The sequence below is a fragment of the Xenorhabdus miraniensis genome (genome assembly GCF_002632615.1).
Map to the genome: position 1 here is coordinate 1 of NZ_NITZ01000003.1, position 115,343 is coordinate 115,343.

The following is a 115,343-nucleotide window of genomic DNA, read 5'->3' on the forward strand; positions in this document are numbered from 1 at the left end:
CGGCGTTGCACCGGGGCAGGTCATTTTAATCCAGTCCGGCAACAGTAACTTACTGCACATGATTCAGGCGGTGAACTCGGATACCGAACTGGTACTGGCCGATGCCGCTAAAACTACCCTGAATAATGTTAAGTACCAGATTCAGATTACTGTCCCTGATTCTGTCTCGGATGGCGTCCGGCATATAGTGGCGAATACCAGCTACCTCATTGGATTCCTCCAGAATATGGACAAATGGATGAGTCAGAACGGCACAGTGGAGGTAACATTGCCGAATGGTCAAACGGTATCATTGCAGTCGATACGGGCATTGCAGGCAGCGATGGAAGGGAAGTTAGATAAAGGACAGAACGGCGCGGACATTCCGAATAAGACTGAGTTTGTGCGGAATATTGGGTTGGGTAACGCGCTGAAAGTGGGGGATTATGGGATGGGTGGTCTGGGACTCTCAGTTAACTGGAGTGATGATGAGTCCTTTTTCGATTTTGTTATACGAAGTCCTAGTCAATTTTTTAGAAATAATGGGGCCTCTTATGCGACACATAGATGGGCATCTGGGATACTTTGTAAAGCTGGCAATACTTTCAGTGGATTTACTGCCCATCACACTGGCGGCGGGGTTAAGTTCTTTGCTGGTTATACCGCAGAAAGCTCTGGTCATGTTGCAGGAACTGCTATCTATAATGTGTGGACTGATAGAAACGCCGTCAGAGATAACAGTGGATACCTCAGGCCCTCATCCCCCATCATCCAAATCCACCCTGACGGCACCTTTACCACCAATGACGAATCCGAAGGCGCCACGGTCACTAAGCTCGGCCTCGGTCATTATCAGATCACAGGTGTACTGGGCTATAACGCAGATGGGGCATGGGGTGTACATGGTGGTATCAGTGTTCCCCGTGATGTTAACGGTAATGAGCTGGTGTATGTCGAGGATAAGGTATTGCCCGATGGGGCTATCGACATCAAGGTGACCCACCGACAGAATACCCATATGCCCGCCCGGTTGCAGAACAGGCGTATGAGATGCACGGAGGCGCAGACCTATTACACCGATGATGAACCGTGTGATTTACCCGCAGGCACTCGCTTGGATGTCCGTGTCCAGATGCCGGAAGATTCGGTGTGGAATGTGAGGCAGGGGATGGTGGGGTTGTGATGGGTCATAGTGACAACAGCTTACTTTCCCACTGCTCTATGATTTTGCGTTTTCTTTCACCATGTTGTGCTGGATATCCTATCAATGTAGTCAGCGAACCACTGCATCATTTCACGGCGCTGGTCTAAATACTGTGCATGGTTATACACACCTCTAGTTTTATTACCAACAACATGGGCTAACTGTTTCTCAATCACATCATGATTAAATTCATGCTCATTCAGTATAGTACTGAACTGATGGCGAAATCCATGACCGCTAGCTAAACCGTCATAGCCTATTCTCCTGATAACTAACAGGACAGAATTTTCGCTAATGGGTTTTTTTCGGTCGTTTCTACCAGGGAATACAAAATCGGAAATGCTGGAGGTTATGGGTTTTAGATTTTGGAGCAGTTTAACAACCTGATTGGACATAGGAACTATATGCAGCCGCCGCCCCTTCATTACTGACGGATCTATAGTAATGAGTCGATTATCAAAATCAACGTTCTTCCATGACATGCTGCGCATTTCAACAGTTCGTAGGGCGGTGTATTGCAGAATCTGAGTGGCTGTTTTAGTTATGATGCTACCGGAATATGAGGCCAGAGCCTGATTAAACGCAGGAATTTGATCTATTGTGAGGAATGGGTAGTGCTCTGTTCTATAGCCAGTCATGGCATTTGCCAAATCAGGGGCGGGATTATATTTTGCTCTACCAGTCACTATTGCATACCTGAAAACCTCTCCGCACCTCCGCCGCGCTTTACTGGCTCTCTCCATGGCTCCGCGATCTTCAAATAAGCGAATAACCTTGAGTAGAACTAGAGGTTCTATCTCTTCCATAGTCATATGTCCAATGATAGGCAAAATATCATTGTCAAACATCGACTTCATATCTTGAGTATAGCCTTCAGACCAAAACCCACTTTTGAACTCATGCCATTCTTTAAATATGTCAGCAAAAGTATACTGTGTCACCTGTGTCACAGGGGTTTTATTTTTTGACAGATTTACACCATTGGCTAATTCTTTCTTTAATTCAAATACCTTATCTCTAGCCTCAGCTAAAGAAACCTCAGGATATTTACCCACCGTATAGATTTTTTCTTTTCCCTCAAATTGGTAACGCAGTTGCCATACTTTTTTGCCAGATAATGGAATATATAGATAAAGGCCATTACTGTCTGATAGACGATATGGTTTTTCTTTTGGCTTAGCAGAATTAACCTGCTTTACAGTGAGCATTGGGTAAAATTCCATTGGGTAAAATTGTTTACCCAAAATTTACCCAGATAGGTATGCGGATGTCAACGAACGGGTGCAAACTTCTACGAACGGTTATTTTTTGTTAATGTTGATAATTGAGGGGTTTTGCGAACTATTAGGAACTGCGGCGAACTGTAGATTGGCGTCCCCTGCAGGAATCGAACCTGCAACTAGCCCTTAGGAGGGGCTCGTTATATCCATTTAACTAAGAGGACAACGAAAACAAGTATACCTGTTTTTTTTGCCGGAGATAAGATACAACGAGCTGTTTGCCTATATAATCACCACTCTTTTTGATTACCATTAATGAAAAATTGGCAGTATATTTAACATATTGGGTACATTGACCGGTATGCAGTGTGATAGTCGATGTCTAAAAGTAATTATGTGGAGAACAATATGAAGTATCGTCTAAGCGGGGTTGCTCTTTCAGCAGTCTTACTTGTGGGATGTGCCAGTTCATCGAATATGAATGAACAAGGCCGCTCTGATCCGCTGGAAGGGTTTAACCGTGCTATGTTCAACTTTAATTATGATGTTCTCGACCCTTATGTTTTGCGACCGGTTGCCGTTGCGTGGCGTAATTATGTGCCAATGCCAGCGCGAAATGGTATTGGTAATTTTACGAGCAACCTTGAAGAACCAGCTAGTATGGTTAACAGTTTTTTACGTGGTAATATTCATGAAGGCGCAAAACACTTTAGCCGCTTCTTTTTAAACACGCTTTTGGGGATGGGGGGGCTTATTGATGTTGCTTCCATGGCGAACCCTAACTTGGCAAAAGAAGATTCAGCGCGTTTTGGTAGTACGTTGGGATATTATAATGTGGGTTATGGCCCGTATGTTGTCCTGCCTGGTTATGGCAGTTTTACACTGCGTGATGAAGGCGGTAACTTTGCGGATATGACTTATCCTGTGTTGAGTTATCTCACTGGTTGGATGTCAGTAGGAAAATGGGTTTTCGAAGGGATAGAAACTCGTGCCCGTCTTCTGGATTCTGACGGCCTGTTAAAGAATTCTTCCGATCCTTATTTGATGATGCGTGATGCTTACTTCCAACGCCACGATTTTATGGCCAATGGCGGTAAATTGGAACCAGAAAAAAATCCTAATGCAGCAAGTATTCAAGATGAGCTAGATTCCATTGATTAATCAGGAAACTACAATTTAAAAAGGATAGCATCTGCTATCCTTTTTTAGATCTTGGCATTCAGTTCTAACGAATATTAGAACGTGTAGTTAAAGTTCACGCCATACAGCCATGCAGTTCCTTTGGAATCGAATTCATAGGCTGTATTGAGAGGTGCAGGAGCATCATCTTTCAATTTCTCACTAACGTGTACTTTCTTACCACGCATATAGGAAACGCCTACATCCACGGAAGCATCTTTATTGAATGCGTAAGTGGTTCCCACGCTTAACCAGAAGCGATCCTGATCAGGGATGGAAATAGAACGATTTTGGGCTGGTACGGGGCTTTCATCGAAGGCGATACCGGTACGGAATGTCCAGTTATCGTCATAATAGTAAGTTGTACCTAAAGAAATGCGGTAAGCATCACGGAAGCCTTCGTGCTTCGAAAATGCGACTCCACCTGTATCATTTCTTGTTGCTTTTAGTTCTTTGAACTCACTCCAACCTGTGTATAGGAGGCTATAGTGGATTGCCCATTGCGGTGCAACACGGTTATAACCTGAGAATTCCCACATATCTGGTAGGTTCAGATCCAGTTTACCTTTGACTGTTTGCCCGCCAGTACCATTTTCAAATACACTTGGAACATATGGCAAATCACTGCGGTAATCACCACTCTTGAACTTAACCTTGACTTTTGAGCGGTAAGTCAGGCTATAGCGGTTATTTTCGTCATATTGATATAAAAGCCCTGCATTCCACCCGTAGCCCCAATCCTTTCCTTCCAATTTGGCAGCTTCAGCAGTTGCAGGAATATTGCGCCCTGTCATTCTAGACATCATAGCGCTTGTTTCACCCATATGGCGAACGATTTTGGCATCGGCATAAACAGCATTGACACCTAAGCCAAAGCTGAACTGATCATTAAATTTATAAGCACCGCTTAGGTTTAGGTTCACGGTCTTAAGATCAGTTTTACCGCCAATTAGGCCAGCCGTGTAGTTATTGCTGAAATTGGTTGCCAAGCCAAAATTGGAAGTCGCAGATGCACCGACAAACCACTGATCATTGATTGGAGTAATGAAATGCAGGTTTGGAATCCAAGCACGTGGTGCGATGTTTTTAGCATCAGTACTCTTGCCGCTTAACGGGGATTTACCTGTAATGTCAACATATGGCTTGACATAAATTAAGCCGCTGGAGAACGATGGGCGATCAAATAAGGTCATGGCTGCAGGGTTACGGCTGCCAACGGTAGCGTTTTCAGCGATGACACCTTCCCCAGAAAATGCACGACCTAGTCCTGATGATGAATATTCATTCAATTGAAAACCGGCAGCACTAGCGTTGGATGAGATAACTGCAACCGCCACTGCTAATGCTGAACGTGTAAATAGGTTTTTCTGGTTCATAACCAAAACCTCATTGTTTAATTATTATTTAACATGCTACTCAAGTAGCTGAGAGCGCGGGATTGTAGAGTCGGTTTGCCAAAATGACAAATCAGACCAGTGCACGAAGTATAGGCTTGATAATAGAATATGTTGCAATAATGTTTTTAAAATATAACCAAAATGATTGCTGAAATGGGACTTGCTTAACAAAAAAACGACAACTAGTGTTAACAAGGTGTAAACAAGAGCGTGTTAGTGTGATGAGATCAATAAATAGTGAGATAAATGCTGGTAAACAGTGTAAATGCTGGTTATCAATGGGCGTAACCACGTAAAATTATCAGCAAGTTTTCACTGTTGGAGAAATAAAAAATGCCTGATGCAATTAACCGCTGTAGTGCAGAAGAAACGGCTGCTTGCTGTTGTGTTGATGTAGGAACTGTTATTGATAATGAAGATTGCACTGCTTCTTATCAGAGTGTTTTTGCCAGTGAACAAGACGCTGAAATTATGCTTAATACGTTGACTCAAAAGGCAAAAGCAGTGGAGTCAGAACCATGTGTAATATACCATAGAATCGGAATGGTTGATGGTGGAGTGCAATTATCTGTGGATTTCACCTTTAGTTGTCAGGCAGAAGCTCTGATCTTTCAGTTAGGATTGCGCTAATCTACTCTGAATAACGGTTTTCCCATTGTTTTGCGATTTTAAACAGTGGGAAAATTGATTGTCATTCATTGTAAATAATGATCTCTTTTTATATTTCGATCGCACATTCTCCATTCAAGTTGTATAAATTATAAATACCTTAAAGTTGCGCTTGCTCGCATTTTTCGTTTATTCCTATTTGCTATTTTCCAACATTGCGTTAACAATGCTCCATCAGGTCTGACCTCTTGTGAGGTGAGTGAATTTTTTTAATCAATCAATTGATTTAATTAATGATTATTGTTCAGGAGTTGCTATGGGTCGTTCTTCAACAAAAGTAACACAGAAAAAAGAACGTGTTGCTATTGTCAGCGGGTTGCGCATTCCTTTTGCAAAACAGGCAACTTTCTACCACGGTATTCCGGCTGTTGATTTGGGAAAGTCTGTTGTCAGCGAGCTGGTCATTAGGAGCGGTTTGTCGCCTGAGAAGATTGACCAATTAGTTTTCGGGCAAGTTGTTCAAATGCCGGAAGCACCGAATATTGCGAGGGAAATTGTTTTAGGAGCAGGTTTAAGTGTGAATACCGATGCCTATAGCGTTTCCCGTGCCTGTGCGACAAGTTTTCAGGCAATTGCAAATGTGGCTGAAAGTATTATGGCGGGTACAGTTAATGTGGGGATTGCCGGAGGTGCAGACTCTTCATCTGTTTTACCCATCGGGGTGACTAAGTCGTTAGCTCGTACTTTGGTAGATATAAATAAGGCTAAGAGTTTGTCTCAACGGCTGAAATTACTCAGTCAATTGAAGTTCCGTGATTTATTGCCGGTATCCCCTGCCGTTGCTGAATATTCAACAGGGTTAAGAATGGGGGATACGGCAGAGCAGATGGCAAAAACCTATCATATCAGCCGTGAAGATCAGGATGAATTGGCGCATCGTTCCCATGTATTAGCCGCTAAAGCTTGGGAGCAGGGGCTTTTGAATGATGAAATTGTATCGGCACATTTCCCTCCATACCGCGACACATTGCTTGAAGATAATAACATTAGAAAAAATTCAGTCCTGGCCTCTTATGCTAAATTGCGGCCGGCTTTTGATCGTAAACATGGCACTGTCACGGCAGCGAATAGTACGCCACTGACAGATGGTGCCGCAGCCGTTATATTGATGCGCGAATCGGTTGCCAAAGAACTAGGCATGACGCCATTAGGATATCTACGTAGCTATGCGTTTTCGGCAATTGATGTTTGGCAAGATATGCTGCTGGGGCCATCTTATGCGACGCCATTGGCGCTGGATCGTGCAGGTCTCACTTTGGGCGAACTTACACTCATTGATATGCATGAAGCGTTTGCTGCTCAAACATTGACGAATTTAAAAATGTTTGCCAGTGAGAAATTTGCCCGTGAAAAGTTGGGGCGCACTCAGGCAATTGGCGAAGTGGATATGGATAAATTCAATGTATTGGGTGGATCAATTGCTTATGGGCATCCATTTGCCGCAACGGGGGCCAGAATGGTTACCCAGACGTTGAATGAATTGCGTCGTCGTGGCGGTGGGTTTGGGCTGGCGACCGCCTGTGCCGCTGGTGGTTTGGGTGCAGCAATGGTATTGGAGGTAGAGTAATGGCTCAGTCTGAACAAGAAGCTGTCATGTCAACGACACAACCGAAACAATCAGTGTTCAATTTCTCGGTTAGGGACGATAAGGTGGGAATCATCACCATTGATGTACCGGGCGAGAAAGTCAACACGCTGAAAGCTGAATTTGTTGAACAATTCCTGACAATGTTTGAGAAAGTACAACAAGTGTCTGGTTTGAAAGGGCTGGTGATTGTATCTGGTAAGCCGGATACTTTCATTGCTGGTGCAGATATCAGCATGATAGCAGGCTGCCAATCTCAGGAAGAAGCAACAGAATTGGCTGAAAAAGGCCAAAAATTATTTGCGCAGATTGCTAATTATCCTTTACCTGTTGTCGCTGCTATTCATGGTGCGTGTTTAGGCGGAGGGCTGGAATTGGCTTTGGCTTGTCATGCTCGTATTTGCTCTTTGGATGACAAAACACGTCTCGGTTTACCGGAAGTTCAGCTTGGGTTGTTGCCGGGCTCGGGAGGAACTCAGCGTTTGCCTCGTCTGATTGGTGTCAGTGCTGCTCTGGACATGATACTGACTGGCCGTCAACTCAAGGCAAAACAGGCACAACGGTTGGGAGTTGTGGATGATGCTGTGCCTTTGGACATCTTGCTAGATGTTGCTGTGCAATATGTCAAAAAAGGCATTGCCAAACGCAAGCCATTGGCATGGTCACAGCGTATATTGGCGAGTGCTTTGGGCAGGCCTCTGTTATTCCATACAGTACATCAAAAAACCCGGGCAAAAACTCACGGTCACTATCCTGCACCAGAGAAAATCATTAATGTGATCCGTACTGGTCTGGAAAAAGGGCCGGATAAAGGTTTTAAGGCTGAAGCCAAGGCATTTGGTGAATTGGCGATGTCGCCGGAATCAGCCGCATTACGGAGTTTGTTCTTTGCTTCGACTGCGTTAAAAAATGAAACTGGCTCGTCAGAGCAGCCTGCTGATATTAAACATGTGGGCATTTTAGGTGGTGGCCTGATGGGCGGTGGTATTGCCAACGTTACCATAACACGAGGGAACTTGCCTGCCCGCATTAAGGATATTAATGAAAAGGGTATTAATCAGGCGCTGAAATATACTTGGGATCTCCTTTCCAAGCGGGTAAAACAGCGTCGTTTGAAACCAAGCGAGCGTTCTCAGCAGATGTCTTTATTGACAGGAACCACAGATTATAGCGGATTTAAGCAAGCTGATATTGTGGTTGAAGCTGTATTTGAAGATTTGGTATTGAAACGCAAAATGGTCTCAGAAATTGAAGAGAACACCAAACCTAAAACTATTTTCGCTTCTAATACTTCTTCATTACCCATTCACAAAATTGCTGAAGTTGCTACTCGTCCAGAGCGGATCATTGGTCTTCACTATTTTAGCCCTGTTGACAAAATGCCGTTAGTCGAAGTTATTCCACATGCAGGAACAAGTGAAAAAACAATTGCAACTGCTGTTGCACTGGCTAAGAAACAAGGAAAAACGGCCATTGTTGTCGGGGATAATGCAGGGTTTTATGTGAACCGCATTCTGGCGCCTTACATTAATGAAGCCGGTTATTGTTTGTTAGAAGGGGAACCCGTTGAGCATATTGATAAGGCTCTGGTGGATTTCGGTTTTCCTATTGGCCCAATCAATTTATTGGATGAGGTCGGTATAGATGTGGGCACCAAAATCATTCCTATTTTGGTCGAACAGTTGGGGAGTCGATTTGCTGCGCCAGAGATTTTGGAAGCGGTCTTAAAAGATAATCGGAAGGGCAAGAAGAATGGCAGAGGGTTCTATTCGTATGCGAATAAAAAGAACAAATTCTGGTCATTCGGGAAGAAACCCAAAGAAGTTGATGTATCCATTTATTCCTTATTAAAAATCAAACCTGCTGTAAAAATGTTACCTGCTGACATTGCCCAACGTTGCGTGATGCTCATGTTGAATGAGGCAGTTCGTTGTTTGGACGAAGGAATTATCAGAAGTCCTCGTGATGGTGATATTGGCGCTGTATTTGGTATTGGGTTCCCGCCATTCTTGGGAGGGCCATTCCGTTATATTGACAAGCTTGGTATTGATAAGGTTATAGAAACTTTACGTCGCTTGGAACAGCAGCATGGAGAGAGATTTACACCATGTGAAGGTTTAATTCAGATGGCTGAACAGAAAAAGAAATTTCACGCATAACGTACGGTTTTTCTTAAATCAATCAAAATGGCTCTTTTAATCAAGAGCCGTTTTTTATAGAAAATAATTGACATTTCTTAATGTTTTTTATTTTTCATGTAAGAAGGAATAATAGTAAGCGCAACAGTAGATATATAAACTGTTTTTAGCCATTTTATTTCCACTTGTTTTAGGGCAGAATGCCAGCTAATGCGAATTGAAACGTTTTTTTTACCCAATATTAGCGTGTTAATATCAAATTAACTTACTTATTTAATACCGTATAACCAATGGATTGCTTCAAGAAATGCCAGATTGTGTATTGTCTTGAGGCTGGTTCACAATTAACTAGACGGTGAATTATGTATGTTTTCATTATGCGTCATGGTGATGCTTCTTTAGATTCAATCAGTGATGCAGCACGGGAGCTTACACCTCGTGGGTGTATAGAATCACAGAAAATGGCTTATTGGCTTGAACAGCAAGAGCCTGATATTGATTCTGTTTTGGTCAGCCCTTATATCCGAGCAGAGCAGACCTTAAAAGTGGTTCGTGAATACCTGACATTGCCCAACAATGAGGAAGTGTTAGATGAATTAACGCCTTCGGGTGATGTAGCATTGGTTGCCAGTTATTTACAAGTTTTGGCAATACAAGGGCATAAATCTGTATTGGTGGTTTCCCATTTACCGTTGGTCGGTTATTTGGTTTCTGATCTCTGCCCCGGGCAAACTCCGCCGATGTTTGCTACATCCAGCATTGCTTGTGTGAAATGGGATAATCAGACAGAAAAAGGGAGTTTATTATGGCAAACTTCCCCGGCACAACTAGCGACCAAATTCTAATCTCATACTGAGAATCAATTAACTAACGCTGCGTGAATTCCTCCATTTCGATCAAAATGAGCAATGCAGCGTTCCCTCCCCACTCTCTGGGTGCCTGATGGAAGGCGATAACATCAGGATGTTGAGCAAGCCATAAGGGGGTTTGTTGTTTAAGAATATGTTTACCGTGACCATGCATAATGCAGGCGCAGTAGACGTGTTCACGGCGACAGGCGGCAACCAAAGCCCCAATCTCTTGTTTGGCCTGCGATTGGGTTAGTCCATGTAAATCCAGAAAAAGCTCAGGGGAATAATCTCCACGGCGTAATTTTTTTAATTCATAATGATTGGCACCTTCCCGAATGTAACGAGTCGGGCCTTCCATATCCAAATTGGGTTGGAATTCATCGGAAAAATAGTAACTGGCATCAACCTGCTCTTGCATGAGACGTTCAGGGGCGACATGGCTTATTTTTTTTCTTTTTGGGGTATGGGTAACCGTATCCTGAACAATGCGACGAGTTCCCACAACAGACGTTCTGAATAGACTGATGTCTTCTTTGTTTAGTAGATTTTTCTTCTTCATTACACGTTAATTCACTCACAAATTTCGGTAAGTGTACCTGATTTTTTGTGATATTTCTTAGAAGCTATCGTTTTAAGTAACAAGTTATTCACAAAATGATTTGACAATCGTGTTTGGTTATAAAATAAATGTATATACAACATGAAAACTGATATCAATAAGAAAAAAATAACAGGACGATAATAATGTCGATTGAACTGAAAGATACCGATGTTATTTGGCGTAATGCCAGACTTGCCACAATGAACCCTACATTTAATAACATTGATGGTAAAAATAATTATGGAATGTTAGAGCAGCATGATCTCATTGTTCGGAATGAAAAAATCTTAGCAATTTTGCCAACAGATAGCGTACCAACCAACAACTGCAAAATTATCGATGTGGAACAACGGCTAATCACACCCGGATTGATCGACTGTCATACTCACCTCGTTTTTGGTGGTAATCGTGCATCTGAATGGGAACAACGTTTGAATGGGGTTTCTTATGAAGAAATTAGCGCCAAAGGCGGGGGAATTAACTCCACGGTCAATGCCACTCGCAATAGTCCGGCTCAACAATTGGAAAAGTCCGCCCAGAAGCGCCTTAATGCGTTGATTGCTGAAGGCGTAACAACCATTGAAATGAAATCAGGCTATGGGTTAGATCTGGAAAATGAAGAAAAACAGTTGAATGTCGTACGGGCGCTGGCAGAGAAAAACCCCATTGAAATTAGCCCAACACTGCTGTCTGCTCATGCAGTTCCACCTGAATATAAACACAATCCTGATGCCTATATTGATTTAGTTTGTGATTCCATCCTTCCCACACTTTGGCAGAAACAGTTATTCGAATCCGTGGATGTGTTCTGCGAATCTGTCGGTTTTAATCTCAGCCAGACTAAACGCCTGTTTGATGCAGCCAGATGCCTGAATATCCCTGTAAAAGGCCATGTTGAGCAACTTTCTAATTTGGGAGGGAGTGAACTGGTTGCTGAATATCAGGGCTTATCAGTTGATCATATAGAATATTTGGATGAAAAGGGCATTAAAGCTATTAGCCGTAGTGGAACGGTTGCCGTGTTGCTGCCTGGGGCATTTTATTTCCTGAAAGAGACTCAGCGTCCGCCTATCGCATTGTTGCGCGAATACGCTGTTCCGATGGCTATTTCGACAGATTTTAACCCCGGCACCAGTCCTTTCGCCTCCTTACGTCTGACTATGAATATGGCTTGTGTACAATTTGGTTTAACACCAGAAGAGGCATGGCAAGGCGTTACAATCCATGCGGCTCGCGCATTAGGACGTGCAAATAGCCATGGTCAACTGGCTGCTGGTTATATGGCGGATTTCGTTGTCTGGGATGCCCACAAACCAGTGGATATTTTATATGAACTGGGACATAACCCATTGGTTTATCGTGTTTATCGCGGGGAAATAACGCATCACGATTATTTGAATCACTTTGGCAATAATAATATTAGCAATAATTAATGGTGGCGAGGGAAAGAAAATGAATTTATGGCATCCAACATCAGAAAACATTTGGCAAGGGCGCAATGATCTTGCAGAAGCAAATAATGCCTTGCGTATATTCCAGACAATAAAACAACCCACCAGTTTTTCCCCTGAAGAATTTCCTCATCACATTGCGCTATTGGGATTTGAGTGCGATGAAGGAGTCAAACTTAATCAAGGTCGCCCGGGAGCGAAATTGGGCCCTGAATATTTACGTCAATCATTAGCAAATCTGGCTAGTTATGATGGTCATGATCGGCTGGTGGATTTGGGCAATATTCGTGCCAATCCCGAAAAATTAAGTGAAGCGCAGAATGCCCTTAGCGATGCGGTATATCATTGCCTGCAACATAATATGAAGACAATGATTTTTGGTGGGGGACATGAAACGGCATTTGCGCATGGAATGGGAATTTATCGTGCGTTTCCGACACAACGTATAGGTATTATTAATTTTGATGCCCATTTGGATTTGCGCAATGCACCGCAGCCCACATCCGGTACACCATTCCGACAGCTTGCCTATTATTGTCAGCAACATCAACGCCCGTTTAATTACTCCTGTATCGGAGCCAGTCTGGCCTCGAATACGCAAGCGTTGTTGGATGAGGCTAATCACCTTGATGTTACCATTATTTGGGATACTCATTGTGTTGAGTCCATGATGGACAAGGTACAGCAGCAACTACAAGATATTATTAATCAAGTTGATATTATTTATATGACTATCGATTTGGATGTATTGCCAATTTGGCAAATGCCAGCCGTTTCTGCGCCGGCTGCGTTGGGGGTTCCGCTGGAACGTTTATTGCCATTAGTTCAACTTATTTGTCAGAGCAAAAAGTTACAAGCCGTAGATTTAGTCGAACTTAACCCCTTGTATGATATTCAAGGTATGGGAGGAAAAGCGGCAGCTCGTCTTGCATGGCAGTTGGTGCACTGGTGGAATGAATAGTTGGTGGAATGAATAGTTGGTGAAGTGAATAACTAGTGAAGTGAATAGCTAGTGAAGTGGATAAAAAGTAAGAAGGAAGGAATAGTGACGGCTGATTTATCAGATACATTTGCCAAACCAGTGCCTTTGTATGCGAAAGTCAAACAAGCGATTATTGAAAAAATCTATACAGGGGAATGGAAACCGCATGATCGGGTTCCCTCTGAGGCGGAATTGGTCAAGCAATTTAACTGTAGTCGCATGACAGCTAACAGGGCACTGAGAGAGCTGACAGCAGAAGGCTTCCTATTCCGTCTGCAAGGTGTAGGGTCGTTTGTTTCTGAACCTAAGGGGCAATCCGCCCTGTTTGAGATCCACAGTATTGCGGATGAAATAGCTTCGCGCGCTCATCAGCACAGTTGCAAGGTGCTGAAGCTTTCTGAAGTCAACGCGAATATGACACAGGCAGCGGAATTTGGTCTTTCTGTAGGTTCGCTTATCTACCATTCCATTATTGTGCATTATGAAAACGATCTGCCTGTGCAGATTGAAGATCGTTATGTCAATGCTCAAGCTGCGCCGGAATATCTGAGGCAAGATTTTAGTCGGCAAACTGCTCATGATTACTTATCACAGGTAGCGCCTTTGACAGAAGGAGAGCACATCGTTGAAGCCGTTGCAGGAGATGCCCGTTCTTGCCGGTTACTGCAAATTGAAGCAAATACGCCTTGTTTGTTAATCAGTCGTCGAACTTGGTCAAAAAAGTTTATTGTTTCCAGTGCTAAGCTATTGTTTCCAGGGCATCGATATAAATTAAAAGGACATTTTAGTTCATAGCTCGCTTATTTGGTTATAAAAACCTCTTTAACTCCAAAAGGAAAAGAGGTTTTTTTATTATTGATTGTGACGGCAATGTAAAGCAAATGTGATATAAAACACAAAACCAGCAAAAAAATCAGCTAATTTATTACCCGATAAATCATTATCATCTTTTTGATTTTTATAGAAATGATAATGTCCTCCACATTTTCAACTTTATCTCTGTCACATTTTTGCCTATTGAATATACATGTATATACAACTATACAATTAACAAAATTCATGACGATGAAATAGGTAAAACCGTGACGATACAAAATAATAAATTCAGCAACGTAATTATTCGTGCCCCTAGAGGAACACAACTCACAGCAAAAAGTTGGTTGACGGAAGCACCACTCCGTATGCTTATGAACAACCTTGATCCCGAAGTGGCCGAGAATCCGAACGAATTAGTGGTTTATGGTGGAATCGGCCGTGCAGCCAGAAATTGGGATTGTTATGAGAAAATCGTTGAAACGCTGAAAAATCTGGAAAATGACGAAACTTTATTAGTGCAGTCAGGTAAGCCTGTGGGGGTTTTCAAAACACATGAAAATGCACCACGTGTATTAATTGCAAACTCGAATTTAGTTCCACATTGGGCAACGTGGGAACATTTTAATGAACTGGATGCCAAGGGATTGGCAATGTATGGCCAGATGACAGCGGGAAGCTGGATATATATCGGCAGTCAGGGCATTGTTCAAGGGACTTACGAAACTTTTGTGGAAGCAGGGCGTCAGCATTACAACGACAATTTAACCGGACGCTGGGTATTAACTGCGGGGTTGGGCGGCATGGGTGGTGCTCAGCCACTGGCAGCAACGTTGGCAGGGGCATCTTCACTGACCATAGAATGCCAGCAAAGTCGCATTGATTTTCGTCTTCGTACTAAATACGTGGACGAACAGGCCACTGATCTGGACGATGCGCTGGCGCGTATTGAGCGTTATACCCGTGAAGGTAAAGCAGTATCAATAGCCTTGTGTGGCAATGCAGCAGAGATTTTACCTGAGTTGGTACGCCGTGGTGTTCGTCCTGATATGGTTACAGATCAAACCAGCGCACATGATCCATTACATGGTTATTTGCCTGTGGGGTGGGCGTGGGAAGAATATTGTCGCCGCGCTGAGATTGAGCCAGAAGTCGTTATTCAGGCGGCAAAAGCTTCAATGGCTGTACATGTTGAGGCCATGTTGGCTTTCCAGAAGCAGGGAATACCTACTTTCGATTATGGCAATAACATCCGTCAAATGGCGAAAGAAATGGGAGTTGAGCACGCCTTTGATTTCCCGGGATTTGTTCCTGCTTATATTCGTCCTCTGTTCTGCCGTGGTATCGGGCCTTTCCGTTGGGCGGCACTTTCCGGTGATCCTGAAGACATTTATAAAACCGATGCCAAGGTAAAAGAATTGCTGCCGGATGACACCCATTTACACCATTGGTTAGATATGGCGAAAGAGCGTATTAGTTTCCAGGGTTTGCCTGCGCGTATTTGCTGGGTGGGATTGGGCGATCGGGCGAAATTGGGATTGGCCTTCAATGAAATGGTACGCAGTGGAGAACTTTCTGCACCAATCGTAATTGGTCGTGACCATTTGGATTCTGGCTCTGTAGCCAGCCCTAACCGTGAAACTGAATCTATGCAGGATGGTTCCGATGCGGTTTCTGACTGGCCATTACTGAATGCTTTGCTAAATACAGCCGGCGGTGCGACGTGGGTTTCCCTGCATCATGGTGGTGGCGTTGGGATGGGATTCTCACAGCATTCGGGCATGGTCATTGTCTGCGATGGTACTGATGAAGCGGCAGAACGTATTGCTCGTGTACTGCATAACGATCCGGCGACAGGGGTTATGCGTCATGCTGATGCGGGTTATGAGCTGGCTATCCAGTGTGCGAAAGAGCAGGGACTGAACCTGCCAATGATTGATACAAAATAAGAGGCGTTATTGATATGAAAAATATTACTATTCATCCAGGAAAAATGACGCTTGAAGAATTACGCCATGTTTATCAGCACCCTGTTCACATCCGTTTGGACGAACAATGTTTCCCTGCCATTGAAAGCAGCGTTGCTTGTGTGAATCGCATTATCAGTGAAAACAGAACCGCTTATGGTATAAACACGGGGTTTGGTTTGCTGGCGCACACTCGCATTGCAGAACAAGATTTGGAAGAGTTGCAGCGTTCTATCGTATTGTCACATGCAGCAGGAGTAGGCGAACCTCTGCCGGATGAAATTGTCCGTTTGATTATGGTGTTGAAAATCAACAGCCTTGCCCGTGGTTATTCTGGAATTCGTCTGAACGTTATTCAGAGCTTGATTATATTGGTGAACGCTGAAGTTTATCCTTGTATTCCAAGTAAAGGCTCAGTCGGGGCGTCAGGAGATTTAGCGCCATTGGCACATATGAGCTTGCTATTGTTGGGCGAAGGTAAGGCCCGTTATCGCGGTGAATGGTTGCCTGCTAAAGTAGCGCTGGAAAAAGCAGGACTCAAACCAATTAACTTAGTCGCAAAAGAGGGATTGGCGCTGCTTAATGGAACACAAACTTCAACCGCTTTTGCCCTGAAAGGTCTTTTTGCAGCAGAGGATTTACTGGCATCGGCCGTTATTTGTGGTGCACTGTCTGTTGAAGCGGCCCTTGGTTCCCGTAAGCCATTTGATGCGCGTATTCATGAAGCGCGTGGTCAGAAAGGTCAAATTGATGTGGCAACCCTTTATCGTCTGGTTTTGGAAGAGCAAAGCGGTATCTCTGAATCCCACGAGAACTGTTCTAAAGTTCAGGATCCTTATTCATTGCGCTGTCAGCCACAAGTGATGGGGGCTTGCTTAACCCAGATCCGTCATGCTGCCGATGTCATTATGGTTGAAGCTAATGCAGTTTCCGATAACCCGTTGGTATTTACTGAAGAAGATGAAGTGATTTCGGGTGGTAACTTCCATGCAGAACCTGTCGCTATGGCATCGGATAATCTGGCTATTGCTTTGGCAGAAATGGGTTCCTTGTCAGAACGCCGTATTGCTTTGCTGATGGACAGCAATATGTCTCAGTTGCCACCATTCTTAGTTGAGAACAGCGGCGTGAACTCCGGTTTTATGATTGCGCAAGTCACAGCGGCGGCGTTGGCGAGTGAAAACAAAGCGTTGGCACATCCTTCCAGTGTTGATAGCCTGCCAACGTCTGCCAACCAGGAAGACCACGTATCAATGGCACCAGCCGCTGGTCGTCGCTTATGGGAAATGGCAGATAACGTGCGTGGAATTTTAGCAATTGAATGGTTGACTGCTTGTCAGGGCATGGATTTTCGTCATGGATTGAAGAGCAGCACAATACTGGAAAAAGCCCGCCATATTTTGCGTGATAAAGTCGCACATTATGATAAAGACCGCTTTTTCGCGCCAGATATTGATGCAGCTATTCAACTGTTGATTGAGCAGCGACTTTCTGCATTGTTGCCTGCTGGCAAGATCTTAGAAAATTAATCACAAACACATCGTTTTTAGGCCGGATAAACCCGGCCTTATCGTAGTATTTATCTTTTCCAATCTAATAATAAAAGACACAAGGATAAATCATGCAAAACATTTCACAACTCAAGCGAGGGTTAAGTGTTCGCCACATCCGATTTATGGCACTGGGATCGGCAATTGGCACGGGGCTTTTCTATGGCTCTGCAGAAGCCATTAAAGCCGCAGGGCCGGCGGTATTGCTTGCCTATGCCATTGGTGGTGCCGCAGTTTTCATGGTCATGCGGGCATTGGGAGAAATGGCGGTTCACCGCTCTGAGCCGGGCTCTTTCTCTTATTATGCGACTCACTACTTAGGGCCGTTGGCAGGTTTTCTAACCGGATGGACTTATGTTTTCGAAATGCTGGTTGTTTGTCTCGCTGATGTCACGGCATTTGGCATCTATATGAAACTCTGGTTTCCCCATGTTGATCAGTGGATTTGGGTGCTCAGCATTGTCTTCTTCATTGGTGCCATAAATTTATGTAATGTCAAAGTGTTTGGTGAAATGGAATTTTGGCTTTCCATCATCAAAGTCGCTGCGATTATTGCCATGATTGTCGGTGGTTTTGCCATTATGATGTATGGCTTCGGTCAAGAAGCCGGGCATGTCACTGGCTTGTCAAATTTATGGGAACATGGCGGATTCATGCCAAATGGCATTGCAGGGGTGATAGCTTCGTTTACGGTCGTTATGTTTGCATTTGGCGGTATTGAAGTCATCGGTATCACTGCCAGTGAAGCAAAAAATCCGGAGAAATCTATCCCGCGTGCAATTAATGCCGTTCCGTTCCGCATCTTGCTGTTCTATGTTCTTACCCTGTTTGTTTTGATGTGCATTTATCCGTGGAATCAAATAGGGCAAAACGGCAGTCCGTTTGTGCAGATATTCTCCAGTCTGGGTATTGATTCAGCCGCAAATATTTTGAATATTGTTGTGATTACTGCTGCAATATCAGCGATCAACAGCGATATCTTCGGTGCTGGTCGTATGATGTATGGCATGGCGCAAGAGAAACAAGCACCCGCCGCTTTTACACAATTAACTAAAAACGGCGTACCGTGGATAACCGTATTGGTCATGTCAGGTGTTTTATTACTTGGTGTTGTTTTGAATTACTATCTGCCGGGAAAAGTTTTCGGGATCATTGCTTCAATCGCAACATTTGCCACTGTCTGGGTATGGTTGATGATCCTGCTATCACAATACATGATGCGTCGTAAGATGCCTGCGGAAGAAGCAAAACAGCTTAAATTTCCTGTTCCCCTATGGCCGGTAGCACCAACTCTGACTATTGCATTTATGGCATTTGTTATTGCCGTACTGGGATATTTTCCTGCCACCCGAATTGCCTTGTATGTGGGGATCGTGTGGATTGCATTACTGACAATCAGCTATTACCTCTGGGTGAAAAAAGCTAAATAATACAAGTTGATAACACCACCCTGTGCATGCAGGGTGGTTTTTATACCCTATCCCCACTATCTTGGCATCAAAAACCATCTTTCCCCGACATGATCTTTTCCTTAATGCAATTCTTTAAATACCCAATTGTTCCCTGAGACAATTCACATGTTCATAAAGCTGATTTGTCTCATGGATCATGGCAAACTAGCGCGTTAATACATTTTTTGTTGTTTGGAGGTGCTTGTGGATAAGATTTTTGTAGATGAGGCTGTTGCAGAGTTGCACACCATTCAGGATATGCTGCGTTGGGCTACCAGCCGTTTCAATGCTGCCAATATTTATTATGGCCATGGAACAGATAACCCATGGGATGAAGCATTGCAATTGGTTCTTCCCACACTGTATTTGCCTCTGGATATTCCAGAGGCAATGATGACATCGCGCCTGACCTCAACAGAGCGCCATCGCATCGTTGAGCGTGTTCTGCGTCGTATCAATGAACGCATTCCTGTCGCTTACCTGACGAATCGTGCATGGTTCTGTGGGCATGAATTTTATGTCGATGAGCGGGTTTTGGTTCCCCGTTCACCAATAGGTGAGTTGATTAACAATCAATTTGCTGGATTGATTTCGCACGAACCCTCGGCCATTTTGGATCTTTGCACAGGAAGCGGTTGTATTGCGATTGCCTGCGCCCACGCATTTCCTGAAGCTGAAGTTGATGCTGTTGACATTTCGCCTGATGCGTTGGCAATCACCGAGCAGAATATAGAGAACCATGGGCTTTCACATCGCGTCATCCCGATAAGTTCTGATCTATTCCGTGATATGCCACCGATGAAGTACGATCTGATTGTCACTAATCCTCCTTATGTAGATGAAGAAGACATGAGCGATCTACCCGATGAGTTCCGTTGCGAGCCCGAATTGGGATTGGCGGCGGGCGTTGATGGGTTGCAATTGGTACGGCGAATTCTTGCGACAGCACCGGATTTTCTCACAGAAGACGGGGTGCTGATATGTGAAGTGGGTAATAGCATGGTTCACTTGATTGTTCAGTATCCTGAAGTGCCTTTTACCTGGTTGGAATTCGAACAGGGTGGTAATGGCGTTTTCATGCTAACTCGTCAACAATTAGTTGAGCATCAAGAATATTTCCAGCAGTTCAAGGACTGATGTTTTTCAGTTATCCAATGGTTAAAACAGATTTTCTATTAAACGATACCCAATAGATTTCAAATTGTAGCACAGCGGTAAAGAATCCATTTTCGGCCATGCAATTAATTGTATGGCCGAAATGGATAAACACAGCCAACTTGCAAGATGAAAGGTATAAAGGAAAATAAAATTGATGAAATAAGATAGGCTTTGATCATTGGGTGAGTTATTGTTATTTGATCTCATTTTTAACTCATAAATAATGATGGCAGGGTAGGAATGGCAGGCAATAGTATTGGGCAGTTCTTTCGTGTTACCACGTTTGGCGAATCTCACGGAATCGCATTGGGATGTATTGTGGATGGTGTTCCTCCGGGCATTGCTATCACAGAAACTGATTTACAAATCGACTTAGACAGACGCCGTCCCGGAACTTCCCGTTATACAACACAGCGTCGGGAGCCTGATCAAGTTCGCATTCTTTCGGGGGTTTTTAACGGAGTAACGACAGGGACCAGCATTGGCCTGATAATCGAAAATACTGATCAGCGCTCACAAGATTACAGTGCGATTAAAGATGTTTTCCGCCCGGGACATGCTGATTATACCTACGAACAGAAATATGGACTGCGTGATTATCGTGGCGGTGGGCGCTCCTCTGCTCGTGAAACCGCTATGCGCGTTGCGGCAGGAGCGATTGCCAAAAAATATCTGCTTGAAAAACATGGCATTCGTATTCGTGCCTGCCTGACTCAGATGGGTGATATTCATTGCGAATTGAAAGATTGGGCACTGGTCGAACAGAACCCTTTTTTCTGTCCTGATAAGAGTAAATTGACTCAACTTGATGAATTACTGCGGACACTGAAAAAAGAAGGCGACTCTATTGGTGCGAAAGTCACGGTAGTTGCCGAAAATGTTCCTGCGGGATTGGGAGAGCCGGTTTTTGATCGTCTGGACGCAGATATTGCTCATGCTTTGATGAGTATTAACGCGGTGAAAGGCGTTGAAATTGGTGACGGTTTTGGTGTCGTTAACTTACGTGGCAGTGAAAACCGCGATGAAATAACAATGCAGGGATTCACTAGTAATCATGCCGGCGGCATTTTGGGTGGAATTAGCAGCAGCCAGCCGATTATTGCTCATATCGCCCTGAAACCAACATCCAGCATTATGGTGCCAGGCAAAACAATCAACCGCCAGGGAGAAGAAGTGGATATGGTGACCCGTGGCCGCCATGATCCTTGTGTGGGTATCCGTGCTGTCCCTATCGCAGAATCCATGATGGCGATAGTGCTGATGGATCATTTGCTGCGTCAGCGAGCGCAATGTGCTGACGTGATACCTCCGCTTCCGCGTTGGTAATGAAGATACTAATATGTATTTCGATTGACACCGAAAGATATCGTAATAATTGGCAAGCAGTTTTCTGGTGAAATGAATAATGGAATGGTTATCATTGGGTCTTGATATTTACGGTTTTCTCTTTTTGGTGGCAATAGTTGCGGGGTTTATTGATTCCATTGCTGGTGGGGGAGGGTTATTAACCATTCCCGCTCTATTATCAGTAGGTATTTCTCCTGTCCAAACATTGGCGACGAGTAAACTTCAGGCTGTAGGTAGTTCGTTCTCTGCCAGCCTTTACTTTATTCGTCGTAAAGTCGTGGATTGGCGCTCCCAGCGTTTTGCTATCTTCATGACAATGCTTGGAGCCATGTTGGGTGCTTTGCTGGTTCAATTCGTGTCACCGGATTTTTTGCGTTATTTATTGCCAATATTAGTGATGCTCATTGGCCTTTACTTTTTATTGGTGCCCAATATTGGAGCAGAAGATCGGCAACGTCGCCTTGGCCCAATTGCATTTGGTTGCCTCACAGGGTGTGGAATAGGTTTTTATGACGGAGTGTTTGGGCCGGGAGCGGGATCTTTTTTCGCACTATGTTATGTCATGCTCTGTGGATACAATTTGGCGAAAGCGACAGCCCATGCCAAGGTACTGAACTTTGCTTCTAACATTGGTGCCTTAGGCTTCTTTATTATTGGCGGTCAGGTTTTATGGCTGGTGGGTTGTGTGATGCTGATAGGGCAAATGATAGGTGCCCGGTTAGGTGCTGGTTTAGTGCTGAGTAAAGGGCAAAAACTGATCCGCCCAATGTTAGTAACAATATCTTTTTTGATGAGCATCAAACTTCTCTATGATCATCATGGAGATACTATCCGCTCTTGGTTGGCATTTTATTTTTGATTTTAGGATATTGCATTAATACATGACTGCACATCATTATCAACAACTGATTGAAATTTTTAATAATTGCTTTAGCGATGACTATAACACCCGCTTGATAAAAGGTGATGATGAACCGATTTACCTGCCGGCAGATGATGAAGTGAGCTATAACCAGATTGTATTTGCCCATGGTTTTTATGCCAGTGGATTACATGAAATTTCACATTGGTGTATTGCGGGTGAAGAACGTCGCAAACTGGTTGATTTTGGTTATTGGTATTGCCCTGATGGACGTGATGCTCAAACACAGGGAGAATTTGAAAAAGTGGAAATCAAACCGCAGTCGTTGGAATGGTTATTTTGTGTTGCGGCGGGTTTCCCCTTTAATATTAGTTGTGACAACCTCGAAGGGGATTTTGAACCTGATCGCTTTGCCTTTCAGCGAAAAGTGCATGCGCAAGTTATGCAATACCTTGAAAATGGAATACCCACACGAGCAGCAAGCTTTATTCAAGGTCTACAATCGTTTTACAATACGCCTTCACTAAAAGCAGAACATTTTCCTTATCCGGAAGATCCTTTTGCTAATTGAAATTGATTTTGAGGAAAAGATAATGCTCGCAGAGTTTGAAACACGCATCCTGGCGCAAATTGATGACATGGTTGAACATGCCAGTGATGACGAATTATTTGCTGGTGGATACCTCCGTGGGCATTTAACGTTGGCAGTTGCTGAATTAGAGCAAGAAGGGGCAAACACCGTTGAACAGCTTCATCAGCGTGTGGAAGAAAGTGTCCATAAAGCGATTAAAGCGGGAGAACTGACCCCGCCAGATCAAGTTTTGGTTTTGGCTACTTGGCAGAAACTGCTGGATAGTGCGCAAGTTTAATTCATTGATACAGAAATAATTCTAATGAGGGCTATTTATGTAGCCCTTTATTTTTTTCTGATGGTTCGAGGTAATTGACCATCCACGATTACAAAAAAATTCGTGGTGCTTCTCAATAATTAGAATAAATAGCGAAAATCCAATTTTTATTGATCTTTTCATAGTGAATATCGAGTACAGTTACTTTAGCTTTAATAGATTGGATGTAATGAAATCGATATTAAATAGAAAAGTAATACGCTATTTTTTATAGTGTTAGAATAATTTTCCATATGACATTAAAATAATATAAAAACATAGTATGTTTTAAGGGGGTGAACAGAAATGTTGTTTTTTTATTTAAAACAATCAAATTGTTAGTGGAACGACTGATGATTAAAATAAACAGGAGTGTTAGAGTAATGATAAAACAGAGTAGAAAATAGAATGTTTTCTTACCTAATTAAGTAACTTGAATGAATAAACAAAATATCGATGTGAATACACTATTAGCCCAATGTGCCATGAGAGCTGTCTTCCAGAAAGGAAAGAAGAACAATCGTAATTAGCGACATGAAACCTTAATAGATCGCTAAAAGTCTAATAGATTAGAGGAACAATTATAAAAAAAGTATAGATAACATTTCATCTTAGAAAAGAGATTGATTTTTCTCAAAAAATGGAAACTGGAAAAGGATACATCAGGAGATGGTGTTATGAAACAGAAAATGAGTTCTGTTCAAAATGAATATGGATATTGTTCCGCAAATAACAACATACTTTTGTTACCTGAATCGATAAGTTATAACTCCTTAAAATTTGGTTGGAAAAAGGCAATGAGTACAACATTGGAAAAAAGAGTTGAAAATCTGGAATCGGATACTGCACAAATAAAAACAGATGTTGCTGTTATAAAATCAAATTATGCAACAAAAGCGGATATTGAGACCGTTAGTTCATTGGTTCATAAAGAAATAGCTACTGTACGTAATGATATGACAAATGAAATGATATCTATACGTGAGGATATGTCTTTCATGAAACAAGACATTGGTTTTATGAAACAGGATATTGATTTTATGAAAAAAGATATTCTTTACATTAAAGAGGATATTTCTTCCATGAGGAAAGAAATTTCATCTATTCATGTAAGTGTATCAGATAAAATAGTGGCGCAAACCAAGTGGATGGTAACAATGATGTTTGGTCTTTCCGGCATAATTCTTGCTGCAATGAAGTTTATGTTTTAATTACCCACTAAAAATAAAAGACTTTACATTTGAAGCTGCTTATCCCATTAATTGTTTAGTATTGAAGGTCGTTTTGGATTTTCAGCTGCTTACTGAATCATGACGTCATATATTTCAAAGTGAAATTGACTACGGGTTTGCGGAAGAACAACGCTGTGCAATAAAATGGTTGATCTCTACACCTGAGCATTGTGCTGGTTTTTAAGAATGAAAATACTGGTGTTTCATCAGACACCCTGTTTTCTATGCAGGGTATCTGATATAGATGAGTCAATACCTTTAAGATCTTTCTGTCTTAACAGATTTGCCCCGTAACAACTTTCTCACCCAAAAGCGATTGGGATGTAAAGCTGCTAATGTTTCATCATCTAGAGGTAAGGCTTCTCCAAAAATTTGACTAGCTAATAATTCAGCACTCAAAGGAGCAGAACATAATCCACGGGAACCTAGCGCACCAATAACAAATAGATTAGGGTAACAAGGCGATTCTTCAATAATTTCATCAGACTGTATCTGGTGAGGTAAATTTGCATATTTCTCTATGATGTCATTTAAAACAGGAACGTTTCCAACCATTGGCATATGATCCCGAATGACACACCGTATACCTTGGCGGGATTTTTCTTCTGAGATATCAACTTCCTGTACCCAATCAACATCAGGAAAACATTTCAATAAACGATCACGGTTTTCTTGCTGTTCAATAGAAGAGTACAGTGTATCTAATTGCTGGCGTTGGTAACTGGCACCAATACAGTGATATTGATTATTGGGATTCGCGGGAGTCATATAACCATCGTAACACAGTACACTTTTCAGTTGCCTGAGACTGTTTGTGGTTGGGATATGGCTCACTTGACCGCGAACAGCAGTGACTGGCAGTTTTTTCGTTTGTTCGAACTGCGGCAGACAGTGACCATTGGCAATGATAACGGCGTTATGATTTTTGTATTGTAGGCTTTCCTTATATTCAATCTGCAATTGCCAACGGTTTTCATTTTGAATGAGCTGTGTCACTTTGTGATTAAAGTTAACCCGCATACCACGTTGCTCAGCAAGTTTTATGACTTTCTGGGTTAATTGTGCAGGGTATAACCAGCCTCCTTGTGGGTAGTGAATGCCACGATAATTAACGTCCAATCCACTGACATGACTCAATTGTTGGCGATCCATCTCAACCGCAATGGCTGCTGGCCATTCTGTTTGCAGCATTTTGTTAATTTTATTATTGCTCTTTTCATCATAAGCTAATTGACTGACACCACACCATTGGTGGTCAAATGGCACATTGTCATCAATCAATTGATCATACTGACGTCGGGCAAACGTAAATGCTGATGTGAAGAAACGCTCTAGTGGATCGTCATTGCCAGTTAGTAAGGGATAAAGGGCTCCCTGCTGGTTGCCGGATGCATTCTGTGCGGGTTGTTCGTCTTGGCAATATAGTGTGACTTTTGCTCCGCGGCGCAATAAAGCGAGAGCAGTTAATGCACTTGCGATACCGCCACCGATAATAGCTATATCATCGGGATGGGTGGCGGCTTGGCGAGAAAACCATGGCATGTGGGATAAAGTAAGAGAAGCATTTTCTGATGGGGATAAAGCGCCTGTCAGCATCTCTCTTTTGCGTCCAAATCCTTTAACCTTTGTGACAGTAAAACCTGCACCCTGCAATCCTCTGCGAACTGTTCCGGCGGATGTAAAAGTTGCAAACGTACCCCCGGGGCGGCAAAATTTTGCCATTGCAGCGAACAACTGTTCGCTCCACATTTGTGGGTTTTTAGACGGCGCAAAACCATCTAAAAACCAGGCATCAACTTTTCCAATCAGATTCGAATTTATTTTAGGTAAAAGATCATTTACATCCCCAAACCAAAGATCCAATGTGATTGCACCATTATCCAAAATTAATCTATGGCAACCTGCAAGCGCTAAGGGCCATTGCTGACATAATTGATCAGAAAAGGCCTGAAGTTCTGGCCAACGTTGGTGTGCAGTTTTTAGATCTGCTGGCTTTAATGGGTATTTTTCAAAACTAATGTAATGAAGTCGCTTTAAAGAAGCTTCAGGATTTTGCTGTCTGAAAAAAGAAAACGAGCGCCAAAAAGTAAGAAAATTCAATCCAGTACCAAACCCAGTTTCCGCAATGACGCAATCTGAGCGGGGGTGTGTATTAAAACGATCAGGAAAATTATTACCTTTTAAGAATACATATAAAGTTTCTTCCAAGCCATCTTGATTTGAAAAATAAACATCATCAAACTGCTCAGAAACAGGTGTACCCTGTTCATTCCAACTTAGGGTTGCGCTGTTGATAGCACTGTTTTTCACAATAATTCCCGTATGCTGATAAGAATAATATAGGGATTTTAACGGCCTTCATTTGGTTGTACCACCCATGGGTGAGCTGCGGAGGGTTTAGTCCAGATCAATTTTCCACATATTTTAACCTGATCGGACTTGTTCGGCGTACAAGTGTACGCTAAAGTGCGGGTGAAAAAATCCCGCGGGTAAACATATTGATGAGGTAAGTAATGAAACGTGCAGTAATCACTGGTCTGGGTATTGTTTCCAGTATTGGTAATAACCAGAAAGAGGTACTGGAGTCTCTGAAAGAGGGCCGTTCCGGGATAACTTTCTCAGAAAAATTTAAAGAGATAGGAATGCGCAGCCATGTTTGGGGTAATGTAAAACTGGATACATCTGGTTTGATTGACCGCAAAACTCAACGTTTTATGAGTGACGCATCTATTTATGCTTATCTGGCAATGGATGAGGCGATTAAAGATTCTGGCTTATCCGATGAACAAGTCTCTAATCTTCGCACGGGACTGGTTGTGGGTTCAGGAGGCGGTTCGCCGTATAATCAGGTTGCTGGTTCTGATGGGATGCGCGCCCGTGGATTGCGTGGCGTTGGGCCATATATGGTTACGCGCGCAATGGCTTCCGGTGTGTCAGCTTGCTTAGCAACTCCTTTTAAAATCAAAGGCGTTAACTACTCCATCAGCTCTGCCTGCTCAACTTCTGCACATTGTATCGGTCATGCTGTTGAATTAATCCAACTTGGCAAACAAGATGTTATTTTTGCTGGAGGTGGTGAAGAATTAAGCTGGGAAATGGCATGTGAATTCGATGCGATGGGCGCGCTGTCTACCAAGTATAATGAAACACCAGAACAGGCTTCCCGTACTTATGATCAGAACCGTGATGGTTTTGTCATTGCAGGCGGTGGCGGTATTGTTGTTGTTGAAGAATTAGAGCATGCCTTAGCCCGTGGCGCACATATTTACGCTGAAATTGTGGGTTATGGTGCAAACTCAGATGGTGCGGATATGGTTGCACCTTCAGGAGAAGGTGCTGTGCGCTGTATGAAGATGGCATTGGATGGTGTTGAAGGAGAGGTGGATTACATCAATACCCATGGAACTTCGACGCCGGTTGGTGACTTGAAAGAACTGGAAGCTATCAGAGAAGTTTTTGGTGATAACACACCTGCCATTTCCGCCACTAAGGCGATGACTGGGCATTCTTTAGGCGCTGCTGGTGCTCACGAAGCGATCTACAGTTTGTTGATGTTGGAGCATGGCATTATTGCACCAAGCATCAATATTGAAGATTTAGACGAAAAAGCTCTGGGCATGAATATCATCACTGAACCTACCGAACGCGAGCTAAGGACGGTAATGTCCAATAGCTTCGGATTCGGCGGTACAAACGCATCCCTGGTGATGCGCAAGTATTCAGACTGATTTTTTAAATACTGAAAAAATTATCAGTTAAAATGAAAGCCAATCCATTAACTATGTACATTAACTAAGTAAGTGTATGACTATGTGGATTGGCTATTTTAATTATGATGCCGTGGTTTTATTACGGCGTTTCTTAATGGTTCCTAAAGCAAGTGGAATAATAATCACTAATATCGCCAAGATCAGAAGAACCTGAGCAATTGTGCTGCTCCACAGTATGTCAAAATCCCCATTACTGATTGATAGCGCCCGGCGTAAATTTTGCTCCAGCATTTCACCTAATACGAATCCCAAAATTAGTGGCGACATTGGGAAATTCATTTTTCGGAGAATGTAACCGAAAACACCTAGCCCAACCATCAATATAAGATCAAATGTAGTACTGTGAACAGCATATACCCCAACCGCGGAAATAATTGCTATTGATGGAACCAGAAACCACAGCGGAATACTTAGCATACGGGTAAACATCCCAATCATCGGGATATTCATAACCAGTAACAAAACGTTAGCGATCAGTAAAGCGGCAATAAGTCCCCAAACAATATCAGGTTGTTCTGTGAACATAGCAGGGCCGGGAGTGATGTTATAAAGCGTCAAAGCGCCTATCATTACTGCTGTTGTGCCTGATCCCGGTACACCGAGAGTGAGCATAGGGATGAATGAACCACATGCTGAAGCATTATTAGCAGCTTCTGGTGCTGCGACACCTCGAATATCTCCTTTGCCAAAAGAGTCACTGTTGCCACTAATCCGTTTTTCTGTCATGTATGTGATTGCACTAGCGATTGTTGCCCCAGCTCCGGGTAATATACCCACGAAAAAACCAATCACAGAGGAGCGTAAGGTTGGCCCTACACAAGCCGCTGCTTCTTTTCTATTGAACAGTAGGCGGCCTGTTTTACTTATCACTTTTTGTCCCGCAGAAGTGCTTTCCAGCATCAACAAAATTTCACTGACTGAAAACAAACCAATAACGACAACAATAAATTGAATACCGTCAGAAAGGTGTACGCTATCAAAAGTGAAACGATAAACGCCTGTATTAGAATCCACGCCAACAGTTGCTAAACCCAGGCCGATCAAGGCGGCCAATAATGATTTTACCGGGTTTTGGCTCATCATACTGCCGAGACAGGCAATGGCAAAAACCATCAGTGCAAAATACTCAGCAGGCCCAAATGCTAAAGACCATTGCGCCAGAAGAGGGGCAAACAAGATGATACCAGTGATAGCTAAAAGCGAACCGCAAAATGAACTGACAGCAGAGATAGAAAGTGCAACACCGGCTCGCCCTTGTTTTGCCATCGGATGACCATCAAGGGCTGTCATGATGGCGGCAGCATCTCCCGGTACATTTAGCAGGATTGAAGAGATACGGCCCCCGTATTCACAACCAATGTAAACAGTTGCCAATAAAATCAGGGCTGATTCAGCAGGTAATTTTAATGCAAAAGCGAGTGGCAGTAAGATCGCAACCCCATTAATAGGGCCAAGACCGGGTAGTAATCCAACAACAGTACCAATAAAACAACCAATTAATGCAATGACTAAATTCTGGGGGACTAATGCAACTTCGAATCCCTGGCTCAGATATACCCAAGTATCCATCGTTATCTCCTTAGCTGAGCCAACTGCCGACTGGCAATGTGACATCTAACAGGCGATCAAAGGTAAAAAAGAGCGAAATACCAAGAAATATGCCAGATATGATCGCTGCCGAAAGCGTAGCGTTAAATAACGATGCTACGCTGATGGTCAATAATGTTGTTGCCAGAGGAAACCCCAGCCACTCAAACGACCAGGCATAAATGATTAGTGAGGCAATCAACAAAACTAAGCGACGTAATACTTGTATTGTCGGCCATTGTATGGAGTCAGGTTTTTTAAATAGCAACAGTAATGCACAGAATGCCATTAATGAAATGATAGTTATTGGAAATGGGCGAGGCCCCAAGGGTTCATAACTGTATTCGCTATGGATCCCCCAGCCAATGACCAGCCCTATCCCACATAGCACCAGCCATATGGCAGCAAAAATACGATCGCTCATGATGCTACCCCTGTTATTTTGCTAAACCAAAGGATTTGGCCATTTCGTGATACTGAATAACCTGTTTTTTCACATAATCATCCAGTTCTTTGCCTGTCATATTCAATTCAAATAACCCGCGTAATTCGCGTTGTTTTTTGAACTCCGCAGTTTGCTGTAACGTCTTAAAGGTATCTACCCACCACTGATATTGCGCATCAGAGACTTTGGGTCCCATATAAAAACCACGAATAACTGGCCATACGAGGTCATATCCCTGTTCTTTTGCCGTTGGAATATTTGCCAACTCACCATTCAGGCGTTTATCTGCATAGATAGCCAGTATGCGGATTTTATCCCCATTGAGATAAGGTAAAGTTTCACTCAGATCACCGGAAACAACTTGAATATGATTGCCTAAAAGGGCTGTGATAGGTTCGCCACCACCTTCAAATGCGACATAGCGCATTTTGCGGGGATCAATACCGACTTCTTTCGCCAATAATGCTGTTTTCATCCAGTCCTGACTACCGATAGAGGCACCTGCACCAAACACAATGCTGTCGGGCGCTTTTTTGAAAGCCTCCATCAAATCTGACAAAGTTTTGTAAGGAGAATCCTGACGTACAGCAATCATACCGTAGTCTGTACCGACGCTCGCCAGCCAGCGCACATCATTCACGTTGTAGCGACCGAACTTTCCTTGAGCAAGATTCAACAGGGAACCACCAGAAAAAGCGACGACAGTGCCGGGTTCAGCAGGCCGCTGAGCAATGATGGCATTGTAGGCAACAGCACCGACACCACCGGGCATGAATGTGACCCGCATTGGAGAGTTGATGATTTTGGTTTCCAATAATGAAACCTGAATGAGTTTGCAGGTTAAGTCAAAGCCTCCACCGGGCTTGGCTGGCGCGATACATTCGGTTCTATTGGGAGCATCGGTTCTATTGGGATCAGAAGTTGCAAAAGCACTGGTACAGAGAAGTAGACTTGCAGCAGTTAATAAGGTTTTGAATATTTTCATTTTGATTCCTCACATAGTGCCAGTAAAGGATATGGATGATAAATTTCCGGCACCTATTTATTTATAGAATTGAAACCTTTCAATTACCTTTCATTAACGATGAAAATTGACTGAATGTGACCTTAATCGATTAATTTGCGTAGTGTTTTACATAAAAATGTTAACGATATGTATTAAATTATGTTTTTTGTTAACCCATGTACAATTGCTGAATATTAGTATTGCAATTAGGTAGTATCTCCTATGTAGTATTCCCGTTTTATTCCCCTAGTTTATTTTTAACAGCGGGTATTACTCATGCGTCTTTTATTGGTTGAAGATCATCCTGACTTATCACATTGGCTACAGAAGGCATTGAGCTATTCTGGGTTTGTGGTCGATCTGGCAGAAGATGGCGTTATGGCAGATCAGCTTTTACAGACCGAAAATTATGCCTTACTGATTTTGGATGTTGCTTTGCCCAGATTAGACGGAATTTCTTTGTTATCCCGGCTGCGTAAGCGTGGTCAGAACTTACCCGTATTGCTATTGACCGCTAAAAAAGATGTCGCGGATCGGGTAAAGGGGTTGAATTCTGGTGCTGATGATTATTTAACTAAGCCTTTTGATTTTCAGGAGCTGGAAGCCCGTATTCGTGCGCTACTGCGCCGTAGCACAGCTATGCCACAAGAGGCACAAAAATTTGGCTCATTGGTTTATGAAGACGAAGGTTATTTTTTGCTGGGTAATGTACCGTTAGCCCTGACTCCCAGAGAATTATCTGTTTTAACAACCCTGTTTCACCGTCGAGGCCGCCCTGTTTCTAAGCAGCAGTTATTTGAGCAGGTATTTTCCCTGTCGGATGAGGCGAATCCACAAAGCATCGAATTGTATGTGCACCGATTACGGAAAAAATTACTCGACAGCGATGTAGGAATAGGAACATTACGTGGATTGGGATATCGTTTGGAACTACAGAATTCATGAAATTTAGCAAAATACCCCGATCGTTGTTCCATCAGTTGCTACTGTTCTTTGGCGTACCGCTACTGCTATTGGGTTGTGCCTCTGTTTATGGCCAGTATGTCAGCGTGAAAAATGCTGCAACGCTCGCTTATGATCGAACGTTGCTGGCATCAGCAAGAACGGTTGCTGAACGCCTGACTGTCCGGGATAAGCATTTGATGGTCGATGTTCCTTATGTTGTCTTGGATAGTTTTGAGCGTAATACCAATGATCGCCTTTATTATCAAGTTATCTCCCCTGAGGGAAAAACTATTTCAGGAGCCGATAACCTGCCTCTCATACCTCAACATGTTCAACGCTCACCATTGTACACGGCACTGGCGTATTTTTATGATGCAGAATACCGGGGGCAGCCTATACGCGTCGTGGCATTGTACCAACCCGTCAACGAGGGCGGCATAATGGGGATGGCGTTGATATTAGTGGCTGAAACGGTGATTTCCCGCCAATACATGACGCAGCAATTACTGTTTTCTTCGTTAGTGAGTCAGGGGACGGTTGTATTATTAACGTTGCTTCTGGCTTATATCCTGTTAAAGCAATTGCTTAAGCCGCTACGAAAACTGTCAGGCATTATGATCAGACGTTCAGCGAATAACCTCACACCATTACCGAATATTTTACCGTGGTCTGAGCTTTCTCCATTGCTTCAGGCATTCAACCGATATATCGAACGGCTGAAATTAATGGTTGGACGTCAAGAACGATTCAGTGCGGATGCCTCTCATCAGCTTAGAACGCCTTTAGCTGTATTGAAAACACAGGTGGCGGTGGCTCGTAGTGATCAAAACTCAGATCAGAGAGAAACAATACTGGCAGCGATTGATAACAGTTTGGACAATATGATCTTGTTGACCGATCGCCTATTGCAATTATCACAGTTGCAAGTGCATGCAAAGGAAGCAATACAAAACTATCAGCCAGTTAATATCGTAGAACTGTTGCAACAAGCCTGCTTTTCCCGTTTGCAGCAAGCAGAAAGCAAATATATTGACTTGGGTTATGAGGGGGAAGATGCTTTTTGGATCAAAGGCGAACCCGTCTTGTTAGCAGAAATGTGTGCCAACTTGCTGGACAATGCCATCAAATATACTCCGCAAATGGGCGTGGTAACGGGGCGTGTGAAAATGACACCGGACAAAAAATACTGTTGCCTTGAAATTGACGATTCAGGGCCGGGTATTGCGCAGGATGATATTAGTCACTCTCTCATGGCATTTAACCGTTTGGGAAACTCTGCGGGGCTGGAGGGAGCAGGATTGGGGTTGACTATCGTCAAAGAAATCAGCCTGTATCACAGTGCTACTCTCCAGCTTTTACCCAGTGAAATATTGGGAGGATTATTGGTTCGGGTTGTATTCCGGCTTTCTGCGAGTGAGCGGAGTGCGTAATTGCTGTGCGAGTATCACACCGCCTAGCACAATGCCTCCTCCAATTAGGTGATAACTGTGCATCTCTTCATGGAGCACCACGATAGCAATGAGGGCCGTAAATACAGGAGCCAGATTCATAAAAATAGAAGTCATATTTGCGCCAATGCGAATTACGCCCTGTATCCACATATAGGGGGCAATAATCGATGCCGGTATGCCGGCAAATAAGACAAGAGAAATATTATCGGCTGTTAACTGAACATTTTCTGCCATCATGAAGTTAGGCAGAAGTAGTAAAACGCCAAACCCGATTTGTACATAGAGTGATTGCCAGTTGGGTAAAGGGATTGCCCAGCGTTTTGTTAAAACACCATATAAGGCGTAAGAAGCGGCAGCAATAAACATCATGGCTTCTCCGATACCCAGCCCATGTTGTAGTAGGGAGGCAGGATTTCCTTTGCTGACAAGCCACACCAAGCCGAACAAAGATAAAACGGTGCCAAGGGCAATGCCGACAGTAGGGGCAACTCGCAAGGCAAATATACTGATAATGACGGTCAATAATGGAATCAATGAAGTAAAAATACCAATCATTGTCGCACTGACAGTATGGGCAGCATAGTATGCCAGACTTTGGTTAAGCACCATGCCCAGAGAGCCTAAAACCAATAACTTCCACCAATATTGAGCAACGAGTTTTCGTTGTTTCAGGACTGGCAATAAAACGAAAGGAGTTAAAGTCAGGAAGGCAATGAACCAGCGATAAAAAGCAATTGCAGCAGGTTCAATTACGGTGGCGGCAGCTTTACTGACAACGGCATTGATTGACCAGATCAGTACAGCCACGAGGGGAAACAATAGATTCTTCATCGAGCTAAATGTTTTATGTGAGTTTATAGTCTGATTAGTTTAGCAGTGACCGATTTATTGTATATATTGATAATCAGCCAACCGATGTGGCAATTAAGACAAAATAATTATATCTAAGAGATTAAACAGCAACTTCAAAGACGAAAAAGTCTTTCCCTTAGTTATTGCCATGTTTCAGCAATTTTCTGGTACGACGCCAGAGCGTTTTAGGAAAGACTGACTTGAAAGATGAAGGGCATATAGGTTTTATGCAGATAAAATGGCAGAATAGCAGATCCCGCCCATTTAAAGCCGTTGGATGAGAAAAGTGAAAATTTTGGTTGATGAAAATATGCCTTATGCTGAACAGCTCTTTCAGCAATTGGGGGAAGTGCAGGCAATTCCGGGACGCCCAGTACCTGAAGGAGTTTTGGAACATGCGGATGCCTTTATGGTGCGTTCTGTCACTAAAGTTAATGAATCCTTGTTGCAAGGCAGCTCAGTAAAATTTGTGGGTACTGCCACTGCGGGTATGGATCATGTTGATCAGCAATGGCTGGTGCAGGCAGGAATTGGTTTTTCCGCTGCCCCCGGCTGTAATGCAATTGCGGTTGTTGAGTATGTATTTTCTGCACTGATGTTATTGGCTGAACAAGATCAGTTTCAACTCAAAGATAAAACGGTTGGAATTATCGGCGTTGGTAATGTCGGCGGGCGTCTGGCTGATCGGCTGACGGCTTTGGGCGTGAAAACATTACTGTGCGATCCTCCACGCGCTGATCGGGGTGATGAAGGTGAATTTTGGCCTTTAGAAAAATTAGTGAAAGAAGCGGACATTCTGACTTTTCATACGCCTCTTAATCAATCTGGCCCATATCAAACCTATCATTTGGCAGATGAAAAATTACTTTCTGCATTACCAGATAACCGAATTTTGATTAACGCCAGCCGAGGTGAGGTGGTTGATAATCAAGCATTACTTTCTGTGCTGCAAAATGGAAAAAAATTACGTGTAGTGCTTGATGTTTGGGAGCCAGAGCCTAACCTTTCACTGCCTTTACTGGAATTGGTTGATATTGGTACTCCCCATATTGCGGGCTATACCCTGGAGGGTAAAGCACGGGGCACAACGCAGGTTTTTGAAGCCTATTGTGGATTTCTGGGACAACCACGTAAAACGGAATTGTCTGAGCTGTTGTCCACACCTGATTTCAGCCAGATCACCCTACAAGGCGAAGTGACACAAAGCATCCTAAAGTGCTTGATACATTTAGTGTATGATGTGCGCCGTGATGATGCACCTTTACGTCAGGTTGCAGGTCAAGAGGGGGCTTTTGACCAGTTGCGCAAGCATTATCCAGAACGTCGGGAATGGTCTTCCTTGACAGTGTATTGTGATTCAGAAAAAAGCGCTCGATTACTATCCCGGATTGGGTTTAACGCAAAACTGGGGTTAACACAAAACTGAGTTTAACGCTCAAGTGATTTAATACAGGCAGGGGCTCTTGCCTGTCAGCAAAATGAAAGAAGTGGAGAAAACCAACATGTCTGAAGGTTGGAATATTGCGCTCTTGGGTGCAACGGGCGCAGTAGGTGAGGCGATATTGGCGTTATTACAGGAACGCCAATTTCCGGTTGGTGAACTGCATCTTCTTGCCAGTGAACAAAGTGTCGGAAAGATCCAGCGTTTTAATGGTAAAAACATCACCGTTCGTGATGCGGCAGAATTTGATTGGTCACAAGTACAGCTTGCGTTTTTTGCCGCGACGATGGAAGCAACAGCGCAACATATTGAAAAAGCAACAGAATCTGGCTGTCTGGTGATTGACAGCAGTGGCCTGTTTGCGGCAGAGCCGGATATCCCTTTGGTTGTTCCCGGCGTTAATCCACAGGCATTGGCGGAGTACCGTAACCGTAACATCATCGCTGTGGCTGATAGCTCAACAAGTCAGGTATTGACAGCCATCAAACCCTTGATCGACGCGGCTGGCATTGCCCGTTTACATCTCACCAATATATTGCCGGTTTCTGTGCATGGTAAAGCAGCCATTGATGAACTGGCTGGTCAGAGTGCGCGTTTGTTAAATGGCATTCCACCGGATGAAGGCCGTTTCAGCAAACAATTGGCTTTTAACTTGCTGCCTTTATTACCTGATGTTGAAGGTACTGTGCGTGAAGAGCGCCGTATTGTCGACCAAATTCGCAGAATATTGCAGGATGAAGGTTTACCGGTTTCCGTAAGTTGTGTGCAGTCTTCCGTGTTCTATGGTATTGCGCAGATGGTAAATTTGGAAACATTGCGTCCGGTTGGAACAGAAGAAGCACGCGGAGAATTTGAACGTCTTGAGGAAATTCAGGTCTCAGAAGAGGGTGATTACCCGACTCAGGTGACTGATGCTTCTGGTCATGATGGTTTGAGCATAGGTTGCCTGCGCAATGACTATGGTATGCCGGAAATGCTGCAATTTTGGTCGGTTGCCGATAATATCCGTTTTGGCGGCGCATTGATGGCGGTTGAAATTGCAGAGAAACTGATGCAGGAGCAATTTTACTGATGTCTGATACAGAGCTGGGTCAGTCTGTGCCAGAAGCAAAGAAAGTGAAAATTGCACTGGGGATTGAATATGACGGCAGCCGATATTATGGTTGGCAGCGCCAGCAAGAAGTGAAAAGCGTACAGGCGTGTTTGGAAAACGCCCTGTCGAAAGTCGCGAATGAGCCTATTTCAGTTTTTTGTGCTGGCAGAACGGATGCGGGAGTACACGCAACCGGGCAGGTAGTGCACTTTGAAACTTCGGCGCAACGTAAAGAGGCCGCATGGACAATGGGGGTAAATACCCATTTGCCGCCGGATATTGCCGTTCGTTGGGTCAAAACGGTAGATGATGAATTTCATGCCCGTTTCAGTGCAACCGCTCGCCGTTATCGCTATGTGATTTTTAATCATCGCTATCGTCCGGCAGTTTTGGCACAGGGTGTCACGCATTTTCACTATCCATTGGATGAGAAAAAAATGCATGAAGCGGCACAGAGCCTGTTGGGCGAAAATGATTTTACGTCTTTCAGGGCGGTGCAGTGCCAGTCCAATTCACCGTGGCGCAATATGATACATATTAATGTCAGCCGGCATGGACATTATATTGTTGTGGATATCAAGGCGAATGCCTTTGTTCATCACATGGTGCGCAATATCGTTGGTAGCTTACTGGAAATTGGCTGTGGTAATCAGGACATCGGCTGGATGGCTGAACTATTAGCACTGAAAGACAGAACCAAAGCGGCGGCAACGGCCAAGGCAGAAGGGCTATATCTGGTTGCTGTGGATTACCCTGAACACTTTGGTTTACCTGAACCGATTATGGGGCCACTGTTTCTGGGAAATGATTTAGTTTCTGGCTAACGGTTTAATCTGACATTTTCGAAATGTGACAGGGATGTTCGTGCATAACGAGGAATATTATGGAGTTTTTAACTCATTTTGTTGATTTTGCGAAATTTATTGTCGATTTTATTTTACACATTGATGCTCATTTAGCTGAATTGGTCGCCAGCTATGGGGATTGGGTGTATGGCATCTTATTCCTGATTATATTTTGCGAAACAGGGCTGGTGGTTACGCCATTTTTACCAGGAGATTCTCTGCTATTTGTTGCGGGTGCGATCTCGGCATTAGATTCGAATAATCTTAATGTGCACATTATGGTGGCCTTGATGGTTACGGCCGCAATTATTGGTGATGCTATAAACTATACTATTGGTCGAATTTTTGGTGAAAAATTATTTACCAATCCGAATTCAAAAATTTTCCGGCGCAGTTATTTAGATAAAACTCATGAGTTTTATGAAAGACACGGTGGAAAAGCAATAATTTTGGCTCGGTTTGTGCCAATTATTAGAACGTTTGCACCGTTTGTTGCTGGAATGGGGAAAATGTCTTATCGCCATTTTGCGGCGTATAATGTCATCGGTGCATTTATCTGGGTGCTATTATTCACGTATGCAGGTTATTTATTCGGCGATATGCCAATTATACAGCAGAACCTGAAACTATTGATTGTTGCAATTATCTTTATTTCTATTCTGCCAGGCGTCATAGAAATTTGGCGTCATCGCCGCGCTGCATCAAAAAAAGCAGCAGAGAGTAAGTAGATAACCGTTAACAGGTTTGAGCAGTTTTTTATCCACACTGCAATAGCATTGTGGTTTAATGGCACGTAAAACAAAAGCTGGCATCTACCCGATAGATCTCAAGTCACCGCTAATAAAGCCGTGGCTTGAAAGATGAAGGTATAAGCTAAATTCAGACGGAAAGGTTCATTAATGAGCTGGATTGAAAAGATTCTAAATAAAAGCAAAATAATGCAAACTCGCAAGGCAAACATACCTGAAGGAGTTTGGACAAAATGCGATAGTTGTAGTCAGGTACTGTATCGTGCTGAATTAGAGCGTAATCTCGAAGTGTGTCCGAAATGTGACCACCATATGCGTATTTCAGCCCGCCAGAGACTGACCTCATTTTTGGATGAAGGCACCGGCACAGAATTAGGTAGTGAGTTGGAACCTAAAGATATTCTGAAGTTCCGCGATACCAAAAAGTACAAAGATCGCTTAGTTGCAGCCCAAAAGCAGACTCAGGAAAAAGACGCACTGATCGTCATGAAAGGCGCGTTGCATGAGATGCCTGTTGTAGCAGGTGCATTTGAATTTAACTTTATGGGCGGTTCAATGGGCTCTGTCGTCGGTGCGCGTTTTGTTCGTGCCGTTGAGCAGGCTTTGGAAGATAATTGCCCGTTCATCTGTTTTGCTTCCAGTGGCGGGGCGCGTATGCAGGAAGCCCTGATGTCACTGATGCAGATGGCAAAAACCAGTGCTGCACTGGCAAAAATGCAAGATCGAGGCCTGCCATATATCTGTGTGCTGACTAACCCGACAATGGGTGGTGTAACCGCAAGTATGGGGATGTTGGGTGATATCAATATCGCTGAACCTAAGGCATTGATTGGTTTTGCCGGCCCTCGCGTCATAGAGCAGACAGTGCGTGAAAAACTGCCGGAAGGTTTCCAGCGCAGTGAATTCTTACTGGAGAAAGGCGCAATTGACATGATCGTGCGTCGTCCAGAGATGCGCGAGAAAATTGCCAGCCTGATTGCAATGTTGACTCACCAACCGCATCCGGGCACAAAAGCGAAGCCAGCAGAAGAAATTGTTGTAGAACAATCTGCTGATGTTGAAGCTGACATAAACATCAACACTAATAAAGAAGATGTCTGATACTTTGCAAACTCCTCAAGCCACGTCGCCACTGATGACGTGGCTTTCCTATTTGGGAAACCTGCATACCAAAGCCATTGATATGGGGCTTGAGCGCGTGGGAAAACTCGGCGGTCAATTAGGCTTGCTGAATCCCGCGCCAAAAGTGATCACGGTGTCAGGTACGAATGGCAAGGGAACCACTTGCCATACCCTTGAATCTATTTTTCTGGCCGCGGGCCTCAGGGTTGGCGTATACAGTTCCCCACATTTAGTACGCTATACCGAAAGGGTACGTATTCAGGGTAAGGAAGCGACAGAACAGGACTTCTGCCGTGTATTTTCGGATATTGAAACCCAGCGTGGCGATATCTCATTAACTTATTTTGAATATGGTACGTTAGCAGCGTTACAGCTTTTTAAAGAAGCCGATCTTGATGTTGTGATTCTGGAAGTTGGCCTGGGTGGACGTCTGGATGCCACCAACATTGTGGATGCGGATGTTGCAGCAATCACCAGTATTGCATTGGATCATACGGATTGGTTGGGTTCTGATCGCGAACACATTGGTCGTGAAAAAGCGGGAATTTTCCGTCGCGGGCATTTTGCTGTGGTGGGCGAACCCGATATGCCACATGCGATTGCCGAAGTTGCAGATGAATTAGGAGCTAAGCTCTTTCGTCGTGGTGTGGACTGGCATTTCACTCAGGATACAAATAGCTGGGCTTGGTTAACCGATGGGCAGCAATTCAGTGAATTACCCTTACCCAATTTGCCACTGGCAAATGCTGCGACCGCGATAGGGGTGATCCACTGTTTATTGCAGCAGGATAATAAAATCAGCCGGGCAATTGATGAGCGGGCAATCCATGTGGGATTGAGAAACGCTCAATTACCGGGACGTTTCCAAATCGTCAGGGAAAATCCGCTGGTTATTCTGGATGTGGCACATAATCCTCATGCTGCGGGTTATCTGGTTCAGAAATTGGCAGAACTGCCTCGCGCACCAGGCAGCAAAATTCGTGGTGTGATTGGCATGCTGAAAGACAAGGATATTGCGGGCACACTGGCTTGCCTTTCCCAGCAAATTGATGAATGGTATTGCGCATCACTGCATGAACTACGGGGTGCAGAGGCTGAGATATTGGCAGGGCAGCTTGCCTGTGCCCGGGCATTTGCCGAAGTTGAACCGGCATGGCAGCAGGCAATGGAAGATGCTTCAGAGGAGGATATCATTGTAGTTTGTGGTTCTTTCCACACCGTGGCGCATGTCATGGAGGCACTTGAGGAGGGGAAGGAACGTGGCAAGTAAATTTCAAAATCGCTTAGTTGGAACTCTTGTTCTTGTAGCATTGGGCGTGGTTGTGCTGCCCATTATCTTTGACGGCGATAAGAAATATAACGAAGACCAGTTTGCTTCTATTCCATTAGTGCCAAAACCGGGTGATGAAGAAGATATTGACTCGATCCCGCCATTGACGCAAAACATGCCATCCACACCACCGGAAGGTGCGGCGGAAGCGATGCAGACACAAGCACAGCAGCAATCAGATTCAGAAACCGATATACTGCCTGAACTGTCGTCTTCTGAGCCAGCTCAGATAACAGCACCGCCTGCTACTACAAAAGAGCCGAAGGCAGTGGTTAAACCTGAGCCTCCTCCTCAACCGAAAATGGAAACTAAACCACAAACTCAGCCTGACACTCGTTCTGAAAACAAGCCAGAAGCTAAATCGAAGCCAGCAGAACAGGCTCCGCAAGCAGCGGCATATGTTGTTCAGCTTGGCGCATTGAAAAACGCCGATAAAGTAGGCGAAATAGTGGCTAAACTGCGTCTTTCGGGGCATCAGGTATACACCATTCCTCCTTCTCCGGTGCAGGGGCAATTGACACGGATTTATGTCGGCCCTAACGCCTCCCGACAAAAACTGGAATCTATTTTGTCCGAACTAAGAGAAATCACAGGGTTAGAAGGGCAGATCAAAAACTATAAGCCATAAACAGGCAGGCACTTCACGGGAATCAAAATGTCCCGTGAAGGTATAAAAAATTATTTTCAGTAGAGTGATAAATCTACTACGCAAACGTTTTCGTTTTCTGTTAGAATGCGCCCGACCTGAACGTCGGGAGCCTATTTTTGGATTAAAATATGGTCTGGATTGATTATACGATTATTGCCATTATTGGTTTTTCGGCACTGGTTAGCCTGATCCGAGGGTTTGTTCGTGAGGCGCTTTCCCTGATAACTTGGGGTTGTGCTTTCTTTGTTGCGAGCCACTTCTATACTTATCTGGCGGCGTATTTTACCCGCCTTGAAGATGAGCTGGTACGTAATGGCATAGCGATTGCTATTTTATTTATTGCAACACTGATTGTTGGCGCAGTAGTGAACTATGTTATTGGTTCATTGGTTCAGCGAACTGGCCTGTCAGGTACTGATCGGGTTCTGGGGATCTGTTTTGGGGCATTGCGCGGGGTATTGATTGTATCTGCCATTTTGTTTGTTGCAGATTCTTTCACGCCACTGCCTAAAAGTCAGGACTGGCAACAGTCACAATTGATCCCGCAGTTCAGTCAAATCATCAGGTGGTTTTTTGACTACCTGCAAAATGCGTCGAGTTTCCTGCCGGAGAGATAATCCTCTCCGCTTGGCTGATGAGGAAAGACTACATGTGCGGTATTGTCGGTATCGTCGGTTTTACACCGGTTAACCAGTCGATTTATGATGCTTTGACGGTGCTTCAGCACCGTGGACAAGATGCAGCAGGCATTGCGACTATTGATAGTAACAATGAATTCCGTTTACGTAAGGCCAATGGTTTGGTCAAGGATGTGTTTGAAACACGACACATGTTACGTTTGCAGGGAACGATTGGGATCGGACATGTCCGTTACCCAACAGCAGGAAGTTCCAGTGCTTCTGAAGCACAGCCTTTTTATGTGAACTCTCCTTTTGGTATCACGTTGGCGCATAACGGCAATCTGACAAACGCCCATAAATTGAAAAAAATGTTGTTTGAAAATGCCCGCCGTCATGTCAACACCACCTCAGATTCTGAAATTCTGCTAAATATCTTTGCCAATGAATTAACGCAATTCCCGAATTTCCCATTAGAGCCTGACAACATTTTTGCAGCCGTCGCGGAAATGCACAGGAAAGTTCGCGGTGCTTATGCTTGTGTTGCCATGATTATCGGGCATGGATTAGTGGCTTTCCGTGATCCGCATGGTATCCGTCCTCTGGTGTTGGGGAAACGTACACTGGAAGATGGCCGCAATGAATATATGGTGGCATCAGAAAGCGTGGCACTGGATACCTTGGGCTTTGAATTCCTGCGTGATGTGGCTTCCGGCGAAGCGATTTATATTACCGAAAACGGGCAATTATTCACTCGCCAGTGTGCTGAAAATCCGTCACTGACACCTTGCTTGTTCGAGTTTGTTTATCTTGCCCGCCCTGATTCCTTTATTGATAAGATTTCGGTATATAACGCACGGTTACGGATGGGCAAGAAGTTAGGCGAAAAAATTTCCCGTGAATGGGAAGACTTGCATATTGACGTGGTTATTCCGGTTCCGGAAACATCTTGTGACGTTGCGCTGGAAATTGCTCACATTTTAAATAAACCCTATCGTCAGGGATTTGTTAAAAATCGTTATGTCGGGCGTACTTTTATTATGCCCGGTCAGAATGAACGTCGTAAATCAGTTCGTCGGAAACTCAATGCTAACCGCGCTGAATTCCGTGGTAAAAATGTCTTGTTGGTGGACGACTCCATCGTGCGCGGGACAACTTCAGAGCAGATTGTTGAATTGGCACGTGAAGCGGGAGCTAAGAAAGTTTATTTTGCTTCGGCAGCGCCGGAAGTTCGTTTCCCGAATGTTTATGGTATTGACATGCCGAATGCCAATGAGCTGATTGCCCATGGGCGAGAAGTGGATGAAATTCGCCAGATCATTGGTGCTGATGCCCTGATATATCAGGATCTCCAAGATCTTATTCAGGCGGTACGGGAAGAAAACCCAGATATTGAAAAATTCGAATGCTCTGTATTTGATGGTATCTATGTGACGAAAGACATTGATCAGACTTACCTCGATTATCTGGAAAACCTGCGTAAAGATGATGCCATGAAAGTGCTTGGGCAGAGCGAAATAGAGAATCTGGAAATATATAATGAAGGATAATATTGTTATTATCATCAGGTTATAGCCAGAACCTCAGAGGAAAAAATGAAAAAATTGATTGTCGGGCTGACCGGGGCAAGCGGTGCGATTTACGGTGTCAGATTACTGCAAGTTTTGCAGCCAGTAGAAGGCATTGAAACGCACTTGGTCATCAGCCAATCAGCCCGGCAGACATTGGCATTGGAAACGGATTATACCTTGCGTGATGTGCAAGCTCTGGCAGATGTGGTACATGATAATCGTGATATTGCCGCCTCCATTTCCTCGGGGTCATTTAAAACATTGGGCATGGTGATTCTGCCATGCTCCATAAAGACCTTATCTGGTATTGTGCATAGCTATACCGAGGGTTTAATTACCCGTGCGGCAGATGTTGTTTTGAAAGAAGGCCGCAAATTGGTGCTGGGAGTGAGGGAAACGCCTTTGCACTTAGGGCATTTGAGGCTAATGACTCAGGCGGCTGAAATCGGGGCGGTGATAATGCCACCTGTTCCTGCGTTTTATCACCGTCCTGAGCATATTCAGGATATCATTGACCAGACTGTTAACCGTGTACTTGATCAGTTTGATATTGATTTACCGGAAGATCTATTTAACCGTTGGCAGGGAGCTAAACCTGCTGGGAGCTATACCCAATAGATTTCAAGTTACAGCTAATAAAACAGCAGCTTGAAAGATAAAGGGCATAGTACACAAACTTAGTAGACACTATCATCTGCCTTTAATATATCCTGCAAGGCTTCCTCCAGCCGGAAATAGCGAAAGCCAAATCCGGCTTCTTCCAAATTTTTCGGAATGGCTTGTTGCCCACCTAAAACTAATTCTGCTGCTTCCCCCATCATCGCTTTTAATACAAATGCAGGAATGCGGACGAAAGAGGGACGGTGTAAAACTTTCGCCAATATGGCACTGAATTGTTCATTATGAATAGGGTAGGGCGATGTCATATTAAAGGGACCGCTTAATTCAGGCGACACCAGCAGATAGTAAATACCATTAACCATATCATCAATATGTATCCACGGCATATACTGCTTGCCATTACCGATTGCTCCCCCTAAGCCCAGTCGGAACATTGGCAGCATTTTTTGCAGCGCTCCCCCTTTTTTGGCTAATACAATACCAGTGCGTAGCAGGCAAACACGGGTTTTTTCACTTTTAGCTTGTAAGGCAAGCTGCTCCCAACGTTCACAAAGTTGATGGGCAAATTCATCGTGAGGCGGATCATTTTCAGTCACAACGGATTGCCCCTGATTGCCATAATAGCCAATCGCTGAGCCGGAAATGAACACCGATGGGGGAGACTCACTGGCGTTGATCAATTTACTCAACCGTTCAGTCAGTTGCCATCGACTTTGACAAAGGATTGTTTTTTGCTTTGGCGTCCAGCGCTTATTTACAATAGGTTCGCCAGCAAGATTAATAACGGCATCAAAATCATTGAGATCACTCCGGTCATCCAGCGTTGTCCAGCATTCAACGCGATCGGAAAACAGAGAATAGACCTTTTGTGGTGAACGGCTCAAAATAGTAATGGAGTGAGAGAGAGAAAGTAATAGACAGGTCAAATGATGACCAATTAATCCTGTTCCCCCTGTAAGTAAGATACGCATAGCCACCCCCTGTGAGGAAATAGATAGTCGATTGTTGACTATAGCAAGGGATGGCTTACATGGCAGCGAAATATGCTGTTATCTGTTACCAGCATCAAGTTTTATGGTGAAAAATTTTGCCGATAACTAAATTATTTGCATGAGTTACATTTAAGCATCATTATAAGCAGTTATTGTCGCAGGGCGCTGTTTAATCTTATCGAGCCATTTCTCAACAGCAGGATAATCTTGCAAATTAATTTTTTGAGACTCATGGCATTGAGCCCATGGATAAGTGGCAATATCTGCAATGCTGTATTCGTTTCCACCCAGATAGTCTGTTTTTTCCAGTTGGGTATTGAGTACCTTGTATAAACGTTGTGACTCTTCCACGTAGCGTTTAATGGCATAAGGAACCACTTCAGGAGCATAGCGATTGAAATGGTGATTTTGCCCTAACATCGGGCCAAAACCGGCCACTTGCCAGAACAGCCATTGCAATTGTTCAGTGCGTTCGCGTAAATCTTTGCTTAACAACTGACCTGTTTTGTTTGCTAAATAAAGTAAAATGGCACCTGATTCGAAGAGGGAGATAGGTTCACCCCCATCGACAGGTTGATGGTCAACAATAGCCGGAATTTTATTATTGGGTGCAATGGCAAGGAATTCAGGCTTGAATTGTTCGCCAGCACTGATATTGATGGGATGAATAGTGTAAGGTAAGCCGACTTCTTCAAGAAATAGAGTGATTTTATAGCCATTAGGGGTTGGAGCATAATACAGATCTATCATATAACCTCCAGTAATAATAACTTTCAAATAAGTATAGTGGCGTTACACTAACATTATTTATCTGTGACATGTTACAAATTTCTTATATCCGTGTTGTGGATTTATGTTAACCAATTATGGTAACCCTTATCTGTTTTAGTCCCCCTTAATCGGGGCATCACAGCAAAAAACTGGCATACAAATCATTTACTAAAGGTTCTTCGGATGGCGCAAGAAAAATCAGCAAGTATTGAATGGATTGACATTGTCAATGAAGACAATGAAGTGATTGCGCAGGCGACTCGTCATCAGATGAGAGCGCAAAACTTGAGGCATCGTGCTACCTATATCGTTGTACATAATGGTATGGGCAAAATTTTGGTTCAGCATCGTACAGAGACGAAAGATTTTTATCCGGGAAAATTGGATGCAACGGCAGGCGGTGTTGTTATAACAGGAGAAAATTTGCTCGATTCTGCCCGTCGAGAAGCGGAAGAAGAGCTGGGGATTGCGGGTGTTCCATTTGCTGAACATGGTGTTTTTTACTATGAAGAAGATATCTGTCGTATATGGGGCGGTTTGTTCAGTTGCGTCAGCCACGGGCCGTTTGCACTACAGGAAGAAGAGGTCACGGCTGTTTATTGGCTAACACCGGAAGAAATCACGGCTCGTTGTGATGAGTTCACACCAGATTCACTGAAAGCGCTTTCCTTGTGGTTAGCGCGCAATAATCAGATGGAATATTAATGCTGTAATCGTTTTCATTATGTATTTCTAATAAGCCCCTTTAAAAGGGGCTTATTATTTTAAACTATATGAGTGTTATGAAACGTTATTTTAATTAATGCCTAAAAATTAAATTGAAGAAGATAATTAAACTTAAGCTATTTTTTAAGGGGATTTTTTTAAAAATTGAAATAAAAACTAGGTAGTAAGTATATAGAGAATTTCAGGTTTCTTTTTCGGTAAGGGTAGCAAAAAAGCAGGCAATTTCGATAGTTGCCCTTACTTTATTAGTGTTGTTCTTGGACAAGCCAAACGTTTAACTTACCCATGAGTAAAAAAATAGTTACTGATACAGCAACATCGATTGGTAAGGGAATATTTAATGATATGGAAATTTCTCTGCCAAATACGCTTAATCAGGAACCAGTTGACCTAGTGTCATCTCAAAAATCACAGGCGAGGAATAAAGAACCCATGAATGCTTTAATAAAATTAATATTGGATAATGCAAAAGATTTTTACAAACAATGCCGGGAAGTACTGCCGGGTGGCACACACTATAATTTTGGCGGTTCTGAACTCCACTGTGATCCTGTTGGATGGGGGAATGCGCGAACGATATAAACGAATTGGGAACTCTGAAAGTATCAGGCTGTTTGCCGTCTGATTTGATGATGCTACACAGGAGAGATGTTACACAGGAGATAAGTATGCTTAATTCTGGCAACAAGGATATCAGGAACATATTGCTGACAGGAGCAACAGGTGTGTTGGGAGGACGCATCCTCCTTGAAATGCTGACCACAACCGGAGCTAACATATATTGCCTGATGCGGGAAGCAGATGAACAACAGGCATTATCACGTATAAAAAATATCCTGTTCGTTTATGATCAGGAAAAAAAGAGTCATCTTTTTACCCACCGGATTATTCCGGTTTTGGGTGATGTTTCAAAAAAACGTCTTGGGCTGACAAAAGAAATTTACCATGAGTTGATAGAGAAAACTGACCGGGTTGTCCACTGTGCCGCCAATGTCAAACTTCTCGCTTCTTACGGTACACTTGCGCCTGTTAACGTACAGGGTACACACAACATCATCGAATTCTGTCTTCAGGGTGACATACCGTTACTCTACACTTCCAGTTTCAGCATGATTGGAGACCGCCTGTTCCAAGACGGTTTCGTCTTACATGAAACGGATCTGGATGTTGGGCAGCGATTCAGAGACATGGATTACGAACGGACTAAATTTGAATCTGAAAAAGCAGTTCACAGTGCTGGTAAACAAGGGTTGAAATGGGTTATCGTGCGTCCCGGTAATATCTGGGGAGATAGTTGTAATGGAGGCTACCCATTATATCAAACCAAGGTTAAAGGTCTGTATTACGAAATAATCAAATCACTGGTGGAAACGGGCTTTACCATTAATTCAGATGAGGATTTTGATATTAGTCCTGTGGATTATGTGGCGAAAGCATCGCTGTATGCCATTTTCAATATCCAACTGTTTGACCATAAAACCTTAAACCTGACCAATCCGAATCCGACTACCTATAATCAAATCGTGTCTTATCTGCGTGCATTTGGCTATCGCATCCAACATATTGATAACACCGAGTACCTGAAAGCGCTGTCACAAAACCGTATATATCGTCATGGGAAACCTTATCGCTCAGTTTTTACCGATATATTAGGTGCGTTTTATCGTGAAGGTGTCGTCAGCGAAAGAGCGAAATATGCTACTCAGTTGACAACAGACTTACTCAATGGAAGTGGTATTAAGTGTACTGAATCCAACTATGAACTGTTTTCCCTCTATTTCAATTACCTGATCGAATTTGAATTCATTCCGGCTCCGCAACAGCAAGGAGAACAGGCTGAAATACGGGAGGGAAGCTTCGCCACGGAGTAGTTATCTGGAACAACTGTTTGATGCTGATTTGTAATGTCAGTTGATGATGAGAATAGAAAAAATAAATCATGGCAGAAACATGTGTAATTGGAGTTTGAAATGATTGAACAAAATCTCAAAGTAACATTAGTTCAAACCGATTTGTTTTGGGAAAGCGCAGCACAAAACCGTGAACACATTGAACAGCACATTGAAAAAATCACAGACAGTGATCTGATTGTTCTGCCGGAGATGTTTACTACAGGTTTCAGTATGAAGCCGCAGAATCTTGCCGAGACGATGGATGGGCCGAGTGTCCAGTGGATGAAAGCGATGGCGGCCAAAAAAGCCTGTGCGATTGTCGGCAGCATGATCATCACAGAAAACCAGCGTTTTTATAACCGATTGCTGTGGGTGAATGCTGATGGCTCCATCGCGCATTATGACAAAAAACACCTTTTTTCCTATGCGCAGGAAGATCACGAATATACAGCAGGCAATGCGCCGCTAGTCGTTGACTTTAAAGGATGGAAAATAGCAACGTTCATTTGTTACGAGCTGCGTTTCCCTGTTTGGTCACGTAATGTCAGTGGTCACTATGACGCGGCGATCTACATTGCCAACTGGCCTGCCAGGCGTTCGACTCACTGGCGTAGTTTGCTTCAGGCTCGTGCCATTGAAAACCAAAGTTATGTGATAGGCGTGAACTGGGTGGGGCAAGATGGCAATCAATTGGAATATGACGGCCACACGATGCTGATTGACCCCATGGGTGACATCCTGTTACACGAAATAAATGATGAGGTCGTGAAAACTGTACCAATTTCTCTTTCTCATGTGCGGGAAGTGCGGGAACATTTTCCATTCCTGAAAGATGCTGACGCTTTTGTTTTAGCCAATGAATCTTTCACACAATAGGAAAATGATTTAAGCCATATTTCAGCCACACTTTTCACTGTTAATCCGTTCATCATCGGACTAACAGTGAAAGAAAAAACTCTCATTAAGTGAGATAAAGAGAATCCTATTGGTCTTCAACACGGTATTCAACATAATGAAAAAGTGATTGAGTTTGAGCTAATCAAAAAATATTACTAGGATTATCAGTCGCTTAAAGGCATTTCTTTAGATGTTTATCGCGGTGAATATCCGGGATTGCTTGGACCAAACGGAGCAGGAAAAACGATAGGGTATTCTTATTGCCATAATTGAACCCAATAAAATTAATTATTATTAAATATTTATGAATAAAATTTGAGAGGGTCCATTATGATTCAATGTGATTTTTTTCAAGCGGCTTGTATAAAAATGGGAATAAAAAGGAATTATTGGTTTGTTAAACCAAGAATATAAATATTATCAAAATAAAATAAATAAAAACAGGAAAGGATAAATAAAATACATTTATCTTGGTTTTGTATTTTATAAAAAACAATAAAACTACAAATCTGATGAAAAATTCTAATGGTTAGCGCAATATTCAGACGATTCTTAATTGCTGCGTAAGGGCTATTTACGGAGTTAATTCATGTGGCGCGTAAAATGACATGGTGTTTATCACTGAATGCAAAAAAATCATTCATGATAAATTTGTTAAACAAAGAGCATGTGGCTATAAGAAATTTCTGTTGTAAATTATGACGCTTGCTAAATATAACAATCAGAAGAGTAATATCAGCTCGAAATGAAATAATCATCAATAAGCCTCCTTTTTAGGAGGCTATATCAAAATTACCCGTTATGTAGGTGATTTTTTATTTCACTGATTATCAGTAATTTTTTCCAAATAAAAATTAAAGTGATATTTGCTTACTTTCTCAAACCGCATATGACGCGGTTTCGTTTCATTATGAGTAATGATATCAAGATCTGTGCCATTATATTTAAAATAAACGGCTCCATGAGTTACCGGGATATTTTGATCATTAAATACCGCGACGGAGGTTACATATTCTTGCCCATCTTTTGGGATGAGGCCAACCACTTCATAGCCTCCATTTGAATAACAATTCACTGGATCAGGGATTGTATAGGTTCGGATATTCGCCCTAAATACTTGAGGGTCTCCTGACTCGTTAATCAATTTCACTGTTAACAATTCACGGTTTGACGGTGATACAATAAACTTTGTTAAACCTTGAATAGAACTGATATCAGCCTGGCTTGTATCCCATTCACGATAAATTTGTCCGGCTTCGCTATTACTGCTGTGCCGCCAGGCGAACACTATTGAATCCAGACCAATTTCAACAGAAAGAAACTTATCATTTAATGGAGTGCCTGCTAAATTTACTACTGTACTATTTTCTGGATATTGATAAGAACTCCCAGTGTAATTCTTTTGGGTATAAAATATAGCACCGTTGGTTAGTTCAGCTTTAGACATAATAGATATCTTCCTTATTTTTATTGCGGTAATTATGGATTAGAATAAGGAATTATATTTATATGTCAAGATAATGGGAGGCTCTTATATTGAATATTGATTTTAAAAAATAATTGATTCAATTTTGCTTTTTATAGAATTAATAAATGAGGGTATTTTTATTTAATGGGATTTATTCTGATTTTTATTTCTAAAATATTTATTTTTTAATAATTTCTCGAATAGATAATTATAATGATTATTGGTAAAAATAATATATCCACAAAAAATAAATCCGATTATTTTAAATGTGTTTTTTAACGAACCGTTTAGTAAATAGGGCAGCCATATTGGCTGCCACTTATTGATAATCAACGGTGCAGTTTACTTATATCTACATCCGTTTACCCACACTAACTATAGCTGATGCTAACTCCTGAACAAAAGGTTGACGCATGATGGTGATGTGATCACCAGATAAACTCTGTGCCGAAACTTCCCCAGTCAGGACTGTCTTCCATCCGTCAATAAAACTCTCGACAGAAGTACCTGACTCCTTATGTTCTTGGTTATCTTCTGCCATAAATAGGTTAATTTTCCCTGAATAGTGTTCTTGTGGTTGATAAGTCATCAAAGAGTGAGCCTTGTACACACTTAAATAAGTGGCTATTTCACGAGATTCAAGTTGAGGTGGTAAAAGCTCTTCTTCAATCAGACGAAGCCGCAAACTATCAATCTGCTCTTCTTCTGTCATAGATTGAAACTCTTCTTCAGTGAAGTTTTCTTCTGCCCCTTCCAGTGAAGCAAGAACATTACCGAATTCGGCTATCCACTGGCTGTTAGACCATTCTGATTCAACCCGTTGCGCTAAGCTCTCAAGAGGAGATTCGCTATCGACTAAAGCCAGTAAGCCAATGCTTTCACCTTGTTGAACAAGTTGTTGAGCCATTTCGAAGGCAAGCCAGCCGCCGAAAGAATGTCCGCCCAAGTAATAAGGGCCATTTGGCTGGACTTTTCTGAGGTCGTTGATCATCGCGCTAGCCATAGCTTCGAGGCTCGATAGGGGAGCATTGTGACCATTCAGTTCTGGAGACTGCATACCCCAAACCGAATAAGATCCTTCTAATGCTGTCGCCAATTCCCGTAAGTAGAATACATGTCCCCCGGCTCCCGGTGCAAAGAACAGCGGTGTTGCCTGAGTATTCTGTGACAGAGCGACCATAGAACCCACATCAGCACTCTCACGGTTTTCAATGGCGTGAGCTTGATCTTTGATGGTTGTAAAGGCCATCAGACGTGCCATCATATTCTGTTCCAGCGCAAACTTTTCTACAGCCAAAGAGCAGGCTTTCAGGATGAGCAACGAATGCCCACCTAATTCGAAGAAGTGGTCATGGCGGCTGACACGATCTAATCCCAACAACGCTTGCCAAATTTGAGCCAGTGCTGTTTCCACTTCCCCCTGAGGGGCTTCATAACCACGGGCCACGATGGCAGATTGGTCAGGGGCAGGGAATGCTTTACGATCGATCTTGCCATTGGATGTGAGTGGGAAAGCATCAAGGGTGACGAATGCGCCAGGCAGCATATAGTCTGCAAGATGCTGTGAAAGCTGCTGGCGCAATTCCGCGGGAACGAGTGTAACGCCGGGCTGAGGCAGAACATAGGCGACGAGCCGCTTATCATCTGGTGCTGTTTCACGGACAAGGACAATCGCTTCAAGCACACCCTGACATTGCACTAAGCGAGTTTCTATTTCGCCAAGTTCAATACGAAAACCCCGCAGCTTGACCTGAAAGTCATTGCGTCCCAGATATTCAATCGTGCCATTTGGCTGCCAGCGTCCCAAATCACCGGTTTTGTACATGCGGGCATTGGGGTGATCGCTGAATGGATCGGCAACAAATTTCTCCGCTGTCAGTTCGGGACGGTTCAGATAACCACGGGCAACGCCAGCACCGCCAATGTGAATTTCACCACTCACCCCAAGAGGAACTGGTTGTCCGTGTGCATCCAGAATATAAATGCGGGTATTGGGCAGTGGGTAACCAATTGGGATGTTATCGGTGATATCCGTCGATGGTTTACCATCCAGTTTTAATGTGGTTGCAATAACTGTCGTTTCCGTCGGACCATAGGAGTTGATCCAACGGCACGATTGGGTTTCCGGTCTTGACTGCCAATTCAGCAAATGACGAAGTTCTGCTTTTTCACCGCCGACAATCACGGTATGCAGATGTTGGCCGAAACCACTGCGTCCCGCCATTATCTCCTGAACCCATTGGTGCCAGAAAGCGGTCGGCATATCCATAATGGTGATCCGTTGGTCGTTCAGTAAAGCGACAAATTCTGCATCCGGTACACGGATATGCGCAGGGCGCAGAACTAAGGTTGCGCCAGAGGCAAGGGTCGGGAAAATATCAGAGACTGAGGTATCAAACGCCACCGTCGCAAATTGCAGTATGCGATCCCCTGACTGAGGTTCACTGGTCTTGTGTTGGGCATGGATGAAGTTCACCACGTTACGGTGCTCCAGCATCACGCCTTTTGGTTGTCCTGTTGAACCCGATGTATAGATGATATAAGCCAGGTGATGCGGTTTGAGACCCAATTGGATGATGTCAGGATTATGTTCAGGCTGTTTTGCCACGTTATCCCGCAGGGTCGCATTATCCATCAGCCAGACGTTTAAGCCTTGTACTGGTAAATGAGCGTGTAAATGTTGCTGGGTTAACAGTAATACAGGCTTACTGTCTGATAACTGATAGGCCAATCGATCAACGGGATATTCCGGATCGAGCGGAACATAGCCGGCACCCGCCTTGAGTATTGCGTACATGCCAATGATCATATCCAGACTGCGGTCAGCACAGATAGCAATACGGTCATCAGGACGTACACCCGCTGCAATTAATTGATGCGCCCATTGGTTGGCGCGGCAGTTCAATTCGGCATAACTTAATTGCGTGTCACCAAATACCAGCGCAGCCACATCCGGTGTGCGTTCTGCCTGTTGTTCGAACAATTGGTGGATTAACATATCCTGCGGATAGTCCAGCGCAGTATCGTTAAAATCCGCCAATAACCGGGTGCGTTCTGCCAATGGCAGGATATCGATTGATTGGATTGCTTGCTCAGGCGCATTTTGTAATGCGGCCACTATTCCTTTCAGTGCGGCGTTGACATAGGCATTAATGCGCACAGGATTAACTTGCTGGCTGCATTGTGCCGTGAGTTCGAATCCGTCATCAAAATCATCAACATCCAGTGACAACGGATAGTTACTACGCTCTTCACTTTCCTGTTCTTGAATGCCTTCCCATACCGATGATCTGGATTGCTCGTCATCACGCGGGCTATGACGGAAATTGAGCAAACTGTTAAACAGTGGTAAGGAAGCCTGAACGCCACTGCAACGCTGAGCAATGGCTAATGGTGTTTGCTCATGATCCAGCAACTCGCTCAAGCGCTGATAAGTTTCCTGTACCGCCTGCTTAACCGTGCGTCCCTGCAACTGAATGCGGACGGGCAGAGTGTTGATAAACATACCGAGTACCTGAGAAGCGCCCAAGCCTCCCTGCAATCGACCCAACAGAACGGTGCCGAACACCACATCATCACGACCACAGCATTGTGCCAACACTTGTGCCCATGCGACATGGAACAATACGGCTGAACTGATACCTTGCTGGCGGGCACAATCACGGATCTGCTGTGCCAGTTCGCTATCCAGTGTGAAGATATCTTCTATTATTTCATCGTGTCCATCACGATTGATTCCCTGTACATCAAGTAAATCAAAGGGCAGGGTAGGCTCTTCTACATCCCCCAGTAATTGTTGGAAATAAGCCTTGTGTATTTCAATCGGTACCTTGCGGGTTTCGGCAATAAAATTGCGGTAAGGCACGGGAACGGGCAGGTTGTCTGTTTCCCCTGAAAGCAATGCCTGTATTTCACCGAAAATGATTTCCAGTGACAGGTGATCACAAACCAGATGATGATGTAACAAGCTCAGCCACCATTGCCCGGTGACAGGATCTTTAGCGGTATAGGAGGCCAATAATGGGGCTTTGGTGATATCCAGACGGACTGTGTCAGGATCGGTAAGACGCTGTAATTGTGTTTCGGCACTTTCTGCCGCGGATAACGTCAACTCAGTAATCGGCATTGCTGCATGGCGGTAGACAACCTGCACAGGTATTGGTAATTCCTGCCAATGGAAGGCACTACGTTGAATATCATGCCGATCAATAACCTGCTGAAGTGCATGTAAAAAGCTATCCAGTCTGGTCCGGCTGTCAAAGTTGATGAGAATGTTTTCGAGATAGGTATCGCCTTCTTCTTCCCGTAAATGATGGAACAGAATACCTTCCTGCAATGGCCCAAGCGGATAAATATCCTGGATATTGGCAACACCTCCCGGTACGCGGGCAATAATCTGGTCGATCTGTGTCTGAGTTAATTCCACCAGCGGTAGCATATCCGGGGTAATGCTCTGGCTGTCTTCACGGATCAGATTAGGCGGAATAGCCTGTCTATCGGCATCCTGATCACTATTCTGATTTAAGCGAGCGCTCATGGCAGATAGTGTAGGGGCGGAGAAGACGGCGCTGACATCAATCGATAACCCTTGCTGGCGTAATTGTTCGATTAGGCTGACTACCAGCAGAGAATGCCCGCCCAGTTCAAAGAAGTTATCGTGGCGTCCGACCTGCTCTAATCCCAGCAAAGATTGCCAGACCGCCGCCAGTTTCTGCTCGATTTCGCCTTGCGGTGCTTCAAACTCACGGCTGACGGTAGCGGTGCGATCAGGCGCCGGCAGTGCTTTGCGGTCTAATTTACCGTTGGCGGAGAGCGGGAAGGCATCCAGCATGACAAAGGCACTCGGGAGCATATACTCCATCAAGCTGACACTCAGTTGCTCGCGTAGATTGGCGGGGGTCAGTGTGATGCCCGTTTGCGGGATCACATAGGCGATGAGACGCTTGTCACCTGCTTCTTCTTCACGGGCGATAACGATGGCATCGCTGACGCCTTCACAGTTTGCCAACTGAGCCTCAATCTCTCCCAGTTCAATGCGGAAACCGCGTATCTTGACCTGAAAATCGTTGCGTCCCATATATTCAATCATACCGTTTGGCAGCCAGCGCCCTAAGTCCCCGGTTTTATACATACGGGCATTGGCCTGTTCATTGAATCGATCGGCACTGAATGGATCGTCAACAAATTTTTCTGCGGTCAGGTCTGGCCGATTCAGATAACCACGGGCAACCCCTGCACCAGCGATATGAATTTCACCGCTCACGCCGATGGGCACTGGCTGGCCGAGTGTATCTAAAATATAGATACGGGTATTCGGCAGTGGGCGACCAATCGGAATATTGTCAGTCACATGTGGAGAATGTTTATCATCGATCGTTAACGTTGTGGCAATGACGGTCGTTTCAGTCGGGCCATAGGAGTTTATCCAACGGCAGGTTTGTGTCTCTGAGCTGGATAACCAGCCAACTAAATGGCGATGTTCTGCTTTCTCTCCACCTACAATGATGGTGTGAAGATAGGGGCTGAAACCACTGCGACCCGCCATCATCTCTTGTACCCAGTGATGCCAGAATGCGGTGGGCATATCCATGATGGTGATTTTCTGTTCACGCAGGAAGGCAACAAATGTTTTATCCGGTATTCTGATATGCGGCGGACGCAGAACCAGTGTCGCACCTGAGGCGAGGGTGGGGAAAATATCAGACACCGACGTATCAAATGCCACGGTAGCAAATTGCAGGATACGATCACCCAATCTGGGTTCGCTGGTTTGTCGCTGGACGTGGATAAAGTTCACCACATTGCGGTGTTCCAGCATCACGCCTTTAGGCATTCCGGTAGAACCGGAGGTATAGATGATATAGGCCAGATGGTGCGGTTGCAGCCCCAATTGGCTGGCATCAGGGTTATGGGTAGGCTGTTGTGCGACGCTTTCCCGGTTATGTTGATCATCCAGCAGCCAGACAGGAACGTTTTGTATCGGTAAACGCGCCTGTAAATGTTGTTGAGTCAGTAATAATGCGGGTTTGCTGTCTGACAGTTGATAAGTCAGCCGTTCAGCCGGATATTCTGGATCGAGCGGCACATAGCCTGCACCCGCCTTAAGAATACCGTACATGCCAATGATCATATCCAGACTGCGATCGGCACAGATTGCCACGCGATCGTCGGGACGGACACCGGATTCAATCAGTTGGTGTGCCAGTTGGTTGGCATGCCGATTCAGTTCAGCATAACTCAATTGGCTCTCGCCAAATACCAACGCGATGGCATCTGGTGTCAGCTCTGCTTGTTGTTCGAACAACTGGTGAATCAGGATATCTTGCGGATAGGCTATGGCGGTATCGTTGAAGATTTCCAGTAATTGGGTACGCTCTGTCAGGGACAGGATATCGATCGTTTCAATTGCCTGCTCAGGGATATGTTGCAGGGCGGCGACAATCCCTTTCAGGGCGGTATTCATGTAAGCATTGATGCGGGCAGGATTAATTTGCTGGCTGCATTGCGCGGTTAAAGCAAATCCGTCATCAAAGTCATCTACATCAAGCGACAGCGGATAGTTACTGTGTTCTTCTCCCGCCAGTTCCTGAATCCCTTCCCAGGCTTGTGAAGCAAGTTGTTCATCTTCACGCGGACTATGGCGGAAGTTTAGCAGGCTGTTAAACAGTGGCAACGGTGCCTGAATGCCACTACAACGTTGAGCAACAGCCAATGGTGCCTGTTCATGTTCTAACAGTGTGCTTAGCTGCTGATAAGTTTCCTGTACGGCTTGCTGAACGGTACGCGTCCCTAATTTAATGCGGATAGGCAAGGTATTGATAAACATACCGAGCACTTCGGAAGCACCGACCCCTCCTTGTAAACGTCCCAACAGCACCGTACCGAACACGACATCATTCCGCCCACTGCATCGTGCCAGAACTTGTGCCCATGCGACATGGAACAGTACAGCTGAACTCATGCCTAATTGGCGGGCACAGTCGCGCAGGTTATGAGCCAGTTCGCTATCCAATGTGTAAGTATTTTCAACCATTTCATCGAGATAACCTCCCTGTACATCCAGCAATCCAAAGGGAAGGGTTGGCTCTTCAACATCACCCAGTTGCTCATGGAAGTAAGCTTGATGGGCTTCCAGCGGCACTTTGCTGATTTGAGCAATAAAATTACGGTAAGGCAGTGGCGTAGATAGGTCGGCGCTGTCCCCCAGAAGAATTGACTGTATTTCGCCGAAAATCATATCCAGTGATATATGGTCACAAACCAAATGATGATATAGCAGGGAGAGCATCCATTTACTGGATGCAGGATCTTCGGCAATGTGTGCGGCCAGCAATGGCGCTTTGGTGATATCCATTCGTATTGCACGGGAATCAGTGAGGTGGCGTAATTGTGTTTCAGCGCTTTCTTCTGCTGATAATGTCAGTTCTATAACGGGCAACGGTGCGCGGCGATAGACAACTTGTACTGGTTTAAGAAGTTCTTTCCAGTGCATGGCACTGCGCAGAATATCGTGTCGGTCAATGACCTGCTGGAGTGCTTGCAGGAAAATATCCAGTCGTGTGCGGCTGTCAAAGATAATTAAATGATTATCCAGATAGAGATCGCCTTCTGTTTCCAGCAAGTGATGGAACAGAATGCCTTCCTGCAATGGCCCTAATGGGTAAATATCCTGAATATTAGGAATGCCGCCGGTCACATGGGCAACAATCTGGTCGATTTGGTTTTGTGTCAATTCCACCAGAGGCAGCATATCCGGCGTAATCGCCAGACTGTCTTCGTGGATGAGATTCGGTGGCACATCCTGTACCGTGCTGGTTAAGTTGTCATTCTGACTGATAAGCGCACTCATGGAGGCCAGTGTTGGTGCAGAGAATACCGCGCTGACGTCAAGGGACAGGTTTTGTTGACGCAGTTGTTCAATCAGGTTGACCACCAACAGGGAATGCCCGCCCAATTCAAAGAAGTTATCCTGACGTCCGACTTGTTCCAGATTTAGCAAAGATTGCCAGACTGAGGCCAGTTTCTGTTCAATTTCGCCTTGTGGTGCTTCGTATTCACGGCTGACGATAGCGGTGCTATCAGGGGCCGGCAACGCTTTGCGATCTAGCTTGCCATTGGCGGACATCGGGAAAGCATCCAGCATGACAAAGGCACTGGGCAGCATGTACTCCATTAATCGGGAACTGAGTTGTTCACGCAGTTTAGCCGGGCTGAGTGTGGCACCCGTCTGTGGGATCAGGTAAGCCACCAGACGTTTATCACCCATGCCTTCTTCGCGAGCAATGACCACGGCATCGCTGACACCTTCACAGGCGGCTAATTGTTCTTCAATTTCACCCAGTTCAATACGAAAACCGCGGATCTTGACCTGAAAGTCGTTACGCCCCATATATTCAATCATGCCATTTGGCAGCCAGCGTCCCAAATCGCCGGTTTTATACATACGGGCATCAGATTTTTCTTTGAATAGATCGACGCTGAATGGATCGGCAACAAATTTCTCTGTCGTTAAATCGGGTCGGTTCAGATAACCACGGGCAACCCCTGCGCCGGCAATGTGAATTTCGCCACTGACACCGATAGGCACTGGCTGACCTTGTGTATCCAGAATATAAATACGTGTATTGGATAATGGATAACCAATCGGAACCACGCCTGCCAGTTCAGGTAATTCCTGATTCTTTAAGGCCAGAGTGGTTGCGATAACCGTGGTTTCGGTCGGGCCGTAGGAGTTAATCCAACGGCAGGACTGTGTTTCCGGGCTGGATAGCCAGTTCATTAAATGACGATATTCCGCTTTCTCTCCGCCAACAATAATGGTGCGGAGGTAAGGGCTGAAACCACTGCGGCCCGCTGTCATCTCTTGCACCCAGTGATGCCAGAATGCGGTGGGCATATCCATGATGGTGATTTTCTGTTCACGCAGGAAGGCAACAAATGTTTTATCCGGTATTCTGATATGCGGTGGACGCAGAACCAGTGTCGCGCCTGATGCAAGGGTGGGGAAAATATCAGACACCGAGGTATCAAAGGCCACAGTGGCAAATTGCAGAATGCGATCCCCCGGTTGTGGTTCACTGGTTTGCTGCTGTGCGTGGATAAAGTTCACCACGTTGCGATGTTCCAGCATCACGCCTTTAGGCATGCCAGTGGAGCCGGAAGTGTAAATGATATAGGCCAAATGATGGGATTGCAGCCCCAATTGGCCGGCATCAGGATTATGGGCAGGCTGTTTCGCCACGCTATCCCGATTATGTTGATCATCCAACAGCCAGACAGGGATATCCTGTATTGGCAAGCGTGCCTGTAGATGTTGTTGAGTCAGCAATAATACAGGCTTGCTGTCCGATAATTGATAGGCCAGCCGTTCGGCCGGATATTCCGGATCGAGTGGGATATAGCCCGCACCGGCTTTAAGGATCGCGTACATGCCAATGATCATATCCAGACTGCGATCAGCACAGATAGCAATGCGGTCATCAGGGCGTACCCCTGAAGAAATCAGGTGATGTGCCAATTGGTTGGCATGACGGTTCAATTCTGCATAACTCAACTGACTATCGCCGAAGACTAATGCGGTAATATCAGGAGTACGTTCTGCTTGTTGCTCAAGTAGTTGGTGGATCAGCAAAGTTTGCGGGATCGGGAAAGCCGTATCATTGAAATCTGCCAAGACTTGAGTGCGTTGCTGTGGTTGCAATAATGGCAAATTGGCCACTCGTTGCGAATCGTCTTTAACCATCGCAGTCAGCAAGGTTTGCAGGTAACTGGCGATGCGTTCAACGCTGGCATGATCAAACAGATCGCTGGAATATTCCAAATCCCCCACTAAGCCAATTTCAGTATCATTCATTGACAGCGACAGATCGAAATGCGAGCTGTTTTCGGTGACATCAATTTCACTGATGGTGGCACCCGGCAATTCGATATTCTGCTGCTCTGGCGTATTATCCACTGACAACATGACCTGAAAAATTGGGCTATGGCTGAGACTGCGCGGCGGCTTCAGTGCTTCAACCAGTTGTTCAAATGGCAGATCCTGATGGGCATAAGCTTTCAGGGCGTGGCTTCTGATCCGTGCCAGCAACTCACTGATAGTTGGGTTGTCATCTAATTGAACCCGCAGTGCCAATGTATTGACAAAGAAACCGATTAGCGGCTCGAGTTCGCGGTGTTGCCGGTTGGCAACCGGCGTACCTATCACTAAATCGGTCTGCCCGCTGAGACGGGAGAGCAAAGCAGCCCAGCCGGCCATCAAAGTCATAAATAGCGTTGTACCATGACGCTGACTCAGTGCCCTTAATCCGGCGCTTAATTCCGGTGGCAGGATAATATCAACATGTCCACCTGTGTAACTCTGTTTTTCCGGGCGTGGCCTGTCGGTGGGCAGTTCCAAAAGCGCGGGAGCACCCCGTAACGCATCACGCCAGAAATTCACCTGTTTTTCTATCACCTCTCCCTGTAACCATTGCCGTTGCCACAGGGCATAGTCGGCATACTGGAGAGACAGGGCTGGCAGAGGATCATCCTGCCCTTTGCTGAATACGTGATAAAGAGTGGAAAGTTCATGTATCAGAATATTGAGCGACCAGCCATCGGAAACAATATGATGCTGAGTCAACAGCAGGATATGCTCATTTTCTGCCAGTCGCAGTAGCCGACCCCTGATTAGGGGGCCTTGTGCAAAGTCGAATGGCTGATTGGTTTCACGCTCAGTGATTTCCCCGATCATGGTTTGCTGTTCAGCGGTGGGTATATGACTGAGATCTTCCATTACCAAAGTGAAACCGCTATCTGGTTCACCAATGATTTGCAGCGCTTGCCCTTCTACCGTCTTGATGGTGGTACGTAAAATCTCATGACGAGCAACAACGCTATCCAGCGCCGCTTGCAGGGCATTCAGATTCAGATGGCCTTGCAGGCGCAGGCCACCGGGAATATGGTAGGCAGTCTGCGCTGCCGGATCTAATTGTGCCAAAAACCACAATCGTTGCTGTGCCCAAGATAAAGGGAGTGTCTGCTGATCTGCCTTTCTCGGCACAATTTGGTTTTTTTCCACAACCTGACTATTTTGGATGCGTTCTTTAATTTTTTTCTGGAGAACCGCTTGTCTTAATTTAAGCAGGGTCTGTTCGTTATTACTCATTTAATTAATTATCTCCATGTAACAGGGCACGCAATTCATCTTCAGACAAGTTCTCCAATTCTTTTTGTAGCGATTCGAGATCTTCTTGTGCGAAAAAGGTTTCAAGCTGTCTTGATGCGATAAGCTCAGCGAGTTCAGAAAGTGTTGGATGAGCAAAAATGTCTGAGATTGATACCTCAAGATGGAATTCGTCACGCAGCCTTGCCATTAACTGGATGATTGACAGGGAATTTCCACCTAAATCAAAGAAACTATCATGCCGGCCTACCTGTTCTAATTTCAGTAGGTTCTGTAGGATAACGGCGATTTGCTGTTCGATTTCTCCTTCAGGGGCTTCGTATTTATGGCTGGCGATAGACGCATGATCCGGTGCCGGCAGCGCTTTGCGATCCACTTTGCCGCTGGCAGTCAGCGGGAAGGCGTCCAGCATGACAAAGGCGTTGGGAACCATATAACCCGCCAGATGGGCATTAAGTTGTTCACGCAGACTGTTTACATCCGGCACAGCATCAGGCTGTGGAATGACATACGCCACCAGCCGTTTATCGCCATTATCTTCCTCGCGGGCGACAACCAGCGCTTCCCTGACACCGGAACAGGCAAGCAATTGCGCTTCGATTTCGCCCAGTTCAATACGGAAGCCGCGGATCTTGACCTGAAAATCATTACGTCCCAGATACTCAATTGTTCCATCAGGTAACCAGCGCCCCAAATCACCGGTTTTATACATACGGGCGTCAGGCTTTTCTTTGAATGGATCGGCGCTGAATGGGTCGGCAATAAATTTCTCCGCCGTCAAATCGGATCGGTTCAGATAACCACGGGCAACGCCCGTTCCGGCAATGTGGATCTCTCCGCTCACACCGAGGGGAACCGGATGACCCAAGGTGTCCAAAATATAGATTTGGGTATTGGCATTTGGATAACCAATCGGAATGGTGTCTTTGATTGGAATGGTGTCTTTGGTTGGAATAGCGTCTTTGAGTGGATAGGTATCGCCATCCAGAATCAGGTTAGTGGCAATAACGGTGGTCTCAGTTGGGCCATAAGTGTTTATCCAGCGGCAACGTTGGGTTTCCGGCAGAGCTTGCCAATCCACTAAATGGCGGTATTCTGCTTTTTCTCCACCGACAATAATTGCTTTCAGATGAGAGCTGAAACCGGTGCGACCCGCTTTCATCTCCTGTACCCAGTGGTGCCAGAAAGCGGTTGGCAAATCGATGATGGTAATTTGCTGCTGGTTCAGGAAATCAATGAATTCAGCATTCGGGATACGAATATGCGCAGGACGCAGGACTAATGTTGCCCCTGCTGCCAGCGTCGGGAAAATATCGGAGACTGAGGTATCAAACGCGACAGTGGCAAATTGCAGAATGCGATCCCCCGGCTGAGGCTGGCTGATCTGATGTTGGGCATGGATAAATCCCACCACATTGCGGTGTTCAACCATAACGCCTTTGGGCTGTCCCGTTGAACCAGAGGTGTAAATGACATAAGCCAGATGGTGGGGTTGGAGTCCCAACTGTTCAGCGTCAGGATTATGTGCAGGTTGTTGTGCCATGCGTTCCCGATGCGTGTCATCATCCAGTAACCAGACGGAGACGTTTTGCTGCGGCAAACGCGCTTGTAAATGTTGTTGGGTGAGCAGTAACACAGGATTACTGTCCGACACCTGATAGGCCAGCCGGTCGAGAGGATATTCTGGATCAAGCGGAACATAGTTCGCGCCGGCCTTGAGAATACCTAACATGGCAATGATCATATCCAGACTACGCTCGACACACAGAGCCACATGATCATCAGGTCGCACACCGACAGCGATCAGGCTGTGAGCCAGTTGGTTGGCGTGGTGATTCAGCTCAGCATAACTCAATTGGGTATCACCAAATATCAGTGCGATGGCATCGGGTATCCTTGCCGCTTGTTGTTCGAACAGTTGGTGAATCAGCATATCTTGCGGATAGGCCAGTTCCGTATCGTTAAAATCCTTCAATAGTTGGTTGCGCTCTGCCAGTGGCAGGATATCGATCGCTTCAATCAGTTGTTGTGGTGCAGGGTTCGGCGCATGGTTTGGCGCAAGTTGTAAAGCTGACACCAGCTCTTTCAGCACGATTTCCATATAGGCATTCAGGCGCGCTGGATTGATCTGCTGGTTACACTGGGCAGTGAGAGAAAATCCTTCGTCAAAATCATCCACATCCAACGAGAATGGATAGTTACTGCGTTCTTCACCATTGAGTATCTGTATACCTTCCCAAGCCTGTGAAGTGAATTCCATTTCGTCACGTGGAGTATGGCGGAAGTTGAGCAGGCTGCTGAACAACGGCATGGGAGCCTGAATACCACTGCAACGCTGGGCAACAGCCAATGATGCTTGTTCGTGATCCAATAATTCCGTCAGTTGTTGGTAAGTTTCCTGTACAACCTGCTGAACAGTACGTGCCTGTAACCGAACGCGAACAGGCAGGGTATTGATGAACATACCGAGTATTTTAGAAACCCCTATTCCACCTTGTAAGCGCCCTAACAGAACCGTGCCGAACACCACATCATCCCGTCCACTGCATCGCGCCAATACTTGCGCCCATGCGACATGGAACAAGACTGCGGCACTTATCCCCTGTTGACGGGCACAATCACGCAGACTGCGGGCTAAGTCGCTGTCAAGGACGAAAGTATCTTCCACTATGTCGTTATGTTGTTCTTCATCATGATTACCACTCTGGATGTCATGTAATCCAAACGGCAGAGTTGGCTCATCCACATCGCCCAACAGGGCCTGAAAATAAGCCTGATGGGCTTCCGGCGACACATTGTGGATTTGGGCAATGAAGTTACGGTAAGGCAGAGGTGCGGGCAGGTTGTCACCTTCTCCTAAGAGCAGCGCTTTCACTTCATGGGATATGATTTCCAGAGATAAGTGGTCACAAACTAAATGGTGGTTCAGTAAGGAAAGCAGCCACTGTCCTGACGCCGGATCTTGTGCGATATGCGCGGACAGCAACGGTGCTTGGGTCAGATCCATCCGTACCGTACGTGGATCAGTGAGACGATTTAATTGTGCTTCGGCACTTTCTTCCGCTGATAGCGTGAGTTCGGTAACTGACAACGGTGCATGGCGGCAGACCACTTGCACCGGCTGAGCTAATCCCTGCCAGTAAGCAGCGGTCCGTAGAATATCGTGACGATCAATGATCTGTTGCAAAGCGGTCAGGAAGGCATCAAGGCGTTCACGGGTATCGAATGCGAAAAAATGACGCAATAAATAAGTATCGCCCTGTGTTTGCAGCAGGTAGTGGAACAGAATACCTTCCTGTAGCGGTGCAAGCGGGTAGATATCCTGAATGTTAGCGCTACCACCGGGTATCGCGTCAGCAATAGTATCAATCTCGCTTTGAGACAGGGATACCAGCGGCAGCATATCCGGTGTAATGGCGGTGCAGTCGTCAGGGATGGGATTGGGCGGCACAATGAACATGTCTGCATTGTTCTGCATAGTCTGCATTGCTTTCGCCATTTCAGACAGTACAGGAGCAGCAAACACGGTACGGATATCAAGATCCCAACCCTGATTACGGAGCTGTTCGAGCAGGTTGACGACCATCAGAGAATGACCGCCCAGCTCAAAGAAATTGTCAGAACGACCGATGTTTTCCAGCCCCAATAGCGCTTGCCAGATTTCAGCCAGTGCCATCTCCGTATCATTGGCTGGCGCTTCATAGCTGCGCATGACGAGCGCTGCTTGATCCGGTTCCGGCAGCGCTTTACGGTCGATTTTTCCACCGGGTGTCAACGGGAAGGCATCTAACATCACAAAGGCGTTAGGCAGCATATACTCGGCGAGATGTTGTGCAAGCTGCTGACGTAGGGTAGCAGGCTCAAGTTCAGCGCCGGATTTGGGGATCACATAAGCAACAAGCCGTTTCTCACCTGCGCTTTCTTCGTGGGAAAGCGTTTTATGGGAAAGCATTTTATGGGAAGGAATGTCGCGGGCTGTCACGATCGCTTCATGTACTCCGTGGCATTGCACCAATCTGGCCTCGATTTCGCCCAGTTCAATGCGGAAACCCCGTATCTTGACCTGAAAGTCATTGCGTCCCAGATATTCAATGGCTCCATTTGGCAGCCAGCGCCCCAGATCGCCGGTTTTATACATACGGGCATCGGGTTTTGCTTTGAATGGATCGGTGCTGAAAGGATCAGCAATAAATTTCTCCGCCGTCAAATCGGGTTGATTCAGATAACCACGGGCAACGCCAGTACCGCCAATATGGATTTCTCCGCTCACACCAATGGGAACCGGCTGACCGTGGGTATCCAGAATATAAATACAGGTATTGGGCAGTGGATAACCAATCGGGATAGCGCCTTCGAGATGGAGAGGGTTCTGGCTGTCCAGCGTCAGCGTCGTAGCAATGACCGTCGTTTCAGTGGGGCCATAGGAATTAATCCAGCGGCAGGATTGAGTTTCTGAACTGGATAGCCAATTCATTAAATGGCGGTATTCCGCTTTCTCACCACCCACAATAATGGTGTGCAGGTAAGGGCTGAATCCACTGCGGCCTGCCATCATCTCTTGCACCCAGTGATGCCAGAAGGCGGTAGGCATATCCATAATGGTGATCTTCTGTTCACGCAAGAAAGAGACAAATGTCATATCCGGTATTCTGATATGAGGAGGGCGCAGAACCAGCGTAGCTCCTGATGCGAGGGTGGGGAAAATATCAGATACCGAAGTATCAAACGCAACCGTCGCAAATTGCAGAATACGATCACCCGATTGAGGTTCACTGGTATGTTGCTGGGCATGGATAAAGTTCACTACATTGCGATGTTCCAGCATGACGCCTTTGGGCTGTCCGGTTGAACCAGAGGTGTAAATGATATAGGCCAGATGATGGGGTTGAAGCCCCAGTTGTTCAGGATCAGGATTATGTGCAGGTTGTTGTGCCATCATATTGCGATGGTTTTCATCATCCAGCAGCAGGAGTGACACGCCCTGTATGGGTAATCGATCCTGTAAATGACGTTGGGTCAGTAATAATGCAGGCTTGCTATCCGACAACTGATAAGCCAGTCGTTCAATAGGGTATTCCGGATCAAGGGGAATATAGCCTGCACCTGCTTTGAGAATCGCGTACATGCCAATGATCATATCCAGACTGCGATCCACACAGATAGCTATACGATCATCCGGGCGCACACCGGACGCTATCAGAGAGTGTGCCAGTTGATTGGCATGGTGGTTCAGTTCCGCGTAACTCAGTTGGCTGTCTTCAAACACTAACGCAACAGCATCAGGTGTCTGCTCTGCTTGCTGTTCGAACAATTGGTGGATTAGCTTATCCTGCGGATAGCTCAGCGCTGTATCATTGAAATCTTCCAATAATTGACTGAGTTGCTGCGGTTGTAGCAAGGGTAAATCTTCCACCCGCAGTGAATCATCTTCAACCATCGCGTTCAGCAGAGTATGCAGGTAACTGGCGAGGCGCTCAATGCTGGCATGCTCAAACAGATCGCTGGCATATTCCAACTCACCGATTAAGCCATTGTCGGTATCATTCATGGAAAGTGACAGATCGAAGTGGGTACTTCTTCGGGTTGATGGCAGTTCATCCAATATTACGCCGGATAACTCAAGAGATTGCTGTATTGGCGTGTTGTCCAGCGCGAGCATCACCTGAAATATTGGGCTGTGGCTCAGGCTGCGTGGCGGTTGCAGGGCTTCAACAAGTTGCTCAAATGGCAAATCCTGATGGACATAGGCTTCCAGTGCATGGGCTTTCACTTGTGCCAATAAAGCGCCAATTGTGGGGTTATCTTCCAATTTCACTCTGAGTGCCAGTGTATTGGCAAAGAAACCGATCAGCGGCTCCAGCTCACTGTGTTGTCGGTTAGCAACCGGTGTACCAATGACAATATCTTGCTGACCACTTATGCGGGAAAGTAAAATTGACCAGGCCGTCAACAAGGTCATAAATAGAGTGGCACTATGACGCTGGCTCAATGCTTTTAATCCGTCGCTCAGCTCTGGGGAAAGGGTGAATGTCACTTGATCCCCGCGATAGCTCTGTACCGCAGGACGGGCTTTGTCCGTAGGCAACTCCAGCAAGGCGGGGGCGTCTTGCAGGGCATTTCGCCAGAAATTCACTTGTTTTTCCAATACACTACCTTGCAGCCATTGCCGTTGCCACACGGCATAGTCAGCATATTGCAATGTCATCTCAGGCAGCGGATCTTTCTGTCCTTGATTAAAAGCGCGGTAAAGTGTGGTCAGTTCATACATCAGAACGTTCAGTGACCAGCCATCGGAAATCATATGGTGCTGGGTTAACAGCATGACATGCTCATCATCCGCGAGTTTCAGCAGTTGAGCACGTATTAAGGGTTCCCGTGCAAAATCAAAGGGATGGTTGGCTTCAAACTGAGATGCTTCATCAATGGCAGCCTGTTTTTCTGCCTCTGTTAGCGGGCTGAGATCTTTGATAGTTAAGTTGAAGCCATGATCCGCATCGTCAATGATTTGCCGGGCTGTCCCATCGACTACTTTAATGGTTGTGCGCAGAATTTCATGGCGTGCAACGATTCTGTCCAGTGTGGCTTGCAGGGCGCTCTGGTTCAGGTGGCCTTTCAGACGCAATCCGCCAGCGATGTGGTACGCCGTTTGTGCAGCAGAATCTAACTGTGCCAGGAACCACAGACGTTGTTGAGCCCAGGATAAGGGAAGCGTTTGCTCCCGGCTGGCGGGTAATATCAACGGTTGTGTGGATTGATGCCCTGATGTGCCTGATATGATAGTCGTGCTCAGCGATTGCGCTAAATCTGACAATACAGGGCGAGTAAACAGATCCTGCAAATCCACGTGGATATTAAGAGCGTGGCGTAAACGGGAGGCCATTTGCACGGTTAGCAGAGAATGTCCACCCAGCTCAAAAAAGTTGTCGTGACGTCCCACTCGTTCTATTCCCAGCAGGGATTGCCAGACTTCCGCCAGTTTCTGTTCGGTTTCCCCTTGGGGCGCTTCGTATTCACGGCTGGCAATCGCAGCGCGATCGGGGGCAGGCAGGGCTTTTCGATCCAACTTTCCACTTCCGGTCAGCGGGAAGGCGTCCAGTATGACAAAGGCACTGGGGATCATGTGTTCCATCAGGTGCGTGCTTAGCTGTTCACGCAGATCAGAAGGGGTAAGTGTGACATCAGGTTGTGGTATCAGGTAAGCGACCAGACGTTTATCGCCGGTTGATTCCTCTCGGGCAATAACGACAACATCTTTGACGCCCTTGCAAGCCGCCAGTTGCGCCTCGATTTCTCCCAATTCAATGCGGAAGCCACGTAGTTTAACCTGAAAATCATTGCGCCCCAGATATTCGATAGTGCCATTTGGTAACCAGCGTCCCAGATCGCCGCTTTTATACATGCGGGCATCGGACTTTTCTTTGGATGGATCGACACTGAATGGATCGGGAACAAAGCGTTCTGTAGTCAGTTCCGGCTTATTCAGGTAACCACGAGCAACACCGGCACCGCCAATATGAATTTCTCCACTGACACCCACAGGAACGGGTTGGCCGAGAGGATCGAGAATATAAATACGGGAATTGGCATTAGGGCGGCCAATCGGAATGTTATTCACGATTTCAGAAGAGTGCCCCGCCTCAAGTGTTAATGAAGTGACAATGACGGTCGTTTCAGTGGGGCCATATGTGTTGATCCAGCGGCAGAACTGAGTCTCTGGCAGGGATTGCCAATCTGCCAAATGGCGATACTCCGCTTTTTCTCCACCGACAATCACGGTATTGAGATAAGGACTGAAACCGGTGCGGCCTGCTTTTATCTCCTGTACCCATTGATGCCAGAAAGCGGTGGGTACATCCATAATGGTGATCTTCTGCTGCTGTAAAAAATCAATAAATGCTGCATCAGGCACGCGGACATGAGCAGGACGCAGGACTAAAGTCGCTCCCGCTGCCAGCGTTGGGAAAATATCAGACACTGAGGTATCAAACGCCATGGTCGCAAATTGCAGGATGCGATCCCCCGGCTGAGGTTGGCTGATTTGATGTTGAGCATGGATAAAGTTGACGACATTGCGGTGCTCAAGCATGACCCCTTTGGGTAATCCGGTCGAGCCAGAGGTATAAATAATATAGGCCAGATGATGCGGCATCAGCCCCGATTGACTGGCGTCAGGATTATGTGTTGGCTGTTGTGCCACGGTATTGCGATGATTTTCACCGTCCAACAGCCAAACCGGCATTTCCGTTGCGGGCAAGCTTGCCTGTAAGTGTTGTTGAGTCAGCAATAACATCGGCGTGCTGTCTGACAATTGATAAGCCAAACGTTCGGCAGGATATTCCGGATCAAAGGGAACATAGCCCGCGCCTGCTTTGAGGATGCCCAGCATGCCAATAATCATATCGGGACTGCGCTCAACGCACAGAGCCACGCGATCGTCCGGGCGTATACCAAATGCAATCAGGCTATGTGCCAGTTGGTTGGCGCGCTGGTTCAGTTCTGCATAACTCAGTTGAGTATCTTGATATATCAGGGCGATAGCGTCAGGCACCAACTCTGCTTGTTGCTCAATCAGTTGGTGAATCAGCTTATCCTGCGGGTAATCCAGTGCTGTGTCGTTAAAATCCACCAGCAATTGTTTGAGCTGCGGTGGCTGCATCAACGGCAGTTCAGCCACGTGTTGAGTATCATCTGCCACCATTGCCGCAAGTAAGGTGTATAGGTGGTTGACCATACGTTCAATCGTGGTGTGATCGAACAGGTCGCTGGCATATTCCAGATCCCCTATTAATCCGTTTTCGGTTTCATCCAGCGTTAATGTCAGGTCAAAGTAAGCACTGTCCCTGATTAATGGCCGCTCATCCAATACCAATCCCGGCAGTTCGAAATGCCGTTGTCCCGGCACATTATTTGTTGCCAGCATAACCTGAAAGATTGGGCTATGGCTCAGGCTGCGCGGGGGTTGCAGGGTTTCGACCAGTTGTTCGAAAGGCAGATCCTGATGGGCGAATGCCTTGATAGCCTGTTCTTTCACCTGTGCCAAGAGTTTGCTGACACTGGGGTTATCATGCAATTGCACCCGTAATGCCAAAGTGTTGGCAAAGAAGCCGATCAAAGGGGCCAGTTCAGGTTGTTGACGATTGGCGACGGGCGTACCAATCACAATATCATCCTGACCGCTGAAGCGGGAAAGCAGAGTGGCCCATCCGGCCAATAGTGTCATAAATAAAGTTGTGCCGTGACGCTGGCTGAGATCTTTTAAACCTGTCTGCAATGCAGGCGGGAAAACAATATTAACTCGTCCGCCAGTATAGCTTTGTTTCGCCGGTCGCGGCTGATCAGTGGGTAATTCCAGCAATGCGGGGGCGCCTTTCAAGGTGTTACGCCAGAACTCAACCTGTTTTTCCAGCACCTCTCCCTGCAACTCATTTTTCTGCCAGAGAACGTAGTCAGCATACTGAATTGTCAGGGCTGGCATTGGATCAGGCAGTCCTTGACTGAATGCGTGATAAAGTGTGGACAACTCTTGCATAAAGACACTGACTGACCAGCCATCTGAAATAATATGATGCTGGGTCAACAGTAAGATATGTTGGTCTTCCGCCAGTTTTAGCAATCGCCCGCGTACCAAAGGACCATTCACAAAATCAAAGGGACGGTTTGCCTCAAGATAGGCGGCTTTTTCAATTGCTGCTTGCTGCTCTGATATGTTTTCTTGTTCTGACGTGTTTTTTTGTTCTGAAAATAGTTGGCTGAAATCTTCTTGTATTAAAGGAAAACCACAATTTTTATCACTAATGATTTGCTGTGCTTCGTCTTCTACCGTCACGATAGTCGTACGCAGAATTTCATGACGCGCCACAATACAATCCAATGCAGCTTGCAGGGCGTTCAGGTTCAGCCTGCCTTTCAGGTTCAAACCTGCTGACATGTGGTATGCCGTTTGTGCGGCAGGATCTAATTGAGCAAGGAACCATAAACGTTGTTGTGCCCATGATAATGGCACACCATTATCACGAGGCTGAGGCCTGATTTCTGTTTTCTGAGTAGACTGGCGGGTCAATTTTGCTGATTTGGCTAACTCAAGTAGTCTTCTTCGTTCAGCTAATGGTAGAGATGAAAGCTCGTTCTTATTCATTTATTATCACCATTTAAAACAATATGAGGTAAGACCTAATTCATTGATTTATAGATATCTTCTAAAGACTCTGAATCAAATTGCAGCAATAGCGCATCGACAATGCACTCTTCAAGCTGACAGAGGGTTGGGTGTGAAAACAGTTGATAAATGGATAACTCAACATCTAATGTTTTCTTGATCTGCGACTGTAGTTGCAATACCAGCAGAGAATGACCGCCCAATTCGAAGAAGTTGTCATAACGACTTACCCGGTCTAACCCTAATAATTCTTGCCAAATAATGGCCAATTGTTCCTCGGTTTCGCCTTCTGGGGCGACATACTCACGGGTAGACATGGCTGAGTGATCAGGGGCGGGGAGGGATTTGCGATCGAGTTTGCCATTTGGAGAGAGGGGGAAAGTTTCCATCATCACAAATGCGCTCGGGATCATGTAATCCGCGAGATGCTTACTCAAGTGCTCGCGCAGTTGAGAGATAGCCGGTGTGCAATCCTTGTTAGGGATTAAATAGGCGACGAGTCGTTTATCTCCCGTGTCATGTTCACGGGCAATCACCACGGCTTCACGAATATCGGCACATTGGGTCAGGCAGGTTTCAATTTCGCCCAACTCGATACGTAATCCGCGAATTTTAACCTGAAAATCATTGCGTCCCAGATAGGCAATACTGCCATCAGGCAGCCAGCGCCCCAGATCGCCAGTTTTGTATAGACGGGCATCAGGATCGGGACTGAATGGATCGGTAATGAAACGCTCTGCGGTCAGTTCAGGCAGGTTTAAATAACCACGGGCGACACCGACTCCCCCGATGTGGATTTCACCTGCGGCACCAATTGGAACGGGTTCTCCATATGTATCGAGAATATAGATCTGAATATTGGAAATAGGATGCCCAATCGGCACTTGTCCGGTATAGCGATCCGGTACACATTTCCAGGCAGTAACATCAATGGCCGCTTCTGTTGGCCCATATAAATTATGCAGTTCAGTGTGAGGAAAGTGGGACAGGCACTGTTGTTGCAAGGCATAAGGAAGTGCTTCCCCGCTGCATAAAATTTGGCGCAGAGAAAGGCAACGTCCGGTTGGGATGTAATGGAGAAAACTTTGCAACATGGAAGGTACAAAATGGAGCGTAGTAATATTACGGTTTTCGATTTCGTCCAATAAATAGTGCGGTTCTTTGTGACCACCAGGGCGGGCCATCACTAACTGGGCACCAAACATCAGGGGAAGGAAAAATTCCCAAACAGAAACATCAAAACTGAATGGGGTTTTTTGTAAGACCCGATCTTGAGGGGTGAGTTGATAAGTATCCTGTGCCCAGAGTAAACGGTTAACCACACCGCGATGTTCATTCATTACCCCTTTGGGTAGCCCCGTCGAGCCGGAAGTGTAGAGCACATAGGCCAAATGCCGGGATGTTAACCCCAAATGCACGGCATCTAAATTATCATCGGGCTGGTGGATGATATCAGCCTGAACGGTTGGGTTATCCAAAAACCAGACAGGTATTTCGGTTGCAGGTAATTGTTCTTGCAAGTCATGGTGGGTTAGCAGGATCACCGGTTCACTGTCTGACAGGATATAAGCAAGCCTATCAGTCGGATATTCAGGATCGAGTGGCACATAAGCAGCACCGGCTTTTAAGATACTGACCAGACTGATCACCATATCCAAACTGCGTTCCATGCAGATGGCGACGCGATCATCAGGGCGAACACCCGCATTAACAAGGGCATGAGCCAGTTGATTGGCCCGATGATTTAATTCCGCATAACTGAGTTGCGTATTCTCATAGCGCAATGCCGTAGCATCAGGGCTGCGTCCGACTTGCTGTTCAATGAATTGATGGATCAGCGCATGTTGTGGAAAGGGCTTGCCGGTGTTGTTGAAACTATGGAGGACTTGCTGACGTGCCTGTTCGTCCATCAAAGGCAAACGATTAACAGCTTGTTGTTCGTCATCGGCCATTGCTTCCAGCAGATTCAGGAGATTCTGCATTAACTGAGAGATGAGTTCAGTATCAAACACCTTGGTATCGAAATAAAAGGCATAACGGATCTGACCATCGACTTCCAGGATATTCACCATTAATGGCACAGGAATGTCGGCGTAGTATGGATGAGGGAAAGGCCTCAATTCAGCATTACCCCACGGCACCATCACATTGTTGTCTTCCGCCATCCAGAGTGAGGGTAAGTCACCAATATATCTGGCTTTTTGAAATATCATGACGGTTTGGAAAACAGGGTGGGTTTCTGCATTACGTTGCAATTGCAGTTGTTCCAATACCTTGGAAAACGGATATTTCTGGTTTTCAATGCCCTGCCGGGCGGTTTTTGTTGCCTGTGTGATATGCTCCTGAACTGTCATTTCCCCCTTTATCTGGCTGCGTAACGCTATCGGGTTGATAAACTCGCCGACCAGTTTTCCCCAGCGGGCACGCCCCCGGCCCGGCATGATAGAGCCGATAATAATGTCATCCTGCCCGGTATAACGACTAAGGAGGATTTGGTAGGCAGCCAGAAAAATGGCAAACAGGCTGTTATCATATTTCGATGCCAGAGATTGCAGTTTATTTGCCAGAGAATTGGGTACTTTTTTATATAAAGAGATTTTCCCTGTATCAGGCGTAAGGCTATTTTTAGCGGGCCATTGTGTTACAGCTAAATTACCAGCTAAGGTATTTTGCCAGAATTGTTGTTGTTTTTTTGCGCTGGTGCTTTTTAACCATTGTTGCTGCCATTCCACGTAGTTGTGAAAGCTATTTTCTGGCGCAGGCTCCAGGGGTTTTTCAGAAAGCAGGGCATCAAGTTCATCTAACAGTACCCAATAAGACCAGCCATCAACCGCCAGATGATCAAAGGTCAGTACCATAACACCTTCTTGCGGATTGCACTGATACCAACTGGCGTACATCCGAAGCGGGTGTGTTAAATCAAAAAGATGCCAACAGTCGTCCTGAACACGTTGCTGAAGCGCTTCTTCACTAAGATGCTGCGCATCATGTACTGTGAGTGCGATTTCAGAACTATCTGCAATGCAATAGCCCAGTTCACCGTGATATAGTCCAAAACTTGCTCGCAGCATCGGGTGTCTTTGCACTAATTTATTGAGAGCTTCTTCTAGTTGTTTCGCTGTTAAACCTTTAATGCGGGCACAAAATGCACTATTATTCTGACCACGTTTATCAGGGTCTATTTGATATTGAAACCAGCGACTACTTTGCGCTTCCGATAGAGGGAATGGTTTCAATTGATCAGGGTAATTCATTCTATAGCTCCCTTTTTATGGGTACATTAAAAATAAAAACATGAGAACTGTTAAAACAAAAAATCACACTCGGGGTTGAACAAATAAAAAATATTTCCATGAAATAGACGGTATATCTATTCCTGTCAGGAAAAGTAGTCGTTATCCAGAGCAAGTGGCATAAAAATAGCCGACCATTCTGATAAAAAAGAACAGTCTAATTCTTAATGTTTTGCTCAATTTCTTTTCATCACTGAAAGAAATTATAATCTTTACTGTATTAGATAATTTTACATTAGATTATTTAATTCCACATTTATAATAATGTTTTTCTAATGTATCTAATTTTATTACAGGTATTAAGTATCAAAGTTTATTAGTTTTGGTGATTTTGCGTACACTCCATAAATCAAAACTTATATGGATATGTAAAGTGAAATAAGAGCCTATGTAATTAGGCTCTTTGTCATGCGTTTCACTTTATTTTTTTATAATGAACTAATGAATTTTATTACTGATCTCTTTAATATTGCCATCTTCTAATTTGATAATGCGATCGGCAGAATCAAAATAACCATCATCATGGCTAATAACGATGATAGTTTTACCATTAGCTTTTAATTCAGGCAGTAGTTCAGTATAGAATAAACGTTTAAATACGGGATCTTGGTCTGCGGCCCATTCATCAAACAGATATATAGGACGATCTTCTAAATAGGCCGAAACTAATGCCAGTCTTTTTCGTTGACCAGCAGAAAGATTGGTTGTGGAAAAACCACCATCAACGATTTTGACTTTATGTGACATATTTAATGATTCAATATAATGCGTTGCTTTTTCAGTAACATTGGCATCGCTATTGAGTAGCTGTTCGAAGAGATGGTAATCGGAGAAAACAGCAGAAAAGAACTGACGATAATGCTCATTATTAGCTGATGTTACCGGTATGCCATTTAGCGAGACAGAACCCGATTCTTGTTCAAACAAGCCAACAAGCAACATCGCGAGTGTTGTTTTCCCGCTGCCATTACCCCCAACGATAAAAACAATTTCGCCTTGCGATATTTTCAGACTTAATGGGCCGAGAGCAAACTGACGGTCTTCTTTATCCGTTGTGTAATGATGGACAACATTTTTCAGTTCAAGTTCTATTGGCAGTTTATTATGGAATGGGTTAGGGCCTTCGATTTGTTCGGAGAGCGCTTCTTCCAGCTCATTATCAAGGCGGCGCATTTTATTCAACGAAACTTCAGCTTCTCTCAATTCCGGGATTGCACCAATAACTTCACTAATAGGGCCTGATAAAAAGAGCACAAGCAACGCTACCGTGAACAGGGTTGATGGCTCCTGAGGGATCCAAATGGGGACAATAAAAATGCTGATACCAATAATAATATAGAAAGTGACAGAACTGGCATTGATGAGCCATGCGTAACTGGAATTCGCTTTAATGCAGATTTCTTTGAATACATTGGCGGCAGGAGAGATAACTTTATCGACAAAAAGATTGCCTTTTTGTGTATTGAGTTTCAGCTCCTTGCTGCCGTTAATCAGGCTTTGAAAATTAAGGTATATTTTATCCACCTGATCACGCATTAATGTCATCAGGCGTAATGGGTATTTCTCCCAAATATAAAACACGTACATTGCAATAAGGCTGAGTGCTGCCAAAATGACAAACAATTGCCAGGACATCCAGGCCAAATAACTAAAGCAGGCAATGATTAGGGTGACATTACCAAAAACACTGGGTGCCAGCATAAAAGAGTGTACGAAAACATCGACGTCTTTAGTTAAAACTGCTAAAAGACCGTGCCGCCCGATTTTATTCAGTTTTTTGAGTGGTGCACGTAATATCTTGTTACTTAAACTGAGGCGTAATGAAAAAATAGCCGCTTGAGCTAAATGGGATAACGTAATTTCTGATATAGTCTTGGTAATAAAAAAAATAAAACAGATACCAAAAAAGCTCCAAAGAAATGTGGTGAGATTAATGGTTTCTGTTACACCTTGACTAATCATGCCAACTATCGAAGCACCTGCGAACCCACTAATTAATGCGCTTATTGTCGATACAAGCAATAATACCCAGGATTGACGATATAAATAAGCTATTAGAGTCATAAAAAAAAGCCATTGTCGAAGGTTATAATTTATATGAAAATTCATATATCTGTTTACTCAGTCCATTATGGTTGTTTTTTTCTTATGAAACTGCAAGCGTGATTTATAGCAAGGCAATATTAATAAATATAATTGTGATAAAAATCACTAGTCATGTAAGTGGTTACTTTACTTAATTGCAGGAATAAACTATGTGAGTAATTTTTTTTAATAAGTAATAGAATTTATTATGCAGAAGTACATAATAAATAAACTTAATCAGAAAACATTTCTATTCTTTTTAAGTTTTATAATATTTCCTTTTATTTTTACGCACATATTGCCCAGATATTTGAGTCATTAACCCCTCCTACCGGAAGGGTTTTTTTGTGTTTTTATCGGGGAAAAGGTATAAGCTTGGGGAGAGTATCTGGATCTTGTTAGGAGGGGATTATGAAACTTAGTTTCTATTGGGATCGAGAATTTAAAAGCTTCTCTTTTGAAGAGAAAGTGCGCAATTCGGCAAGATTGATACCTTATTTACGGGGAGGATTTCAGTATTTTATTGACGTATCTTCCACATATCCGACTAACAGACTGAATCTTGTAGGACATGGTGATCAGTTCAAACTGTTGTTTGAAGGATTGCTGTTAGGGGCAAAAAAATTGTCGCCGCAAGAGTTGGCTGATCACATAGGGCCGTTGCTCATGAAAGATAATGCCCGTTCCATCCGGTTGCTATCTTGTTTCTCCGGGAAAAGTGGGTTTGCTCATAAATTAGCCGATATTACAGGCTTGCCTGTAAAAGCAAACAGAGAGATTTTTTCACCACAATGTTTCTACTATGCTCAAGATGAACGGTTATGGTTGCGGAGAGAAAAACAGGTTTTTCCGTCAGAGTCATTGAATACTAGTGAAGACAATATAGTTCGATTTTTTTGGTATAACCCCCATAACCTCCATGCCTCTTAACCTGAGAGTTTGTATGAGTGAACTTGCCAATAAAGTGGAAAAAATAAGTGTATTGTTTTTTAATGGTTTGGTTTTAAATAAAATTATTGATATGTAGGGTAAAAGTTGTTAATTGCAAATACATTTTTAGAGTATGGGTATAATTTATACTCATACTCCGTGAATAATTATTGAACAAGAATATCTCAATTCCGTTATCTTCACTTCTATCCCTCTTCTTATTTATTTTTTTATGCACAAATGGTGCATAAATTGACTATAAATTCATTTCTGTAAATTGTGAAAAGCATCATAAAGTAAATTCATTGTGATTTTATTGTGTTGACTTTGTTAAATCCCGAAGAGATTATGAGATTAATTACTAATCAAAAAGGATGGGGAAAACACAGAGATAATGTCATTGGAAACTTTTCGAAAATAATAAATAGATAATTTATATGAATCTATTAACTGAAAATTATCTTCAATGATATATGAGTTTATTTTTATTTTTATATCCTAATTATTTGAGGAAAAACAAATGTCAGGTACGATCCAAAGAAATTGGTTTGACCAGTATATGGTTCCCTGCTTTTCACCTGCTAAATTTATCCCGGTTAAAGCTAAAGGCTCGCGCGTCTGGGATCAGGATGGGAAGGAATACGTTGATTTTGCAGGCGGAATTGCTGTTAATTCGTTAGGGCATGCCAATGATGAATTAAAAGATACATTAATTTCTCAAATTGAAAATATATGGCACATTGGTAACGGTTACACCAATGAGCCTGTATTAAAACTTGCAAAATCTTTAGTTGAGAACACTTTCGCAGATAAGGTTTTTTTCTGTAATTCTGGCGCTGAGGCTAATGAAGCTGCATTAAAAATTGCCAGAAAATATGCTTTGGATAAATATGGAAGTCATAAAAACGAAATTATTTCATTTGAGAATTCCTTCCACGGTAGGACATTATTTACCGTGACTGTCGGTGGTCAACCTAAATACTCTCAGGACTTCGCTCCACTACCGCAGCAAATTACCCATCTTCCATATAACGATATTGCCGCCATTAAAGCCCATATTTCAGAAAAAACCTGTGCCGTAATCGTTGAGCCCATTATCGGTGAAGGGGGGGTTATCCCTGCTGACCCGGCATTTTTGAAAGCATTGCGGGAACTGTGCGATCAGTATCAGGCATTGCTGATTTTTGATGAAATTCAAACAGGAGTCGGGCGGACTGGGTATTTGTATGCCTATGAAGAAACGGGCGTGGAACCCGATATTTTGACCACGGCCAAAGGGCTTGGCGGCGGTTTCCCCATAGGGGCCATGTTGGTCAGACAACATATCGCAGAAGCCTTCCAGCCGGGTTCACACGGTACAACATTTGGTGGAAATCCATTGGCAGCCGCGGTCGCCAATAAGGTGATCGAGTTAGTACATCAGCCGGAATTTCTGGCGGGAGTAAAAGAGCGCCACCATGAATTTTTCCAGCGGATGTCAGAACTCAATCAACGTTATCAGGTATTCAGTGAATTACGCGGTAAGGGGCTATTGCTGGGGGCCGAACTGGATAAGAAATATCAAGGCAAGGCGAAAAACCTGACCAATATCGCAGCAGAAGAGGGATTGATTGCTTTAATAGCCGGCCCCGATGTGCTGCGTTTTGCGCCTGCATTAAATATCGAACAGCAGGATATTGATGATGGTTTCATCCGCCTTGAAAACGCCCTCAAGCGATTTGTTCAGGAATAAAGCCGATTTGAGGTGATATCATGATGCTATTTAGATCCGTTCAACATGAAGATTTAGGGGATATCCTTAATCTTTCGTCCCGTGCTGGCGTTGGCCTGACGACGTTACCAAACAATCAGGAATATCTGGCGGCACGGATTTTACGCAGCATTGATTCTTTCAACGATGCAAGGGGACGAGCACAGCAAGGTTTTTTGTTTACCTTGGAGGACACGGAAAAGCATCGTGTTGTTGGTGTTAGTGCGCTGGAGGTTGCCGTTGGGCTGGAAGAGCCCTTCTATAACTTCCGGGTGCAGAAAGCAGTGCGTTCTTCCCGGGAATTGGGCATTTACAACACATTTGAAACGCTGATTGTTGGGCAGGATTATACCGGATGCAGTGAACTGTGTACGTTGTTCCTTGATCCCGATTATCAAGGCGGGCGCAATGGCGTTTTCCTTTCCAGAAGCCGTTTTATTTTTATTTCCGCATTCAGGCACCTTTTCCCGAAATCCATCATTGCGGAAATGCGCGGGGTCTTGAATCAACAAGGTGAATCGCCATTCTGGAATGCGTTCGGGCAACACTTTTTCAATGTTCCTTTTGCAGAAGCGGATTATTTGACGGGGACTGGCTCAAAAACGTTTATTGCGGAATTAATGCCATTCTATCCGGTCTATGTCCCTCTGTTGCCTGAAGATGCCCGTCAGGCGATTGGTCAGGTACATGAAAATACCTTGCCTGCCCGCGCTATTCTGGAAAAAGAGGGTTTTGCTTATCACGATGCGGTCGACATTTTTGATGCTGGTGCCATTTTGGATGCGGAAATTGACAATATACGCACAGTCAAAGACAGCCGGCTCGTATATGCCAAGAAAAGCCCCCATGTTTCTCGCGCGCAGGATGGGGTGCCATGTATTGTTTCTAACCTGCATTTTCAGGCGTTTAAGGCGTTACTCTTGCACATCTCTGATCCGCTGGATAGTGATGAGCTGCGGCTTACACCCGCAGAGATGGAGGTACTCCAGGTGGATGAGGGCGATCCGGTGCGCTTTGTTTCTCTTCTCTCTTAAGGGATTTAACAATGAATCATCAAGCAAATTACATTGGCGGTGAATGGATAGTTGGGCAAGGTCTGCCTGTTATTAAATACTCTCCTGTTGACCAACAGGTTTTATGGCAGGCAAACGGCGCTTCTGCCCGTCAGGTAGACGAAGCGTGCCAATCTGCCCGCAAAGCCTTTCCTGCTTGGTCAGGGTTGGCGGTTGAAAAACGTATTGCAGTTATTCAGGCATTTGCTGATTTGTTGACACAGGAAAAAGAAAATCTCGCCCGTGTAATCAGTGAAGAAACCAGTAAGCCGTTGTGGGAAACGCGAACGGAAATTCAGTCAATGATTGGCAAAATTGCCATTTCCATTGAGGCATGGGAACAACGCACAGGATATTCTGAAACCTCCATGCCTGATGGCAAAGCGATATTGCAGCATCGCCCTCACGGTGTGATGGCGGTTTTCGGCCCCTATAATTTTCCCGGACATTTACCGAATGGGCATATTGTACCTGCATTGATCGCGGGTAATACATTGGTGTTTAAGCCCAGTGAACTGACGCCGATGACGGCAGAGAAAACGGTTGAACTGTGGATCAAGGCGGGGTTGCCTGTTGGTGTGCTGAATCTGGTGCAGGGCAGTAAAGAAACCGGCGGTGCGTTGTTGGACAGCCGCGAAATTGATGGTGTGCTGTTTACGGGCAGTGCGGCGACAGGGTTCCATTTCCACCGTGTATTGGCAGGCCAGCCAGAAAAAATGCTGGCGCTGGAAATGGGAGGCAACAATGCCCTGATTGTGGACGATTATGATGATATTGAGGCCGCTGTTTACACCATTATCCAGTCCGCATTTATCTCCGCAGGGCAGCGCTGTACTTGTGCCCGTAGGTTGTTGGTGAAACGAGGGGAAAAAGGGGATGCGTTGATCCAACGGCTACTTGATGCCGCGGGTCAGATTGTGCCTGCTCACTGGAATGCAGAGCCACAGCCTTTTATCGGGGGCGTCATCTCTCTGGCTGCGGCAGACAGTTTGCTGGAGGCTCAATCCAAATTGCTGGCATTAGGTGGTGTCTCTTTGCTCGCCTTAACGCAGCCTGATCCTCATTCAACCTTTATGACGCCGGGCATCATTGATCTGACCAATGTCAGAGATGTTCCTGATGAAGAATATTTTGGCCCTTTGCTGACCCTGAAACGCTATGACACTTTCGACGAAGCCATTTCCATCGCGAATAATACGCGGTTTGGTTTGGCATCCGGCTTGATTTCTCCTGATGCTGCCCTGTTCAAGAAATTATTGCAGGAGGCGAGGGCAGGGATCGTGAATTGGAATAAACCCCTGACAGGCGCATCCAGCAAAGCACCGTTTGGTGGCATCGGAGCATCGGGTAATCATCGACCCAGTGCTTACTATGCAGCGGACTATTGCGCCTGGCCGATGGCTTCTTTGATGGCTGACAATTTAGTTTTGCCTGAAACACCCGCGCCAGGGCTTGGTTTCTTTCGTTCATGATTTTTTCCATTAATAAATAGGATGTCAGAGGTGATTATGTCGGGAATTGAAGCAAATTTTGATGGTTTGGTGGGAATGACACACCATTACGCCGGGCTATCAATGGGTAATGAGGCTTCCATGAATCATCGGGGGAAAAAATCCAATCCCCGCAAAGCCGCTCTTCAAGGATTGATGAAAATGAAGGCATTGTCTGATATGGGGCTGGTGCAGGGGGTATTGCCTCCACAGCAGCGCCCCAATCTTCCGACATTGCGTCTGCTGGGATTTACGGGCAGTGATGAACAGGTATTAAACAAGGCCGCACAGTATTCACTGTTATTGTTGTCTAAACTGAGTTCTGCTTCTTCTATGTGGACAGCCAATGCGGCAACGGTTTCCCCTTCAGCGGATAGTGCGGATCAGCGCGTTCATTTCACAGTTGCCAACTTAAATAAAAAGTTACATCGTTCTCTGGAAAGTGTGGAGACTTCGCGGGCATTAAAAGCCACCTTCTCTGATCAGAACCACTTTGTTCACCATGATCCTTTACCGCAGCATGTGGATTGGGGAGATGAAGGGGCGGCGAATCATAATCGTTTTTGCGGTGAATATGGTGAGGCGGGTGTACAGCTATTTGTCTATGGCCGCGAAGCATTGCAGGAAGGTATTGTGCCCGAACGCTATCCTGCACGGCAAACGCTGGAAGCGAGTCAGGCAGTGGCCCGCCTGCATCAACTTGAGGAAGCAAGAACCGTATTTGCCCAACAAAATCCGGTTGCCATTGATAGTGGCGTGTTTCATAACGACGTCATCGCGGTCAGTAACCGCAATGTGTTTTTCTATCATCAACAGGCTTTCCTGAACCAGCAATCAGTACTGACTGAACTCAGAGAAAAAATGGCCCGGCTCGGGCAAACACTGATAACGGTTGAAGTGCCTGCTGAACAAGTCACCATTCAGGATGCAGTTGGTTCCTATCTTTTTAACAGCCAATTGTTGAGCCAGCCTGATGGCAACATGATGCTGATTTTGCCGGAAGAGTGCCGTCGTAATCATAACGTTTTGTCCTATCTACAATCATTGATTGCTGAGGGAAATTCTCCCATCAATAAACTCCACTTTTTCGATTTACGGGAAAGTATGCGTAATGGCGGAGGGCCGGCTTGTCTGCGTCTTCGGGTCGTTTTGAACGAAAAAGAGCTGGCGGCGACCAATCCGGCCACTTTGATGACACCAGCGCTGTATCAGCGGTTGACGACATGGGTAGAACGCTATTATCGGGATTCTCTGTATGTGGCTGATCTGGCTGATCCACAATTGTTGGATGAAGTTTATACAGCCCTTGATGAACTGACACAGATCCTCAAGCTCGGTCCGATCTATGAGTTTCAACGTTAATCAGGAGGGACGATGGATTTATTGACTTTACTGCTTGAGAACAAACTTGAGAATAGCTTGTATTTTCCACCAACGATCAAGGCATCATGGTTAGCAGAAGGCGTATTGCAGTTATTGCCACAAGATCTTTCGCAAGAGAGAAAAGCCGATACGCTGATTATTTCAGCCGGAATACATGGTAATGAAACCGCTCCCGTAGAAATATTGATCCAGATATTGTCGCAACTGGCACAGGGAAGTCTGGCATTACGGCATAACCTCTTATTGATTTTCGGTAACCTGCCCGCCATGCGCGCAGGACAACGATATCTTGATCATGATCTTAATCGTATGTTCGGTGGCCGCCACGCGCATTTTCCTTTGGGGAATGAATCGGGCCGTGCAATAGAGCTGGAAGCGGTTGTCCGCCAATTCTTTAGTGAGCCGGCAGTCATGGCCTCAACCAGATATCGGCATTTGGATCTTCACACTGCGATTAGGGGATCTTGTCATGAGCAGTTTGCCCTGTTGCCGTACCAATCCCGTGGCTATGCTGCTGATTTTTTACAATGGCTGGAAGAGAGTGATATTGACGCCTTGGTATTTCATAACTCGGCGGGAGGCACATTCAGCAATTTTACCAGCGAACATTTCAATGCAGACAGTTGCACATTGGAGATTGGTAAGGCACGGCCCTTCGGACAAAACGATCTGGCAAGGTTCAGTAATATTGCGACTGCCTTGCAGGATTTGGTCGCAGGTTTATTTTCAATCAAACGAAGTAAAGTGGCCCTTAAACGTTATCGTGTAGTGGATGCCATCATCAAACAGCACGACAATTTTAAGCTCAATATTCCAGAGAATACCAAAAACTTCACTAAACTGCCGGAAGGATTCAACATTGCCTGTCAGCAGAATCAAACTTGGAAAATCACATCTCCTGCCAATTTTATTCTGTTTCCTAATGCCCGTGTTGCCATCGGCCTGAGGGCAGGTCTATTGCTGGCGCAGTTAACATAATCAATTCATACAAAAAGCTGTGGAGGTTATTGATGACGGAATCATTAAAAACACCTGTGGGACAATCCACAGGTGCGCAGAAGCTTCACCGTGGATTAGGTAAACGTCATATTCAACTGATTGCAATTGGTGGTGCCATTGGTACGGGTTTGTTTATGGGAACAGGGAAAACCATTGCGGTATCAGGCACTTCAATAATCCTGACTTATTTGTTGATTGGTTTTTTCGCTTTTATGGTAATGAGGGCAATGGGAGAACTGTTGCTCACTAAACTGGACTATCGGACTTTTGCGGATTTTGTGGCGGATTATCTTGGAGATAAAGCCAGCTATTTTCTGGGCTGGACTTATTGGATGAGTTGGATCGTCAGTTGTATTGCAGATGTTGTTGTGTGTGGTGGCTATATTCAGTATTGGTTTCCTGACAGTTCGCTTTGGTTAACGGCCCTGTTTATTTTAGGGTTAATGTGTTTATGTAACTTTTTCTCAGTACAGTTATTTGGTGAAGCGGAATTCTGGTTTGCCATGATTAAAGTTGTGGCGATAGTTGCCTTGATTATTGTTGGCATTGGTATGGTGTTGGTGGGATGGACTTCACCCAATGGCGTAACCGCTTCTGTACGCCATTTGACGGAGCCTGAGGTATTCCTGCCCAACGGGGTATTTGGATTTTTAGCGGGTTTTCAGATTGCTATTTTTTCCTTTACGGGTATTGAACTGGTTGGCACAGTCACGGCGGAAACCAAAGAACCAGAGAAAATCTTACCGAAAGCCATCAATAGTATTCCGATCAGGATCATTATCTTTTATGTGCTCTCCATGATGTGCATTATTGCCGTGACTTCATGGGCGCATATTTCACCGGAGGTCAGCCCATTTGTGACGTTGTTTGCACTGGCCGGTTTGCCGGCAGCGGCAGCGGTCATTAATTTTGTGGCCCTGACTTCAGCGATGTCTTCGGCAAACAGTGGGTTATACGCTTGTACCCGCATGCTTTATGGCCTGTCTACGGAAAAGCTGGCACACAGTAAATTCGGGCAACTTTCAGTGAGCAGCGCGGTTCCCATTTTTGGTTTGATATTTTCTGTTATCTGCATGGCAAGTGGTGTATTCCTGTTGTTTGTCATCCCAGATGTCATGAAATTATTTACGATTGTATCGACTGTGGCGGCTATCATGGTTATTTACAGTTGGTGCATGATATTGTTTGCCTATCTGGCTTACCGGAAAAAACGTCCTGACCTGCATAAAGTATCCGTCTATAAAATGCCACTGGGCATCCCTATGACATGGTGCACTTTGATATTTTTTGCCTTTACGGTTGTGATCATGGTATTTGATTATGATACACGTGTAGCGTTATATGGTACTCCGGTCTGGTTTGTGATCTTAGAAGTCTTTTGGCGGATGAGAAAGCATCGGGAGCAACAGCAAACCCGGGAAGAAATGGTAAATTAAACAAATCCTCTGAATATAAATAAGGTTTCATAATAGTGCTACACGCATTTTGTGTCTTCTTGGCTTTTGCTGTGATGAAAACGATTCCAAAAAAGCATCAACATAATTAAGCAACTGCCACATAAATTGACAACAATGATTTCGCGTTATTGTCTCATGGAGCGATTGCCATAACCGTTCTATTTTATTTAGTCCAAGGTGAATAGACGGGTAAAAACAACAGGGTAAATTTTGGATGTCGTGCCAGCCAGGCTTTTACCTTCTGACTTTTATGAATACAGTAGTTATTTCAGATTAATGTGAGGGTTTCTGCATAGGGATATTGATGAATGGATAAGTTTTCTCATTTTCTGGCATTCATTTTGAGGTATGGGTGCTATGATAGGCATCACTCAGTCCGTGTTGGGGTTTGGGATTTTTTGCAATTTATCAGATCGCAAAAATCGGACTGAGTTCCCTTCCAGTGATCTACTATTTTGAAAATTTATTTAAATACAGTATAAATAATATGGAGATTTTATTAAATGACAAGACGAAAAAATTATAACCCAACTTGGGATGGCTATCTGGGTGATTACTTAAATGGGGAAATAGGTATTAATCAGTTAAAACCCCAGCATGAATTTTTTGATTCCATAGGATTAGAAAAGGTATTAAGTGATAATACCCAGTATCACTATGTGCTCACATTGGCTCAGGCTCAAAGCATTATTGAAGATATTAATCTTGGCCCTCCACGAAATCCAAGTTATGCCGAAGATTTTGCAAGAGGTACGGAAGTAGAACGCAAGAAAGAAAACCCGGCTTGGTCTTTATTCTCTATCACAGATCCTATTTCTACTTATGCTGGAAATATCTATGATTCATTTGGGTTCTCTGACGTTTGTCGAGAATTTAAGCGGTTAAGTATCACTGCAAAAACCTATGTGGGAGAAAATGGGAAAAAATATATTCATCTGTCAGGTCATGCGGGTCTTAGACGTCTCGTCAGGGGAACACGATACGGGGCAAGCCATCCTCAAATGTTAGCAATGGGGATAGGGCAGCAAGGGCTTAATACGAGTATTGTTGAGGGTGTTCGATTTTGTATCATTTTTTCTATTGGATATCGCATAATAGAAAGTATTTTTAAAGATGAATATACGTTAGCTGATTTTATCGGCAACATAACCGTAGATATGGCTAAAACCGCTATTGTTGCTGCTGCATCTTGGGCTGTGGGCTCATTTTTAACTGCTACAGCTGTTTTAGGCGGTAGTGTTATTGTTGTTGCCGGAATAGTTCTTCTTGCGGGTATTTTAATTACCATTGGTTTAGACTTTGTTGATAAAAAATATGGAATAAGTGAAAAGTTAATAGAATTATTAAAAGAGAAAATGAAAAGAAAACCAAGAACACAGGAAGCAAATTTACAATATTTTTTCAATACGATGGGAAAAATTAGATGAATAGCAAATATTTAAAAGCCTTGGGTGGATTAATATTGTTGATTATATTTACACCTATCATGTTTTTAGTTAGCAGTTATGTTTTTTCATTAATATTCATGAAAGATGAGATAACTTTTTCTAGCACTGTTATTATAGGTTTTATGTCTTCCCCTCTATTGTTTTACTCTTTATCAGGATCTATTTTTTTCTTTATATTTGATAGGTTACCTAAATTTAACAAGATAATTGTTAAATACTTGAGTAGGCTTATGATTGCATCATTTATCATTGGTTTCCCTATATCATTTTACGTTGATTATAAATTAAAAAGTGATGGTTATGTTACATGTGATAAAATATCGTGGGTGTCTCCAACAACTTACGTAAAAAATTTATCACTGTGTAACTGACCACATGCAGTTTCCCCATGAGTGTTTTCTCATAACTTTTTTGATATTTTTTGCCTTTACGGTCGTGATCATGATATTTGATTATGATACACGTGTAGTGTTATATGGTACTCCGGTCTGGTTTGTGATCTTAGAAGTCTTTTGGCGGATGAGAAAGCATCGGGAACAACGGCAAACCCGGGAAGAAATGGTAAATTAAATTAAACAAATCCTCTGAATATATTTTTTATATTGTTATTGGGAGGTATATCATGATACTTAAATCAAAATTTTTTAGCATTTTGGACTCAGATATAGCGGGGCCATTGACGCGTAGTGAATCAAATTTAATAAATATGGCTTCCAGGGTATTTAATGTTAAAAGTTTTATCACTATCAGAGAAGTTGGGCTTCAAGATGCTTTATGTATTGCGAACCGAATAAGAACGAACATGATTAATGGTGATTGGTTCATAGGTTCTAATCAGAGCAGACAATTAAGCCGGGAGCAGGAACGGTGGAATTCAAGATATAAGGCTACGTATGGAATGCTTACTCAAATTTCTTCTATCTTAGAAAATAAATTTGAGGGTATTTCAGCCTCAATAGAGCATTATTTCTTTGTTATGTTTTTTCGAGAAACTCCAATTGGTATGTTGATATTTTCCAATAACAAGGCAAAAGCCACAGAACCTTCCAATATTATAGAGTTCGTGACTCATGTAGGGATTAGAAATTGTGGGATTTTTCTAATGGAATATGCAGTAAATAAATCAAAAGCACTTGGTAAAAATGGAAGCGTCAAACTAATCCCAGCACCTGCTGCGAGAGATGTTTACTTTAAATATGGGTTTGGATTTCAAGAAGGTTACATGGTATTAGAACCCGCTAAAAGTGATAAATGGGGATCTTGGTCAGGAGGATACTATTTTAAGGTAAGTTTTTAAGGCAAATTTTTAAGGTAAATTGTGTATAAACAGTAAGTTTCTGATTCCCTGAACCATTGGAAATAATTGATGATAATCAGCAGACAAAAAATAACCCCAGACTTTTGGCATGGGGTTATTTTGCATAGTTATTTCGCTTAGCTATCTAGCCAGAAAATTACGCATTTTCTTGCTGAGTTGCCTGAATTGCAGTCAGTGCAACGGTATAAACGATGTCATCAACCAGTGCACCACGGGACAGGTCGTTAACAGGTTTACGCATACCTTGCAGCATTGGCCCGATGGAGACCAGATCCGCAGAGCGTTGTACCGCTTTATAGGTGGTGTTACCTGTGTTCAGATCAGGGAAAATAAATACGGTCGCCTGACCTGCAACCGGAGAGTTTGGTGCTTTGGATTTTGCCACATCGGCCATGATAGCCGCATCGTACTGCAATGGGCCGTCGATGATCAGGTCTGGACGTTTTTCCTGTGCCAGACGGGTTGCTTCGCGAACTTTCTCAACATCACTGCCTGCACCAGAGTTACCGGTAGAGTAGGAGATCATTGCTACGCGAGGCTCGATACCAAATGCTTTCGCAGAATCTGCGGATTGGATAGCGATTTCAGACAATTGCTCTGCGGTTGGATCTGGGTTGATTGCACAGTCACCGTAAACCAATACTTGCTCTGGCAACAACATAAAGAAGACGGAAGAAACCAGTGAGCTGTTTGGTGCCGTTTTAATTAACTGCAATGGCGGACGAATAGTATTCGCTGTCGTGTGAACCGCACCGGAAACCAGGCCATCAACTTCGTTTTGTTCCAGCATCATTGTGCCCAGAACCACGTTATCTTCCAGTTGTTCGCGGGCAACCACTTCGGTCATGCCTTTGTTCTTACGCAGTTCAACCAGACGTGGAACATAGCGTTCACGCACTGCCGCCGGGTTAACAATTTCAATCCCTGCGCCCAGTTCAACGCCTTGAGCCGCAGCCACACGACGGATTTCTTCTGGATCACCCAACAGGATACATTCTGCAATGCCACGCTCAGCACAGATAGCTGCTGCTTTGACGGTACGTGGTTCGTCGCCTTCTGGCAGAACAACACGTTTGCCAGCCTGACGGGCCAGCTCGGTTAGCTGATAGCGGAATGCAGGTGGAGACAGGCGATTCGGACGTTCTGATGCGGCAGCCAGAGAATCGATCCACTCGCTGCTGATGTGCTGTGCAACGTAGTTCTGTATTTTTTCGATACGCTCGTGGTCATCGGCTGGAACTTCCAGACTGAAGCTTTGCAGGTTCAGGGAAGTCTGCCATGTGTTCGTTTTCACGGTGAACACTGGCAGGCCGGTGTTGAATGCACGTTCGCACAATTCACGGATGGAGTCATCAATAGAGTAACCACCGGTCAGCAACACTGCGCCCACTTCAATACCATTCATGGCAGCCAGACATGCCGTGATCAGGACGTCAGGGCGGTCAGCAGAAGTCACCAGCAGAGAACCCGGACGGAAGTACTCCAGCATGTTAGGGATGCTGCGGGCACAGAAAGTCACGGATTTGATGCGACGGCTCTCAATGGCACCTGCGTTGATAATGTCAGCTTTCAGGTGTTTTGCCATATCAATCGCACGAGTGGCAATCAGGTCAAAACTCCATGGAATGCAGCCAAGAATTGGCAGCGGGCTGTTTTTGAAGATAGTTGTTGGATCAACATGTGCGATGGTCGCTTTAGTGGATTCGTCAAAGATTTCGGACAAATCCGGGCGAGTACGACCTTGATCATCAACAGGTGCATTCAGTTTGTTGACAATAACACCAATGATGTTTTGGTTCTTGATGCCACCGTATTCTGCGCGGCTCAGTTCAATGCGCTCTTTAAGCTGCTCAGGGGAGTTAGTACCCAGTGCAGTGACAAATACGATTTCAGCGTTCAGGGTTTTGGCGATTTCATAGTTCAGGGACTGGGCAAATGGATGTTTGCGAGTCGGAACCAGACCTTCGATCAGAACCACTTCTGCATCTTTGGTGTTTTCGTGGTAACGCGCCACGATCTCTTCCATCAACACATCTTTTTTATTAGTGGTCAGCAGTAATTCCACATATGCCATATCCAGAGGGTCAGCAGCATGAATGCTGGAGTGTGAACGGATAATGGAGGTGGTTTGATCTTGAGAACCAGTGTGACGTGGCTGTGCGATAGGTTTGAAAACACTCAGGCGAACGCCTTTTTGCTCCATGGAGCGAATAACGCCCAGGCTGACACTGGTTAAACCAACGCTGGTGCCAGTGGGGATTAACATAATTGTACGGGACACGGAAACCTCTTTAACGGTTGCTCGTCAGTCAATAAACGTGACTCAATGTATTCGATGCTATATCAATAGATGAAATATCAATCATGAGCCAACGCAATATTTATTAAGGAAATATTAATCAGTGCATCAATGCACTGATTAATAGAGAACCGCCAGCATGGCTGGCGGTTCTTGAAAATCATGCTGCTTACGCGGTCAGGCGTGCTGAATCCTGAGCGATGACCAATTCTTCATTGGTTGGGATAACCAGAGCAGGGCGGCCATTATCAGTGGTGATAACGCCTGACTTGCCGAAGCGTGCAGCAAGGTTGCGCTCGTGATCATATTCGAAGCCCAGCAGTGCAACTTTCTTCATAGTCAGTTCACGAACCAGCGCAGAGTTTTCACCGATGCCGCCGGTGAAGATAATCGCATCCAGACGGCCTTCCATCAATGCGCTGTAAGCACCGATGTATTTAGCCAGACGGTGGCAGTAAACGTCCATTGCACGTTTTGCATCATCTTTGGTTTCATAGTTATCTTCTACGTAACGGCAGTCGCTGGTCACTTCAGTCAGACCCAGGAAACCAGACTCTTTGGTCAGCAGGGTATTGATTTCAGCAACACTCATCCCCATTGCATCGTGCAAATGGAATACGATAGCAGGATCGATATCACCACTACGAGTACCCATCACCAGACCTTCCAGCGGAGTCAGGCCCATAGAAGTATCAACACACTGGCCGTTAACAATAGCAGAAACAGAACCACCATTGCCCAGATGGCAAGTGATGACATTCAGTTCTTCAACAGGTTTGTTCAGCATCTTAGCCGCTTCGCGGGAAACGTAGAAGTGGCTGGTACCATGTGCGCCGTAACGGCGGATGCCATGCTCTTTATACAGATTGTAAGGCAGTGCATACAAGTATGCCTCTTCAGGCATCGTCTGGTGGAATGCAGTATCAAATACGGCAATGTTTTTCTCAAGCAGATGAGGGAACGCTTTCTTCGCTTCTGCGATACCGATCAGGTGAGCAGGGTTGTGCAGTGGTGCGAACGGAATAGCCGCTTCAATGCCTTTGATAACTTCATCATTGATAATCACAGAAGAAGTGAATTTCTCACCACCGTGAACGATACGGTGACCGATGGATGAAATCTGTGCAGAAAGTTCTGGCTTTTCAGCCAAAATAGTATTAACAATGAAGTTCAGCGCTTCGCTGTGTGCTGCGCCGGCACCTAAAGCAGCTTCATTTTTTGCGCCATCCATTTTCCATTTAATACGGGCTTCAGGCAGGTTAAAGCACTCAGCTAAACCAGAAAGATATTCTTCACCATTGGCAGGATCGATGATAGCGAATTTCAGGGAGGAGCTACCGCAATTAAGAACCAGTACCAGCTTACTTGACATGGAAATACCTATTATCTTGTTGTGATCTAATCTTAAATAAGAAAATTGTTAAAAAATAAAGCAATTTGTTAACAAATCGAATCCAGTTGTTGCGAAAGAGGTCAAAATTTTTGTTTTGCTGCTGCAACAACATAAAAGTCTGTGTAGGATACCGTTTGCTAGCAATAAAGACAAAATATACTTAATAGTATTAATATTACAAAAAAGATTTTATCTTTTGTAGGGATTTTTTAAAAAGTACACCTTTAATTGATTGAGGTCATGATGAATACGACACCGCCTGTTAATCAAGGTTGGTTCAAGCGGATGCAGTTAGGCCAGCAATATTTAAAAATATGGCCGCTAGAAAAGCAGCTTTCGCCTGTTTTTCCTGAAAATCGTGTAATTAGGGCGACTCGCTTTGGTATTCGTTTTATGCCGCCATTGTCCATTTTTACGCTGACATGGCAGATCGCGCTGGGTGGTCAATTGGGGCCGTCGGTCGCAACGGCACTGTTTGCCTGTAGCCTGCCGTTGCAGGGATTGTGGTGGCTGGGAAAACGTGCGGCGACACCTTTGCCCGAAGGGTTGCTGAAATGGTTTTATGAAATTCGGGAGAAATTTGCAGAAGCGGGTATTGCAATGACGCCAGTGGAAAATGTCCCGACTTATCTCTCGTTAGCTGAATTGCTTAAACGGGCATTTAAGCAACTGGACAACTCTTTTCTTGATGACATTTAAACGGCCGGAGCGCCTGTTCCGGCGGTTGCTGAGTCAATTAACCGATAAATCCCCTGTTCAGATCAATAGCTGGTTGTATTAATATTATGAAAATGAGCGCTGTTGAGATGGGTCAGATTATTAACGCCTAGTTGCGTTTAAAGGAGCCGGGTTTGGTACTGAAATGTAGGGGTTTTTTATTCGATTTAGATGGTACGCTGATTGATTCATTACCTGCGGTTGAGCGGGCGTGGATTAAGTTTGCTGATAAGATGGGGATCGATCGTGATGAAGTGTTGAACTATGTGCATGGTACGCCGGCGATATTATCATTACGTCATTTTATGCCTGATGCCAGTGAAGAAGAGATTGCCAGCACGTTCAAATGGATTGAAAAGATCGAAACAGAAGATACAGAAGGTATTACCGCTTTGCCTGGTGCTATTGCTCTGATTGATAAGTTGAATGCGCTGGATATTCCGTGGGCAATCGTCACATCGGGAACTGTTCCTCTTGCTACTGCGCGCCATCAGGTCGCCGAGTTACCAGAGCCGGCACATTGGGTGACAGCGGAGTCTGTTAAAAACGGAAAACCAAACCCTGAACCTTATTTATTGGGGGCCCAAAAACTGGGATTACTGCCAGAAGAGTGTGTGGTCTTTGAAGATGCCATTGCAGGAATTCATGCCGGGCTGGATGCAGGTTGTCAGGTCGTCGTAGTCCATGATGCGCCAGATATTCCACGCCGTGATGAAACGCACTTGACGATTACTAATCTGGAAAATATTGAAATTGTCAAATCCGGCGGTTATGTTTCGATTTACACCACAAATCAGGAAAATTCTTGATCATAACGTGGGATTTTTCCTGAGAAAAATGCTCTACTTGGCCCATTAACGTTTGTATCGTTTTAAAGGTATCGTTGATAGAGGCCAGATTGAATAGCGAACTGTTGTGGGTATTGACCCTGCTATCGATAGCTATTGTGCTTTTCACCACCAATAAAGTCAGAATGGATGTTGTGGCTTTATTGGTGATCATTGCATTTGTCCTGAGTGGCACACTGACGTTAAGTGAAGCCACTGTCGGTTTTAGTGATCCCAACGTGTTATTGATTGCTGCCCTGTTTGTCATTGGCGAAGGGCTGGTGAGGACAGGTGTTGCCTATCAGATGGGGGATTGGCTGGTTCGGATTGCCGGTAACAGTGAGACTAAGATGTTGGCTTGGTTAATGTTGTCGGTCGCGGGGCTGGGCGCTTTTATGAGTTCAACCGGGGTTGTGGCAATCTTTATTCCTGTTGTCCTGAGTGTAGCTGCCAGAATGAAAATCTCGCCGGGGCGGTTGATGATGCCATTGGGGTTTGCCGGTTTGATCAGTGGCATGATGACATTGGTTGCAACGCCCCCCAATATGATTGTCAATAGTGAGCTGGTACGCGAAGGCTTGCGGGGATTTGATTTTTTCTCCATTACACCGATTGGCATTTTAGTCTTGCTGGCCGGTGTGGTGTATATGTTGATTGCCCGTCGTTGGTTGGGGGGAAGCGCTCACCAGACAGCGGATGAACGTTATCACCGCACATTTCGTGATTTAATCCGTGACTATAAATTGTCAGGTCGCGCCCGTCGGCTCGCTATCCGCCAAGGTTCGCCTTTGGTTGGTCATACGCTGGATGAATTGGGATTGCGCGCACGTTATGGCGCCAATGTGATTGGCATTGAACGCTGGCGTAAGTTCCGTCGGGTGATGGTGGCTGCCACTGGCGATATGGAATTACGGGAACAAGATGTGCTGCTGGTGGATATGTCTGATAGTGATATTGATTTACGGGAGTTTTGCAGCGAGCAACAGCTGGAGCCGATGATATTGCGCGGGGAATATTTTTCGGAACAATCCCGTGAGGTCGGCATGGCAGAGGTTTCCGTGATCCCTGAGTCCGATTTATTGGGGCAATCGCTGCGTGGTATGAAATTCCGTACCCGTTATGGTCTCAATGTTGTCGGCATTCGTCGTGGCGGCAAGGCATTGGAAGGCAAGTTGGTTGACGAGTCTTTGCTGCTTGGTGATACGTTGCTGGTGATTGGCGACTGGAAACTGATTCGTGCGTTGAAAACTAAGACTCCTGATTTCATTGTGCTAAATTTACCCATCGAAGTGGAAAGTGCAGCGCCTGCCGCATCACAAGCCCCCCACGCATTATTCTGCCTTGCCTTGATGGTTGCGATGATGCTCACCAATGAAATTCCCAACTTTATCGCTGCGTTGGTTGCTTGTCTGTTAATGGGTAAATTTCGCTGCATCGATATGGAAAGCGCCTATCGTGCCATTCACTGGCCGAGCATTATTTTAATTGTCGGCATGATGCCTTTCGCGTTGGCATTGCAGAAAACAGGAGGCATAGACTTAATTGTCCGTGGGTTGATGGATGTGGCGGGTAATATGGGGCCACGGGTGATGTTGATGTGCTTGTTTGTGCTTTGTGCTGTTATCGGATTGTTCATTTCTAACACGGCGACGGCGGTATTAATGGCTCCGATAGCGATTGCGGCGGCGAACGAAATGTCTGTTTCGCCTTTGCCTTTCGCCATGATTATTGGCGTGGCGGCCTCAGCCGCGTTCATGACACCGGTTTCATCTCCTGTTAATACATTGGTACTGGGGCCGGGTGGATATCGATTTGCAGATTTCCTGAAACTTGGCATACCTTTTACGTTAATTGTTATGGGGATCAGTGTCGCGGTTATCCCAATACTTTTCCCGTTTTAATCATTCCATGATGCAGTTTTAATGCGATAAGGCGCTGCAATCATAGCTATAGATTAGCACTACTGGATGATCGTTATCATGGAGGGTGATATCTATACACTGATCTCATCAAGAGAAAGATTAAAACTGGGGACGAATACGTTCATAAAATAATCCATTTCTTCGCTGTGGCGCTCTGCCAGTGTTTTTTCCAACCGGGTTTTGGCCTGATTGAATTCGGTATTGCCCGCCGAAATCTCTTCCAAACATTTTAAATAAGCACACAGTGCATCAGCCTGTTTAATAATGCGCGTTTCTTCTTCGGTATGCAGGTGCTCATCCAAAATAGAACGAAAATCATCTTGTAGTTCTGCCGGCAGCATATTCAATAATTTTTGTTGGGCTATCTTCTCTATTTTTTTATATTCGTGGGCAATTTGCGGGTTATAGTACTTAATTGGGGTAGGCAAATCTCCGGTGATGACTTCACTGGCATCGTGATACATGGCCAGCAGGGCGATCCGATCGGCGTTAACCTTGCCGTTAAATTTGCGGTTTTTGATGACGGCCAGTGCATGTGCGACAAAAGCAACCTGCAAGCTATGCTCTGAAACATTCTCTGTGCGCACATTTCGCATCAGGGGCCAACGGTTGATTAATTTCAAGCGGGATAATTGGGCGAAAAAATGGCTCATAATTTTCTCTTTCAACGGAATGATAGGGTTAATTGTGAGCGGCTGGGAAAGGGAAGTAAACCTATTCAGTATCAATTTTCACCAATATATCTCTTTTATCTTTTAAATAGTGACTTGAGAAACAATAGGAATATTCATTCCTGAGAAAATTATTTATGGAAAAATGGTCATCAGTAAGAAATAAGCTTTCTTGTATCAAATAAGAGCTTACTTCATTATGTTATTAATAGTCATAAGGGTAAGCTCTAAATGATAAATATTATATTTATTGGCGATAGTTACCCATAAAGCGGGCAAATTTTTCAATAGCCATTTGCAAGTCAGTGACATGCGGTAATGTGACAATGCGGAAATGGTCTGGTTCTGGCCAGTTAAATGCGGTGCCTTGAACCAGCAGAACTTTTTCCTGTAATAAAAGATCTAATACCATTTTTTGGTCATCATAAATATTGAAACGTTTGGTATCTATTTTAGGGAACATATAAAGTGCGCCCATTGGTTTCACACAGGAAACCCCAGGAATTTGGTTTATCAATTCCCATGCGCGATTGCGCTGTTCATAAAGCCTGCCACCTGGAAAAATAAATTCACTGATACTCTGGTAGCCGCCCAATGCCGTTTGAATCGCGTGCTGCATTGGCACGTTGGCACAAAGACGCATTGATGCCAGCATTTCTAAGCCTTCAATATAGTCTTTAGCCTGTTTTTTCGGGCCATTCAATACCATCCAGCCCTGACGGAAACCCGCAACGCGATAGGTTTTGGACAGGCCATTAAAGGTGACAGTAAAAAGATCAGGCGCTAATGCGGCAATGGAGTGGTGCTGGGCATCGTCGTACAGGATCTTGTCGTAAATTTCATCGGCGAAAATAATCAGATTATGCTGGCGGGCTATTTCCACGATTTCCAATAACAACTCTTTGCTATATACCGCCCCGGTTGGGTTGTTCGGGTTAATAATCACAATCCCACGGGTACGCGGGGTAATTTTACGGCGGATATCATCTAAATCAGGAAACCAGCCTTGTTGCTCATCACACAGGTAATGTACGGCATTACCGCTGGAAAGTGATACAGCCGCTGTCCAAAGAGGGTAGTCAGGGGCAGGAACCAGCATTTCGTCGCCTGTATTCAACAGGGCCTGCATGGATTGAACGATAAGCTCAGACACACCATTACCGATGAAAATATCTTCAACAGTAATATCCAGCATATTTCTTGCCTGATAATGCTGCATGATCGCCTTGCGCGCAGAATATAACCCTTTTGAGTCGGAATAACCTTGGGCGGTCGGCAGGTTACGGATGACATCGACTAAAATTTCATCGGGTGCTTCGAAGCCGAATGGCGCCGGATTGCCAATATTTAATTTCAGTACCTTATTGCCTTCTTCTTCGAGTCGCTTGGCTTCTTTGAGGGTCTTCCCCCTGATGTCATAGCAGACATTATCTAATTTGCTGGATTTATTAATGGAAAACATAGGATGCCCTAACCTCTTTGGCGAAATGGATACTAACCGGCATAAAAAGTGTGATATTCAATGTACTCTTCTCAGTCTATCTTTTGAAGAGCCTTTGATATCTTTGGTTAAAACGGTTGTTTTAATAATAAATGAATGAGCCTGCTATCTAAAATTGTCGTTTTTATTGGTATTTTATTCTTAATTTTAATGATAATATGAATCTATATTCTGAATAATGGCGTGTTTTTAGTTGCCTGAGAGCACGGCGGATGACACTTTGACAATGGTTCTTTAGCCAACCTGGTTAGGAAATCTCGAATTGTCAATAAAAGTAAGAAGATTTGTATAATGTATTCTTATAATTTATCTTTGGCTGACGTAAAGCTAATTTAGGTTTTTATCACGTGATAGTTTGATAATTTTTTTGAGTTTTTACCCATAACATCTTTAGGCTTATTTTATAAAAATGTTAACTCATTAAAAATCCTTATATTATCTTGGCGCTTTAAGTTTTCCTAATTCAGGTTACGTTATTCTTTGAAGCAAGTCAGAAAAAGGATATTTGTACTGGAAATTGAGGATTATGTGATGTAAATAGGGTTTTATCTCTAATTTATTTTTGGGTTGCATAAATTTTGTTAAGAAAGGAGAAAATAAAACCCGTGATGTTCTAAATAGTGAAAAAAATGCAGTAAACCTTTGCCCTAATTAATAGAGTAGAGTAATGTCACAATCGGTATTATTTTATTTGATACTGCTGAAGTAAAAACACCAGGTTAGTTAGTAATTAAAATCAAAAAAAAGTGATGAATAAACAATGATAAATGCAAATCGTCAGATAATAAACCTCGATCTCGATCTGCTAAGAACTTTTGTTGCCGTTGCTGACTTAAATACTTTTGCAGCAGCAGCAGCAGCTGTTTCTAGAACGCAGTCAGCTGTGAGTCAGCAAATGCAGCGGTTGGAACATCTCGTGGGGAGAGAATTATTTGCTCGCCACGGCCGTAATAAGCTTCTGACCGAGCACGGGCTTCAACTTCTTGGTTACGCACGTCAGATTCTTCGTGCCAATGACGATGCAACCGCATCATTAACCTACAATGATGCAGACGGTGAATTGAGAATAGGCGTATCAGATGACGCTGTTGATACACTGCTTCCCTTCTTGTTGAACCGTATTGCCTCAGTCTATCCACGTGTTGCTGTTGATGTGCGGATTAAGCGCGCTCAGTTTATCGAAAGCATGTTGGATAACCATGAGATTGATTTGGCATTAACCACAGCAAAAATTAACCACCACCCCAAAACAGCCCTACGCTCTTCGCCTGTTTTATGGCATTGCGCGCCGGATTTCCAATTACAAACAAACGAACCCGTGCCATTGGTTGTCATGGATGAAACCAATCCATTCCGCCAGATTGCGCTGGATACGCTTGATATGGCCGGCATTTCATGGCGTATCGCCTATGAAGCAGCTTCCCTGTCTGCTGTCCGTGCCGCTGTAAATGCAGAAGTTGGTATCACAGCCCGCCCTCTGGAAATACATAATGCAGACCTGAGAATTTTGGGTGAAAGTGAAGGGCTACCACGTTTGCCGGAAATTCAATTCTACCTATATCGCAACAGTAATGAACAGAATGAATCTGTCCTGACTGTTTTTGATGCTATAGAAAATAAGAAAACACCTTATACCGTGACGCCTGTCGAATCCGATGAGCCTAATGAAATGGATGAATCTATTGAACCCATTGATATTGCTAAATCGGCTGAGTCACTTGATGAAACTTCCGTCGAAAATATAGACGAATAAGTATTTAAGTATTATGTGTTTTATAGGCTAATATTTCCATTTTATTTGTGGAGATATTAGCCTATTTGCTAATTGCGTATTAATAATCCTGCCAGGTTTTCATTCCCATTTCTGATATTTCCATTAAGAAATATACTCTACTAATTTTCCTATCACTTTCGAATTTTAGTTAAAAGAATGTTGCTGTGTTAACAAATTTCATTTTGCTAAATTGATAAAATAAATCCGTTTTTAGAAATAACGGCGTTATCGCAATCAAATAGTTCTTTTTAGAAACAATTTATTAAGAGTTGGATAAATTACGTTCATGTATTGAATGATTTTCAATGAAACTGTGCGCTTGATCATAAAAATACCCCAGACAGTACAGTGGAAAGACAGGTTTTTCCTGCGATAATGGTGTAGTAAAGTCGAGTTATCGGTTAGACTAGTCATGTCAGGAAGTTGCTTTTTTATACGACTGACACGTTTTAGCGGTATATCAGCACAATCTGTTAATTAATGGTTTTTTGTTTGTAAATAAATAGGTAAGCGCTTTTTGCCCTTGTGGCAAAATATTGTTGAGAGGAATAAAAACCAAGACGATCCAAGCGCCAAAAGATATTGATTAGCGCTGTTTCAGATTTGGTTGTTATCCCTTCCCATGAATCGATGTGGTGCAATACTGCCAGCTAAAAGAGCAGACACCTTGACACCACTTTTGATGAGTAAGCAACGAGTATGTCTACATCCACTGGAATTTTAGCCCATCACTGGGCATTTGCGGTTTTCCTAATAGGTGCTCTTGGGTTGTGTGCGCTCATGTTACTGGGCGGGTACTTCATGGGGGGCAGGGCGAAAGCCAGGGCAAAACACGTACCTTATGAATCAGGTATCGATTCTGTCGGCAGTGCTCGTATGCGTCTGTCGGCAAAATTCTATCTGGTTGCCATGTTCTTTGTCATCTTCGATGTTGAAGCCCTTTACTTATATGCTTGGGCCGTCTCAATCAAAGAGAGCGGTTGGTTGGGCTTTGCCGAAGCAAGCATTTTCATTTTGGTGTTATTGGCAGGCTTGGTTTATCTGGCACGCATTGGCGCGTTGGACTGGACTCCGGCACGTTCAAAACGTCAAGTCAGTAAACCGAGTGTTGACACCTATACCAACAACAGTCATATGCAGTAATAGCGAGGCATGAAAGATGGATTATACGCTCACCCGCATAGATCCGAACGGTGAGAATGACCGTTATCCCCTGCAAAAACAGGAAATTGTTAGCGATCCCCTGGAACAGCACGTTCACCGCAGTGTTTATATGGGAAAATTAGAACATGCTTTGCATGACATGGTGAATTGGGGAAGAAAAAACTCCCTATGGCCCTATAACTTCGGGCTTTCTTGCTGTTATGTAGAAATGGTGACGTCGTTTACCGCAGTCCACGATGTTGCACGTTTTGGTGCAGAAGTATTGCGGGCATCTCCCCGTCAGGCTGACTTTATGGTGATTTCCGGAACCTGTTTCGTCAAAATGGCCCCTGTCATTCAACGTCTTTACGATCAAATGCTGGAACCAAAGTGGGTTATTTCCATGGGAGCCTGTGCAAACTCTGGGGGTATGTACGATATTTACTCTGTGGTTCAGGGCGTTGATAAGTTTATCCCTGTCGATGTTTACATTCCCGGCTGTCCTCCCCGTCCAGAAGCCTATATGCAGGCATTGTTGCTGTTGCAGGAATCCATAGGCAAAGAACGCCGCCCATTGTCATGGGTTGTCGGCGATCAGGGGGTTTACCGCGCCAATATGCAATCAGAAAGAGAACGGAAGCGTGGTGAACGTATTGCAGTGAAAAACCTGCGTACTCCAGACGAAATTTGAGGCTTTTAGCCATATAGCGTAACCAGAGCAATGTGTTGCGATCACAAAAACCCTGATCAAGCGTTGTGGTGAAGAATGATGACAGATCAGATAGCGCAAGAAAGCGCTCGGCCAGCTTGGCAAACACAAGATCATCTTAATGATCCTGTTGTCAGCGAGCTTAATCGTCAATTTGGCCCGGATGCGTTTACTTTCCAGCCTACCCGTACCGGCATGCCTGTTGTTTGGCTCAAACGGGAAAAGTTACTGGAAGTAATGACATTCCTGAAAAAGTTGCCTAAACCTTATGTCATGCTATTCGACTTGCATGGCGTTGATGAGCGTCAGCGCTCTCATCGGCAGGGTTTGCCTGCTGCCGACTTTTCAGTGTTTTATCACTTGATTTCCATTGAGCGTAACCGCGACATCATGTTGAAAGTCGCGCTTGCTGAACAAGACCTGAATATCCCAACGGTGACGTCAATTTTTCCGAATGCCAATTGGTATGAGCGTGAAACTTGGGAAATGTTTGGCATTACCTTCAAAGGTCATCCAAATTTGCGTCGCATCTTAATGCCGCCAACATGGGAAGGTCACCCGTTACGCAAGGAATACTCTGCTCGCGCTACAGAGTTCGATCCTTTCATGCTGACCAAGCAGAAAGAAGATCTGGAGATGGAAGCACTGACTTTCAAACCAGAAGAGTGGGGCATGAAGCGGGGTACTGATAATGAGGATTTTATGTTCCTCAACCTCGGCCCTAACCATCCTTCTGCTCACGGCGCATTCCGCATTATTCTGCAACTTGATGGCGAAGAAATCGTCGATTGCGTTCCCGATATTGGCTACCACCACCGTGGTGCTGAAAAAATGGGTGAACGTCAATCATGGCACAGCTATATCCCTTATACCGATCGAATTGAATATCTGGGGGGATGTGTCAACGAAATGCCTTATGTACTGGCAGTTGAGAAACTGGCAGGCATTGAGGTGCCGGATCGTGTGAAAACCATCCGTGTCATGCTGTCTGAGTTGTTCCGCATCAATAGCCACCTGCTGTATATCAGTACCTTTATCCAAGACGTTGGTGCGATGACCCCCGTCTTCTTTGCTTTTACAGATCGGCAGAAAGTTTACGACGTGGTTGAAGCCATCACAGGTTTCCGCATGCATCCGGCATGGTTCCGTATTGGCGGAGTTGCCCATGACCTGCCGCGCGGCTGGGATAAACTTCTGCGTGAATTACTGGACTGGTTACCGAAACGTTTGAACTCCTATGTCAAAGCTGCGCTGAAAAACAGCGTATTGAAAGGACGCTCTGTGGGTGTTGCTTCCTATAATTCGAAACAGGCTTTGGACTGGGGTGTGACTGGCGCGGGTCTGCGTGCAACCGGTATCAGTTTTGACGTGCGTAAATGGCGTCCGTATTCCGGTTATGAAAACTTTGATTTCGAAGTACCGACCGGCTACAACGGCGATTGCTATGACCGTGTGATGCTGAAAGTGGAAGAAATTCGTCAGAGTATGCGCATCCTTGAACAGTGTCTGAAAAATATGCCAGAAGGCCCATTCAAGGCTGATCATCCGTTGACTACCCCACCACCAAGAGAGCGCACTTTGCAGCACATCGAAACCATGATTAACCACTTCTTGCAGGTGTCATGGGGACCGGTCATGCCTGCCAATGAATCATTCCAGATGATCGAAGCGACTAAGGGTATTAACAGTTATTACCTGACCAGTGATGGTAGCACCATGAGCTACCGTACCCGTATCCGTACACCAAGTTTTGCTCACTTGCAGCAAATTCCATCGGTGATCCGCGGCAGTCTGGTTTCTGACCTTATCGTCTATCTGGGCAGTATCGATTTTGTTATGTCTGATGTGGATCGCTAACGATGCAAAGTGAATTTAACGCAAACAAGCAAGCACGTCTTGATGTGGTTAACGTAACGGACGCTCAGACACCGGATAAGTTTGTGCTGAGTACTGAAGAACGTGATGCCATCGAGCAAGAAAAACACCACTACGAAGATCCGCGTGCTGCCTCAATTGAGGCACTGAAAATCGTGCAAAAACACCGTGGCTGGGTACCGGATGGTGCCATTTATGCCATTGCTGAGGTGTTAGGCATTCCAGCCAGTGATGTGGAAGGTGTGGCGACGTTTTACAGCCAGATTTACCGTCAGCCAGTAGGTCGCCACATTATCCGCTATTGTGACAGTGTTGTATGTCACATCACGGGCTATCAGGGCGTTCAGGCAGCGATAGAATCGCACTTGAACATTCGTCCGGGGCAAACCACGGCAGATGGGCGTTTCACTCTGTTGCCGACCTGCTGCTTGGGTAATTGTGACAAAGGGCCGACCATGATGATCGATGAGGACACCCATAGTTACGTGAAACCAGAAGAAATTGAAAAATTACTGGAGCAGTATCTATGACAACGCATTCAGGAGTGAAAGAAATTATCCGCGCAGCGGAAACTCATCCCCTGACATGGCGGTTGCGTGATGACCAACAACCTGTCTGGTTGGATGAATACCGAAGCAAAAATGGTTATAAGGGAGCCGAAAGAGCACTGAAGGGCATGGCTCCTGATGACATTATCGCCTTGGTAAAAGATGCTGGCTTAAAAGGTCGTGGTGGTGCGGGTTTCTCTACCGGCTTGAAATGGAGCCTGATGCCAAAAGACGAAAGCATGAACATCCGTTACTTGCTGTGTAATGCGGATGAAATGGAACCTGGCACTTACAAAGATCGCCTGCTGATGGAGCAACTGCCGCACTTGCTGGTGGAAGGGATGTTAATCAGTGCGTTTGCGCTGAAAGCCTATCGTGGCTACATCTTCCTGCGTGGTGAATATGTCGAGGCGGCTGTTCATTTACGCAAAGCGATTGAAGAAGCAAAAGCGGCTGGCCTGCTTGGCAAGAATATTTTGGGCAGTGGCTTTGATTTTGAACTGTTTGTTCATACCGGCGCGGGACGTTATATCTGCGGGGAAGAAACCGCATTGATTAACTCCCTTGAAGGGCGCCGTGCAAACCCCCGCTCAAAACCTCCGTTCCCTGCGACATCCGGTGTTTGGGGTAAACCAACGTGTGTCAATAACGTCGAGACGCTGTGTAATGTTCCGGCCATCCTCGAACATGGGAAAGAGTGGTACATCGGTCTGAGTGAAGGCAAAAGTAAAGATGCCGGCACCAAACTGATGGGTTTTTCTGGCCGGGTCAAAAATCCGGGGTTGTGGGAGCTGCCTTTTGGTACGACGGCTCGTGAAATTCTCGAAGATTACGCGGGGGGGATGCGGGATGGACTGAAATTCAAAGCATGGCAACCGGGTGGTGCCGGAACCGATTTTCTGACAGAAAATCACCTTGATTTGCCTATGGATTTCGAAAGCATCGCTAAAGCGGGCAGTCGGTTAGGAACTGCGCTGGCGATGGCAGTGGATCATGAGATCAACATGGTTTCCCTGACTCGCAATCTTGAAGAATTCTTTGCCCGTGAATCTTGTGGCTGGTGTACACCATGTCGTGATGGGTTGCCGTGGAGTGTAAAAATTCTCCGTGCCATTGAGAATGGCAAAGGCCAACAGGGCGATATCGAAACATTGGAACAACTCTGCCGCTTCCTTGGCCCGGGTAAAACTTTCTGTGCCCACGCACCCGGAGCAGTAGAGCCTTTGCAAAGCGCTATCAAATACTTCCGTGAAGAGTTTGAAGCGGGGATCGTCACCAAAGACTACGGCAATACCAGCCTGATTGCGGGTATTCAACCAAACCTGCTTAAGCAACGTTGGTAAAGCTGGCTTTGCAAGTAAAAACATTGCTAAAGCAGAATTTTGATTAACGCCTGCCACGGCAGGCCATTGGGAAGCATGCTGACTATGGCTACGATACATGTAGACGGCAAAGATTATGATGTAAACGGGGCTGATAACCTGTTGCAAGCCTGCCTCTCATTGGGGCTTGATATACCTTATTTTTGCTGGCATCCAGCGCTGGGAAGCGTTGGCGCTTGCCGCCAGTGTGCGGTCAAGCAATATCAGAACGCGGAAGATACACGCGGTCGTCTGGTGATGTCTTGTATGACACCTGCATCAGACGGCTCGTATATTTCCATTGATGATGAAGAAGCAAAACAATTCCGCGCAAGTGTTGTTGAATGGTTGATGACCAACCACCCTCATGACTGTCCTGTTTGTGAGGAAGGAGGCAACTGTCACTTGCAGGATATGACGGTAATGACAGGGCACTCATTCCGTAAATACCGTTTTACCAAACGTACTCACCAAAATCAGGAACTGGGGCCATTTATTGCTCATGAAATGAACCGCTGTATCGCCTGCTATCGTTGCGTTCGCTACTACAAAGATTATGCAGATGGGACGGACTTTGGCGTTTATGGCGCTCATGACAACGTCTATTTTGGCCGTCCTGAAAGTGGCACTTTGGAAAGTGAATTTTCTGGTAACCTTGTCGAAATTTGCCCGACAGGGGTATTTACCGACAAGACCCATTCAGAACGCTATAACCGTAAGTGGGACATGCAGTTTGCGCCAAGTATCTGCCAGCAGTGCAGTATCGGCTGTAACACCAGTCCCGGTGAACGTTACGGTGAATTGCGCCGAATCGAAAACCGTTATAACGGCACGGTTAACCACTACTTTATGTGTGACCGCGGGCGCTTTGGTTACGGTTATGTCAATCGTGACGACCGTCCTCGCCAGCCACAACAATTGCGTGGCGATCAATGGATCTCACTGAATGCCGAGCAGGTTATGCAAGGGGGCGCAGATATCTTGCGTCAGGCAAAAAATGCCATTGGTATCGGTTCACCACGCGCCAGCATTGAAAGTAATTTTGCCTTGCGTGAATTAGTCGGAGCGGAAAACTTCTACAGCGGCATTTCAGCGGAAGAACAACATCGCCTTGATATGATGCTGGAGATTCTCCAACAAGGTGGCGTTTACACCCCATCATTGCGTGACATTGAAGGTTACGATGCTGTATTGGTATTAGGGGAAGATCTGACTCAAACCGCTGCCCGCATGGCATTATCTGTGCGTCAGGCCGTGAAGGGCAAGGCTCGCGAAATGGCCGCCGCCCAGAAAGTGGCAGACTGGCAAATCGCTGCTGTTATGAATATTGGTCAACACGCCAAATATCCTCTGTTCCTGACCAGCGTCGATGAGACCAAACTGGATGATGTTGCAGCATGGAGTTACCGTGCGCCTGTTGATGATCAGGCCCGTTTTGGTTTTGCGGTGGCACACGCATTGAATAATATTGCTCCTGCTGTCAATGATCTGCCGGATGAACTGAAAGCAAAAGTAGAAATCATTGCCCAAGCACTGCGCGAAGCGAAAAAGCCGTTGATTATCAGTGGCAGCAACCCGGGTAGTGATACTTTGATTCAGGCTGCTGCTAATATCGCATGGGCATTGAAAGATAAAGGTGCCAATGTTGGGCTTTCCTATGTTGCGGCTTATGCCAATAGCCTGGGTCTGGCGATGATGGAAGCGCAGCCGTTGGATGCCGCTTTACGGCGTATTGACAAAGGGGATTCAGATACCGTTATTGTGATGGAGAACGATCTCTATCGTCATGCACCTGCGGATAAAATCAATAACGCACTGGATAGCCTGAAAAATTTGATCGTCGTTGATCATCAGCGCACCGCTATTATGGATAAGGCACATTTGATTCTGTCGGCGTCCAGCTTCGCTGAAAGTGATGGCACGTTGGTGAATCAGGAAGGTCGTGCACAGCGCTATTTCCAAGTTTATGAACCTGCGTTCTATGACAAATCTGTCATTATGCTGGAAAGCTGGCGTTGGATGCACTCTCTGTATACCACGTATACACAATGCCAGACTGACTGGACGCAACTTGACCATGTCATTGAAGCTTGTGTCAAAGCTATGCCGCAGTTTAAAGGCATCGTTAATGCAGCACCGGATGCTACTTTCCGTATTCGTGGGCAAAAATTGGCTCGCTCACCTCATCGTTACAGTGGTCGTACCGCCATGCTGGCTGATGTCAGTGTTCACGAGCAACGTCAACCACAGGATATCGATACGGCATTTGCCTTCTCGATGGAAGGGAATAACAGCCCATATGCCCCTCGCCAGCAAATCCCGTTTGCATGGGCACCGGGTTGGAACTCACCGCAGGCATGGAATAAATTCCAGGCCGAAGTCGGCGGCAAACTGCGTTTCGGTGATCCGGGAGTTCGTTTGATTGAAGCGGTTGATGGCGGGTTGAACTACTTTGACAACATTCCAACCGCATTCACTGCACAAAAAAATCAATGGCATGTTGCGCCTTACTTCCATCTGTTCGGCAGTGATGAGTTATCACAGCGTTCTGATGTCATACAGGAACGCATTCCTGAGCCGTATGTGATGATCAATCATAAAGATGCGGAGCATCTGAATGTGACAGAAGGAACCGTGATGGAATTTGATTGTGAAGGACAACAACTGCGTCTGGCAGTGCGCTTGAGTGACAATCTGGCTCAGGGGCAAGTGGGTCTGCCGTTGGGTATGCCGGGTATTCCACCCGTTCTTGCTGGCAAGTCAATCAATAACTTACGGGAGGCTGCATAATGAGTTGGCTTACTCCCGATGTGATTGAAATCCTGATAGCTGTTCTGAAAGCTGCCGTCATTCTGTTGGTAGTGGTTATCTGCGGGGCATTCATGAGCTTCTTTGAGCGTCGCATCCTTGGTCTGTTCCAGAACCGTTACGGGCCAAACCGTGTGGGTTGGGGCGGCTCATTACAGCTCGTCGCAGACATGATCAAAATGTTCTTCAAAGAAGACTGGGCACCACGCTTCTCTGATCGGGCTATTTTCACCTTAGCCCCGGTCATTGCGTTTTGTTCACTGCTTCTGGCCTTTGCGATCGTGCCAATAAGCCCAACGTGGATGGTAGCAGACCTGAATATCGGTATCCTGTTCTTCATGATGATGGCAGGTCTGGCGGTTTATTCCGTGCTGTTTGCGGGTTGGGCGAGTAATAACAAATATTCCTTGTTGGGTGCGATGCGCGCATCAGCACAGACATTGAGTTATGAAGTCTTCCTTGGCCTGTCCATGATGGGGGTTGTGGCACAAGCCGGCTCCTTTAATATGGTGGATATCGTTAACTCACAGCAACATGTGTGGAATATCATTCCCCAATTCTTTGGTTTCCTGACTTTTGCCATTGCAGGCGTGGCGGTTTGTCACCGTCATCCTTTTGACCAGCCGGAAGCTGAGCAAGAATTGGCTGATGGTTATCACATCGAATATTCCGGCATGAAGTTCGGTTTGTTCTTTGTCGGGGAATATATCGCTATCGTGACGGTATCTGCCTTAATCGTCACACTGTTCTTTGGTGGCTGGAATGGGCCTCTCTTGCCTCCGTTCATCTGGTTTACGCTGAAAACGGCATTTTTCATGATGATGTTCATCCTGATCCGTGCTTCATTGCCGCGTCCGCGTTATGACCAAGTGATGTCGTTTGGCTGGAAAGTCTGTCTGCCGTTAACGTTACTTAATATGCTGGCGACTGCCGCAGTGATTTTATACAACGCTCAATAAAAGGGGTGATTGAACCATGACATTGAAAGAGTTAGTGGTCGGTTTCGCCACCCAGGTACGCAGTATTTGGATGATAGGGCTTCATGCCTTCCATAAACGCGAAACAAAAATGTATCCGGAAGAGCCGGTTTATCTGCCACCCCGTTACCGTGGACGCATCGTTCTGACACGTGATCCAGACGGTGAAGAGCGTTGTGTTGCCTGTAACTTGTGTGCGGCGGTGTGCCCTGTAGGGTGTATCTCCCTGCAAAAAGCCGAGCATAAAGATGGTCGTTGGTATCCTGAATTCTTCCGCGTTAACTTCTCTCGTTGCATCTTCTGCGGCTTGTGTGAAGAAGCGTGCCCAACTACCGCTATCCAGTTGACGCCGGATTTTGAGTTGGGTGAATTCAAGCGTCAGGATCTGGTGTATGAAAAAGAAGACCTGCTCATTTCAGGGCCGGGCAAATATCCTGACTATAACTTTTACCGTAAGACAGGTATGGCGATTGACGGCAAAGATAAAGGTGAAGGCGACAACGAAGCCAAGCCTATCGACGTTAAAAGCCTGTTGCCGTAAGGAGCGATATTCATGGAATTTACATTTTATGTCGCAGGGCTGGTTGCTATTCTCGCAACACTCAGAGTGGTAACCCATACCAACCCGGTACATGCGCTGTTGTATCTGGTTATCTCCTTGCTGGCACTGTCTGTTGTGTTTTTTTCATTGGGTGCTTATTTTGCTGGTGCATTGGAGATCATCGTTTACGCGGGTGCGATCATGGTGTTGTTCGTTTTCGTTGTAATGATGCTGAATTTAGGGAAATCGGTCGTCGAGCAGGAGCGGGCATGGTTACAGCCCCGGGCTTGGATCGGCCCGTCTATTCTCTCTATCGTGCTGCTGATTGTGTTGAGTTATGCCATCAGTACGCTGCCATCTGCTGAAATTAGCGGTGAAATGGTCAGTGCTAAAGAAGTGGGCATCAGCTTGTTTGGCCCTTATGTCCTGGCTGTTGAGCTGGCATCTTTGCTGCTTCTGGCGGGAATGGTGGTAGCTTACCACGTTGGCCGTGAAAATAGACAAGGTGAAGTGATCAGCAATCGAGTGGAGGACCAACAATGATAGCGTTACACCATGGTCTTATTCTGGCGGCTATTTTATTTACGTTGGGCTTCGCTTGCCTGATTATCCGCCGCAACCTGTTATTCATGCTGATTGGGCTGGAAATTATGATCAATGCTTCAGCGCTGGCATTTGTGGTTGCCGGCAGCTACTGGCTCCAGCCTGATGGTCAGGTGATGTACATTTTGGCCATTACTCTGGCAGCAGCCGAGGCGAGTATCGGTTTGGCACTGTTACTACAGTTGCACCGTCGTCGCCAGAACCTGAATATTGATACAGTCAGTGAGATGCGCGGATGAACTTACTCTATTTAACAATTCTGTTGCCACTGCTGGGGTTTTTGCTATTAGCATTCTCCCGTGGCCGCTGGTCTGAAAATCTGTCAGCCACTATTGGGATCGGTTCTGTTGGACTGGCAGCTCTGGTTACGCTTTGGGCAGGGATCGACTTCTTTTCCCAAAATAGCCTTTCCCAGAATGAAGCAGGAGGGCTGGTTTACAGCCAGACATTGTGGAACTGGATGGACGTGGATAATTTCAGTATCCCCGTGAATCTGGTACTGGATGGGCTGTCACTGACTATGTTGGGTGTGGTGACCGGCATTGGTTTCTTGATCCACATTTACGCCTCATGGTACATGCGTGGTGAAGAGGGCTATTCTCGCTTCTTCGCTTATACCAACCTGTTTATCGCCAGCATGGTGGTATTGGTGCTGGCAGATAACATGCTGTTAATGTATCTCGGTTGGGAAGGGGTAGGCCTGTGCAGTTACCTGCTGATCGGCTTCTACTACAAAACCCCGGCCAATGGTGCAGCGGCAATGAAAGCCTTCATCGTGACCCGTGTGGGTGACGTGTTCCTTGCCATTGGGATGTTTATCCTTTACGACCAATTGGGGACATTGAGTTTCCGCGAACTGGCGGTATTGGCTCCACAACATATCGAAGCGGGTTCCACTGCGATCACTTGGGCGACCCTGATGATTCTGGGTGGTGCTGTCGGTAAATCAGCGCAATTGCCATTGCAAACATGGTTGGCAGATGCGATGGCTGGCCCGACCCCCGTTTCTGCGCTGATCCATGCGGCTACGATGGTAACCGCGGGTGTTTATCTGATTGCCCGCAGCCATGCCTTGTTCTTAATGGCACCAGATGTTCTGCATTTGGTCGGTGTGATTGGTGCAGTGACTCTGTTACTGGCTGGTTTCGCTGCGCTGGTACAGACGGATATCAAACGTGTACTGGCTTATTCAACCATGAGCCAGATTGGTTACATGTTTTTGGCGCTGGGAGTACAAGCCTGGGATGCCGCTATCTTCCACTTAATGACCCACGCATTCTTTAAGGCATTGCTGTTCCTGGCTTCTGGCTCTGTGATTCTGGCCTGTCACCATGAACAGAACATCTTCAAAATGGGTGGCTTGAGCAAGCGCATTCCGTTTGTTTATGTCTGTTTCCTTGTCGGTGGATCGGCACTGTCGGCATTACCACTGTTAACCGCAGGTTTCTACAGTAAAGATGAAATCTTGTGGGGCGCACTGGCAAATGGTCATATGAACCTGATGCTGGCAGGGTTGGCTGGGGCATTGATGACCTCTTTGTACACCTTCCGCATGATCTTCATTGTGTTCCACGGTGAAGAAAATACCCATGCTCATCCAGTTAAAGGCATTACCCACACTTTACCACTGTCAGTATTGTTGGTGTTGTCCACCTTTGTTGGTGCGTTAATTGCACTACCTCTGACAGGCGTTTTGCCAGAAAGCAATGCAGGACATGATGGCAAAGTGACACTGGAAATTGTTTCTGGCGTCGTTGCCGTTGTCGGTATTTTGCTGGCGGCAGCGCTGTATCTTGGCAAACGCAATGTGGTCAATGCCACTGCAAACAGTGCGCCGGGGCGTTTCTTCTCCACATGGTGGTTCCATGCGTGGGGGTTTGATGCACTGTATGACTGGGTATTCGTGAAACCATTCAAAGGCATTACCCGCTTGTTGCAGAATGATCCTTTGAACTCACTGATGAACATTCCAGCCATATTATCCCGTTGGGGTAATAAAGGGCTGCGTTGGAGTGAGAACGGACAAGTCCGTTGGTACGCTACCTCTATGGGGTTGGGTGCAGTGCTGGTTTTAGCTCTGCTGCTTTTGGTTTAATTAAGGGACACATTGCGCCATGCTATTACCTTGGCTAATTCTACTGCCCTTCATCGGAGGCCTGCTGTGCTGGCAGGCGGAGCGCTTCGGCACTCGTATGCCGCGTTGGATAGCGCTTCTGGCGATGGGGCTGACGTTGTTACTTTCCCTGCAACTGTGGTTGCAGGGCGGTTATACACTCACCAACCCTCAGGGTATTCCACAGTGGCAATCAGAATTTCTGCTTCCGTGGATCCCACGTTTTGGCATTAGCATTCATCTGGCACTGGATGGTCTGTCCTTGCTGATGGTGGTATTGACTGCATTACTGGGGTTGATGGCTATCCTTTGTTCGTGGAATGAAAACCAGCCATACCAAGGGTTCTTCCACCTGAACTTGTTGTGGATACTTGGTGGTGTCATGGGGGTCTTCCTTGCCATCGACCTGTTCCTGTTCTTCTTCTTCTGGGAAGTGATGCTGGTACCGATGTACTTCTTGATCGCACTTTGGGGTCATAGAGGTTCAGAAGGTAAAACTCGTATCACGGCGGCAACGAAATTCTTCATCTATACCCAAGCCAGTGGTTTGGTGATGTTGATTTCGATTCTGGCGTTGGCCTTCATTTACCATGATGCAACGGGTGAGTGGTCATTCAACTATGAAAAACTGTTGAATACGCCGATGTCATATACCATCCAATATTTGTTGATGTTGGGCTTTTTCATTGCATTCGCAGTGAAAATGCCGGTTGTTCCTTTGCACGGTTGGTTGCCGGATGCCCATAGTCAAGCTCCAACAGCGGGTTCAGTTGACCTCGCGGGGATCTTGTTGAAAACCGCGGCATATGGTCTGTTACGTTTCAGTTTACCTCTGTTTCCACAAGCTTCTGCGGATTTTGCTCCGATTGCGATGTGGTTGGGGGTTATTGGCATCTTCTACGGTGCATGGATGGCCTTTAGTCAGACTGACATCAAACGTCTGATTGCTTATACCAGTGTTTCCCATATGGGATTCGTACTTATCGCCATCTATACCGGTAGCCAACTGGCTTACCAAGGGGCGGTAATTCAGATGATTGCACATGGCCTATCGGCTGCTGGTCTGTTCATTCTGTGTGGTCAGTTATATGAACGTCTGCATACTCGTGACATGCGTCAAATGGGCGGCCTATGGGGAAGAATTCAACTTCTGCCTGCGATATCCCTGTTTTTCGCGGTAGCGACATTGGGTATGCCGGGAACTGGTAACTTTGTCGGTGAATTCATGATCCTGTTTGGTAGCTTCAGCAAATTCACCCTGATTACTACGGTATCCGTATTTGGTTTGGTTTTTGCGTCTGTTTACGCGCTGTATCTGATGCAGAAAGCTTATTACGGAACGCCGAAAACCGATAAACCCTTGCCGCAGATGGATGCTCGTGAAATTTCCATTTTGCTGCTGCTGGTTGTCTTGCTGGTGATTTTGGGTGTTTACCCGCAGCCAATCCTTGATACCTCTGCCGCAGCGATGAGTAACATCCAGAATTGGTATTCAGCTTCACTTTTAACTACAAGGCCGTAATTCGCCATGACAATAACTTCTGAACAATTGATCGCACTGTTGCCGCTATTAATCGTCGGATTGACGGTGGTGGTTGTGATGCTGTCCATTGCGTGGCGACGCGATCATTTCACCAATGTCGCCTTGACGGTAATTGGTCTTAATCTGGCTC

Annotated in this window: 81 protein-coding genes, 1 tRNA gene and 4 pseudogenes (1 of these 86 running past the window's edge); 63 read left to right on the forward strand and 23 right to left on the reverse strand. The window is 45.1% G+C overall.

The genetic code is table 11. The features are described 5' to 3' along the window. A partial coding sequence (locus Xmir_RS28045) for a phage tail fiber protein (protein WP_244170845.1) occupies positions 1-1,162 on the forward strand: 1,162 nt, incomplete at its 5' end. 56 nt (positions 1,163-1,218) lie between these two features. On the opposite strand, the gene Xmir_RS03630 is transcribed toward Xmir_RS28045, so the two are convergent. Then, entirely contained in the window at positions 1,219-2,391 is a 1,173-nt protein-coding gene (locus Xmir_RS03630; RefSeq protein WP_099113084.1) for a tyrosine-type recombinase/integrase, read from the reverse strand. A 161-nt stretch (positions 2,392-2,552) separates the two neighbouring features. Continuing rightward, positions 2,553-2,627: transfer RNA gene (locus tag Xmir_RS03635), tRNA-Arg, on the reverse strand. A 184-nt stretch (positions 2,628-2,811) separates the two neighbouring features. Between Xmir_RS03635 and mlaA the strand changes: the two genes are divergently transcribed. Next, positions 2,812-3,564, forward strand: a complete 753-nt coding sequence (gene mlaA, locus Xmir_RS03640) for a phospholipid-binding lipoprotein MlaA (protein WP_099113085.1) — start codon at positions 2,812-2,814, stop codon at positions 3,562-3,564. Positions 3,565-3,638: 74 nt separating this feature from the next. Here the strand turns inward: mlaA and fadL are convergent, their stop codons facing one another. Further along, positions 3,639-4,958 carry a long-chain fatty acid transporter FadL gene (gene fadL, locus Xmir_RS03645; protein ID WP_099113086.1) on the reverse strand — a complete coding sequence of 440 codons (1,320 nt, stop codon included), beginning with the start codon at positions 4,956-4,958 and terminating at the stop codon, positions 3,639-3,641. 354 nt (positions 4,959-5,312) lie between these two features. Between fadL and Xmir_RS03650 the strand changes: the two genes are divergently transcribed. The 4 genes from Xmir_RS03650 (at position 5,313) to sixA (ending at position 10,216) form a co-directional block, all read left to right on the forward strand. Beyond that, positions 5,313-5,609, forward strand: a complete 297-nt coding sequence (locus tag Xmir_RS03650; RefSeq protein ID WP_099113087.1) for a YfcZ/YiiS family protein — start codon at positions 5,313-5,315, stop codon at positions 5,607-5,609. A 295-nt stretch (positions 5,610-5,904) separates the two neighbouring features. Next, entirely contained in the window at positions 5,905-7,215 is a 1,311-nt protein-coding gene (gene fadI / locus Xmir_RS03655) for an acetyl-CoA C-acyltransferase FadI (RefSeq protein WP_099113088.1), read from the forward strand. Next, on the forward strand, positions 7,215-9,392 hold the full coding sequence (fadJ, locus tag Xmir_RS03660; RefSeq protein ID WP_099113089.1) for a fatty acid oxidation complex subunit alpha FadJ: 2,178 nt from the start codon (positions 7,215-7,217) through the stop codon (positions 9,390-9,392). The genes fadI and fadJ overlap by 1 nt, the downstream gene beginning before the upstream one ends. A 341-nt stretch (positions 9,393-9,733) precedes the next feature. Then, positions 9,734-10,216 carry a phosphohistidine phosphatase SixA gene (gene sixA, locus Xmir_RS03665; protein WP_099113090.1) on the forward strand — a complete coding sequence of 161 codons (483 nt, stop codon included), beginning with the start codon at positions 9,734-9,736 and terminating at the stop codon, positions 10,214-10,216. A 22-nt stretch (positions 10,217-10,238) separates the two neighbouring features. On the opposite strand, the gene smrB is transcribed toward sixA, so the two are convergent. Beyond that, positions 10,239-10,781 (reverse strand): endonuclease SmrB, encoded by a 543-nt coding sequence (gene smrB / locus Xmir_RS03670; RefSeq protein WP_099113091.1) that lies wholly within the window; start codon positions 10,779-10,781, stop codon positions 10,239-10,241. A 185-nt stretch (positions 10,782-10,966) separates the two neighbouring features. Between smrB and hutI the strand changes: the two genes are divergently transcribed. The 12 genes from hutI (at position 10,967) to Xmir_RS03730 (ending at position 24,502) form a co-directional block, all read left to right on the forward strand. Further along, positions 10,967-12,256 (forward strand): imidazolonepropionase, encoded by a 1,290-nt coding sequence (hutI, locus tag Xmir_RS03675; protein ID WP_099113092.1) that lies wholly within the window; start codon positions 10,967-10,969, stop codon positions 12,254-12,256. A gap of 19 nt (positions 12,257-12,275) precedes the next feature. Then, the gene (hutG, locus tag Xmir_RS03680; RefSeq protein WP_099113093.1) at positions 12,276-13,235 is read left to right on the forward strand and encodes a formimidoylglutamase; all 960 of its coding nucleotides are present in this window, start codon (positions 12,276-12,278) and stop codon (positions 13,233-13,235) included. Between the two features lie 84 nt (positions 13,236-13,319). Next, positions 13,320-14,051, forward strand: coding sequence for a histidine utilization repressor (gene hutC / locus Xmir_RS03685; protein ID WP_422646029.1), 732 nt, complete (start codon positions 13,320-13,322; stop codon positions 14,049-14,051). A gap of 287 nt (positions 14,052-14,338) precedes the next feature. After that, on the forward strand, positions 14,339-16,018 hold the full coding sequence (hutU, locus tag Xmir_RS03690) for a urocanate hydratase (RefSeq protein ID WP_167385936.1): 1,680 nt from the start codon (positions 14,339-14,341) through the stop codon (positions 16,016-16,018). A 14-nt stretch (positions 16,019-16,032) separates the two neighbouring features. Further along, a complete protein-coding gene (gene hutH / locus Xmir_RS03695) occupies positions 16,033-17,565 on the forward strand; it encodes a histidine ammonia-lyase (RefSeq protein WP_099113094.1) in 1,533 nt (510 codons plus the stop codon). 92 nt (positions 17,566-17,657) lie between these two features. Further along, entirely contained in the window at positions 17,658-19,016 is a 1,359-nt protein-coding gene (locus Xmir_RS03700; protein WP_099113095.1) for an amino acid permease, read from the forward strand. Positions 19,017-19,241: 225 nt separating this feature from the next. Further along, positions 19,242-20,174: a 50S ribosomal protein L3 N(5)-glutamine methyltransferase gene (gene prmB, locus Xmir_RS03705; protein ID WP_099113096.1), complete on the forward strand. Its 933-nt coding sequence runs from the start codon at positions 19,242-19,244 to the stop codon at positions 20,172-20,174. Between the two features lie 261 nt (positions 20,175-20,435). Continuing rightward, a complete protein-coding gene (gene aroC / locus Xmir_RS03710) occupies positions 20,436-21,521 on the forward strand; it encodes a chorismate synthase (protein WP_099113097.1) in 1,086 nt (361 codons plus the stop codon). A gap of 79 nt (positions 21,522-21,600) precedes the next feature. After that, the gene (locus Xmir_RS03715; RefSeq protein ID WP_099113098.1) at positions 21,601-22,401 is read left to right on the forward strand and encodes a sulfite exporter TauE/SafE family protein; all 801 of its coding nucleotides are present in this window, start codon (positions 21,601-21,603) and stop codon (positions 22,399-22,401) included. Positions 22,402-22,423: 22 nt separating this feature from the next. After that, positions 22,424-22,975 (forward strand): elongation factor P hydroxylase, encoded by a 552-nt coding sequence (locus Xmir_RS03720; RefSeq protein WP_099113099.1) that lies wholly within the window; start codon positions 22,424-22,426, stop codon positions 22,973-22,975. Positions 22,976-22,997: 22 nt separating this feature from the next. Beyond that, positions 22,998-23,273: a YfcL family protein gene (locus Xmir_RS03725; protein ID WP_099113100.1), complete on the forward strand. Its 276-nt coding sequence runs from the start codon at positions 22,998-23,000 to the stop codon at positions 23,271-23,273. 695 nt (positions 23,274-23,968) lie between these two features. Beyond that, positions 23,969-24,502: a hypothetical protein gene (locus Xmir_RS03730; protein WP_244170846.1), complete on the forward strand. Its 534-nt coding sequence runs from the start codon at positions 23,969-23,971 to the stop codon at positions 24,500-24,502. A 279-nt stretch (positions 24,503-24,781) separates the two neighbouring features. Here Xmir_RS03730 and mnmC read toward each other — a convergent pair whose 3' ends face one another. Further along, positions 24,782-26,833, reverse strand: coding sequence for a bifunctional tRNA (5-methylaminomethyl-2-thiouridine)(34)-methyltransferase MnmC2/FAD-dependent 5-carboxymethylaminomethyl-2-thiouridine(34) oxidoreductase MnmC1 (mnmC, locus tag Xmir_RS03735; protein ID WP_099113101.1), 2,052 nt, complete (start codon positions 26,831-26,833; stop codon positions 24,782-24,784). 203 nt (positions 26,834-27,036) lie between these two features. Here mnmC and fabB point away from each other — a divergent pair, with 203 nt between their 5' ends. Further along, complete coding sequence (fabB, locus tag Xmir_RS03740; protein ID WP_099113102.1) at positions 27,037-28,251, forward strand: beta-ketoacyl-ACP synthase I; 1,215 nt, start codon at positions 27,037-27,039, stop codon at positions 28,249-28,251. A 102-nt stretch (positions 28,252-28,353) separates the two neighbouring features. On the opposite strand, the gene Xmir_RS03745 is transcribed toward fabB, so the two are convergent. From Xmir_RS03745 to Xmir_RS03755, 3 genes are read right to left on the reverse strand one after another with little or no spacing between them, the layout of a single operon-like run. Next, positions 28,354-29,862 (reverse strand): tripartite tricarboxylate transporter permease, encoded by a 1,509-nt coding sequence (locus Xmir_RS03745; RefSeq protein ID WP_099113103.1) that lies wholly within the window; start codon positions 29,860-29,862, stop codon positions 28,354-28,356. Between the two features lie 10 nt (positions 29,863-29,872). Next, entirely contained in the window at positions 29,873-30,304 is a 432-nt protein-coding gene (locus tag Xmir_RS03750) for a tripartite tricarboxylate transporter TctB family protein (RefSeq protein WP_099113104.1), read from the reverse strand. A 13-nt stretch (positions 30,305-30,317) separates the two neighbouring features. Then, a complete protein-coding gene (locus Xmir_RS03755) occupies positions 30,318-31,310 on the reverse strand; it encodes a Bug family tripartite tricarboxylate transporter substrate binding protein (protein WP_422646027.1) in 993 nt (330 codons plus the stop codon). Positions 31,311-31,607: 297 nt separating this feature from the next. On the opposite strand from Xmir_RS03755, the gene tctD reads away from it, so the two are divergent. Next, entirely contained in the window at positions 31,608-32,276 is a 669-nt protein-coding gene (gene tctD / locus Xmir_RS03760; protein ID WP_099113106.1) for a transcriptional regulator TctD, read from the forward strand. Beyond that, on the forward strand, positions 32,273-33,706 hold the full coding sequence (locus Xmir_RS03765) for a sensor histidine kinase (protein ID WP_099113107.1): 1,434 nt from the start codon (positions 32,273-32,275) through the stop codon (positions 33,704-33,706). Before tctD ends, Xmir_RS03765 begins: the two co-directional genes overlap by 4 nt. On the opposite strand, the gene Xmir_RS03770 is transcribed toward Xmir_RS03765, so the two are convergent. Then, positions 33,656-34,558 (reverse strand): DMT family transporter, encoded by a 903-nt coding sequence (locus tag Xmir_RS03770; RefSeq protein ID WP_099113108.1) that lies wholly within the window; start codon positions 34,556-34,558, stop codon positions 33,656-33,658. The genes Xmir_RS03765 and Xmir_RS03770 overlap by 51 nt on opposite strands. Before the next feature lie 307 nt (positions 34,559-34,865). Between Xmir_RS03770 and pdxB the strand changes: the two genes are divergently transcribed. The 10 genes from pdxB to Xmir_RS03820 all read left to right on the forward strand — a co-directional run bounded on the left by pdxB (position 34,866) and on the right by Xmir_RS03820 (position 44,614). Beyond that, positions 34,866-36,005 carry a 4-phosphoerythronate dehydrogenase PdxB gene (pdxB, locus tag Xmir_RS03775; protein ID WP_099113330.1) on the forward strand — a complete coding sequence of 380 codons (1,140 nt, stop codon included), beginning with the start codon at positions 34,866-34,868 and terminating at the stop codon, positions 36,003-36,005. Positions 36,006-36,081: 76 nt separating this feature from the next. Continuing rightward, on the forward strand, positions 36,082-37,092 hold the full coding sequence (locus Xmir_RS03780; protein WP_099113331.1) for an aspartate-semialdehyde dehydrogenase: 1,011 nt from the start codon (positions 36,082-36,084) through the stop codon (positions 37,090-37,092). Next, positions 37,092-37,937, forward strand: a complete 846-nt coding sequence (truA, locus tag Xmir_RS03785; protein ID WP_099113109.1) for a tRNA pseudouridine(38-40) synthase TruA — start codon at positions 37,092-37,094, stop codon at positions 37,935-37,937. The genes Xmir_RS03780 and truA overlap by 1 nt, the downstream gene beginning before the upstream one ends. A gap of 59 nt (positions 37,938-37,996) precedes the next feature. Then, on the forward strand, positions 37,997-38,686 hold the full coding sequence (locus Xmir_RS03790; RefSeq protein ID WP_099113110.1) for a DedA family protein: 690 nt from the start codon (positions 37,997-37,999) through the stop codon (positions 38,684-38,686). Between the two features lie 171 nt (positions 38,687-38,857). Next, a complete protein-coding gene (gene accD / locus Xmir_RS03795) occupies positions 38,858-39,808 on the forward strand; it encodes an acetyl-CoA carboxylase, carboxyltransferase subunit beta (RefSeq protein ID WP_099113111.1) in 951 nt (316 codons plus the stop codon). Next, a complete protein-coding gene (gene folC / locus Xmir_RS03800) occupies positions 39,801-41,099 on the forward strand; it encodes a bifunctional tetrahydrofolate synthase/dihydrofolate synthase (RefSeq protein WP_099113112.1) in 1,299 nt (432 codons plus the stop codon). Before accD ends, folC begins: the two co-directional genes overlap by 8 nt. After that, positions 41,089-41,787 carry a cell division protein DedD gene (dedD, locus tag Xmir_RS03805; RefSeq protein ID WP_099113113.1) on the forward strand — a complete coding sequence of 233 codons (699 nt, stop codon included), beginning with the start codon at positions 41,089-41,091 and terminating at the stop codon, positions 41,785-41,787. Before folC ends, dedD begins: the two co-directional genes overlap by 11 nt. A 149-nt stretch (positions 41,788-41,936) precedes the next feature. After that, a complete protein-coding gene (cvpA, locus tag Xmir_RS03810; RefSeq protein WP_047963419.1) occupies positions 41,937-42,425 on the forward strand; it encodes a colicin V production protein in 489 nt (162 codons plus the stop codon). A gap of 32 nt (positions 42,426-42,457) precedes the next feature. Beyond that, a complete protein-coding gene (gene purF / locus Xmir_RS03815; protein ID WP_099113114.1) occupies positions 42,458-43,975 on the forward strand; it encodes an amidophosphoribosyltransferase in 1,518 nt (505 codons plus the stop codon). 45 nt (positions 43,976-44,020) lie between these two features. Next, on the forward strand, positions 44,021-44,614 hold the full coding sequence (locus Xmir_RS03820) for a UbiX family flavin prenyltransferase (protein ID WP_099113115.1): 594 nt from the start codon (positions 44,021-44,023) through the stop codon (positions 44,612-44,614). A gap of 59 nt (positions 44,615-44,673) precedes the next feature. On the opposite strand, the gene Xmir_RS03825 is transcribed toward Xmir_RS03820, so the two are convergent. Both Xmir_RS03825 and Xmir_RS03830 read right to left on the reverse strand, forming a co-directional pair. Continuing rightward, positions 44,674-45,588: a TIGR01777 family oxidoreductase gene (locus Xmir_RS03825; RefSeq protein WP_099113116.1), complete on the reverse strand. Its 915-nt coding sequence runs from the start codon at positions 45,586-45,588 to the stop codon at positions 44,674-44,676. A gap of 150 nt (positions 45,589-45,738) precedes the next feature. Continuing rightward, positions 45,739-46,359: a glutathione binding-like protein gene (locus Xmir_RS03830; protein WP_099113117.1), complete on the reverse strand. Its 621-nt coding sequence runs from the start codon at positions 46,357-46,359 to the stop codon at positions 45,739-45,741. Positions 46,360-46,563: 204 nt separating this feature from the next. Between Xmir_RS03830 and yfcD the strand changes: the two genes are divergently transcribed. The 5 genes and pseudogenes from yfcD to Xmir_RS33285 all read left to right on the forward strand — a co-directional run. Beyond that, positions 46,564-47,085 carry an NUDIX hydrolase YfcD gene (yfcD, locus tag Xmir_RS03835; protein WP_099113118.1) on the forward strand — a complete coding sequence of 174 codons (522 nt, stop codon included), beginning with the start codon at positions 46,564-46,566 and terminating at the stop codon, positions 47,083-47,085. Positions 47,086-47,391: 306 nt separating this feature from the next. Further along, complete coding sequence (locus Xmir_RS03840; protein WP_145956862.1) at positions 47,392-47,688, forward strand: hypothetical protein; 297 nt, start codon at positions 47,392-47,394, stop codon at positions 47,686-47,688. 86 nt (positions 47,689-47,774) lie between these two features. Continuing rightward, positions 47,775-48,977: an SDR family oxidoreductase gene (locus Xmir_RS03845; RefSeq protein WP_244170847.1), complete on the forward strand. Its 1,203-nt coding sequence runs from the start codon at positions 47,775-47,777 to the stop codon at positions 48,975-48,977. 99 nt (positions 48,978-49,076) lie between these two features. Continuing rightward, positions 49,077-49,874, forward strand: a complete 798-nt coding sequence (locus Xmir_RS03850; protein WP_099113120.1) for an amidohydrolase — start codon at positions 49,077-49,079, stop codon at positions 49,872-49,874. A 144-nt stretch (positions 49,875-50,018) separates the two neighbouring features. Further along, a pseudogene (locus tag Xmir_RS33285) lies at positions 50,019-50,147 on the forward strand (ATP-binding cassette domain-containing protein); the annotation flags it as partial. A gap of 568 nt (positions 50,148-50,715) precedes the next feature. Here Xmir_RS33285 and Xmir_RS03860 read toward each other — a convergent pair. The 7 genes and pseudogenes from Xmir_RS03860 to Xmir_RS03880 form a co-directional block, all read right to left on the reverse strand. Next, the gene (locus Xmir_RS03860) at positions 50,716-51,342 is read right to left on the reverse strand and encodes a beta/gamma crystallin domain-containing protein (protein WP_099113121.1); all 627 of its coding nucleotides are present in this window, start codon (positions 51,340-51,342) and stop codon (positions 50,716-50,718) included. A gap of 373 nt (positions 51,343-51,715) precedes the next feature. Continuing rightward, a complete protein-coding gene (locus Xmir_RS03865; protein ID WP_099113122.1) occupies positions 51,716-62,509 on the reverse strand; it encodes a non-ribosomal peptide synthetase in 10,794 nt (3,597 codons plus the stop codon). 4 nt (positions 62,510-62,513) lie between these two features. Further along, positions 62,514-67,895 carry an amino acid adenylation domain-containing protein gene (locus tag Xmir_RS34995; RefSeq protein ID WP_479688412.1) on the reverse strand — a complete coding sequence of 1,794 codons (5,382 nt, stop codon included), beginning with the start codon at positions 67,893-67,895 and terminating at the stop codon, positions 62,514-62,516. Further along, positions 67,896-71,183, reverse strand: a pseudogene (locus Xmir_RS35000) (amino acid adenylation domain-containing protein); the annotation flags it as partial. Then, positions 71,169-72,662: pseudogene (locus tag Xmir_RS35005) on the reverse strand (condensation domain-containing protein); the annotation flags it as partial. The pseudogenes Xmir_RS35000 and Xmir_RS35005, both read right to left, overlap by 15 nt. 35 nt (positions 72,663-72,697) lie before the next feature. After that, positions 72,698-75,937, reverse strand: a complete 3,240-nt coding sequence (locus Xmir_RS03875; protein ID WP_099113124.1) for a non-ribosomal peptide synthetase — start codon at positions 75,935-75,937, stop codon at positions 72,698-72,700. Between the two features lie 477 nt (positions 75,938-76,414). After that, a complete protein-coding gene (locus tag Xmir_RS03880) occupies positions 76,415-78,040 on the reverse strand; it encodes a cyclic peptide export ABC transporter (protein WP_099113125.1) in 1,626 nt (541 codons plus the stop codon). Between the two features lie 432 nt (positions 78,041-78,472). On the opposite strand from Xmir_RS03880, the gene Xmir_RS03885 reads away from it, so the two are divergent. From Xmir_RS03885 to Xmir_RS03915, 7 genes are all read left to right on the forward strand, one after another. Further along, the gene (locus tag Xmir_RS03885; RefSeq protein ID WP_099113126.1) at positions 78,473-78,991 is read left to right on the forward strand and encodes a hypothetical protein; all 519 of its coding nucleotides are present in this window, start codon (positions 78,473-78,475) and stop codon (positions 78,989-78,991) included. A 520-nt stretch (positions 78,992-79,511) separates the two neighbouring features. After that, the gene (locus tag Xmir_RS03890; protein WP_099113127.1) at positions 79,512-80,723 is read left to right on the forward strand and encodes an aspartate aminotransferase family protein; all 1,212 of its coding nucleotides are present in this window, start codon (positions 79,512-79,514) and stop codon (positions 80,721-80,723) included. A gap of 20 nt (positions 80,724-80,743) precedes the next feature. Next, entirely contained in the window at positions 80,744-81,775 is a 1,032-nt protein-coding gene (astA, locus tag Xmir_RS03895) for an arginine N-succinyltransferase (RefSeq protein ID WP_099113128.1), read from the forward strand. Between the two features lie 11 nt (positions 81,776-81,786). After that, positions 81,787-83,265 (forward strand): succinylglutamate-semialdehyde dehydrogenase, encoded by a 1,479-nt coding sequence (gene astD, locus Xmir_RS03900; protein ID WP_099113129.1) that lies wholly within the window; start codon positions 81,787-81,789, stop codon positions 83,263-83,265. A gap of 36 nt (positions 83,266-83,301) precedes the next feature. Continuing rightward, complete coding sequence (gene astB, locus Xmir_RS03905) at positions 83,302-84,645, forward strand: N-succinylarginine dihydrolase (protein ID WP_099113130.1); 1,344 nt, start codon at positions 83,302-83,304, stop codon at positions 84,643-84,645. A gap of 12 nt (positions 84,646-84,657) precedes the next feature. Continuing rightward, on the forward strand, positions 84,658-85,644 hold the full coding sequence (astE, locus tag Xmir_RS03910) for a succinylglutamate desuccinylase (protein WP_099113131.1): 987 nt from the start codon (positions 84,658-84,660) through the stop codon (positions 85,642-85,644). A gap of 32 nt (positions 85,645-85,676) precedes the next feature. Then, on the forward strand, positions 85,677-87,101 hold the full coding sequence (locus Xmir_RS03915; protein ID WP_099113132.1) for an amino acid permease: 1,425 nt from the start codon (positions 85,677-85,679) through the stop codon (positions 87,099-87,101). A 27-nt stretch (positions 87,102-87,128) separates the two neighbouring features. Here Xmir_RS03915 and Xmir_RS03920 read toward each other — a convergent pair. Beyond that, positions 87,129-87,429, reverse strand: a pseudogene (locus Xmir_RS03920) (transposase); the annotation flags it as partial. Between the two features lie 196 nt (positions 87,430-87,625). Between Xmir_RS03920 and Xmir_RS03925 the strand changes: the two are divergent. From Xmir_RS03925 to Xmir_RS03940, 3 genes are all read left to right on the forward strand, one after another. Then, a complete protein-coding gene (locus Xmir_RS03925; RefSeq protein ID WP_099113133.1) occupies positions 87,626-88,549 on the forward strand; it encodes a hypothetical protein in 924 nt (307 codons plus the stop codon). Beyond that, the gene (locus Xmir_RS03930) at positions 88,546-88,941 is read left to right on the forward strand and encodes a DUF1240 domain-containing protein (protein WP_099113134.1); all 396 of its coding nucleotides are present in this window, start codon (positions 88,546-88,548) and stop codon (positions 88,939-88,941) included. Before Xmir_RS03925 ends, Xmir_RS03930 begins: the two co-directional genes overlap by 4 nt. 251 nt (positions 88,942-89,192) lie before the next feature. Next, positions 89,193-89,867 carry a GNAT family N-acetyltransferase gene (locus Xmir_RS03940; RefSeq protein ID WP_099113135.1) on the forward strand — a complete coding sequence of 225 codons (675 nt, stop codon included), beginning with the start codon at positions 89,193-89,195 and terminating at the stop codon, positions 89,865-89,867. Between the two features lie 157 nt (positions 89,868-90,024). Here the strand turns inward: Xmir_RS03940 and pta are convergent, their stop codons facing one another. Then, on the reverse strand, positions 90,025-92,169 hold the full coding sequence (gene pta / locus Xmir_RS03945) for a phosphate acetyltransferase (protein ID WP_099113136.1): 2,145 nt from the start codon (positions 92,167-92,169) through the stop codon (positions 90,025-90,027). A gap of 187 nt (positions 92,170-92,356) precedes the next feature. Then, positions 92,357-93,559, reverse strand: coding sequence for an acetate kinase (ackA, locus tag Xmir_RS03950; protein WP_099113137.1), 1,203 nt, complete (start codon positions 93,557-93,559; stop codon positions 92,357-92,359). Between the two features lie 264 nt (positions 93,560-93,823). On the opposite strand from ackA, the gene yfbV reads away from it, so the two are divergent. From yfbV to Xmir_RS03965, 3 genes are all read left to right on the forward strand, one after another. Then, a complete protein-coding gene (gene yfbV / locus Xmir_RS03955) occupies positions 93,824-94,279 on the forward strand; it encodes a terminus macrodomain insulation protein YfbV (RefSeq protein ID WP_099113138.1) in 456 nt (151 codons plus the stop codon). Positions 94,280-94,431: 152 nt separating this feature from the next. Next, positions 94,432-95,106, forward strand: a complete 675-nt coding sequence (locus Xmir_RS03960; RefSeq protein WP_279627200.1) for a sugar phosphatase — start codon at positions 94,432-94,434, stop codon at positions 95,104-95,106. An 89-nt stretch (positions 95,107-95,195) separates the two neighbouring features. After that, positions 95,196-97,025 carry an SLC13 family permease gene (locus tag Xmir_RS03965; RefSeq protein ID WP_099113332.1) on the forward strand — a complete coding sequence of 610 codons (1,830 nt, stop codon included), beginning with the start codon at positions 95,196-95,198 and terminating at the stop codon, positions 97,023-97,025. 92 nt (positions 97,026-97,117) lie between these two features. Here Xmir_RS03965 and yfbR read toward each other — a convergent pair whose 3' ends face one another. Next, positions 97,118-97,699: a 5'-deoxynucleotidase gene (gene yfbR / locus Xmir_RS03970; RefSeq protein ID WP_099113140.1), complete on the reverse strand. Its 582-nt coding sequence runs from the start codon at positions 97,697-97,699 to the stop codon at positions 97,118-97,120. 265 nt (positions 97,700-97,964) lie between these two features. Continuing rightward, positions 97,965-99,179, reverse strand: coding sequence for a pyridoxal phosphate-dependent aminotransferase (locus tag Xmir_RS03975; RefSeq protein ID WP_099113141.1), 1,215 nt, complete (start codon positions 99,177-99,179; stop codon positions 97,965-97,967). A gap of 799 nt (positions 99,180-99,978) precedes the next feature. Between Xmir_RS03975 and hexA the strand changes: the two genes are divergently transcribed. The 14 genes from hexA to nuoN form a co-directional block, all read left to right on the forward strand. After that, complete coding sequence (gene hexA, locus Xmir_RS03980; RefSeq protein ID WP_099113142.1) at positions 99,979-100,971, forward strand: transcriptional regulator HexA; 993 nt, start codon at positions 99,979-99,981, stop codon at positions 100,969-100,971. Positions 100,972-101,691: 720 nt separating this feature from the next. Then, a complete protein-coding gene (locus tag Xmir_RS03985) occupies positions 101,692-102,135 on the forward strand; it encodes an NADH-quinone oxidoreductase subunit A (RefSeq protein WP_099113143.1) in 444 nt (147 codons plus the stop codon). Between the two features lie 16 nt (positions 102,136-102,151). After that, on the forward strand, positions 102,152-102,826 hold the full coding sequence (locus Xmir_RS03990; protein WP_069315203.1) for a NuoB/complex I 20 kDa subunit family protein: 675 nt from the start codon (positions 102,152-102,154) through the stop codon (positions 102,824-102,826). A 75-nt stretch (positions 102,827-102,901) separates the two neighbouring features. Beyond that, positions 102,902-104,701 (forward strand): NADH-quinone oxidoreductase subunit C/D, encoded by a 1,800-nt coding sequence (gene nuoC, locus Xmir_RS03995; RefSeq protein ID WP_208620381.1) that lies wholly within the window; start codon positions 102,902-102,904, stop codon positions 104,699-104,701. A gap of 2 nt (positions 104,702-104,703) precedes the next feature. Next, positions 104,704-105,249 (forward strand): NADH-quinone oxidoreductase subunit NuoE, encoded by a 546-nt coding sequence (gene nuoE / locus Xmir_RS04000; RefSeq protein ID WP_099113145.1) that lies wholly within the window; start codon positions 104,704-104,706, stop codon positions 105,247-105,249. Then, the gene (gene nuoF / locus Xmir_RS04005; RefSeq protein ID WP_099113146.1) at positions 105,246-106,610 is read left to right on the forward strand and encodes an NADH-quinone oxidoreductase subunit NuoF; all 1,365 of its coding nucleotides are present in this window, start codon (positions 105,246-105,248) and stop codon (positions 106,608-106,610) included. Before nuoE ends, nuoF begins: the two co-directional genes overlap by 4 nt. An 84-nt stretch (positions 106,611-106,694) precedes the next feature. Continuing rightward, positions 106,695-109,418 (forward strand): NADH-quinone oxidoreductase subunit NuoG, encoded by a 2,724-nt coding sequence (gene nuoG, locus Xmir_RS04010; protein WP_099113333.1) that lies wholly within the window; start codon positions 106,695-106,697, stop codon positions 109,416-109,418. Then, positions 109,418-110,395 (forward strand): NADH-quinone oxidoreductase subunit NuoH, encoded by a 978-nt coding sequence (gene nuoH, locus Xmir_RS04015; protein WP_099113147.1) that lies wholly within the window; start codon positions 109,418-109,420, stop codon positions 110,393-110,395. The genes nuoG and nuoH overlap by 1 nt, the downstream gene beginning before the upstream one ends. Before the next feature lie 16 nt (positions 110,396-110,411). Continuing rightward, positions 110,412-110,954 (forward strand): NADH-quinone oxidoreductase subunit NuoI, encoded by a 543-nt coding sequence (gene nuoI / locus Xmir_RS04020; protein WP_047961374.1) that lies wholly within the window; start codon positions 110,412-110,414, stop codon positions 110,952-110,954. A gap of 12 nt (positions 110,955-110,966) precedes the next feature. Further along, positions 110,967-111,497 carry an NADH-quinone oxidoreductase subunit J gene (nuoJ, locus tag Xmir_RS04025; RefSeq protein WP_099113148.1) on the forward strand — a complete coding sequence of 177 codons (531 nt, stop codon included), beginning with the start codon at positions 110,967-110,969 and terminating at the stop codon, positions 111,495-111,497. After that, positions 111,494-111,796 carry an NADH-quinone oxidoreductase subunit NuoK gene (nuoK, locus tag Xmir_RS04030; protein ID WP_047961372.1) on the forward strand — a complete coding sequence of 101 codons (303 nt, stop codon included), beginning with the start codon at positions 111,494-111,496 and terminating at the stop codon, positions 111,794-111,796. The genes nuoJ and nuoK overlap by 4 nt, the downstream gene beginning before the upstream one ends. Then, entirely contained in the window at positions 111,793-113,652 is a 1,860-nt protein-coding gene (gene nuoL, locus Xmir_RS04035; RefSeq protein WP_099113149.1) for an NADH-quinone oxidoreductase subunit L, read from the forward strand. Before nuoK ends, nuoL begins: the two co-directional genes overlap by 4 nt. Positions 113,653-113,671: 19 nt before the next feature. Next, positions 113,672-115,192, forward strand: coding sequence for an NADH-quinone oxidoreductase subunit M (gene nuoM / locus Xmir_RS04040; RefSeq protein ID WP_099113150.1), 1,521 nt, complete (start codon positions 113,672-113,674; stop codon positions 115,190-115,192). A 6-nt stretch (positions 115,193-115,198) separates the two neighbouring features. Continuing rightward, positions 115,199-115,343, forward strand: the start of a protein-coding gene (nuoN, locus tag Xmir_RS04045) for an NADH-quinone oxidoreductase subunit NuoN (RefSeq protein ID WP_099113151.1). The gene runs 1,313 nt beyond the window's last position; the window shows 145 of its 1,458 coding nt (coding positions 1-145); the start codon lies at positions 115,199-115,201; its stop codon lies beyond the right edge, outside the window.

Bases quoted from the DNA above. Each gene is read 5' to 3' on its own strand.
- Xmir_RS03630 (WP_099113084.1), bottom strand. From the start codon at position 2,391: ATGCTCACTGTAAAGCAGGTTAATTCTGCTAAGCCAAAAGAAAAACCA.
- mlaA (WP_099113085.1), top strand. From the start codon at position 2,812: ATGAAGTATCGTCTAAGCGGGGTTGCTCTTTCAGCAGTCTTACTTGTG.
- fadL (WP_099113086.1), bottom strand. From the start codon at position 4,958: ATGAACCAGAAAAACCTATTTACACGTTCAGCATTAGCAGTGGCGGTT.
- Xmir_RS03650 (WP_099113087.1), top strand. From the start codon at position 5,313: ATGCCTGATGCAATTAACCGCTGTAGTGCAGAAGAAACGGCTGCTTGC.
- fadI (WP_099113088.1), top strand. From the start codon at position 5,905: ATGGGTCGTTCTTCAACAAAAGTAACACAGAAAAAAGAACGTGTTGCT.
- fadJ (WP_099113089.1), top strand. From the start codon at position 7,215: ATGGCTCAGTCTGAACAAGAAGCTGTCATGTCAACGACACAACCGAAA.
- sixA (WP_099113090.1), top strand. From the start codon at position 9,734: ATGTATGTTTTCATTATGCGTCATGGTGATGCTTCTTTAGATTCAATC.
- smrB (WP_099113091.1), bottom strand. From the start codon at position 10,781: ATGAAGAAGAAAAATCTACTAAACAAAGAAGACATCAGTCTATTCAGA.
- hutI (WP_099113092.1), top strand. From the start codon at position 10,967: ATGTCGATTGAACTGAAAGATACCGATGTTATTTGGCGTAATGCCAGA.
- hutG (WP_099113093.1), top strand. From the start codon at position 12,276: ATGAATTTATGGCATCCAACATCAGAAAACATTTGGCAAGGGCGCAAT.
- hutH (WP_099113094.1), top strand. From the start codon at position 16,033: ATGAAAAATATTACTATTCATCCAGGAAAAATGACGCTTGAAGAATTA.
- Xmir_RS03700 (WP_099113095.1), top strand. From the start codon at position 17,658: ATGCAAAACATTTCACAACTCAAGCGAGGGTTAAGTGTTCGCCACATC.
- aroC (WP_099113097.1), top strand. From the start codon at position 20,436: ATGGCAGGCAATAGTATTGGGCAGTTCTTTCGTGTTACCACGTTTGGC.
- Xmir_RS03715 (WP_099113098.1), top strand. From the start codon at position 21,601: ATGGAATGGTTATCATTGGGTCTTGATATTTACGGTTTTCTCTTTTTG.
- Xmir_RS03720 (WP_099113099.1), top strand. From the start codon at position 22,424: ATGACTGCACATCATTATCAACAACTGATTGAAATTTTTAATAATTGC.
- Xmir_RS03725 (WP_099113100.1), top strand. From the start codon at position 22,998: ATGCTCGCAGAGTTTGAAACACGCATCCTGGCGCAAATTGATGACATG.
- Xmir_RS03730 (WP_244170846.1), top strand. From the start codon at position 23,969: ATGAAACAGAAAATGAGTTCTGTTCAAAATGAATATGGATATTGTTCC.
- fabB (WP_099113102.1), top strand. From the start codon at position 27,037: ATGAAACGTGCAGTAATCACTGGTCTGGGTATTGTTTCCAGTATTGGT.
- Xmir_RS03745 (WP_099113103.1), bottom strand. From the start codon at position 29,862: ATGGATACTTGGGTATATCTGAGCCAGGGATTCGAAGTTGCATTAGTC.
- Xmir_RS03750 (WP_099113104.1), bottom strand. From the start codon at position 30,304: ATGAGCGATCGTATTTTTGCTGCCATATGGCTGGTGCTATGTGGGATA.
- Xmir_RS03755 (WP_422646027.1), bottom strand. From the start codon at position 31,310: ATGAAAATATTCAAAACCTTATTAACTGCTGCAAGTCTACTTCTCTGT.
- tctD (WP_099113106.1), top strand. From the start codon at position 31,608: ATGCGTCTTTTATTGGTTGAAGATCATCCTGACTTATCACATTGGCTA.
- Xmir_RS03765 (WP_099113107.1), top strand. From the start codon at position 32,273: ATGAAATTTAGCAAAATACCCCGATCGTTGTTCCATCAGTTGCTACTG.
- Xmir_RS03770 (WP_099113108.1), bottom strand. From the start codon at position 34,558: ATGAAGAATCTATTGTTTCCCCTCGTGGCTGTACTGATCTGGTCAATC.
- Xmir_RS03780 (WP_099113331.1), top strand. From the start codon at position 36,082: ATGTCTGAAGGTTGGAATATTGCGCTCTTGGGTGCAACGGGCGCAGTA.
- truA (WP_099113109.1), top strand. From the start codon at position 37,092: ATGTCTGATACAGAGCTGGGTCAGTCTGTGCCAGAAGCAAAGAAAGTG.
- Xmir_RS03790 (WP_099113110.1), top strand. From the start codon at position 37,997: ATGGAGTTTTTAACTCATTTTGTTGATTTTGCGAAATTTATTGTCGAT.
- accD (WP_099113111.1), top strand. From the start codon at position 38,858: ATGAGCTGGATTGAAAAGATTCTAAATAAAAGCAAAATAATGCAAACT.
- folC (WP_099113112.1), top strand. From the start codon at position 39,801: ATGTCTGATACTTTGCAAACTCCTCAAGCCACGTCGCCACTGATGACG.
- cvpA (WP_047963419.1), top strand. From the start codon at position 41,937: ATGGTCTGGATTGATTATACGATTATTGCCATTATTGGTTTTTCGGCA.
- purF (WP_099113114.1), top strand. From the start codon at position 42,458: ATGTGCGGTATTGTCGGTATCGTCGGTTTTACACCGGTTAACCAGTCG.
- Xmir_RS03820 (WP_099113115.1), top strand. From the start codon at position 44,021: ATGAAAAAATTGATTGTCGGGCTGACCGGGGCAAGCGGTGCGATTTAC.
- Xmir_RS03825 (WP_099113116.1), bottom strand. From the start codon at position 45,588: ATGCGTATCTTACTTACAGGGGGAACAGGATTAATTGGTCATCATTTG.
- Xmir_RS03830 (WP_099113117.1), bottom strand. From the start codon at position 46,359: ATGATAGATCTGTATTATGCTCCAACCCCTAATGGCTATAAAATCACT.
- yfcD (WP_099113118.1), top strand. From the start codon at position 46,564: ATGGCGCAAGAAAAATCAGCAAGTATTGAATGGATTGACATTGTCAAT.
- Xmir_RS03840 (WP_145956862.1), top strand. From the start codon at position 47,392: ATGAGTAAAAAAATAGTTACTGATACAGCAACATCGATTGGTAAGGGA.
- Xmir_RS03845 (WP_244170847.1), top strand. From the start codon at position 47,775: ATGCTTAATTCTGGCAACAAGGATATCAGGAACATATTGCTGACAGGA.
- Xmir_RS03850 (WP_099113120.1), top strand. From the start codon at position 49,077: ATGATTGAACAAAATCTCAAAGTAACATTAGTTCAAACCGATTTGTTT.
- Xmir_RS03860 (WP_099113121.1), bottom strand. From the start codon at position 51,342: ATGTCTAAAGCTGAACTAACCAACGGTGCTATATTTTATACCCAAAAG.
- Xmir_RS03865 (WP_099113122.1), bottom strand. From the start codon at position 62,509: ATGAGTAATAACGAACAGACCCTGCTTAAATTAAGACAAGCGGTTCTC.
- Xmir_RS03875 (WP_099113124.1), bottom strand. From the start codon at position 75,937: ATGAATTACCCTGATCAATTGAAACCATTCCCTCTATCGGAAGCGCAA.
- Xmir_RS03880 (WP_099113125.1), bottom strand. From the start codon at position 78,040: ATGACTCTAATAGCTTATTTATATCGTCAATCCTGGGTATTATTGCTT.
- Xmir_RS03885 (WP_099113126.1), top strand. From the start codon at position 78,473: ATGAAACTTAGTTTCTATTGGGATCGAGAATTTAAAAGCTTCTCTTTT.
- Xmir_RS03890 (WP_099113127.1), top strand. From the start codon at position 79,512: ATGTCAGGTACGATCCAAAGAAATTGGTTTGACCAGTATATGGTTCCC.
- astA (WP_099113128.1), top strand. From the start codon at position 80,744: ATGATGCTATTTAGATCCGTTCAACATGAAGATTTAGGGGATATCCTT.
- astD (WP_099113129.1), top strand. From the start codon at position 81,787: ATGAATCATCAAGCAAATTACATTGGCGGTGAATGGATAGTTGGGCAA.
- astB (WP_099113130.1), top strand. From the start codon at position 83,302: ATGTCGGGAATTGAAGCAAATTTTGATGGTTTGGTGGGAATGACACAC.
- astE (WP_099113131.1), top strand. From the start codon at position 84,658: ATGGATTTATTGACTTTACTGCTTGAGAACAAACTTGAGAATAGCTTG.
- Xmir_RS03915 (WP_099113132.1), top strand. From the start codon at position 85,677: ATGACGGAATCATTAAAAACACCTGTGGGACAATCCACAGGTGCGCAG.
- Xmir_RS03925 (WP_099113133.1), top strand. From the start codon at position 87,626: ATGACAAGACGAAAAAATTATAACCCAACTTGGGATGGCTATCTGGGT.
- Xmir_RS03930 (WP_099113134.1), top strand. From the start codon at position 88,546: ATGAATAGCAAATATTTAAAAGCCTTGGGTGGATTAATATTGTTGATT.
- Xmir_RS03940 (WP_099113135.1), top strand. From the start codon at position 89,193: ATGATACTTAAATCAAAATTTTTTAGCATTTTGGACTCAGATATAGCG.
- ackA (WP_099113137.1), bottom strand. From the start codon at position 93,559: ATGTCAAGTAAGCTGGTACTGGTTCTTAATTGCGGTAGCTCCTCCCTG.
- yfbV (WP_099113138.1), top strand. From the start codon at position 93,824: ATGAATACGACACCGCCTGTTAATCAAGGTTGGTTCAAGCGGATGCAG.
- yfbR (WP_099113140.1), bottom strand. From the start codon at position 97,699: ATGAGCCATTTTTTCGCCCAATTATCCCGCTTGAAATTAATCAACCGT.
- Xmir_RS03975 (WP_099113141.1), bottom strand. From the start codon at position 99,179: ATGTTTTCCATTAATAAATCCAGCAAATTAGATAATGTCTGCTATGAC.
- hexA (WP_099113142.1), top strand. From the start codon at position 99,979: ATGATAAATGCAAATCGTCAGATAATAAACCTCGATCTCGATCTGCTA.
- Xmir_RS03985 (WP_099113143.1), top strand. From the start codon at position 101,692: ATGTCTACATCCACTGGAATTTTAGCCCATCACTGGGCATTTGCGGTT.
- Xmir_RS03990 (WP_069315203.1), top strand. From the start codon at position 102,152: ATGGATTATACGCTCACCCGCATAGATCCGAACGGTGAGAATGACCGT.
- nuoC (WP_208620381.1), top strand. From the start codon at position 102,902: ATGATGACAGATCAGATAGCGCAAGAAAGCGCTCGGCCAGCTTGGCAA.
- nuoE (WP_099113145.1), top strand. From the start codon at position 104,704: ATGCAAAGTGAATTTAACGCAAACAAGCAAGCACGTCTTGATGTGGTT.
- nuoF (WP_099113146.1), top strand. From the start codon at position 105,246: ATGACAACGCATTCAGGAGTGAAAGAAATTATCCGCGCAGCGGAAACT.
- nuoG (WP_099113333.1), top strand. From the start codon at position 106,695: ATGGCTACGATACATGTAGACGGCAAAGATTATGATGTAAACGGGGCT.
- nuoH (WP_099113147.1), top strand. From the start codon at position 109,418: ATGAGTTGGCTTACTCCCGATGTGATTGAAATCCTGATAGCTGTTCTG.
- nuoI (WP_047961374.1), top strand. From the start codon at position 110,412: ATGACATTGAAAGAGTTAGTGGTCGGTTTCGCCACCCAGGTACGCAGT.
- nuoJ (WP_099113148.1), top strand. From the start codon at position 110,967: ATGGAATTTACATTTTATGTCGCAGGGCTGGTTGCTATTCTCGCAACA.
- nuoK (WP_047961372.1), top strand. From the start codon at position 111,494: ATGATAGCGTTACACCATGGTCTTATTCTGGCGGCTATTTTATTTACG.
- nuoL (WP_099113149.1), top strand. From the start codon at position 111,793: ATGAACTTACTCTATTTAACAATTCTGTTGCCACTGCTGGGGTTTTTG.
- nuoM (WP_099113150.1), top strand. From the start codon at position 113,672: ATGCTATTACCTTGGCTAATTCTACTGCCCTTCATCGGAGGCCTGCTG.